Origin of the sequence: Micromonospora sediminimaris (genome assembly GCF_016863575.1) — a bacterium.
GTDB lineage: Bacteria > Actinomycetota > Actinomycetes > Mycobacteriales > Micromonosporaceae > Micromonospora > Micromonospora sediminimaris.
In genome coordinates this window covers 55,406-136,159 of record NZ_BOPD01000023.1, presented here as the reverse complement: position 1 = coordinate 136,159, position 80,754 = coordinate 55,406, and the positions used below count along the sequence as shown (strand labels likewise).

76 protein-coding genes, 1 tRNA gene, 1 other RNA gene and 2 pseudogenes (1 of these 80 running past the window's edge) are annotated in these 80,754 nt (G+C 72.4%); 40 read left to right on the top strand and 40 right to left on the bottom strand.

Going from position 1 to position 80,754, the window contains the following annotated elements; genetic code table 11:
* The first annotated feature begins 55 nt into the window (after positions 1-55).
* On the top strand, positions 56-1,033 hold the full coding sequence (locus tag Vse01_RS19465) for a hypothetical protein (RefSeq protein WP_093401259.1): 978 nt from the start codon (positions 56-58) through the stop codon (positions 1,031-1,033).
* A 190-nt stretch (positions 1,034-1,223) separates the two neighbouring features.
* On the opposite strand, the gene mptB (Vse01_RS19460) is transcribed toward Vse01_RS19465, so the two are convergent.
* From mptB (Vse01_RS19460) to Vse01_RS19440, 5 genes are all read right to left on the bottom strand, one after another.
* Positions 1,224-2,708 (bottom strand): polyprenol phosphomannose-dependent alpha 1,6 mannosyltransferase MptB, encoded by a 1,485-nt coding sequence (mptB, locus tag Vse01_RS19460; RefSeq protein ID WP_093401260.1) that lies wholly within the window; start codon positions 2,706-2,708, stop codon positions 1,224-1,226.
* Positions 2,709-2,904: 196 nt separating this feature from the next.
* A complete protein-coding gene (gene mptB, locus Vse01_RS19455; protein ID WP_170863260.1) occupies positions 2,905-4,317 on the bottom strand; it encodes a polyprenol phosphomannose-dependent alpha 1,6 mannosyltransferase MptB in 1,413 nt (470 codons plus the stop codon).
* Between the two features lie 134 nt (positions 4,318-4,451).
* Complete coding sequence (locus Vse01_RS19450) at positions 4,452-6,080, bottom strand: hypothetical protein (RefSeq protein ID WP_093401262.1); 1,629 nt, start codon at positions 6,078-6,080, stop codon at positions 4,452-4,454.
* 59 nt (positions 6,081-6,139) lie between these two features.
* Entirely contained in the window at positions 6,140-9,361 is a 3,222-nt protein-coding gene (locus Vse01_RS19445; RefSeq protein ID WP_093401263.1) for a bifunctional [glutamine synthetase] adenylyltransferase/[glutamine synthetase]-adenylyl-L-tyrosine phosphorylase, read from the bottom strand.
* Positions 9,361-10,125, bottom strand: coding sequence for a type 1 glutamine amidotransferase (locus Vse01_RS19440; RefSeq protein WP_093401264.1), 765 nt, complete (start codon positions 10,123-10,125; stop codon positions 9,361-9,363). The genes Vse01_RS19445 and Vse01_RS19440 overlap by 1 nt, the downstream gene beginning before the upstream one ends.
* 171 nt (positions 10,126-10,296) lie before the next feature.
* Here Vse01_RS19440 and Vse01_RS19435 point away from each other — a divergent pair, with 171 nt between their 5' ends.
* The gene (locus Vse01_RS19435; protein ID WP_093401576.1) at positions 10,297-11,172 is read left to right on the top strand and encodes a S66 peptidase family protein; all 876 of its coding nucleotides are present in this window, start codon (positions 10,297-10,299) and stop codon (positions 11,170-11,172) included.
* A 129-nt stretch (positions 11,173-11,301) separates the two neighbouring features.
* The gene (locus Vse01_RS19430) at positions 11,302-11,853 is read left to right on the top strand and encodes a hypothetical protein (RefSeq protein ID WP_093401265.1); all 552 of its coding nucleotides are present in this window, start codon (positions 11,302-11,304) and stop codon (positions 11,851-11,853) included.
* A gap of 277 nt (positions 11,854-12,130) precedes the next feature.
* Here the strand turns inward: Vse01_RS19430 and Vse01_RS19425 are convergent, their stop codons facing one another.
* Together Vse01_RS19425 and glnA are read right to left on the bottom strand one after the other, a co-directional pair.
* Positions 12,131-12,556: a DUF350 domain-containing protein gene (locus Vse01_RS19425; RefSeq protein WP_093401266.1), complete on the bottom strand. Its 426-nt coding sequence runs from the start codon at positions 12,554-12,556 to the stop codon at positions 12,131-12,133.
* Between the two features lie 160 nt (positions 12,557-12,716).
* Positions 12,717-14,066 carry a type I glutamate--ammonia ligase gene (gene glnA, locus Vse01_RS19420; protein ID WP_093401577.1) on the bottom strand — a complete coding sequence of 450 codons (1,350 nt, stop codon included), beginning with the start codon at positions 14,064-14,066 and terminating at the stop codon, positions 12,717-12,719.
* Between the two features lie 203 nt (positions 14,067-14,269).
* On the opposite strand from glnA, the gene Vse01_RS19415 reads away from it, so the two are divergent.
* Both Vse01_RS19415 and panB read left to right on the top strand, forming a co-directional pair.
* Positions 14,270-16,030 carry an NAD+ synthase gene (locus Vse01_RS19415; RefSeq protein ID WP_093401578.1) on the top strand — a complete coding sequence of 587 codons (1,761 nt, stop codon included), beginning with the start codon at positions 14,270-14,272 and terminating at the stop codon, positions 16,028-16,030.
* A 141-nt stretch (positions 16,031-16,171) separates the two neighbouring features.
* Positions 16,172-17,017, top strand: a complete 846-nt coding sequence (gene panB, locus Vse01_RS19410; RefSeq protein WP_093401579.1) for a 3-methyl-2-oxobutanoate hydroxymethyltransferase — start codon at positions 16,172-16,174, stop codon at positions 17,015-17,017.
* A 331-nt stretch (positions 17,018-17,348) separates the two neighbouring features.
* Here the strand turns inward: panB and Vse01_RS19405 are convergent, their stop codons facing one another.
* A complete protein-coding gene (locus Vse01_RS19405) occupies positions 17,349-18,884 on the bottom strand; it encodes an HNH endonuclease signature motif containing protein (RefSeq protein WP_093401267.1) in 1,536 nt (511 codons plus the stop codon).
* A 98-nt stretch (positions 18,885-18,982) separates the two neighbouring features.
* Between Vse01_RS19405 and Vse01_RS19400 the strand changes: the two genes are divergently transcribed.
* Positions 18,983-19,744, top strand: a complete 762-nt coding sequence (locus Vse01_RS19400) for a hypothetical protein (RefSeq protein WP_093401580.1) — start codon at positions 18,983-18,985, stop codon at positions 19,742-19,744.
* A 40-nt stretch (positions 19,745-19,784) separates the two neighbouring features.
* The gene (locus Vse01_RS19395) at positions 19,785-20,288 is read left to right on the top strand and encodes a hypothetical protein (RefSeq protein WP_139233054.1); all 504 of its coding nucleotides are present in this window, start codon (positions 19,785-19,787) and stop codon (positions 20,286-20,288) included.
* 147 nt (positions 20,289-20,435) lie between these two features.
* On the opposite strand, the gene npdG is transcribed toward Vse01_RS19395, so the two are convergent.
* Together npdG and Vse01_RS19385 are read right to left on the bottom strand one after the other, a co-directional pair.
* Entirely contained in the window at positions 20,436-21,134 is a 699-nt protein-coding gene (gene npdG, locus Vse01_RS19390) for an NADPH-dependent F420 reductase (RefSeq protein ID WP_093401581.1), read from the bottom strand.
* Between the two features lie 138 nt (positions 21,135-21,272).
* Positions 21,273-22,706 carry an RNB domain-containing ribonuclease gene (locus Vse01_RS19385; protein ID WP_093401269.1) on the bottom strand — a complete coding sequence of 478 codons (1,434 nt, stop codon included), beginning with the start codon at positions 22,704-22,706 and terminating at the stop codon, positions 21,273-21,275.
* Positions 22,707-22,794: 88 nt separating this feature from the next.
* On the opposite strand from Vse01_RS19385, the gene Vse01_RS29635 reads away from it, so the two are divergent.
* The 5 genes from Vse01_RS29635 (at position 22,795) to Vse01_RS19360 (ending at position 26,647) form a co-directional block, all read left to right on the top strand.
* Positions 22,795-24,045 carry a hypothetical protein gene (locus Vse01_RS29635; protein WP_198413110.1) on the top strand — a complete coding sequence of 417 codons (1,251 nt, stop codon included), beginning with the start codon at positions 22,795-22,797 and terminating at the stop codon, positions 24,043-24,045.
* 190 nt (positions 24,046-24,235) lie between these two features.
* Positions 24,236-24,745, top strand: a complete 510-nt coding sequence (locus Vse01_RS19375) for an NUDIX hydrolase (protein ID WP_093401271.1) — start codon at positions 24,236-24,238, stop codon at positions 24,743-24,745.
* Positions 24,726-25,532 (top strand): nucleotidyltransferase, encoded by an 807-nt coding sequence (locus Vse01_RS19370; protein WP_093401272.1) that lies wholly within the window; start codon positions 24,726-24,728, stop codon positions 25,530-25,532. The genes Vse01_RS19375 and Vse01_RS19370 overlap by 20 nt, the downstream gene beginning before the upstream one ends.
* Positions 25,533-25,808: 276 nt before the next feature.
* Positions 25,809-26,180 carry a roadblock/LC7 domain-containing protein gene (locus tag Vse01_RS19365; RefSeq protein WP_093401273.1) on the top strand — a complete coding sequence of 124 codons (372 nt, stop codon included), beginning with the start codon at positions 25,809-25,811 and terminating at the stop codon, positions 26,178-26,180.
* Complete coding sequence (locus Vse01_RS19360; protein ID WP_093401274.1) at positions 26,177-26,647, top strand: roadblock/LC7 domain-containing protein; 471 nt, start codon at positions 26,177-26,179, stop codon at positions 26,645-26,647. The genes Vse01_RS19365 and Vse01_RS19360 overlap by 4 nt, the downstream gene beginning before the upstream one ends.
* 24 nt (positions 26,648-26,671) lie before the next feature.
* Here the strand turns inward: Vse01_RS19360 and Vse01_RS19355 are convergent, their stop codons facing one another.
* Complete coding sequence (locus Vse01_RS19355) at positions 26,672-27,157, bottom strand: DinB family protein (protein WP_093401582.1); 486 nt, start codon at positions 27,155-27,157, stop codon at positions 26,672-26,674.
* Between the two features lie 174 nt (positions 27,158-27,331).
* Here Vse01_RS19355 and Vse01_RS19350 point away from each other — a divergent pair, with 174 nt between their 5' ends.
* The gene (locus Vse01_RS19350) at positions 27,332-27,703 is read left to right on the top strand and encodes a hypothetical protein (protein ID WP_139233055.1); all 372 of its coding nucleotides are present in this window, start codon (positions 27,332-27,334) and stop codon (positions 27,701-27,703) included.
* A gap of 83 nt (positions 27,704-27,786) precedes the next feature.
* Here Vse01_RS19350 and Vse01_RS19345 read toward each other — a convergent pair whose 3' ends face one another.
* The 4 genes from Vse01_RS19345 to rnpB form a co-directional block, all read right to left on the bottom strand.
* Complete coding sequence (locus Vse01_RS19345) at positions 27,787-28,371, bottom strand: hypothetical protein (RefSeq protein ID WP_093401276.1); 585 nt, start codon at positions 28,369-28,371, stop codon at positions 27,787-27,789.
* 248 nt (positions 28,372-28,619) lie between these two features.
* On the bottom strand, positions 28,620-28,970 hold the full coding sequence (locus Vse01_RS19340; RefSeq protein ID WP_307818686.1) for a DUF6036 family nucleotidyltransferase: 351 nt from the start codon (positions 28,968-28,970) through the stop codon (positions 28,620-28,622).
* A gap of 88 nt (positions 28,971-29,058) precedes the next feature.
* Complete coding sequence (locus Vse01_RS19335) at positions 29,059-29,559, bottom strand: helix-turn-helix domain-containing protein (protein ID WP_232510996.1); 501 nt, start codon at positions 29,557-29,559, stop codon at positions 29,059-29,061.
* A gap of 279 nt (positions 29,560-29,838) precedes the next feature.
* Positions 29,839-30,249: RNase P RNA component class A (rnpB, locus tag Vse01_RS19330), an RNA gene on the bottom strand.
* Positions 30,250-30,508: 259 nt separating this feature from the next.
* Between rnpB and Vse01_RS19325 the strand changes: the two genes are divergently transcribed.
* Both Vse01_RS19325 and Vse01_RS19320 read left to right on the top strand, forming a co-directional pair.
* A complete protein-coding gene (locus Vse01_RS19325) occupies positions 30,509-31,015 on the top strand; it encodes a DinB family protein (RefSeq protein WP_232511016.1) in 507 nt (168 codons plus the stop codon).
* Between the two features lie 48 nt (positions 31,016-31,063).
* The gene (locus Vse01_RS19320; RefSeq protein ID WP_093401280.1) at positions 31,064-31,825 is read left to right on the top strand and encodes a sulfite exporter TauE/SafE family protein; all 762 of its coding nucleotides are present in this window, start codon (positions 31,064-31,066) and stop codon (positions 31,823-31,825) included.
* Between the two features lie 94 nt (positions 31,826-31,919).
* Here Vse01_RS19320 and Vse01_RS19315 read toward each other — a convergent pair whose 3' ends face one another.
* The 5 genes from Vse01_RS19315 to Vse01_RS19295 all read right to left on the bottom strand — a co-directional run bounded on the left by Vse01_RS19315 (position 31,920) and on the right by Vse01_RS19295 (position 36,721).
* A complete protein-coding gene (locus Vse01_RS19315; protein ID WP_093401281.1) occupies positions 31,920-33,128 on the bottom strand; it encodes a bifunctional RNase H/acid phosphatase in 1,209 nt (402 codons plus the stop codon).
* A gap of 2 nt (positions 33,129-33,130) precedes the next feature.
* Positions 33,131-33,868 (bottom strand): zinc ribbon domain-containing protein, encoded by a 738-nt coding sequence (locus tag Vse01_RS19310; RefSeq protein WP_093401282.1) that lies wholly within the window; start codon positions 33,866-33,868, stop codon positions 33,131-33,133.
* Positions 33,858-34,760, bottom strand: a complete 903-nt coding sequence (locus Vse01_RS19305; protein WP_093401283.1) for a Nif3-like dinuclear metal center hexameric protein — start codon at positions 34,758-34,760, stop codon at positions 33,858-33,860. The genes Vse01_RS19310 and Vse01_RS19305 overlap by 11 nt, the downstream gene beginning before the upstream one ends.
* A 145-nt stretch (positions 34,761-34,905) precedes the next feature.
* Complete coding sequence (locus Vse01_RS19300; RefSeq protein ID WP_093401284.1) at positions 34,906-35,478, bottom strand: flavoprotein; 573 nt, start codon at positions 35,476-35,478, stop codon at positions 34,906-34,908.
* 13 nt (positions 35,479-35,491) lie between these two features.
* On the bottom strand, positions 35,492-36,721 hold the full coding sequence (locus tag Vse01_RS19295) for a helix-turn-helix domain-containing protein (RefSeq protein ID WP_093401285.1): 1,230 nt from the start codon (positions 36,719-36,721) through the stop codon (positions 35,492-35,494).
* Positions 36,722-36,963: 242 nt separating this feature from the next.
* Between Vse01_RS19295 and Vse01_RS19290 the strand changes: the two genes are divergently transcribed.
* Entirely contained in the window at positions 36,964-37,644 is a 681-nt protein-coding gene (locus Vse01_RS19290; RefSeq protein WP_170863261.1) for a bifunctional DNA primase/polymerase, read from the top strand.
* A gap of 493 nt (positions 37,645-38,137) precedes the next feature.
* Here the strand turns inward: Vse01_RS19290 and Vse01_RS19285 are convergent, their stop codons facing one another.
* From Vse01_RS19285 to Vse01_RS19275, 3 genes are read right to left on the bottom strand one after another with little or no spacing between them, the layout of a single operon-like run.
* Positions 38,138-38,860, bottom strand: a complete 723-nt coding sequence (locus tag Vse01_RS19285) for an FAD:protein FMN transferase (protein ID WP_093401583.1) — start codon at positions 38,858-38,860, stop codon at positions 38,138-38,140.
* A 47-nt stretch (positions 38,861-38,907) separates the two neighbouring features.
* Positions 38,908-39,465: an FMN-binding protein gene (locus Vse01_RS19280; RefSeq protein WP_093401287.1), complete on the bottom strand. Its 558-nt coding sequence runs from the start codon at positions 39,463-39,465 to the stop codon at positions 38,908-38,910.
* A gap of 13 nt (positions 39,466-39,478) precedes the next feature.
* Positions 39,479-40,882 (bottom strand): ferredoxin reductase family protein, encoded by a 1,404-nt coding sequence (locus Vse01_RS19275; protein ID WP_093401584.1) that lies wholly within the window; start codon positions 40,880-40,882, stop codon positions 39,479-39,481.
* Between the two features lie 482 nt (positions 40,883-41,364).
* Between Vse01_RS19275 and Vse01_RS19270 the strand changes: the two genes are divergently transcribed.
* Positions 41,365-41,622, top strand: a complete 258-nt coding sequence (locus Vse01_RS19270; protein WP_093401288.1) for a DUF3040 domain-containing protein — start codon at positions 41,365-41,367, stop codon at positions 41,620-41,622.
* 19 nt (positions 41,623-41,641) lie between these two features.
* On the opposite strand, the gene Vse01_RS19265 is transcribed toward Vse01_RS19270, so the two are convergent.
* The 3 genes and pseudogenes from Vse01_RS19265 to Vse01_RS29815 form a co-directional block, all read right to left on the bottom strand.
* Positions 41,642-42,679 (bottom strand): SWIM zinc finger family protein, encoded by a 1,038-nt coding sequence (locus tag Vse01_RS19265; RefSeq protein WP_093401289.1) that lies wholly within the window; start codon positions 42,677-42,679, stop codon positions 41,642-41,644.
* Positions 42,676-45,147 (bottom strand): annotated as a pseudogene (locus Vse01_RS19260) (DEAD/DEAH box helicase); the annotation flags it as partial. The pseudogene Vse01_RS19260 and the gene Vse01_RS19265, both read right to left, overlap by 4 nt.
* Positions 45,148-45,287: 140 nt before the next feature.
* Positions 45,288-45,906, bottom strand: a pseudogene (locus tag Vse01_RS29815) (ATP-dependent helicase); the annotation flags it as partial.
* Positions 45,907-45,995: 89 nt separating this feature from the next.
* On the opposite strand from Vse01_RS29815, the gene Vse01_RS19255 reads away from it, so the two are divergent.
* From Vse01_RS19255 to Vse01_RS19240, 4 genes are read left to right on the top strand one after another with little or no spacing between them, the layout of a single operon-like run.
* The gene (locus Vse01_RS19255) at positions 45,996-46,865 is read left to right on the top strand and encodes a carbohydrate kinase family protein (protein WP_093401291.1); all 870 of its coding nucleotides are present in this window, start codon (positions 45,996-45,998) and stop codon (positions 46,863-46,865) included.
* A gap of 43 nt (positions 46,866-46,908) precedes the next feature.
* Positions 46,909-47,256, top strand: a complete 348-nt coding sequence (locus Vse01_RS19250) for an ArsR/SmtB family transcription factor (RefSeq protein WP_093401292.1) — start codon at positions 46,909-46,911, stop codon at positions 47,254-47,256.
* On the top strand, positions 47,253-47,735 hold the full coding sequence (locus Vse01_RS19245) for an SRPBCC family protein (RefSeq protein WP_093401293.1): 483 nt from the start codon (positions 47,253-47,255) through the stop codon (positions 47,733-47,735). The genes Vse01_RS19250 and Vse01_RS19245 overlap by 4 nt, the downstream gene beginning before the upstream one ends.
* A gap of 58 nt (positions 47,736-47,793) precedes the next feature.
* Positions 47,794-48,000, top strand: a complete 207-nt coding sequence (locus tag Vse01_RS19240) for a DUF8847 domain-containing protein (RefSeq protein ID WP_093401294.1) — start codon at positions 47,794-47,796, stop codon at positions 47,998-48,000.
* An 18-nt stretch (positions 48,001-48,018) separates the two neighbouring features.
* Here Vse01_RS19240 and Vse01_RS19235 read toward each other — a convergent pair whose 3' ends face one another.
* On the bottom strand, positions 48,019-49,164 hold the full coding sequence (locus Vse01_RS19235; RefSeq protein WP_093401295.1) for a polysaccharide pyruvyl transferase family protein: 1,146 nt from the start codon (positions 49,162-49,164) through the stop codon (positions 48,019-48,021).
* 136 nt (positions 49,165-49,300) lie between these two features.
* Between Vse01_RS19235 and Vse01_RS19230 the strand changes: the two genes are divergently transcribed.
* Positions 49,301-50,239 carry a phosphotransferase gene (locus Vse01_RS19230; protein ID WP_093401296.1) on the top strand — a complete coding sequence of 313 codons (939 nt, stop codon included), beginning with the start codon at positions 49,301-49,303 and terminating at the stop codon, positions 50,237-50,239.
* 280 nt (positions 50,240-50,519) lie between these two features.
* Here Vse01_RS19230 and Vse01_RS19225 read toward each other — a convergent pair whose 3' ends face one another.
* A complete protein-coding gene (locus tag Vse01_RS19225; RefSeq protein ID WP_093401297.1) occupies positions 50,520-51,317 on the bottom strand; it encodes an alpha/beta fold hydrolase in 798 nt (265 codons plus the stop codon).
* Positions 51,318-51,468: 151 nt separating this feature from the next.
* Between Vse01_RS19225 and Vse01_RS19220 the strand changes: the two genes are divergently transcribed.
* The gene (locus Vse01_RS19220; protein ID WP_093401298.1) at positions 51,469-52,329 is read left to right on the top strand and encodes a hypothetical protein; all 861 of its coding nucleotides are present in this window, start codon (positions 51,469-51,471) and stop codon (positions 52,327-52,329) included.
* Between the two features lie 8 nt (positions 52,330-52,337).
* Here the strand turns inward: Vse01_RS19220 and Vse01_RS19215 are convergent.
* The 5 genes from Vse01_RS19215 to Vse01_RS19195 all read right to left on the bottom strand — a co-directional run bounded on the left by Vse01_RS19215 (position 52,338) and on the right by Vse01_RS19195 (position 56,920).
* Positions 52,338-52,412, bottom strand: a tRNA-Val gene (locus Vse01_RS19215).
* An 85-nt stretch (positions 52,413-52,497) separates the two neighbouring features.
* Complete coding sequence (locus Vse01_RS19210) at positions 52,498-52,962, bottom strand: peroxiredoxin (RefSeq protein WP_093401299.1); 465 nt, start codon at positions 52,960-52,962, stop codon at positions 52,498-52,500.
* Between the two features lie 53 nt (positions 52,963-53,015).
* Entirely contained in the window at positions 53,016-53,453 is a 438-nt protein-coding gene (locus tag Vse01_RS19205; RefSeq protein WP_093401300.1) for a DUF3052 domain-containing protein, read from the bottom strand.
* A gap of 109 nt (positions 53,454-53,562) precedes the next feature.
* Positions 53,563-56,010 (bottom strand): thiamine pyrophosphate-dependent enzyme, encoded by a 2,448-nt coding sequence (locus Vse01_RS19200; RefSeq protein WP_444980322.1) that lies wholly within the window; start codon positions 56,008-56,010, stop codon positions 53,563-53,565.
* 418 nt (positions 56,011-56,428) lie between these two features.
* Positions 56,429-56,920: a MarR family winged helix-turn-helix transcriptional regulator gene (locus tag Vse01_RS19195; RefSeq protein WP_093401302.1), complete on the bottom strand. Its 492-nt coding sequence runs from the start codon at positions 56,918-56,920 to the stop codon at positions 56,429-56,431.
* 101 nt (positions 56,921-57,021) lie between these two features.
* Between Vse01_RS19195 and Vse01_RS29405 the strand changes: the two genes are divergently transcribed.
* A complete protein-coding gene (locus Vse01_RS29405; protein WP_307818684.1) occupies positions 57,022-57,171 on the top strand; it encodes an alkaline phosphatase D family protein in 150 nt (49 codons plus the stop codon).
* 139 nt (positions 57,172-57,310) lie between these two features.
* On the opposite strand, the gene Vse01_RS19185 is transcribed toward Vse01_RS29405, so the two are convergent.
* Positions 57,311-57,715, bottom strand: a complete 405-nt coding sequence (locus Vse01_RS19185) for a secondary thiamine-phosphate synthase enzyme YjbQ (protein ID WP_093401303.1) — start codon at positions 57,713-57,715, stop codon at positions 57,311-57,313.
* 197 nt (positions 57,716-57,912) lie between these two features.
* Here Vse01_RS19185 and aceE point away from each other — a divergent pair, with 197 nt between their 5' ends.
* The 3 genes from aceE (at position 57,913) to Vse01_RS19170 (ending at position 63,156) form a co-directional block, all read left to right on the top strand.
* Entirely contained in the window at positions 57,913-60,657 is a 2,745-nt protein-coding gene (gene aceE, locus Vse01_RS19180; protein ID WP_093401304.1) for a pyruvate dehydrogenase (acetyl-transferring), homodimeric type, read from the top strand.
* 286 nt (positions 60,658-60,943) lie between these two features.
* A complete protein-coding gene (locus Vse01_RS19175) occupies positions 60,944-62,233 on the top strand; it encodes a choice-of-anchor B family protein (RefSeq protein WP_093401305.1) in 1,290 nt (429 codons plus the stop codon).
* Positions 62,230-63,156, top strand: coding sequence for a DUF8832 domain-containing protein (locus Vse01_RS19170; RefSeq protein WP_093401306.1), 927 nt, complete (start codon positions 62,230-62,232; stop codon positions 63,154-63,156). Before Vse01_RS19175 ends, Vse01_RS19170 begins: the two co-directional genes overlap by 4 nt.
* A 98-nt stretch (positions 63,157-63,254) precedes the next feature.
* Here the strand turns inward: Vse01_RS19170 and Vse01_RS19165 are convergent, their stop codons facing one another.
* Positions 63,255-63,701, bottom strand: coding sequence for an SRPBCC family protein (locus Vse01_RS19165; protein ID WP_093401307.1), 447 nt, complete (start codon positions 63,699-63,701; stop codon positions 63,255-63,257).
* Positions 63,702-63,892: 191 nt separating this feature from the next.
* Here Vse01_RS19165 and Vse01_RS19160 point away from each other — a divergent pair, with 191 nt between their 5' ends.
* The 3 genes from Vse01_RS19160 to gltX are packed head-to-tail and all read left to right on the top strand — an operon-like array spanning position 63,893 to position 67,967.
* Positions 63,893-65,239, top strand: coding sequence for a GH1 family beta-glucosidase (locus tag Vse01_RS19160; protein WP_093401308.1), 1,347 nt, complete (start codon positions 63,893-63,895; stop codon positions 65,237-65,239).
* Positions 65,236-66,507, top strand: coding sequence for an MFS transporter (locus Vse01_RS19155; protein WP_093401309.1), 1,272 nt, complete (start codon positions 65,236-65,238; stop codon positions 66,505-66,507). The genes Vse01_RS19160 and Vse01_RS19155 overlap by 4 nt, the downstream gene beginning before the upstream one ends.
* Positions 66,508-66,557: 50 nt before the next feature.
* Positions 66,558-67,967, top strand: a complete 1,410-nt coding sequence (gene gltX / locus Vse01_RS19150) for a glutamate--tRNA ligase (RefSeq protein WP_093401310.1) — start codon at positions 66,558-66,560, stop codon at positions 67,965-67,967.
* Positions 67,968-68,005: 38 nt separating this feature from the next.
* On the opposite strand, the gene Vse01_RS19145 is transcribed toward gltX, so the two are convergent.
* Complete coding sequence (locus Vse01_RS19145; protein WP_232510997.1) at positions 68,006-68,569, bottom strand: copper resistance CopC family protein; 564 nt, start codon at positions 68,567-68,569, stop codon at positions 68,006-68,008.
* 276 nt (positions 68,570-68,845) lie between these two features.
* On the opposite strand from Vse01_RS19145, the gene Vse01_RS19140 reads away from it, so the two are divergent.
* Positions 68,846-69,493, top strand: coding sequence for a hypothetical protein (locus Vse01_RS19140; protein ID WP_093401311.1), 648 nt, complete (start codon positions 68,846-68,848; stop codon positions 69,491-69,493).
* Positions 69,494-69,547: 54 nt separating this feature from the next.
* Here the strand turns inward: Vse01_RS19140 and Vse01_RS19135 are convergent, their stop codons facing one another.
* Complete coding sequence (locus tag Vse01_RS19135) at positions 69,548-69,913, bottom strand: hypothetical protein (RefSeq protein ID WP_093401312.1); 366 nt, start codon at positions 69,911-69,913, stop codon at positions 69,548-69,550.
* 117 nt (positions 69,914-70,030) lie between these two features.
* On the opposite strand from Vse01_RS19135, the gene Vse01_RS19130 reads away from it, so the two are divergent.
* The 6 genes from Vse01_RS19130 to Vse01_RS19105 all read left to right on the top strand — a co-directional run bounded on the left by Vse01_RS19130 (position 70,031) and on the right by Vse01_RS19105 (position 75,668).
* On the top strand, positions 70,031-71,329 hold the full coding sequence (locus tag Vse01_RS19130; RefSeq protein WP_373870685.1) for a PucR family transcriptional regulator: 1,299 nt from the start codon (positions 70,031-70,033) through the stop codon (positions 71,327-71,329).
* Positions 71,330-71,407: 78 nt separating this feature from the next.
* Positions 71,408-72,397: an ACP S-malonyltransferase gene (locus tag Vse01_RS19125; RefSeq protein WP_093401314.1), complete on the top strand. Its 990-nt coding sequence runs from the start codon at positions 71,408-71,410 to the stop codon at positions 72,395-72,397.
* Positions 72,394-73,338 (top strand): beta-ketoacyl-ACP synthase III, encoded by a 945-nt coding sequence (locus Vse01_RS19120; RefSeq protein ID WP_093401315.1) that lies wholly within the window; start codon positions 72,394-72,396, stop codon positions 73,336-73,338. The genes Vse01_RS19125 and Vse01_RS19120 overlap by 4 nt, the downstream gene beginning before the upstream one ends.
* Before the next feature lie 82 nt (positions 73,339-73,420).
* Positions 73,421-73,660, top strand: coding sequence for an acyl carrier protein (locus tag Vse01_RS19115; protein WP_007072348.1), 240 nt, complete (start codon positions 73,421-73,423; stop codon positions 73,658-73,660).
* A gap of 2 nt (positions 73,661-73,662) precedes the next feature.
* Positions 73,663-74,889, top strand: coding sequence for a beta-ketoacyl-ACP synthase II (fabF, locus tag Vse01_RS19110; RefSeq protein ID WP_093401316.1), 1,227 nt, complete (start codon positions 73,663-73,665; stop codon positions 74,887-74,889).
* A gap of 149 nt (positions 74,890-75,038) precedes the next feature.
* A complete protein-coding gene (locus tag Vse01_RS19105) occupies positions 75,039-75,668 on the top strand; it encodes a lipoprotein (RefSeq protein WP_093401317.1) in 630 nt (209 codons plus the stop codon).
* 32 nt (positions 75,669-75,700) lie between these two features.
* On the opposite strand, the gene Vse01_RS19100 is transcribed toward Vse01_RS19105, so the two are convergent.
* Together Vse01_RS19100 and Vse01_RS19095 are read right to left on the bottom strand one after the other, a co-directional pair.
* On the bottom strand, positions 75,701-77,434 hold the full coding sequence (locus Vse01_RS19100; protein ID WP_093401318.1) for a glycoside hydrolase family 3 protein: 1,734 nt from the start codon (positions 77,432-77,434) through the stop codon (positions 75,701-75,703).
* 61 nt (positions 77,435-77,495) lie between these two features.
* Complete coding sequence (locus Vse01_RS19095) at positions 77,496-77,987, bottom strand: DUF3145 domain-containing protein (RefSeq protein ID WP_093401319.1); 492 nt, start codon at positions 77,985-77,987, stop codon at positions 77,496-77,498.
* A 305-nt stretch (positions 77,988-78,292) separates the two neighbouring features.
* On the opposite strand from Vse01_RS19095, the gene Vse01_RS19090 reads away from it, so the two are divergent.
* Positions 78,293-78,622, top strand: a complete 330-nt coding sequence (locus tag Vse01_RS19090; RefSeq protein WP_093401320.1) for a hypothetical protein — start codon at positions 78,293-78,295, stop codon at positions 78,620-78,622.
* A 76-nt stretch (positions 78,623-78,698) separates the two neighbouring features.
* On the opposite strand, the gene Vse01_RS19085 is transcribed toward Vse01_RS19090, so the two are convergent.
* Positions 78,699-79,355 (bottom strand): carbonic anhydrase, encoded by a 657-nt coding sequence (locus Vse01_RS19085; RefSeq protein ID WP_093401321.1) that lies wholly within the window; start codon positions 79,353-79,355, stop codon positions 78,699-78,701.
* 148 nt (positions 79,356-79,503) lie between these two features.
* Between Vse01_RS19085 and Vse01_RS19080 the strand changes: the two genes are divergently transcribed.
* A complete protein-coding gene (locus Vse01_RS19080) occupies positions 79,504-80,427 on the top strand; it encodes an alpha/beta fold hydrolase (RefSeq protein WP_093401322.1) in 924 nt (307 codons plus the stop codon).
* Between the two features lie 133 nt (positions 80,428-80,560).
* On the top strand, positions 80,561-80,754 hold the 5' portion of the coding sequence (locus Vse01_RS19075; protein WP_093401323.1) for a HelD family protein. 1,921 nt of this gene lie beyond the right edge of the window; only the first 194 of its 2,115 coding nucleotides appear in the window; it begins with the start codon at positions 80,561-80,563; its stop codon lies beyond the right edge, outside the window.

The window sequence follows — 80,754 nt, the reverse complement described above, 5'->3', positions numbered from 1 at the left end:
ATCAACGCAGTGCGCTGGGGCCTCAGGCCAGCACGCAGCGAAGCGGAGGGCGGGCATGAGCACTCTGGAGCGCCGATACCGGCACCTGCTGCGGGCGTACCCGCCGGACTACCGCCACGACCGCGGCGACGAGATCGTCGGGACGTACCTCGACCTGGCGGACCCACGCCGGCGCTGGCCCTCCCCCGCGGACGCCGCCGACCTCGTGCGCGGTGGCCTCCGCCAGCGGCTGCGGGCCGCCGGTGCCACCGACCTGATTCCCGGGGTACGCCTCGCGGCACTGCTCGCGCTGACCACCGCCGCCTTCCTGGCCGGCTTCTGGACACTCGTCGAGCAAAGCCCGCCACCGCCCGAGACGGGCGTGCCGGTGTTCGGCCCGTTCGCGTCGACCGGCCTCGTCGCGTGGCTCGCGTGGCTGGTGGTGGCGGTCCTCGTGCTCGTGGCACCGGGCCAACCGACTCGGCTGGCCCTCGCGGTGGCGGTGCTGGCCACCGTGGCGGTTCTCCTGGCGAGCCCGGCCGCAGGCCTGCCCAGACCTCCGCTGCTGGTGCTGGTGCCACAGGTCGCCCTCGGCGTGCTGGCGCTTACCGTCGACACCCACCTGCCGTTGCCGGCTCGGGCCTTGCCCATCACGGCGGTCGCCGGCGGTGGCATGACCGCCTACGTCCTCGGGCACAGCAACTACTGGGGCTCGTACCGGTGGACGTCCGAGCAGCTACTGCCGGCTGCCGGGGCGGTGTTGCTGGTGGTCGCGTTGCTGCTTGCCGTCGGGCTGGCCATGCGTCGGGACTGGCGGGGTGGCTGGGCGGTGATCGCCCTGCTCACCCCGGTCGGTCTACTCAGCGTGCACATCCTGGCCGGGGCGGTTGACGGCCTCGGCGGCGCTCCGCGTCCGACCTATCCGACCCTGGTCGGGGCCGCGCTCACGGTGGGGCTGCTCGGCCCGGCCGTGCTGCCGGCCGCCGTAGCCCTGCGCCGTCGCATCGGGAACAGCCCCGGGGAACCCTGTCCCACCTGTGGCGCCCGCCGCTGACCGGGCCCCGCCGCCGCTTAACCGCGCACGGAGGAGGGCTCGGCGGCTGTGGCAGTGCAGGTGCTTCACACCGGCGTGTCGAACAGCTTTGCTGCCACGCTTCGGCTGCGCAACCGCGCGCCTGAGGAGGAGCAGACGGGCGGATCAGTTACGACTCGGTGAGAATCCGGCAACGGCGCAGCGCCGTCGATCAGGGTGGGGTTGATCGCCAGGGCCGGCGGCGGGACAGGGACCAGAGGACCGTGGCGAGGACCAGTGCCGTCATCGCAATCGCGCCCGGAGCCTTGGTCAGCCGGGCCACATTGGTGCCGTCCGGCAGGGCGAGGAACGAGGCCAGCGCGCACGGCGCCACGAACCAGGCGGTCCGGGTCGCCACCACCGCGAGCAACGCCAGCGGCCAGGTGGCGTACCAGGGATGAAACACCGGCGCGAGCACCACAGTGGCCACCAACCCCACCCCCGCACCCCCGACCGGGTTGATCAAGAGGTTTTTGCCTTCGATTAGCGCTTGCTGCGGCGAAAACTTCTTGATCAACGCTTTGGGGTGGGGTTTGGGTGGGGGGTGGAGGGCGGAGAGGGTGCGGAGCCAGAGGAGGGGGAGCAGGGCGGCCAGGAGAAGCAGGGCGGCTGTGCGGGTTACCGGGACCGCGTCGGGGTGGCGGCCGAAGAGTTCACCGACGTAGTCGACGAGCATGCCGACGGCGGTCGGCGGCGAGGTCCACTGCACCGTGTCGCCGCTGCGGCCCAGCCCACCGAGCCAGCCGAGCCCGAGACCGGCCAGCCGCGAGAGGGCCAGCAGCCCGCCGACCGCCCCGACGGCCAGCACGCCACCGTCGCGCAGCAGCGTCCGCACGACGGGCCGGCCCCGCACGGTGACCAGCGCCGCGAACGGCAGCACCACCACGGCGGTCGCCTTCACCGACACCGCCAGACCGAGCAGCACCCCGGCGACCACGAGCACAACGACCGGGTGCAGCGATCCGAGCCGGCCCGGACGGCGGACCAGCATCAGTAGGGCGGGCAGGAGCAGGCCGAGCATCACCGCGTCGTTGTGCGCCCCGGCCACCAGGTGCACCCCGACCAGCGGGCAGGCCAGCAGCAGCCAGGTCGCCCGCCGGGGCGGTACGCCGGCTGCCCGGGCCAGGCCGGGCAGGCAGGCCGCCGCCGCCAGCACGCCCGCGAGCGCCAGCATCCGCAGCAGCAGCACCGTGCCGACCAGCCCACCGCCCAGCACCACGGCCAGCGCGGCGAGCAGCACGAAGAACGGCCCGTACGGGGCCGGGGTGTCCCGCCAGACCGGCGCGACCGCCTCCGCCCAGGGGCAGCCGGCCGCAGCCACGCCGATGGCGTACGGATCACCACCGTCGGCGTAGATCCAGCCCTGGCAGGCGTACGAATAGACGTCCCGGCTGCCCAGCGGGGCGGTGACCAGCAGCGGCAGCGTCCACCACCCAGCGGTGACGTACGCCCACCTGGTCGACGGCGCACCGTCGCGCAGTGCCCACCAGGCGCCCACCATGGCGGTCGTGCCGAGCAGCCACAACGTGACGGTCAGCGGTCCGCCGTCAGGGGCGGTGGTGGCATCGGGCAGCGCGCCGCCGAGGTACCCGACGACCGCCAGCAGCAGCGCCCCCACCAGTCCGGTGTACCGGGCGACCCGGTCCCGCGCGCCCACCGCCCGGGCATCGGGATCCCGCCCGCGTCCCCGATCGCACCCGGGACCCGGATCGCGCCGGTCGCCGGACGCGCAGCGGGGCTCGGGATGGGGACGGGCGCCGGGATCGGTCACCGGCGGTACCTCTCCTCAGGTGCGGGGTCCAGGGACGCCTCGCCGGAACTGGCCCAGGGGGTCCCCTCCGGGAAGACCCGCCCTAATCGGCAGGCACCGGTTGACGGGCCGCCGCCCGGGCCTCCTTCGCCGACCGTACCAAGCGGACCGTCACCACGATCACGAACAGCGTCATCAGCGGCGCACCTACCGTCTTGGTGTAGCGGGGCAGGCCGGTGCCGTCGGCCAGCACCAGGAACGCGGCGTACCCGGTCACCGCGCTGAACCACCAGGTGCGCTGCGCGGTGGCGGCGAGCAGCGCCAACGGCCAGAACCAGTACCAGGGGTGGAACAGCGGGGCGAGCGCCACCGTCGCGGTCAACGCCAGCGCGGCGTGCCAGAGCGGTTCCCGGTGGCGGGCCCGGAACCACAGCCACACCAGCAACGCCGCCAGCACCAGCACCGCGATGCCCCGGGTCACCGGCAACGCGTCGATGTGCAGGCCGAACGGCAGCACCAGGTAACCGACGGTCTGCCCGACGGCGGTCGACGGCGAGGTCCAGGCGACCACCTCGTTGCCGTGCGACAACCCGGTGATCCAACCGAGATCCAGCCCGGCGGCGAGGGTCACGCCGAACAGCGTGGCCACGGCACCGCCCACCACCGGCGTACCGTGGCGCAGCAGCGCGCGCAGCGAGAAGCCGCCGGTGATCGCGGCGAGCGCCGCGAACGGCACCACCACCAGCGCGGTCACCTTGATGCCGGCGGCCAGGCCAAGCACGACGCCGCCGGCCAGCAGCGGCCAGGGTCGCCCGGGGCGACTGACCACCACGGCCAGCCCGGCCACCATCAGCCCGACCATCAGCGCATCGTTGTGTACGCCGGAGATAAGGTGCACCCCGACCAGCGGACTGGCCAGGGCGAGCCAGAGGGCCCGGCCGGTCGGCACGCCGCACCGACGGGCCAGCACCGGCAGGCAGACCGCCGTGAGCACCACGCCGGCCACCGCGAGCACCCGGAACAGCGCGATACTGCCGATCAGGGAACCCGTCGCGGCGACCACCGCGCCGGCGAGCACCACGAACAGCGGACCGTACGGCGCCGGGGTGTCCCGCCAGATGTACGACATGGTGTCCAGCCACGGGCAGGGCAGCGTCGACACGCCGTACTCGTAGGGGCTGATGCCGTTGGCGTAGCTCGCCCCCTGGCACGCGTACGCGTAGGCGTCCCGGCTGCCCAGCGGCGGCGTGAACAGGAACGGCAGCGCCCACAGCCCGGCGGTGACCAGGGCCCACCGGGCCGACGGCACCCGGTCCCGCAGCGTCCACCAGGCCACCGCCATGGCCGCGGTGCCGAACAGCCACAGCCCGATGATCAGCGGCCCGTTCGGGCCCAGCCAGATCTTGACCGGGTTGGGTCGCAGATCACCGTCGGGCAGCGCACCGCCGAGGAACGCCGCCACGGCGAGCATGATCGATCCAGCCAGTCCGGTCCAGCGCACGAGGTGATGGGGCACGTCCGACATGCTGCCAGTACCGTGCGCCCGCTCCGGAGGTGGGCATCGCGCGCCGCCCCTGCCCGGCCCCCGCCCGCGCCCACCGGCAACCAACGCACCGGCGGCCGCCCACCCCAGCCGTCGAGCGCTGACCGTCAGCCGGGCGGGCAGTGGCCGGAGGGCCGCAGGCTGCTCGTGATCTCGAAGGTTCCCGCAGTTCGGGCCCGTACGATGACCCATTCGTCCGGGTCGGCGCTCAGGCACCCGTCTCCCGCCGACAGTGCCAGCCAACGGGACCAACGGACCCGGACGAGCACATCGGCGGGCGTGTCGACGGTGAATCGCACCCCCGCGTCGTCGGAGGTGACGAGCCGAGCCGGCGGGGAGACGAGTGGTGCCGGGTCGAGCACCTGGTACAGGCGCCACTGCCCGGGGCGGCCGACCTCCCGCAGGTACGGCTGGCCGGCCAGCACGAGCGTCGCCTCGTCCCGGCCGTACCGGTCGAGGGCCGCGTCCGGCGCGACGGCGACATAGCTGACGGCATTGCGGCGCAGCCATTCGCCGTACCGCCCGGCATCGAGACTGCCGTCGTAGAAGAGCGGGTTACGTCCCACGTCGACCTGCCGCTCCCAGCCCCGGGCCAGTGGCACGGCGGCGGCCACGAAGGCGCTCTCCCAGTGGTCCCGCAGCGGCACCACTTCGATCCGGCCCACCGGTGCCCGCCGCTCCAGGTCGTCCAGCAACGGCTCATGGAAGGCGGCGTACGCCGGTGCCGACCCCCGGCGGGCGATGTCGTTGGTCATCACCGGGGACTGCCACCAGAACAACGCGACTAGCAGTGCGGCCAGCCAGCGCCGGCCCAGTCCGACGTACGCCGCGGCGACCGGCAGCGCGAAGAGCATCGGCAGGCGCAGCGCGTTCGAGCCGATCGGGCTGGGCAGGTGATAGGCCGCGACCAGGAGCAGCGCGGTGAGCGCGGCACCGACCCGCAGTGCCCGGACCGGTACGAGCACGAGCACCACCACGGCCAGGGCGAGGTTGATCCGCAGTGATTCGGCGCTGAACGGCTGCCGGCCACCGTTGCCGAAGAGCGCCGCCATCGGCGCCACAGTCACCAGCGGCGCGAGGCACAGGACCAGCGCGGCGGTTCCGGGTCGCCGGTCCCGCCAGACGTCGAGGACCAGCAGGGCACCGCCGGCCAGGCCGAGGAAGAGGCCGGCCACCGGGCTGGCGGCTGTCGCGAGCACCGCCGCCGCACCGGCCGCCACCAGCCGCCACCAACGCGCCCCCCGGGGCAGCGCCACCAGGCAGAGCGCGAGCAGCGCCCACATCAGGCCGACGGCGAAGGTGATCCGGCCACTGGCCAGGTTCCCCACCAGGACGATCGCACCCAGCAGGCCGCCGAGCAGCGGACGGCGGGCACCCGTCAGCACCAGCAGCCAGGCCAGTGCCACGGCGGAGACGACCGCCGCGACCGCACCGACCGGGCGCACCCCGACAAGCGCGCCGAGCGTCTGGGTGTAGAGGCTGTAACCGAACTGGTTGACCCCGCCGTACCAGGAGAAGTCCAGCGGGGCGAGACCGTTGCGCTCGGCGAAACCCGCGCGGGCCACCTGCGCGGAGAGGTCGGTGCCCATGGGCGGGGCCAGCAGGAACGCGACAGCCAGCAGCAGCGACACCACAAGCGCGCCGAGGACCGGGTACGCCGCCCTGCGTGCACCGGCACCCGGCGCAGCTTCGGCGGCCTGCCCCTCCGGGACGGCAGCGTGGGTCGAGGTCGGCACCGAGCAGTCCTACCACGATCAGTGACCGGCCCGGGTGGCGGGTCACCCGGACACCGGCGTCACATCTCCAGGACGCGCTCGGTGGCGGCGCGGGAGCGGCGGCCGGTGCGCAGGTACTCGTCGAGAAACTCGCCCGGGTCGTCGCGGCCGAGCAGCCGGACCACGCCGGCCAGTTCCACGCCGTGCCGGGGCAGCTGGTCGCCGGCACGGCCCCGGACCAGCATCAGCGCGTTGCGGACCTGCGCGGCGAGCGTCCAGCCGGCCGTCATCGCCTCGGCGTCCGCCGGATCGACCAGGCCCGCCTCCCGAGCGGCGGCGAGCGCGTCGAGGGTACGCGTGCCGCGCAGCTGCGGGTACGCACCGGCGTGCCGCAGCTGGAGCAGCTGCACCGCCCACTCCACGTCGGCCAGGCCGCCCCGGCCCAGCTTGGTGTGGGTGGCCGGGTCGGCGCCACGGGGCAGCCGCTCGGTCTCCACCCGCACCTTGATCCGGCGGATCTCGATGACCTGCTCCCGGGTCAGCCCGTCGGCCGGGTACCGGATCGGGTCGACCATCTGCTCGAACCGGGTACCCAGTTCGGCGTCGCCGCAGACACAGCGGGCGCGCAGCAGCGCCTGCGCCTCCCACACCCGCGACCAGCGGGCGTAGTACTGCTGGTAGGCGGCGAGACTGCGGACCAGCGGCCCCTGCCGGCCCTCGGGACGAAGGTCGGCGTCGACGCCGAGCGGCGGGTCGGGTGCGGGCATGCCGAGCAGCCGCCGTAGCTCCTCGGCGATGGCGTGCGCGGCGGCGCTGGCCGCGCTCTCGCTGACTCCCTCCGGCGGGTCGTAGACGAAGAGCACGTCGGCGTCGGAGAGGTAGTTCGACTCGTAGCCGCCGAGCCGACCCATCCCGATCACCGCGAAGGTGAGTCCCGGCATGGCCGGCTGGGCGGCCCGGGCGGTCCGCAGCGCGGCGGCGAGGGTGGCGTCGGTGACGTCGGAGAGCGCGGTGCCGACCGCCGTGATGTCGGACAGGGCGGGCGTGGTCCGGCCGCCGTCGGGACGGGCCGGGGCCAGCGAACCGGCCCGGCTGAGCACGTCGGTGCAGGCGAGGCGGAGCAGTTCGCGGCGGCGCAGCGCGCGTACCGCCCGGGTCGCCTCGACGGGATCGCTGTGCCGGGCCGCGGCGGCGGTGAGGCCGTCGAAGAGCACCTCCCGTGGGCGCGGACTCAGCTCGCTCTCCTCGGCCAGCAGGCGCAGCGCCTCCGGCTCGCGGGTCAGCAGGTCCGCGACGTACCGGGAGGAGGAGAGCACCCGGGCCAGCCGGCGGGCCACCGGCCCGGAGTCGCGTAGCAGCCGCAGGTACCAGGGGGTGCTGCCGAGGGAGTCGGAGACCTGGCGGTAGTTGAGCAGGCCCCGGTCCGGCTCCGGGGCGTCGGCGAACTCGCTGAGCAGCACCGGCAGCAGGGTGCGTTGGATGGCGGCCGTACGGCTCACCCCGCCGGTGAGGGCCTGGAGGTGACGCAGCGCCCCGGCGGGGTCGGCGAAGCCGAGGATCTCCAGGCGGTTGCGGGCCGCCTGCGGGGTCAGCCGCAGCCCGTCGGCCGGTACCCGGGCCACCGACTCCAGCAGCGGCCGGTAGAGCAGTTTGGCGTGGAGTCGGCGTACCTCCGAGGCGTGGGTGACCCACTCGGCGCGGAACTCCTCGACGGCGCTGCGCCCGGGGCCGGCGGTGTAGCCGAGCGCGGTGGCGAGCCAGCGCAACGCGCCGGGCTCGGTCGGCACGGTGTGGGTACGCCGCAGGCCCTGGAGCTGCAGCCGGTGCTCGACGCTGCGCAGGAATCGGTAACCGCGCAGCAGCGCCTCGCCGTCGGCCCGGCCGACGTAGCCGCCGGTGACCAGCGCGCGTAGGGCGGGGATGGTGCCGGGCGCGCGTAACGTCTCGTCGCCCCGACCGTGCACCAGTTGCAGCAACTGCACCGCGAACTCGATGTCGCGCAGCCCGCCGGGGCCGCGTTTGATCTCGCGTTCCAGTTCCTTCGGCGGGATGTGGTCGATGATCTTGCGCCGCATGGCCCGGACGTCCTCGACCGCCTCGGGGCGTTCGGCCGCCTGCCAGAGCAGCGGCGCCAGCGCGTCGATCCACTCCTGGCCGAGCGCCAGGTCACCGGCGGCGGGGCGGGCCTTGAGCAGCGCCTGGAACTCCCACGTCCGGGCCCAGCGCCGGTAGTAGGCCAGGTGGCTGGCGAGGGTCCGCACCAGCGGCCCCCGGTTGCCTTCGGGGCGCAGGGCCGCGTCTACCGGCCAGGCGACCAGCCCGCAGATGTGGATCAGTCGGGTGGCCACGGTGGTGGCGGCGGTCAGGTCGTCGTCCTCGGCCGCCACGAAGATCACATCGACGTCGGAGACGTAGTTCAGCTCGCCGCCGCCGCACTTACCCATCGCGACCACGCTCAGTCGCGGTTCCCGGGTGCCCTCGGGCAGCTCCGCCACGGCGATCTGGTAGGCGGCCGACAGCGTGGCGTCGGCAAGTGCCGAGAGCGCGGCCATGGTCTGTTCCAGGCCGCGCCCGCCGGTCAGGTCGGCCGCCGCGACCCGCAGCAACGCCAGCCGGTACGCCCGCCGCAGCACAGCGACGGGATTGCCCTCGCCGGACCTGTCGAGCCGGCCGTCGGCGGTCGGTGCGAGGCCGTCCGGTTCGGTACGCAGCACCGGCCACTGGTCGGGGTTGGCCACCAGGTGGTCACCGAGCGCCGAGGAGGCGCCCAGCACGGCGAGCAGCCGGCGACGCAGACCCGGGTCGTCATGCAGCGCGGCGAGCAGCGCCGAACCCGCTCCGATGCCGCCGACGGCCGCAGTGCTGCCCTGACTGCCGGCGGCGCCGTCACCTCCGGCGCTGCCGCCGTTGCCGGTCGCACCCTCGCCCGCGGCGCCACCGGCATCCCCGCTCCCGGCGGCGCCGCCCTGGCCGGTGGGGGTCGCCGTGACCCGGCCGGGCCCCGCACCCCGCTGCCGCACCGCCGCGCCCGGGCCGGCGGTGCGGTTCGGGCCAGCGGTCACGCGGTGTTCCGCCTCGACCAGCCGGTGCAGCTGACGCAGCGCCAGATCCGGGTCGGCGGCCCGGGACAGCGCGGTGAGCAGCTCCTGGGCCTGCTCCCCGGTGGGTTCCTGCGTCTGCGCGCGCCACAGGTCGAGCCCGTCCGGGCCGAGCAGGTCGGCGGCGCGGGCACCCGCGTCGTCGTCGGTGACGCCGAAGCCGTAGCGGGCGAGCCGGCCCGTGGCGCTTGTCGGCCGGCCCATCAGTGCCCGAGCAGGGGCAGGCTGCGTCGCGACCCCTCGTCCAGCTCGCCGAGGGCGAGCGCGGCGAACCGCGCCGCGAACGGCTGCCAGACCTCCTCGACGTCGGCCATCACCGCCTCGCACGCGGAGATCACCAGCTGCGGGTCGTAGCCCAGCTCGGCCAGCAGCGCCGAGTCGGTGGCCCATTCGGCGATCATCGCGGTGTCGCACTCGATGTGGAACTGCAACCCCCAGGCCCGGTCGCCGAGGCGGAACGCCTGGTGCGGATAGCGGGTGGAGGCGGCCAGCAGGGTGGCACCGGCGGGCAGCTCGGTGATCTCGTCGGCGTGCCACTGCAACACGTCGGGGATCAGCGGAACGTACCGGAAGAGCGGGTCGGACTCGGCCGCGTCACGCCGGCCGACCACGGCAGGCCCGACCTCCGGCCCGGACGGGCTGCGCACGACCGTGCCGGCGTGGGCGGTGGCGAGCAGCTGCGCGCCGAGGCAGACACCAAGCGTCGGCAGCCGGTGCCGCACCGCCTTGCGGAGCAGCTTCTCCACCGCCGGGAACCAGGGGGCCGCCGGCACCCCGTCGACCAGCGGGTAGGCCTGCTGATCACCGCCGAGCACCACCAGGGCGGCGTACCCGTCCAGGTCGGTGGGGAGCGCCTCGCCCGCGTGGGGGCGGACCACCGCCAGCTCCAGCCCGGCTTCGGTCAGCCACTCCCCCAGCCGGCGCGGGTCGTCGGTCGGGTCGTTCTCGATCACCAACGCGGTTGCCACATCGTCGAGGCTATCCGGTCCGGCCGCCCCGGCCCGCGCGAGGGATCGGCGCGGTGTCCGGCAACGTCGAAGGTTTCGCTGGCCACCGCAGTAGGCTCTGCCGCTGTGTCCGACCGCAGCACGCCCGACGACGTCGTACGCCCACCCGCCCTGCGCCCCGGCGACACGGTGATGCTGGTGTCGCCGTCCGGACCGACCCGCCCGGAACGGGTGGCCCGGGGCGTGGAGCTGCTCACCGGCTGGGGACTGCGACCGGTGCTCGCGCCCAACGCCTACGCCCGGCAGGGCTACCTGGCGGGGGCGGACGCGCTGCGGGCGGCCGACCTGAACACGGCGTTCGCCGATCCGCAGGTGCGCGGGGTGATCTGCACCCGGGGCGGGTACGGGGCGCAGCGGGTGGTGGACGCGATCGACATGGCGGCGGTACGCCGTGACCCGAAGGTGGTGGCCGGGTTCTCCGACATCACCGCGCTGCAACTGGCGCTCTGGCGGGGTGCCCGGTTGGCGGGGGTGCACGGTCCCGGGGCGGCCTGGCGCGACGAGCGCACCCCGCTGTCCTCGGCCGAGTCCCTGCACGCGGCGATGACCAGCACCGAGCCGGTCACCGTACGCGCCGTCGAGGGCGAGGAGACCTTCGGCGTACGCGTCGCGGGCCGGGCCACCGGCCGGCTGCTGGGCGGCAACCTCTGCCTGGTCGCGGCCTCGCTCGGCACCCCGGACATGCCCGACCTGACCGACGCGGTGCTGTTGTTGGAGGACGTGCAGGAACCGCCGTACAAGGTCGACCGGATGTTGACCCAGCTCCGCCGGGCCGGCGCGCTGGACGGGCTGGCCGGGGTGGCGGTGGGGCAGTTCACCGACTGCGCCGACGGCTGGGACACCACGGTGGTCGACGTGCTCGTCGAACGCCTCGGCGACCTGGGCGTACCGGTGCTGGGGGGTCTGCCGATCGGTCACGGCCCCGGGCAGCTCACCGTCCCGGTCGGCACCCGGGCGACCCTCGACGCCGACGCCGGCACCCTCAGTGTGGTCGCCGCCGTCCGCTGACTCTTTGTCGGACACGTCCGGATTTCTGGCCCGGATTGCCAGCTCGCTGACAGCTTCGCCATGGTTCGCGCCCAGCCGGGCTCGTCACTGTCGGTGACGTCATCGCATCACCGACGAGTTGGAGGAACGATGTCCCGCACGATTTCGAAGAAGCACCTGCTGGCCGGCCTGGCCGCGGCAGGCGTGCTCGGCGTGGGGATCGCCGCTCCCACCGTGGCGCTCGCCGACGACAAGGCCACTCCGAGCGCCAGCGCGAGCAGCGAGCCGCAGGGCGACCGGCAGGAACAGCGGGCCGCACGGCACGCGCAGTTCGCCGAGGCGCTGGCCGAGGAGTTGGGCGTGCCCACCGAGAAGGTGACCGAGGCGCTGGAGAAGCTCCGCGAGCAGCACCAGCCGGAGGGCCGGACGGACCGCGAGGGCCACCGGGGATTCCCGGGGCGCGGTGAGGGACGGATGGGCGGCGACGGTGCCGCCGAGGGCCGTAAGGGCGAGCGGCGGACGCCGCCGTCGGCCGAGGAGCGCAAGGAGACACTGACCGAACGGCTCGCGCAGGCGGTCGAGGACGGCAAGCTGACCCAGGAGCAGGCCGACGCGATCACCGCCGCCGTCGAGGCCGGCGTCTTCGGCGGCTGGGGTGGCCCGGGCGCGCGGGGCGGCGAGGGCGAGTCCGCCGGCAAGTGACACTCGGCCGGCAGCGGCTGAGCTACCGCCCCAGGTCAGAGGCGGCCCCGCTCCACTCCTGCGGGGCCGCCCACCGGGTGCGTCCGGCGCTCCCCCGTCACGCCCGACTCGCTGCCCGACTCGCTGCCCGACTCGCTGCCCGACTCGCTGCCCGACTCGCTGCCGCCTCGCGACATGCGGCGAGTCGCGGCTTCCGAGCCCCGGGAAGCCCCGAAATGCCGCAACCCGCGACCGGCACCGACAGACCGACCGGCGGTGGGTCCGGTGCGGGCTGCGGTCAGGCGATGCAGGCGCAGACGATCAGCGCGGCGCCGAAGTGGCTGGCGGCGCTGACCCGGGCCACCGGGTGCGGCTCGTCGGAACAGACGACCTCGCCGAGCTTGCCCGGCGTGATCAGGTCCAGCACGAAGAAGGCCAGCGCCATGATGCCGAGACCGATCAGCCCGAAGATCACCGTCGAGGCCAGCCCCTTGGCGAAGTCGCTGTAGCTGGTCAGGATCGCGGTGAAGACGATGCCGGCGACGCCGAGCTGGTTCGCGGCGAGCAGCAGTCCAGCGTTGGCGTTGCGACGTACCCAGATCAGGTCCCGCAGTTTGCCCGGGGTGAGCAGGTCGACCAGGACGAAGCCGGCGGCCATCAGGCCAACTCCGACGACCCCGAACACCACGCTCTGCCAGGCTCCGCTGAGCAGATCCTCCAGCACCGACTGCCTCCCACGAGTCTCCGGCCGACGAATGCCGCCGGCACGGTGATCGAGACGATAGCGGCACCGGGCAACGCTCGACAGCCCGGAGGCGGGCCCGTGCCGACGGGCCCGCCCGGAGCAGCAACTACAACGACAGGCGGGCCCGCCGCAACGGCGGTTACAGCGACAGGTAGTGCTGGCGCTCGTACGGAGTGACCTCGCGGCGGTACTGCTCCCACTCGGCCCGCTTGTTGCGCAGGAAGAAGTCGAAGACGTGCTCGCCGAGCACCTCGGCGACAAGTTCCGAACCCGCCATCACGTCGATCGCCTCGGACAGGTTCTCCGGCAGCGGCTCGTACCCCATCGCCCGCCGCTCGGCGCTGGTAAGCGCCCACACGTCGTCCTCGGCGCCCGGCGGCAGCTCGTACCCCTCCTCGATGCCCTTCATCCCGGCGCCGAGCAGCACCGCAAAGGCGAGGTACGGGTTGGCGGCCGAGTCGGGCGAGCGGATCTCCACCCGGGCCGAGTTGGGCTTGCCGTACGCCGGCACCCGGACCAGCGCGGAACGGTTCAGGTGCCCCCAGCAGACGTACGCGGGGCTCTCGGTGACCCGGTCCGGCAGCGCCTGCGGGAACAGCCGCTTGTACGAGTTCACCCACTGGTTGGTGACCGCGGTGTACTCCCGGGCGTGGGCCAGCAGCCCGGCGATGAACGCCCGGGCCACCTTGGAAAGCTTCATCGGGTCGCTGGCGTCGTGGAACGCGTTGCGTTCCCCCTCGAACAGCGACAGGTGGGTGTGCATCCCGCTGCCCGGCTGGTCGGTGAACGGCTTGGGCATGAAGGTGGCCTGCACGCCTGTGGAGAGCGCCACCTCCTTGACCACGTGCCGGAACGTCATGATGTTGTCGGCGGTGGTCAGCGCGTCGGCGTAGCGCAGGTCGATCTCCTGCTGGCCGGGGGCGACCTCGTGGTGGCTGAACTCCACCGAGATGCCGATCCGCTCCAGCGACAGCACCGCCTGGCGGCGGAAGTCCCGCGCCACGGCGTGGGTGGTGTGCTCGAAGTACCCGCCGGTGTCCACCGGCACCGGCACGGTGCCGTCCATCGGCCCGTTCTCCAGCAGGAAGAACTCGATCTCCGGGTGGGTGTAGAAGGTGAAGCCCTTCTCCGCCGCCCGGGACAACGCCCGACGCAGCACGTGGCGGGGGTCGGCCCAGGACGGGCCGCCGTCGGGCAGCAGGATGTCGCAGAACATCCGGGCGCTCTCGCCGCTGACCCCGCCCTCGAACGGGAAGACCTGGAAGGTGGTCGGGTCCGGCATGGCGACCATGTCCGACTCGAAGACCCGGGCGAATCCCTCGATGGCCGAGCCGTCGAACCCGATGCCCTCCTCGAAGGCGGCCTCCAGTTCGGCGGGGGCGACCGACACGCTCTTGAGCGTGCCGAGCACGTCGGTGAACCACAGCCGGACGAAACGGATGTCCCGCTCTTCCAGCGTACGGAGGACGAACTCCTGCTGACGGTCCACTTCCCCAACCTTCCGCGACACGCTATGTCCGCCTTGGGTCGGACTCTGCCCGACCTGACCGACCAGTCTCCACCGACCCGATTACGCAGACGTTAACCGAACCGCGGCCGTTGCGTCCCGTCCCGTCCCGACCGGCGGTCCGGCCCGGTCGTACTGCCCCACGCCGACGTGTCGAGCCCATGGCGCTGGGGCAAGATGAGGACATGCCCACCCTGCGTCTCGCCCTGTGCCAGGTCAACCCCAGTGTCGGTGACCTCACCGGCAACGCCGGTCTCGTCCGCGCCTGGACCCGCCGGGCCGCCGCCTCCGGTGCCCAACTGGTCCTGTTCCCGGAGATGATGCTGACCGGCTACCCGGTGGAGGACCTGGTCTTCCGGCGGTCCTTCGTGGCCACCTCCCAGGCGGCGCTGGGCCGGCTCGCCGCCGATCTGGCCGCCGACGGCCTGGGCGACCTGCCGGTCGTGGTGGGTTATCTGGACGCCGACGGTCCGCCGCAGGTCAGCGCGGACGCCGAGCCGGGCCGGGGAGCGCGCAACGCCGCCGCGCTGCTGCACCGCGGCGAGGTGGTCGCCACCTACTTCAAGCACCACCTGCCCAACTACGGCGTCTTCGACGAGGACCGCTACTTCGTGCCCGGCGACATGCTCACCGTGGTCCGGCTCGGTGGGGTGAACGTGGCGCTGACCATCTGCGAGGACCTGTGGCAGGCCGGCGGGCCGTTCGCCGCCGCCCGCCGGGCCGGGGTGGGCCTGGTGGTCAACATCAACGGCTCACCGTACGAGCTGAACAAGGACGACCTGCGGCTGCCGCTGGTCCGGCGGCGGGCCGCCGAGGCCGGGGCCACCATCGCGTACGTCAACATGATCGGTGGTCAGGACGAATTGGTCTTCGAGGGCGACTCGATGATCGTCGCGGCGGACGGCACGGTGCTGACCCGGGCACCGCAGTTCGTCACCCACCTGCTCGTGCACGACGTCGACCTGCCGGCGGCCGGCGACGCGGGCGACGACGGCGAGCAGTTGGCCGAAGGGCTGCGGGTGGTGCGTCGTACGGTCGACGGAATCCCGCCCTCGCCGACGGGCCCGGCGGCCACCGGCGGCCTCATCGAACCGGTGGCCGACGAGGCCGAGGTGTGGCAGGCGCTGGTGCTCGGCCTGCGGGACTACGTCGAGAAGAACCGCTTCCCCTCCGTGGTGCTCGGGCTCTCCGGCGGCATCGACTCGGCGGTGGTGGCGGCCATCGCGGTGGACGCCCTCGGCGGCGACCGGGTGGTCGGTGTCTCCCTGCCCAGCCAGCACTCCTCGGAGCACAGCCGCTCCGACGCGGCCGACCTGGCCAAGCGGACCGGCCTGGACTACCGGGTGGAGCCGATCCAGCCGATGGTGGACACCTTCCTGGCGAACATGTCGCTGTCCGGGGTCGCGGTGGAGAACCTCCAGGCCCGGGTACGCGGCGTCATCCTGATGGCGTTGTCGAACCAGGAGGGCCACCTGGTGCTTACCACCGGCAACAAGAGCGAGCTGGCGGTCGGCTACTCGACCCTGTACGGCGACTCGGTCGGTGGCTTCAACCCGATCAAGGACGTGTGGAAGACCCTGGTCTGGCGGCTGGCCAAGTGGCGCAACACGGAGGCGACCCGGCTGGGCCTGACGCCACCGATCCCGGAGAACTCGATCGGCAAGCCGCCGAGCGCCGAGCTGAGCCCGGGTCAGCTCGACAGCGACTCGCTGCCCGACTACGACGTGCTCGACCCGATCCTGATCGGCTACATCGACGGTGACCTCGGCCGGGAGGGGCTGATCGCCGACGGCCACGATCCGGCCGTGGTGGACAAGGTGCTGCGGTTGGTGGATACCGCCGAGTACAAGCGCCGCCAGTCCGCGCCGGGTACGAAGATCTCGATGAAGGCGTTCGGGCGGGACCGGCGGCTGCCGATCACCAACCGGTGGCGCGAGGACGGCTGACCGGGCGTCACGAGCGGCTGGCTCGTGACGTCGGGCCGGAGTGACATCCTCCACTGCGCCCTGCCGCCGACCGCCCGCACGGTGGGACGATCGCGGCAGAACCCGGGGACCGCGTACGCGGCCTCGAGGAAGGAGAACATCGTGGTGGAGTCCACTCCGGCCGAGGTGACCGCTCTCTACGGCGGCCCGGCCACCCGTCGCGTCCGTACCCGCGACCTGCTCGCCGCCAAGGAGCGCGGCGAGAAATGGTCCATGCTCACCTCGTACGACCAGTACACGGCCTCGATCTTCGATGCCGCCGGCATCCCGGTGCTGCTGGTGGGCGACTCGGCGGCGAACAACGTGTTCGGCTACGAGACGACCCTGCCGGTGACCGCCGAGGAGCTGCTACCGCTGGTACGGGCGGTTGTCCGGGCCACCCGGCAGACCCTGGTCGTCGGTGATCTGCCCTTCGGGTCGTACGAGGAGGGCCCGACCCAGGCGCTGCGGACGGCCGTCCGGTTCATGAAGGAGGGCGGTTGCCACGCGGTGAAACTGGAGGGCGGCCAGCGCTGCGCCGCGCAGATCGAGGCGATCGTCGGGGCCGGCATCCCGGTGATGGCGCACATCGGCTTCACCCCGCAGCGTGAGCACACCATCGGCGGGTACCGGGTGCAGGGCCGCGGCGAGACCGCCGACGAGGTGCTGGCCGACGCGCGGGCGGTAGCTGCGGCGGGCGCCTTCGCGGTGGTGCTCGAAATGGTGCCCGGCGACGTCGCCAAGCGGGTCACCGCCGAGCTGCCGATCCCGACGGTGGGCATCGGCGCCGGCCCGGACACCGACGCCCAGGTGCTCGTCTGGCAGGACATGGCCGGCCTGCGTACCGGCAAGGCGCCACGCTTCGTGAAGCGCTACGCCGCCCTGGCCGACACGCTCGACGAGGCCACCCGCCGCTTCGCCGACGAGGTCCGCTCCGGCCAGTTCCCCGCCGCCGAACACACCTTCTGACCTCCGTTGGGCTGTGGCAGACCCGGCCACGACCATCAACTCACCCGGGCGACGGTCGGGGTCGCCGGGTGAGTTGATGGTCGGAGTCGCCGGGCGACGATGCGGGGCCGGCCGGGGCGACGAACGTGGCAGCTCTGGCCGCCGCCCACCGGTAGCGGCCAGAGCTGCCATCGCCCTGCCACGCCCGGCCCGACCGCTGCCTTCCACCGAACCCGCACCCCATCGGTGCGGCCGGATCGTCCGTCGGCTGCCGGTCATCGACAAGCGTCACAGCAGAGCATGCATAGGCGACGGCGCATCGCAACGGATGGCCGCAGCAATGGCTCGACGGTCAGGGCGGGTGCGTCCGGCGAACGGGTCGACCGGACGGACGCCTCGCCGCCTGCCGTTCCGCCCCGCCCGGCAGTCGCGACTCCCTGCTGGCCGCCGCACGGGTTACCTCCGCGCGGGCTCGTGGCCCGGCCGGCACCTGCGTCAGCAGTCGCGACCCAGCGGGAACGGAGACCATCTGTGCCGGTGCGGTGGACACCGATGTGGGCGAGCCCGCCCCGACGGGCATCGAGGTCAACGGCTTCGACCGACCGGACGCTGGGTCTACTGGCCACGGCGTCCCGGGCGCAGGCGAGTGGTGTAGGTGGTTGCGACAGGGACGCTGATCGGGGTCGAGCCAGGCGGGCGGGATGAACTCCGGATGACCGTCGGCGGCGAGGTGGACCTGCCAGCCGTGGTGGTGCACCTGTCGATGGTGGTGACGGCAGAGCAGCACCGCGTTGGCGAGGCTGGTGACGCCGCCGTCGGCCCAGTGCCGCAGATGATGGCCCTCACACCAGCGGGGTGGCCGGTCGCAGCCCGGAAATGCACAGCCCCGATCTCGCAGCACCAGGGCCCGCCGCAGCGGCCCGGTGATGAGCCGACGTCGCCGACCCACGTCGAGGACCTGACCCGCTCCGCCGAGCACTGCGGGCAGGACCGCCGCGTCGCAGGCCAACCGGCGCACCGTTGCGGGCGTGAGGGTGACACCGCTGTCCAGCGTGCCGGGCCCGAGGCTTCCGGTGAGGGTGTCAAGCCCGGTGGTGACGACGATCTGAGCGGTATCGGCACCGTGCCCGGGCAACTCGCCGGCGCCGAGGACTAGCCGACAGATGTCGCCGAGGGCATCGTGGCGTCGTTGCCCTGGCGAACGGGGATCGTCAGGGCCGGCTGGTCCGGTGAGCGGCTCGATGGCAGCCCGAAGCAGCGCGGCGGTCTCCGCGTCGAGGCTGCCAGCCAGCCGCGTGCGCCCATCCCGCAGGTCGGAGAGGGTTATCTGCCGGTCGCGCGCGGCGCGGGCCGCCTCCGCTTCCAGCGCTCTGCCGGTGACCGCCTCGGCGACCTCGGGTGCCACGTGTTCGAGAATCCGGCTCCCGAGTCGGCGCAGGGCGGACGGATCGAACTGCCCGGCCCAGTCGAGGAGGAGTTCGACAGCCGACCCGGCCGCCTCGGTGCCGGCCGCACCTCGAACCGTGGCCGCGACATCGGCGATTGCCCGGACCTGCTCCAGATCGATCCGGCCGGCGGCGAGTGCGGCGGTCATCTCGTCGGACTCGCGGTCGAGCGCCTCAGCGAGGTCGACCAACCGGCGGGCCGCCGGCACGCCGAGCCGGAGCCGGTCGCGGAGCCAGACGGCGGTGGACGACGCGCCCTGCGCCACCGCCACGCCACGGCCGTCCAACTCACGCACCAGCGCCAGCTTCGTCGCGGCGAGCCGCTGCTCCAGCCGGTGCGCGGCTTCGAGGGCATCGATCAGCTCGCTCTCCGGCATGGCCCAGACAGCGGCGTCGACGCAGGAACGCGTCGCCACCTCTGCCCGCTCCAGCTCCTCCAACACGTCACCGACGATAGAACGTATGTACGACAGTTCCGATCGATCTCCACGGTGGTCATCGGTGCCGGTTGCGACTGGACGCGCGCTGCGACGATGCGATCATGATCGATGACATCCCGGCTGGTCGGCGCTGGCACTGGTGGACGGTGTTGCGGCTCGGCGTCGTCGCGCTGTGGCTGGTCGCGGCCGGAACGGCTTGGTGGACGGCACCTCGGCAGCAGAGCTACGACCAGGCGGAAGCGGATCTGGCTGCCGGCCACGTGGTGGCTTACCAGTGGGGTGACCGGTGGGACGCCGACCGGCGAACCCCGTGGTTCGGCACCGCTGACCTGGAATCGTCCGGCACGCTCGGTCCGCTGTTCGGGTGGCGCACGCCCGACGGTCGGGTCTGGTGGACCGACACCACCTACTTCGAGCAGGTCACGATCGCCGGTAGCGTCCGCGAAGCGTCCTACGCCGGGCCAGGCGCGATCGGCATCGCCGAACAGTTGCAGGCCGCGGGCCTGGACAGCCGCAGCGCCGCTCTCCAGCCACTTGGGAACCTCATTGCCGGAACGGGCCTCGCCGCCGCCGTGGTCATCATCGGTGTCCTGCTGACCGGGCCCGCTCCGGTGCTGGGTACGCGGTGGTTCTGGTTCTGGTTGGTCTGCCTCGTACCGTTCGGGCTCGGAATCCTGTGGTGGTTGGCCCGGGAGCATCCGTGGGCGCGCGCCGGCTCCCCGCCCGCCAGCCCACGTCAGCGGAGCCGTGGTCCGCTCGGTTTCGCTCTCGGCCTCGTCGCCGTGCTGCTGAGCAGCATGCTGTTGCTGGTACTCGGCCGGCTTCTCGGCGATTGGTGGGTGCCGCGTCTGGACGCCCGGTAGGGCCAGCGAAATCCATCGAAAGCCGCTACGGTTCACGCTCGTGAATCGAGTTCGTGCTTATGTCTCTGTCCTGGCCTGCGCCTCGCTGCTGGCGTTGGCCGCCTGCGGTGGCGAGGAGGCAGCCCCGACGGGCGGAGCCTCGTCGTCGGCCACCGTGCCGTCCGCCACCGCCACCTCCGCCCCGGCGCCGCCGACCGCCGACGCGGCGGACGTGGTGAGCGACAAACAGCTCTGTGAGTCGGCGAAGCAGGCCAGCGACAAGATGAAGGAGGATCTCGTCGCCGCGGTGAGTTCCGGTAGCGAGCCGTCGCCGGCGCTGTTCCAGAAGATCCTGTCCGGGTTGCAGAACGAGGTGACGCGGGTGGCCGGCACCGGCGCCACCGACAGCAAGGTGGTTGCCGCGTTGGAGGAGTTCGGCGCGGAGGCCGGCAAGGCCGCCAACGCCACGGACCCGGCGACGGCTGCGGACAACCCGGGCTTCGAGAAGGCCGGCGCCGCCCTCAGCACGGCCTGCAAGTCGGCCGGCGTCAGCGTCAACTTCTGACCGCCGGACGCCCTGACGAAGGATCCGGATCCGTGGCAGCTGCGGTAGCGGACACGCCGACCGGCTGACGCCTTCACTGCCACGGATCCGGCTGCGCCTGGTGACCTGCGCGGTGGGCGGCCAGGACCCGGTTGACCGCAAACGGGTTCAGAGATCGGTGACGCGGACGCCCGCGTGCGCCTTGTAGCGCTTGTTGATGGCGATCAGGTTGGCGGTGAACGCCTCGACCTGGTGCGCGTTGCGCAGCCGTCCGGCGTAGATGCCGCGCATGCCGGGGATGTGGGCGGCGAGCGCGCCGACGATGCCGACCAGTTCCCGCTCCTCGGTGCAGATCAGCACGTCCAGCTCGATGCGGTCGATCTCGGGGTCGGCCAGCAGCGGAGCGCTGACGTGGTTGAACGCGGCGCAGACCCGGGAGTCGGGCAGCAGCGCGGCGGCCTGCTGGACGGCGCTGCCCTCCGGCACCGGCAGCGCGTACGGGCCCTGCTTGTCGAAGCCGAGCGGGTTGACGCAGTCCACGACGATCTTGCCGGCGAGCGGTTCGGCGAGCGCGCTGACCGTGGCGGCGTGCCCGTCCCACGGCACCGCGATTATCACGACATCGCTGCGCCGGGCCACCTCGTCGTTGTCCGCACCGGTGACGCTGCCACCGGCCGGCACGCCGGGCAACGCGGCGATCTCCGCGGCCGACTCGGCCGCCCGCTGCGCGGAGCGGGAACCGATCAGCACCGTCAGGCCCGCCCGGGCGAACCGGTAGGCGAGCCCCCGGCCCTGGTCGCCGGTGCCACCGATGATGCCGATGGTGAGCCCGGAAACGTCGGGCAGGGTGCTCGGGTCGTATGCCATGGTCGTCATCCTTGCAAATCAGCTGGTCCGGCAGCAGCGTCCGACGCTGTGACAATGCCCGCTGCGGCGGGCGCGACGGCCCCCCGGACCGGCCGCGAGAAGACCATGCGGCACCGGTCGCGGCGCGGCGTCGGGGTGTCAGGCGAGTTCGAAGGCGACCGAGCGGGTGGCCGGGTCGGCGGCGACCAGCCGGACCCGGACCCGGGTGCCCAGTGGCAGCTCGCCGAGACAGCGGGCGCGTACCGGCGGGTCGTCGAGGGCTACCGTGCCGCCGGGTGGGCGGCCCTCACGGGCCTTGCCGTTGGCCGGCGCGTCGACGTCGAGCACGGCGGCGTCGAAGGTCTCGCCGACCCGGTTGGCCAGCAGCACCGCCTCGGCCAGGTCGATCGCGCCTCGGCTCGCCGCGGACGCGGTGCGGTCCGTGGCCGCCATCACCGACGGCAGCCGGGGCAGCGCCGCGCGGGCCCAGTCGGGTACCTCACGGCCGTCGTGCAGCGCCAGGCAGATCTCCGTGGCGTACCGATCGGCGAGTCGTCGCAGCGGCGCCGTGACATGGGCGTACGCGGCCGCGACCCCGCCGTGCGCCGGCTGCTCGGGCGGCTCGCCGTCGAACGGGGTGTACGCGGCCGCACGCATCAGCTCCGCGGCCTGGTCGATGAACGCGGCGGCCCGAGGCTGGGCCGGGTCCAACCGGAGCAGCAGTTCACCCACGCCGACGTCGTCCGGCCAGTGCACGCCCAGCGGGGCGGCGGCGGCCCGCAGCCGCTGCACCGCCTCGGGCTTCGGCGCGGGCATCGTCCGCAGCAGGCCGATCCCACCGGCCAGCATCAGGTCGGCGGCGGCCATCCCGGTGAGCAGGGAGATCTGCGCGTTGTGCTCCTCCATCGGTACTGGCGCCCGCAGCACGAGTCGCCAACCGTCGCCGTCGGCCTCCACGTCCTGTTCGGGAATCGGCAGGTTGACCGCGCCCCGGCGCAGTCCTCGGGCGGTGAGCAGCGCACCGATCTCGGGCAGCAGGGCGATCGGTTCGGGGAGCCGACCCGCGTCGGCGTCGGCCTGCACCTGCGGGTACGCCAACTGGGCCCGGCTGCGGACCAGGGCGCGCTGCACCACCACCGCGCTGGTGTCACCGTCGGCGTCCAGGTCGATGGTCCACAGCACGGCTGCCCGGTCGACGTCCGGCAGCAGGCTTGCCGCGCCTTCGCCGAGTGAGTACGGGTGCAGCGGCACGTTGCCGTCGGGAAGGTAGACCGTCTGCCCTCGACGCCAGGTCTCGTCCTCCAGCACACTGCCTGGACGCACGTGGGCGGCGACGTCGGCTATCGCGTACCGCACCCGGTAGCCGCCGTCGGCGCGGCGGCTGAGGTGCATCGCCTGGTCCAGATCCCGCGAGCCGGGCGGGTCGATCGTGACCAGCGGGACGTCCGTGCAGTCGACGGCCGGCCGGGGCGGTGCGGCGGCTGCCTCGTCGGCCTCCCGCTGCGCCGCCTCCGGGTAGGTCTCGGGCAGACCCAGTTCTCGGCGCAGCGCCCCGAAGTCGATGCGCGGTGCCAGCACACGTCGGATGACCATGCGCCCATCCTGACAGCGCCGGACGCACCGCGCCCTCCGCCGAGCGACGGGTCGTCAGCGTACGCCGGGTCAGCGGGCCGTCCTGCGCGTGGCGCCGGTCCGCCCGCCGGACGCGGCACGCCCGGTGCTCCGGGCGGCGGTCTTCGCAGGCGTCTTCTTCGCTGCCGCCCTCGACGTGGATGCCTTCTTCGCGGGCGCTCTCTTCGCCGCAGGCGCCTTCTTCGCGGAAGTCCTCTTCGCAGGGGCCTTCTTCGCTGCCGACGTCGACGCGGGGGCCCTCGACGCGGACGTCTTCTTCGCCGCTGTCCGGGTGGCCACCGTCGTACTCTTCCGAGCCGGTGCCTTCTTGGCGGCCACCGTCTTCGCGGGTGCCTTCTTCGCCGCGGCCTTTCTCGCCGGAGCCTTCGCCGCCGTCTTCCGCGCTGCCGCCTTCTTCACCGTCGACGTCGCGGTCTTCGCCGGTGCCTTGCGCGCGGCCGACGTGCTCCGCGTACCCGTCGCCTTCTTCGCGGGCGCGGTCTTGCGGGCCGGGGCCGCCTTCCTCGCGGAGGTCGCTTTCTTCGCGGGCGCGGTCTTGCGCGTCGGGGCCGCTTTCCGCGCGGAGGTGGCCTTCTTCGCGGGCGCCTTCGCCGCCGTGGCCCGCGCGGACGTGGCCTTCTTCGCGGGTGCCGTCTTGCGGGCCGGGGCCGCCTTCTTCGCGGGTGCCTTGGCCGCCGTGCTCCGTGTGGAGGTCGCCTTCTTCGCGGCCGCCCGCTTCGCCGCGGATGTGGTCGTGCGCGGGCCGGTGGCCGTCCGCGCCGACGCCGAGCTGGTCCTCGCGGCGGGTGCCTTGCTCGGCGCGGCCTTCGCCGACACCGTCTTCTTCGCGGGGGCCGCCTTCTTGGCCGCGGCGGTCTTCCGCGCCAGCGTGGCCGACCTGTCGGCGGGCGCTGCGCCGCCGGTCGCCTTACGGGCCGCCGGCGCGGTGCCGGACGCGCGGCGGGTCGACGGGGTACGGGCGAGGCCCGCGGTGCGTTCCGTCGCGGCGGTTTTCCTCGCGGGCGTACGCTTCGCGGCCGGGCGGGTGGCCTGTTGCGCTTCGGCCATCTCGGTTCCCTTCATGGGGACGTGCTGCCGCCCTCGCGACGCACGCAGAGCCTCGGCGCGGGAGGCGTCCCGCGCCGTCTACCTGTCCTCCCCGGTCCAGCGAGCATCCTCGGCCTCCCACGCCTCGTTGCGTTCCCGCACCTGTTGCAGGGCGTTCTCCGCGTCGGCGGCCGAGTCGTACGGGCCGAGAACGTGCCGCGCGGGGCACACGTCGGCACCGGACTCGACCCGGTGGTGTCGCGTACACCAGTAGTAACGTCCGCGTCCGCTGTCGCTCATGGCATCACTGTGCACCGGGAAACGACCGACCGCCACCGGAACACAGCAAGTCACCGGGCCCTTCCACAGTAGACGTGCTCCCTGGCCTGCGGGCCTGAACTGCGAAAATCGTCGCCGCCAGCCCGGGTGCGGGGGTGGATCCGCGGATTGGCTAAGGTCACCGGATGGGCGTACCGGACTACATCCTGCGGATGCGCAAGCACGTCGGCCACGACCTACTCTGGCTACCCAGCGTAAGCGCGATCGTCCGCAACGACGCGAGTGAGCTACTGCTCGCCCAACGGGCCGACGACGGTCGCTGGTCGGTGGTGAGCGGCTTCGTCGAGCCGGGTGAGCAGCCCGCCACCGCGGTCGTGCGCGAGGTGCTGGAGGAGACCGGCCTGGCGGTCGAACCGCTGCGACTGAGCAGTGCCGTGTCGCACCCGCACACGTACCCGAACGGCGACCGTTGCGAGTACCTGAATCTCGGTTTCCACTGCCGGTTCCTGGGCGGCGAGGCACGCGTCAACGACGACGAGTCGCTGGACGTGCGGTGGTTCCCGCCGGGACGGCTGCCCGACCTCGACGAGCACGCGCGGCTGGTCATCCGGCACGCCCTCGGCGGGGAGACCTCCGCCTTCTTCCTGCCCGCTGGAACGCAGTGGGGCGAGCCCGGTGAGCTGGAGTACTCCTGAACCGCTGCGGCGGTACCTGACCGACCTGGTCGCGGTCGCCGGCGAGGTGCTCGGTGCCGAGTTGGGCGGGGCGTACGTGGCGGGCTCGGTGGGTCTGGCCGCGTACCAACCCGGACGCAGCGACGTGGACGTGGCGCTGATCTGCGCCGGACCGCTCGACCACGGGGTCGCCGGGGAGTTGGTGGCCCGGCTGCGGCACGAGGCGCTGCCCTGCCCGGCGCGCGGCCTGGAACTGGTCGTGTACCAGCAGAAGGTGGCGCGGTCCGGCACACCGGAGCCGGGTTTCGAGGTCGAGCTGAACACCGGCGCCCGGATGGACTTCCGGGTGTCGTACGGCCCGGCGCAGCGCCCGAGCGCGGACGGCCTTTTCTGGTACGGCCTGGACCGCAGCATCCTGCACCAGAGCGGGCGGGCGCTGCTCGGTCCGCCCGCCGCCGATGCCTTCGCCGATCTGGCCCCCGACGATCTGCGTCGACTGGTCCTGGACGCGCTGCGCTGGTGGTTGGCGCGATCGGTGCCCGCCGGGGAGGTGCCCGCCCCCGGAGCGGAGGACGCCGTGCTCGGCGCCTGCCGTTCCTGGGTACGCCTGCGCACCGGGATGTGGCTGCCCAAGGTGGCTGCCGGCCGGCGGCTGTTGGACGAGGCCGGACCGCTTGTCGACGCCGACACCACCGAACTGGTCGAGCGGTCGATCGCCGCTCGCGACGGCGGTCCGCCACCGACCGGGGCGGCCGCTCGCGCCTTCCAGCGACGTGTGCTCGCCGACCTCGCCGGCACACCCGCCTGAACGGACCGTCGTCTCGTGCAGCGCGCGGCCCGGCTCCTCAACCGGATCGGGAAGCATCCCCGCAGGTAGCAGACGAGTTCGTTCGTGTGGCATCAGCCGCTGCGGCGATTCTCGGCCGTCCCGGTGGTCACCCAACGTGGCCCGCTCAGCCCGTTCGCGCTGCACAAGATGCGGATGGGAGGTGGCATGTGCCAATCTCATCCGAGATTTGTTCACCCCGGCACGACCGCGTACCGGTGCGCACCTACAGCTCGTCAGCAGAACCTGGAGAGGCACGTGGCAAACCTCGACACCGCCCTGAAGGACGCCATGACGATCGACGGGGCCATCGGCGCCGCGCTCGTCGACTACACCAGCGGGATGACCCTCGGCGTCGCCGGTGGTACTCCGGAGATCGACCTCACCGTCGCCGCCGCTGGCAACACCGACGTGGTACGCGCCAAGATGCGCACCATCGAGATGCTCAAGCTGAACGACGAAATCGAGGACATGCTCATCACCCTCGGCGGCCAGTACCACATCATCCGGCCGCTGAACGGCCCCAACGGCAAGGGGTTGTTCCTCTACCTGATGCTCAGCAAGGCCCGGTCCAACCTGGCGCTCGCCCGGCACCAGCTGCGCACCATCGAGGAGCAGCTGGAACTGTGAGCAGCGGCGACACCCTCCTCCCCCGTCGTACCGCCAAGCAGCCGGACCTTCCGCCACCGGTGCGGCTCCCACCGTCGCTGGCCGGTGACCCGTCGTTGCCGTACCCGGCGATCGGCACCGAACTGCACGAGCTGCGCCTCCAGATCCCCGGGGTGCAGGGAAGTGTCCTCGGCGGAGTCGACGGCCTGCTCATCACGCACGACGTGCCCGACACTCTGGACCCGGACGACCTGGCCGCGATGGCGGCGGCGACCTTCGGCCTCGGCCGGCAGGTCAGCCTCCGCCTCGGCCAGGGCGAATTCCGTCAGTCCACCGTCCGCAACCAGGCCGGCTACTTCTCCGTGTACGCCGTCGGCTCACACGCGCTGCTCTCGGTGGTCGGTGCCGACGCGATAAACGTGGCCCGCCTGCACCTGCACGCCCCACCGGTGGCCGAACGTCTCGCCAAACTCCTCGAACCCGCCTGATCCGCGAGCCGCGGTGAACGTCGGTCAGGTGGCGCCCGTCGAGCCGTCGGTCAGTTCGCGGAGAATGTCGGCGTGGCCGGCGTGCCGGGCCGTCTCCTCGATCAGGTGCACCATGATCCAGCGCAACGAAACCTCCCCGAGCTGCGGGTGGGGCACCACATGGTCGAGGTCGAAGCGGGCCGCCACCTCCCGCGAGCTGGCACACTCCGCCTCGTACGCCGCCGACAACCGCTCGACGGTGTCACCCTCGGCCAACGCGAAGCTGGCCGTCGCGTCCTCCTCGGAGGTGAGATAGACGTCCCCCGGGCCGGGCGCGAGCAGACAGCGGAACCAGTTCCGCTCCACAAGCGTCAGGTGCTTCACCAGGCCGGCGAGGGTGGTCGCCGACGGCACCAGTCGCCGGGCAGCCTCAGCGTCGGAGATGCCCCGCAGCTTCCCCAGCACCACCGCGCGATGAAAATCGAGAAACGCATCGAGCACGACGCGTTCGTCGCCGGTGCTCGCCATCATCGCAGTGAGCACGTGGTCGGGCGGAGCCTCCATACCGGGACCTTAGTGGCAGCCCACCCGTCCCCGCTGCCCCGCGACCCGCCACCGGCGCCCCGTCCGCCGGCCGTCGCCTTCGCCGCCCGATCCGTCGATCACATCTGGTCGACCCGAGCAGACCACACCTACCATGTGCCGGTGATCGATCAGGATCGACGGCGGGCTCCCGTCCCGGTCGTCGCCGCCGCGATCACTTTCATGCTGGGCATGGTCATCCAGGCCGCCCAGGTCAAGACGAGCACCGCGCCCGGGGCCACCGAGCCGAGGACGACCATCTTCGCCGTAGGACTGATCCTTCTCTCCTTGGCCTTCGCGTACGGCTTGTGGCGCCAGGTCGGGCGTGCCCAGATCCTGACAGCCGGCTTCGCCGCTTTCAACATCGCGTACGGCCTTGTGGAACTCCCCGACATCCACCCACTGTCGGTGTTGCGGATGCTGGCCTTCGCTGCCGTTGTCGGCTTGCTGCTGCTGCCCACATCGTCTCGACAATGGTTTCCACCCGGCACGTGAGTCGCCCGGCACCGGTCCCACCGCCCGCAGCGTCCCGGTTGGCCCCGGTCACGAGGATGCCGCCACGGATCAGCCGTGCCTCTTCAGCCCACGGATGTGCGCGCGCACGGCTGCTCAGCCCTGGCGTGCCAGACACTGCCCACCAGGGCCACGGGATAGTCGATCTCTCTGACCTGGCGATCATCGGTCTCGACCGAGAATCGCATCGGCAGGATGCTGCTCTCGAACGCGGTCGCGCATTCGAAGCGCAGTTCGACATCGATCAGGCCGGTATCACCCGGGCCCAGCACCTGAGACGCGCCGGTGTCACGGACCTGGGCACCCGGTCCCTGCCCGGCCGCCGTACGAACAGTGACCGGCGCCTGCCCAGCGTTGGTCACCGCCAGCTGCCCGTCCATCTGAAGAACACCCGAAACGTCCGAACTCTCGCCAGCGATGGACACGGGGACCGCCACGAGCGCGACCGAAGCGCGTCGCTCCCGTTCCTCCCGCGCATCCCGTAGCTCGCTCACACCCAAGCCACCCAGCACCCCGCCGGCTACGAAAGCAGCGACGAGCCCGACACTCATCTTCCGTCTGGTCAGGAGGCCGTCGGAAACCACGCTGCCCGTCGTCGTCGACCGCTGGTTGTGCTCATCCAGGTCGATCACTTCACGCTCCGCCGGCATGATGTCAGCCTAGGGCGTTCCCTGGCAGCGCGTCGCTGGTCGTACACCCCCTGCGGAGCGCAATGCCAATCGATGACCGAACACAGAACCAGGTCGTCGCCTCGATCAAGACTGCGCACCTGGTGGGCGACGGACGAGTCGAACTGTACGCGGAATCATGCACGCGAAGTCGCTCTGACCAAGGCCGGAATCCCGCGACAGCCGCTCTGGCCGTTGCTGGGCCGTCAGCCAGCTTCGACCGATCCGTCTCAGCTGACGTCGGGCCCGGGCTGATACGCGGCGATCCAGTCCCGCAGGCGCTTCATCACCAGGGGATGCAGATCGACCAGGAGTTCGATCCGCTCGGCGACCACGCCCGGTTTCACCAGACCCGCTCGGAGCAGCGCGTCAGCGAACTTGGTGTCCTTCTCCCGGCCGGCCACCAACTTGGACACCACGCAGTCGTGCGGGTCGAGCGCATAGCCACGTCCCGGTTGGGTGTTGTCGGACTCCACAAGCACCAACCGATCGCGCCAACCGTCGGGCAGCACCGCCGTCGAGACACTGACGCCCTGGGCGTAGTAGCCGTACGTCTCGTGAAACGGCGAGAATTCGCCGATGAACGCGTCGACCTGGTCGGCCTTCTAATCGTCCGGATCTTCGACAATCCGACCCGTCGGTCTCAGGACATGCTCCACTCTGCGCGCTTCATGCCGCCCGGTCCCAGCCGCTGCGCTTGAAGGACTCAAGAACCTTCCGACGCTGCGGCTGCGAGAGCACGCCAGCGAAGGGCGAGTTCTGCCGCAACTCGACAGCCTCCGGATCTTCCGAAGTCAGCGCCCGAAGGACAGACCCAGCCCCTTCGTTGATCTTGCTCTGCCAACGCCTCAGCCAGACCTCGGTCATGGTCCCCCGATGCTGCCGGAGCAGCCGATCAAGGTTCTTCGCAGCCTTACCCAACACCTTGTCCGGATCGACCACCAGGCCACCCGCCACCGCCTGGTGCAGCCACAGCGACTTGAGCTGATCACGGGTCAACGCCTGCTTGGGTCGCAACAACGCCTCGACGTGCTCCCGCCTGACCTTGCGGTGCGCACCCACCCGCACGAACGGCAGATCCCCACGTTCACACAGGTTGACCACCTGCTGACGCGACGACCCGAGCAGCTTCGCGGTCGCCCCAGTGGTCAGGAGTTGCGTCCCACTCATGGTCGTCATACTCGCCAACATGCGTCGTAAACGCCAAAAACGCAACTCAATAGCCGGCGTCTGCGCTGCTCAAGGCGCCGCGCTGCGCGTCGTGCGGGGCGGGACGCCCGGCCTGCGGCAAGCTGCCCGGCCGCCCACGGCGCCGGGGCGGGAAGCCACCGACAGCCGCCGGGACACCGCCAAACCGCATCAGGCGCCAGCCGCAGCAAAGGCGTGACGGAAGCTTTCGGGTGGCCCTGTTCGAGTGGTCGGAGCACAGCACTGATCGCGGGTGGGCGACGGACGAGTCGACCTGTACGCCGGATTCTGTGCGCGGCGCGCACCTGGGGTGCGTGCCGGCGGCGGCCATCCATCTCGGCCTGCCGTTGCCGACAGGCTCGTGCGGCCTACCCGCAGACATCGGGCGGGCCGCCCTCAAGCGTCTGCGCGGGCGTCATCCTGCGATGGCAGCCCTTTCTTGGCCTTGCTCCGGGTGGGGTTTACCGAGCCACCCCGGTCACCCGGGGTGCTGGTGGGCTCTTACCCCACCGTTTCACCCTTACCGTCCCCGATGGGGCCGGCGGTCTGTTTTCTGTGGCACTGTCCCGCGGGTCACCCCGGGTTGCCGTTAGCAACCACCCTGCCCTGTGGAGTCCGGACGTTCCTCGGCGGCGGGCCGCAGCCCACCGACGCGACCGCCCGGTCGACTCGTCCGTCGCGTACCCATCCTAACGACACCGGATCCGCGACTATTGCGCCCCTGTGTCAGGGGCCGCCGGGCACGAGGCTCACGCGGGTCCTGCGGACAAGTGGCGATCCGTGGCAGTGGAGGTGGTTCCGGGCCGGCGTGTCGACCGCATTCGCTGCCACGGATCGCGATCACCGGGAACACTCGGGGGTGGCTCGGAGGCGGCAGCGCCGTGGGGGGCAGGGGGCGTGGGGCAGGCGGGCGGATAATGGCGCGGTGACGATGCCGCCGTTCCCTGAACCGACTGCGCCGGCCGACGGGCGGGCCGAGGTGTTCCTGCGCTACCTCGATTATTTTCGGGAGGGCGTGCTGGCGAAGGCCGCCGGGCTGACCGAGGAGGAGCGGCGGGGCAGCCGGCTGCCGTCCGGCTGGACCCCGCTGGAGTTGCTCAAGCACCTGCGCCACGTGGAGCTTCGCTGGATCGAATGGGGATTCCAGGGGCGCGACGTCGCGGACCCGTGGGGCGACCAGCGTGACGAACGGTGGTACGTCGCGCCGGAGGAGAGCTTCGCGGAGCTGACGGCCGCGCTGCGGTCGCAGGGTGCCCACACCCGGGCGGTTGTCGAGGGCACCGACCTGGCCGCACGCGGGGCACCGGGGCCACGGTGGGAGGGCGCGGATCCGGCGTCGCTGGAGCGGATCATGTTTCACCTGGTGCAGGAGTACGCGCGCCACCTAGGTCACCTCGACATCGTGGCCGAGTTGGCCGGTGGCCCGGTCGGCGAGTAGCCGGGGAGGGGCAACCGGCGCAGGTTCCGGACCGCTAGCCTGCGGATCATGGAACTCGCCGAAGCCGCGTTACTACTCGCCGCCGGACTCGCCGCGGGTACGGTCAACGCGGTGGCCGGCGGTGGTTCGCTGATCACGTTTCCGGCGTTGCTCGCGATCGGGTTGCCGCCGGTGCCGGCGAACGTCACCAACTCGCTGTCGGTCGCTCCCGGGTATCTCGCCGCCGTGGCAGGCAGCCGGGTGGATCTACCTCGGTCGCGGTTGCTGGCCGCGTTGGTGCCCACCACGGTGGTCGGCGCGCTGGCCGGTGCCGGGCTGCTGCTGGTCACCCCCGCGCGGGCGTTCGAGCTGGTCGTACCCTTCCTGGTGCTGGGGGCGACAGCGCTGCTGGCGTTCCAGGATCCGCTGCGCCGGCTGGTCGGCCACCCGCGTGACCTGACGCCCCGCCGCCGGGCCGTGACGGTGCAGGTGGTGGTGGCGCTGGCCGCGGTGTACGGGGGTTACTTCGGTGCCGCCGTCGGGGTGATGCTGGTCGCCGGGCTGGCCCTGGTGCTGGACGCGACGCTGGCCCGGGTGAGCGCGATCAAGAATCTGCTGTCCGCTGTGATCGGCCTCACCACGGTGGTCGTCTTCGCCATCGCCGGCCCGGTGAACTGGGCCGGGGTCGCGGTGGTCGCCCCCGCCACGCTTGTCGGCGGTTACGCCGGCGCGCGCCTGGTCCGCCGGCTTCCCTCGGCGATCCTGAAGACCATCATCGTCGTCTTCGGCACCGTGATCGGCACCTATCTCCTCTGGCGCGCTCTAGCCTGAACCCGCGATCTTGCACTTCCTGACCCCGCGAATCAGGCATAAGCAACTTCTCGGCGACCAAAAGTGCAAGATCGACGGGGCGGGGCGGGGCGGGTCAGAGGTCAGCGAGGTGGGCGGTTTCGTTTATCGAGCGGACGGCGACGCCGCCGTCGGGCCAGCGGTCCAGCACCGAGACGCCGGCCGCGTCGAGGTAGAGGCGGTGCAGGAAGGAGTCGGTGGCGGCGAGCGCGTCGCGCAGCATCAGCTTGATCGGCGAGACGTGCGAGACCACCACGACGGTCTGACCGGGGTACGCGTCGAGCAGCCGTCGCACCGCCCGGTCGCACCGTTCGGCGACTGCGGCGAACGACTCGCCGTCCGGCGGGGCGACCCGGGTGGAGGCGAGCCAGGCGTCGAGTTCGCCGGCCCAGCCCTCGCGGACCTCGGCGAAGGTGCGTCCCTCCCAGGCGCCGAAGTCGCATTCGATGAGTTCGTCGTCGCGGCGTACCGGCAGGTCGCCGACGGCGGCGGCGATCGCCTCGGCGGTTGCGATGCACCGGGACAGCGGTGAGCTGACCACGGCCACGGTGTTCGGCGCGAGCGCGGCCACCCGGGCGGCCGTGGCCCGTACCTGGGCCTTGCCCTTGCTGCTGAGCGGGATGTCTCCGCGACCGGAGTAGCGGCCCTGCTCGGTGTACTCGGTCTCGCCGTGCCGGACCAGGACGAGCCGGGTGGCGGTGAAGCTGGGCCGGGGCTCCCAGGACACCGGCGCGCTGGTCAGGTCGGCACCCGGTGACTCGGCCCGGGCGGCGACCTCGGCTGCGCCGCCGCCGGCCGGCTCCGGGCCACCGAGGCGACGCGGCGGCTCGACCACGCGGGGCGGCTCGACGGTCGGCGTGGCGACGCCGGACGCGGCTGCGGCGTCCATCGCGGCGTTGGCGAGGGCGTCGGCGTGGGTGTTGCGGTCCCGGGGGATCCAGCTGAACCGTACGGCGGTGAACCGGCCGACCAGTTGGGCGGCCTCGGCGGCCAACGGGCGCAGACCGGGGTGCTTGATCTGCCAGCGGCCGCACATCTGCTCGACGACCAGCTTGGAGTCCATCCTGACCTCGACCTCGTCGGCACCGAGTTCGGCGGCGGCGGCCAGGCCGGCGATCAGTCCCCGGTACTCGGCGACGTTGTTGGTGGCGGTGCCGATCGCCTCGCTCCGCTCGGCCAGCACCTCGCCGGTGGCCGGGTCGCGGAGCACCGCACCGTACCCGGCCGGCCCGGGGTTGCCCCGGGATCCGCCGTCGGCCTCGACGAGGACCGTACGCGCGGCCACGGTTACAGCCCGGACTCGTTGGTGCGGACCATGATCCGGCGGCACTCCTCGCAGCGGACCACGTCGTCGGGGTCGGCCTTGCGGATCCGGGCCAGGTCGGCGCCGGAGAGCTCCAGCCGGCATCCGCCGCAGCGACCGGCGGTCAGCAGCGCGGCGCCGAGGCCGGTGTCGGTGCGGATCCGGTCGTAGAGCTGCACCAGGTCGGCGGGCAGGTCGTTCGCGAGGGGCTGGCGGGCGGAGCGCTTGAACTCCTCCTCGCGACCGATCTCGGCGAGGCTGTCGTCGCGCCGCTGCTCGGTGGCGGCCCGCCGTTCCCGCACCTCGGTCAGTCGCTGTTCCACCCCGTCCAGCACCGACTGGGCGGTCTCCCGCTGCTCCATCAGCTCCAGCTCGGCGTCCTCCAGGTCGCTCTGCCGGCGGTTGAGGGAGGCCAGCTCGTGCTGAAGCGCCTCCAACTCACGGGCCGGGCCGGTGCCGGCGGCCAGCCGGTCCTCGTCCTTGGTCTTGCGCGCCCGGACCTGGTCCACGTCCTTTTCCAGCCGGGCGATGTCGCGGTCCAGGTCGTCGACGGCGACCTGGGCGCGGACCCGCTCGTCCTCCAGGGCGGACAACTCCCGGGCGAGGGCCTCCAGCTCGGCCCGTTCGGGCAACGACCGACGCCGGTGGGCGAGCTGGGCGAGAGCGGTGTCGATCGCCTGGAGATCGAGCAGGCGGCGCTGGACCTGGGGGTCAGCCTTCACGGTCGGGCTCCTTGTCGTCCGCTGCGGGTTCGTCCGGCGCGCGTTCGTCCGGGTGCGGTGAGGCGGCGTGCACGGTCCACGGGTCGGTGTCCAGGTCGGACACCAGGGTCTCGACGCCGGGCGCGGCCCGTAGCAGCGCCGCGAGGTCGTCCAACCACGGCCGTTCGGTGGCCCAGTGGGTGGCGTCGAGCAACGCCGGCCCTCCGGTGGCGAGGTGCTCGCCGGCCGGGTGGTGGCGCAGGTCCGAGGTGAGGTAGGCATCCACCCCGGCGGCGGTGGCGTCGGCCAGGAAGCTGTCCCCGGCACCACCGCAGACCGCCAGGGTACGCACCAGGCGCTCCGGATCGCCCGCGGCGCGTACCCCGGCGGCGGTGGCCGGTAGTGCGGCGGCGGCCCGGCGGGCCAGTTCGGCCAGGGTCAGCGGCTGCGGCAGGCGGCCGATCCGGCCGGCGCCGCGCCCCTCCCCCTCGGCGGGGGTGCCCGGGCCTGCCGGTTTCAGCGGGCGCAGGTCGAGCAGACCGAACCGGGCGGCGAGCGCGTCGGACACGCCCGGCACGGCCACGTCGGCGTTTGTGTGCGCGACGTACAGCGCGACATCGGCCTTGATCAGCTGGTGGACGATGCGGCCCTTGTAGGTCGTCGGCGCCACCGACGACACCCCGCGCAGCAGCAGCGGATGATGGGCGATGATCATGTCGACGCCCGCGTCGAGCGCCTCCGCGACCGTCTCGGGAACCACGTCCACGACGCAGAGGACCCGGCGTACGGGGGCGGACGGCTCACCGAGCACCAGGCCGACCCGATCCCACTCCTCGGCCCAGGCCGGCGGGTAGTGCCGCACCACCTCGGCCACCACGTCGGCGACGGTCGGCAAGGCTGCGGTTGTGCTCACGGCCGGTGAGCTTACCGGCGTCAGCACGTCTACCGGACGTCACCCGGCCGCGGACCTCGCCGCGGCCGGGCCGTGAACTCTGTGGTGGCCGGTAGCGAGCTGTCACCCCGGGCCCGACCGGCGTCGTCAACTGTGGGGCTGCCGGTCAACCGGTCCGGCAGAGGCGGTCGCGCACGGCGGTCAGCGGTAGCGCCCACGGGAAGGCGTGCTGGTGCCGCTCCCCCGTCCCCGGCGGATGCAGGGGGTAGACGTCATCACCGAAGAGCACCCCCACCCCCCATTCGGAGAGCCGGGCGAGGCCCGCCCGGAAGGCGGGGTGGGCGGCCATCGCCGCGTTGGTGTACGGCACGGCCACCAGCGGTATCCCCCGGCCCTGGGCCTCCACCAGCAGCCCCAGGGCGAGGGTGTCCGCGATGCCGGCCACCCACTTGTTCACGGTGTTGACCGTGGCCGGGCAGACGATCATGGCATCGGCGGTGGGCAGCACGTCCGGGTCGCCCGGGTTCTTGTAGTGCGTGCGTACCGGGTGACCGGTCTGACGGGCCAGTGCGGTGCGATCGACGAACTTGGCACCGTCGGGCGTGGTGATCACGCAGACGTCCCAGCCGTCCTGCTGGGCCAGGTCGACGAGCCGGCCCACGTCTCGGGCCAGTGGCGAACCACAGGCGATGATGTAGAGCACCTGACGGTGCCCGTCGTGGCGGTGCGAACCGGTCATGCCGGCTCCGAGGTCATACTCCTACTCCCATGTGCTCAGCCAACTCTGCGATCGGAGAAGGCGGCGCACCACGTGTGCGACGAAGGACGTCCGACATCACCTCGTGGGCGATCGGGCGGCAGCGGATCTCGGAGGGTGCCAGGCGGTCACCGCGCAGCAGCATCTCCCCGGCGTTGGCCACGTCGCCGATCAGCGCGAAGCCCCGGGCCAGGTCGAGCAGGTGATGCGCCCGGCGTTCGGGCAGCATCGCGTCGAACGGCGCGGGCTGGATCTTCTGGCGGTGCACCTCGACGGCCCGCCCGCCGTCGCCCAGCTCGACGGCGGCCGCCGCCCGGTGCAGCTCCACATTTGTCGGCCCGAACGAGGTCCAGTAGTGGTTGTGGTCGCCGCCGAGCTCGACCGCCGCCGCGTGGGCTCCGTCGAGCAGATCCTCCACGGTGGCGCTGTCACCGATGCGGGAGGCGGCCATCGCACCCTGGAGCAGCAGCATCCCGTAGACGGAGAGGCGCTCGGGACGACTGTCGTTGCCGCCGCCCGGGGCGAGTTGGTTGGCGATCCGCACGTTCAGCTCAAGCGCCGGCCGGGGCCGGCCCATCGCCACCAGCGCGTTGCAGACCCGGGTGGTGGCGACCCCGGCGAGCAGTTGGTCGTCGGCGCGTTGCGCGACGGCGATGGAACGGTCGGCGGCGAGCCAGGCGAGATCGCACTCGCCGAGTTTGCGCAGCACCGAGGAGGCGAGCTGGTAGACCTGCCCGAGCAGGTGGGCGGCACGCTGGGCCTGGTCACCGCCGTACGCGGCGTCGGCCGCCTGGGCGTCGCGGAGCAGCTTCGGCAGGGCCCGGGTGAGCATCCCGTAGCGGCCGTACTGGTAGGTCAGCCAGGCGTGGGTGACCGCCTTGCTCATGTCGGCCAGCGGCGGTGGGCTCGGTGCCGCGTCGAAGTACGCGCTGATCGAGTCGTACCGCTCCAGCGCGGCCCGGATCTCCTCGACCTCGAACTGGTCGATGCAGTTGAGCGCGTCGGTGCGGCGTTCCGGATCCTTGCCGAGCAGCAACTGCACGTCCATCTGGAGGATGTCGGCGATCTCGTAGAGCACGGAGAACTTGTCCAGCCGCCGCACGCCCCGCTCGATCTTGTCGACCCAGCTCTTCGACTTGCCCAACCGGTCGGCGAAAACCTGCTGCGACATTTTTCGCCGGCCGCGCCAGTAGGCCACCCGCCGCCCGATGGGTAGCTCGTCCATCTCCCCAGTCCTCCCCTTTGCTGGAGCCCTGGCCGGGGGCCGGGGGCCGTTCCGTAGGCGCGGCGATCCGTCCGGATCCCTGGTTTCCGCTGGTCGCACAGGAGGTGCGTCAGCCTTCTGGCCGAGCCTCGTAACTTTCGTGCAAGTTGCATCGGCCACTTTGTCAAACAAAACGATGACGGGCTACGGCAGTGACGGGTCTCGACGTACGAGCTGACGCCGGCCAGGCGCGGCGAGGGGAGATGGCACCAATGTGGGGGAATGTCGCACCGCACGTGGCGCGTCTGTCGCCGTTGGAACGGGTACGGCTGCGCCGGATCGCCGTGCGCTACGCCCTGCACGGCTGGGCGATCACCCCGGGCGCCTGCCTGGCGCGGAGCCGCTTCGTCTGCGGTCGGGCCGGCTGCCCGACCGTCGGCTGCCATCCCGCCCTGGAGGACTGGGAGCACGCGGCAAGCACCGATCCGGCGCGAGTGGCCACCTGGTGGCGGTCCCGGCCACACGGCGTACTGCTGCCCACCGGCCGCTCCTTCGACGTGCTGGAGGTTCCCGCCCACCTGGGCCGGCTGGTCCTGGATGCGGTACGCGTCCACCCGGTCGGTCCGGGGGTACGCGGCCCGGTGCTGGTCACCCCGACGGGGCGCTGGATGTTCCTGGTCCGGCCGGGCGACCCACTGCGACCGGAACTGGAGCAGTGTTTCGACGTGGTGCTGCACGGTCGCGGCTCCTGGGTTCCGGCGCCACCGACCCGGCTGCCCGAGGGCCAGGTCCGCTGGGCAGTCGCACCGGAGCAGGCCCGCTGGCAGCTACCGGATGCCTACCTGGTGCAGAACACGCTGGTGGAGGCGCTGCGTGCGACCGGCGTGACGCTGACCCCGGCACTGGTACCCGGCCATCTGCCGCTGCCTCGCCGCAGCCGCTGACCGGGCGCGCGGTGCGACGCGTCGCCGGCCTCTGCCAGACCGGCTCCGGCGCGACCTTCGCCGCGCTCCCCGGCACCGGCAGCGAGACCCGAACCGACCGGCGCTCGTTGGATCCTTCGACGGCGCGCCTGCGCCGGGAGCGGGGATGCGATGTCCACCGGCGACACCAGACACCATCCGGGCGGAGCAGAGCCGCCCCGGCGACACCGACCCGGCCGCCGATGGGCGGCCACCCGTCCCCCGGGCGCCCGGCCCGGCCGTCCCCGGCCGACCGGGTCCCGCCCAGCTATCACCCACCGCCCAGCCCGCTGGCCCTGACCCGAACAGTTACACCCCCGGTTACGCCGGCCCACACCGTCCGGCCAGGTCGCCCCGAAGCCGGATCCGTGGCAGCGGAGATGGTCTCCGGGCGGCGTGTCGGCAGCCGTGACTGCCACGGATCACCGGGCTGCCACGGGGTACCGGGTGCTGCGGGGCGGGGAGGTCGGTCGGGCTAGGCCGACAGGGGCAGGTTGGTGGAGTGCAGGCAGCGCGCGTCGTCGGTGACCACCACGTGCTGGTGCGCGGGCAGCCGATCCAGCCATCCGATCCCGGCCACGCCCATGGCCACCGCCGCGGTGGCGTACGCGTCGGCCAGTCCGAGGTCGTGCCCGACCACGGTCACCGAGCGCAGCCCCCTGGCCGGCGCGCCCCGCCGGGGATCCTGCACGTGCGGGCCACGTTCGTAGACACCCGAGGTGGCGACCGCCAGGTCTGTCCCGGTGAGCGCCAGACAGACCGCCGACGGGTTCCACGGGTGCCGCACGCCGATCCGCCACGGCAGCCCGGTCGAGGAGCGGCCCCGCACCCGGACGTCACCACCGGCGTTCAGGCAGTGGTTGTCGACACCCGCCGCGCGCAACCGGTCCGAGGCCACCTGGACCGCCCAGCCCTTGACGTACCCGGACGGGTCCAGCCGCCCGGTGGCGTACGCGTCGAAGAAGCCGTCGGTGGCGCCCCACAGGTCGGCGCAGCGTTCCAGCACCCGGCGCAGGTCGGCCGACGCCTCGGAGAGCAGCAGCTCGCCCCGGTCGAAGCGGCACACCTCGCTGTCCGGCCGGTACGTGCTGAACCTCGCGTCCACCTCGCGCAGCCAGGCGAACACCCCGTCGGCCAGCGCGGTCAGCTCGACCGTGGGCCGGTCGTCGGCGATGTCGAGGCTGACCGGGGTACCCATCACGTGTTCGACCCGACGCAGCCCGGGTCGGGTCAAGGTGTCCACCCTCACCGCCGCTGGTCGATCGCGGCCTGCAAGGACCGCCGGTAGGCGTCGCTGGTCGCGGTCGCGCCCGAGATGGTGTCCAGGTCGGCGCTCTGCCGTTCCACCACCATCCCCACCGCGCCGCTGTACCGGCTGTCGACCTGGTCGCTGCGCTGGTCGGACTGGGCCGTCCCGCGCGGCAGCCGCTGCGCCGCCGCGTTGACGATCCGGTCGCCGACCACTGTGATGCGGACCTGCACGTCGCCGAACTCGTTGCTCACCACCGGCCCGACGAGCGTGCTGGCGGTGGGTGGCGCGGCGGCGGTGCCGGTCCGGGACGCGGCGGGGGTACCCGGTGCGCCGCTCGAACCGGACCGGCTCGCGCCGGAGGCGCTGCGGGTCGATTCCGGCGCGGTGCTGGCCCGCGGCGTCGTCTCGTCCGAGCCGGCTGCTGGTGCCGGCCCCTCGGCGGCGGTGGGTGCCTCCTGGGCGGGTTGACCGGTGCCCGGTGCGGCCTTGAACACCACAAGCGCGGTGGTGCTGGCGGCCAGGCCGGTGATCGCGAGGAGCGCGCGACGCATGCGGTGGGCCCTCTCAGAGTTCGAAGGTGGCGAGGTGGATCTGCCGGCGGCGGACGCCGGCCTGGCGGAGCACCTGGCGATACTGCTCGACCAGCCCGGGTGGGCCACACAGGTAGACGTCGCGACGAGCCACGTCCGGCACCAGCTGGCGCAGCCCGTCCGGGGTCATCACCTGCCGTGGGACCGGGTCGTTGCGGGAGCCGACGACGTACCAGACCCGCAGACCGCGGTTGCGGACCAGCCAGTCCAACTCCTCCTGCAACAACACGTCGGCCGGGGTACGGGCCCGGTAGATCAGCGCGGCACCGGGCGGCAGTTCCTCCAGCATCGCCCGCAGCGGGGTGATGCCGCTGCCGGCGGCGATCAGCAGCGCGCGCTCGCGGGTGCGGTGGGCCGCCGTGCAGGTGCCTGACGGGCCGACCGCCCAGACCCGTACGCCTGGGTCGAGGTTGCGCAGGTCCTGGGTGTGCCGACCGACCACCTTGACGGTCAGTCGCAGCCAGCGGTCGTTCGCGGCGGCGGAGACCGAGAACGGGTGCGACTGCCACCAGCAGCCCCGGGTCAGGAAACGCCAGCGGAAGAACTGCCCACCCAGCAGCTCCAGCCGGTCGAGGCCCGACCCGGTCAGGTAGAGCGAGACGGCGTCGGGGCTTTCGGTGACCACGTCACTGACCCGTAGCCGGTGCCGCAGGTTGAACCGCAGCGGGTTGATCACCCGACCCCACAGCCACGCGGCGACCACCAGCACGTACAGGGCGATCCATCCGGTACGCGCCGGGCCGGGCCGGAACAACTGGCTGCCGTTGCTGAACTGGTGGGCGAAGCCGAGCAGCAGCACGGCGTACGCGGCCAGGTGGGTGGCGTGCCACAGCTCGTACGGCAGCACCCGGCGTACCGCCCGCACGCTCACCAACCCGACCAGCACCAGCAGGCCGGCAGCAGCGAACGCGGAGACCATGTCCTGGTACTCGCGCAGCATCACGCCGGCCTGGCCGAGCAGCGAGCGACCTTCCAGCCCGGCGTAGCCGACCAGGATCAGCGCCGTGTGGGCGAGCACCGCGACCAGCAGCGTGGCGGCGACGTCGCGGTGCCAGCGGGCGATCCGCTCGCCGCCGGCCCACCGTTCGAGCACCGGCAGGCGGCTCATCATCAGCACCTGGACCAGCAGCAGGTAGCCGGCGACCAGCCCGGTGATCTGCCCGGCGGCGGTGGTCATCGCGGTGGCACCGGTCAACGAGCCGGCCGGGGTGTCCCGCCACCACGGCAGCACGCTGGCCACCAGACCACCCAGGAACAGCACGACAAGCAGCCGCCGACCATTGGCGCCGCGCCGTGGCACGGCCGCCGGTGGGGCGGACGCGCCCGACCCCGGCCGGGCCGGCCGCGGACTGACGTACGGGCGGGGGTAGGTCGTCACGCCCGGCCGCCGCACTCGTCGAGCTGATCGGCCATGCACCGTTTCCGATTCCTGCCGGGCGTCGACCCTGGACGTGACCGGTCTGCCGTGGTGCGACGCCTGCTGCTGAGGGTTTGCCCCGGGAAGGTAGTCACCGGGCCGACACACGACAAGGCCGGTCGACCGCCCCAGGCCGGGGCACTTAAGGCGGCGCTCATCGCGAGCCGGCGTCGGGCGGTTACCGGCCAATCGGGTACGCACGTCACAAGCAGGGCCTTCGCTCGCCTGCCGTTGCCCGGCCGGCGACAATCCCCCAACCGGTACCCTCGCCGCGCCGCCCCGCCGCGCAGGAGAAATTTAAGGCTCGGATAAGGGGTCGCTCAGCTGTCGCCCGGCCGCGCTCCCGAGCCGTGGGCGCCAAAGTAGCAACAGGAAGAGCGCGTGAGCCCTCTCCGCAGCGGGTATTCCGTCGCACCGTTGCTGAACGCGTGAGGGGAAGGCACATGCTCAGCAAAGAGGATCAACGCAGATTTGAGCAGATCACCCGCCACCTACGGGAGAGTGATCCGGCGTTCTTCGCCCGGCTCGACCACCGTGCCCGGGGCCGTCACGGCCGCTGGCTGCTGCTGTTGACCGTCGTGCTCTGGGCGGCGCTGCCGGCGACCACCGTACTCGCCGGCCGGCTGGCCGGGGCCATCTTCGCGGTGGTGCTGTTGACCAACGCGGCGCTGATGTGGCGGTTCCGTCAACGTTGGCTGTGACCGGGCCGGTCGGGGTGGCTTACTCCTCGCCGAGCTGGCGGTAGGCGTGGCGCAGACGTTCGACGAGTCCTGGCCCGCCGATGGCCGGCGCGGGCGCGCCCAGCTGCCGCAGCAACAGGTCCGGTCGGGCGGTCAGGCTCGGCGGGCGGTCCGGCAGCGGCACGGGCGGCAACCAGAACCGGTCGACCGCCTCGGCCAGCGGCGTGACGGGCAGGTCGGCCAGGGCCCGGACGGCCCCGGCCGCGGGCATGGTCACCTCGTGGTCGCCGGGCCAGCCGGGGTCGGCCGCCCCGGTGCCCGACGGGGCCGAGGAAGCACTGTGGCCGGTCGGGTTCGTCACGTCCCGGCGCGCCGGTTCGTCGGCGCGGCCCGCCGCTTCGCCGCCACCGGGCGGCCGGCGCGCCGGTTCGCGGTCGCCGGGCCGCCGGCTCGTCAAGGCGTCGGTGGCCGATGCACCTGCGCGCAGCTGCCGTAGCCGGGCGAGCAGGTCCGCCCGGCTACGCCCGCGCCAGTGCAGCAGGGTGAACGGGTCCGCGTCGAACGCCTCGGCGAGCAGATAGAAGGTCGCCGCGAGGTGTTTGCAGGGCACTGCGACGTCCGGGCACGAACACCGCTGGTCCAGTTCGCCGATCGCCGCCGGAAACAGCGGCGCCTCGGCGGCGGCGAACAGCTCCTCCAGCTCGGCCGGCAGGTCGCCGGCGAGCAGCCGGGCGCTGAAGAACGCCTGGGCGGCGAGTTCCGCCTCGATCCGGGCCCACAGCCGGGCCGGAAAGGGCGGAAGTGCGACGCTTACCTGGTACGGCCGGGCCCGGGAGCCCTGCACCACCGCGGTAACCACGCCTGGCGCGACGTCGAGGCGGAGCACCTGCCCGGCGCGGGCGTACGACCGGCCCCGGGTCAGCCGGGTGCCGAGCGCGAACGACTCCAGCACCTCCAGAAATCGGCGGGACCACCAGGAGACGCCGATCGCGCCCCGGGTGCTGCGGGCCCGCAGACCGCCGTCGACCCGGCGCGGCGGGCCGTAGTCGGCGAACCTGCCGCCGTCGTCGGCCCTCACTCGGCCACCGCCCCCGCCTCCAGCGTGAACAACTCCCGTAGCTGAGCGGTGGACAGCTCGGTCACCCACTGCTCGCCGGTGCCGACCACCGAGGCGGCCAGGCCACGCTTGTCGGCGATCAACGCAGCGACCTTCTCCTCCACCGTGCCGGCGCAGACGAACTTACGGACCTGCACCCGGCGCCGCTGTCCGATCCGGAACGCCCGGTCGGTGGCCTGGTCCTCGACCGCCGGGTTCCACCACCTGTCGACGTGCACCACGTGATTGGCGGCGGTAAGCGTCAGTCCGGTGCCGCCGGCCTTGAGCGAGAGGACGAACAGCGCCGGTCCGCCGTCGGACTGGAAGCGGGTCACCATCGCATCCCGGTCGGCCTTACCGACCCCGCCGTGCAGGAAGAGCACCTCCCGGCCGAACCGGGCCGACAGGTGCCCGCGCAGCATCCCGCCGAACTCCGCGTACTGGGTGAACAGCAGGGCCTTCTCCCCCGCCGCGAGGACCTCGTCGAGGATCTCCTCCAGCCGGGCCAGCTTGCCCGACCGTCCGTGCAGGGAGGAGCCGTCGCGGAGCAGCTGCGCGGGGTGGTTGCAGACCTGCTTGAGCCGGGTCATGGTGGCCAGCACCAGCCCGCGCCGCTCGATGCCGTCGCTGGATTCGATCCGGGCGAGCATGTCGTCGACGACCACCCGGTACAGCGCCGCCTGTTCGGCGGTGAGGTTGCAGACGACCTCCATCTCCAGTTTCTCGGGCAGGTCGGTGATGATCGACGAGTCGGTCTTGAGCCGGCGCAACACGAACGGACCGGTGATTCGGCGCAGCCGTTCGGCGGCCTCGGTGTCCCCGTGCCGTTCGATCGGTTCGGCGAACCGCTTGCGGAACGTCGCCGCCGGGCCGAGCAGGCCCGGGTTGGCGAACTGCATGATGGACCAGAGGTCCGCCAGCCGGTTCTCCACCGGCGTGCCGGTGACCGCGATGCGGTGCCGGGCGGGCAGGGCGCGTACCGCCTCGGCCTGCCGGGTGGCGGCGTTCTTGATGGCCTGCGCCTCGTCTACGACCACCCGGTGCCAGTCGACGCCAGCCAGCTCCGCGGCATCCCGGGCAGCCACCGAATACGTGGTGAGGACCAGGTCCGCGGCGTGCACGCTGGCGGTGAACTCCGTGCCGCGGGCCCGCTGCGCGCCGTGATGCACGTGTACGCGTTTGTCCGGGGTGAACCGGGCGGCCTCCCGCTGCCAGTTGCCCACCAGCGACATCGGGCAGATCAGCAGGGTCGGACCGGCCTGCGGCGGGTCGGCGGCCAGCAGCGCCAGCAGCTGCACGGTCTTGCCCAGCCCCATGTCGTCGGCGAGCACCCCACCGAGCCCCAGCGACTGGAGAAACGCCAGCCAGGCCAGCCCTCGCCGCTGGTACGGCCGCAACGTGCCGTGGAAGGACGGCGGCTCGTCCAGCGGGGCGAGCCGGCGGTCCACGGCCCCGGCGAGCAGGTCACCGAGCGCGCCGTCGGCGCTCACCTCGAGCACCGGCAACGCGTCCGGTTGCTCGGCATCGGACAGACCGAGCCGCAGCAGGTCGGCCACGGTCAGCTCACCGCTGGCCCGCAGCAGGCGCAGGCCGGCGGCGAGCCGCTTCGGGTCCAGCTCGACCCAGCGCCCCCGCAGCCGTACCAGCGGGGTCTTCAGCTCCGCCAGCCGGGTCAACTCGTCGGAGGTCAACGGCTCGTCGCCGAGAGCCAGCTCCCAGCGGTAGTCGACCAGGGCGTCCAGTCCCACCCGGTCGGCCGGGCCGGTGACCGTGCCGGGCGCGCTGCGGGAGCTGGCCCGCAGCCGGGCGCCGAGCCGCGATGCGGGCCGTCGCCACCACGACGGCAGCAGCACCGTGAAGCCCGCCGCGTGCAGCGTCGGAGCGCCCTCGCGCAGGAACCGGTGCGCGCCCTCGGTGTCCAGCTCCAGCGCCTCCGGCCGGGCCGTACGCAGAGCCACGTCCAGTTCCGGCCACAGTCGGCTGGCCCGGCCGAGTTCGGCCAGCAGGATCTCCTGCGGATGGTCACCGGCCACGGTCTCGCCGTCGCCGCGCCACACCTGTCCGGCGTCGACGTGCAGGCCCGGCTCGTCGTTGACGCGCAGTCCGAACTCGACCCGCCACCGGCCGGTGGTGGCGACCACGGCATCGGGGTCGGCCGGCACCACAGTCACCGGTTCGGTCAGCTCGTCGGCCGACGGCTCGACCAGCCGGAAGCTCGCCCGCACCGTGCCACCGTCGGCGTCGCGCTGCCACTGGTCCAGCTCGGAGCGGAGCGTGCGCAGCGCCGCCGCCTCGGCGGTGAACCCGCGCTGCGGTCCGGTCAACGCGCCCAGCCAGGCCGTCACGGCACCGTTCGGTCGCGTCCCCCGGGCCAGCGTCATCGGCGGCAGCGCGGCGCGCACGGCCGCGTCGGTGAGCGCGTCGAGCGCGTCAGCGACCAGCAGCCCGGGCACCTCTGCCGACCTGTCGGCGCGGCCCGACGCCCGGGTGGCGGCCCCTCGGCCGGAATGGTCGGCAGCCGCACGGGTCGAGGCCGCTCGACGGCGGCCGGCGTCCGGCGAGGCCGCCCGGCGGGCGGGCGCCGTCGCGGGCAGCTCCGCCTCGACCACGGCCCGGGCTGCGGGGGGCAGGGCCAGCGCCAGCGACCGGGCCCAGGCGGCGTCCGTGCCGGTCAGCAGCGGTCGCCACACCGCCCAGGCGTCGGATGCCCCGGTGGCCGAGAACGGATCGGTGGCCGAGAACGGATCGGCGAGGCTGGGCAGGACCCGGCCGCGGGTGGCCAGGTCGGTGGCGAAACCGGCCAGTTCGGCCAGGTGTCGCAGGCTCGCGCCGGGTGCGGCGGCCAGCTTCTCGACGGTACGCAGCAGCGACAGCGCGGCGTCCGGGGCGTACGCCAGCACCGGAACCTGCCACCCGGCGAGGGTGACCGGACCACGGACCGGTGCCACGACGGTGGTGCGGACCAGTTCCGGTGAATCCAGCGGCGAGCCGGCGCGGGTGGGCAGGCGCAGCAGCGCCGTGCCGAGATCGTCCGGTTCGGCGACGTCGGCCAGCAGTGCGACCAGTTCGGCGTGCCCGGCGGCGAACGGGTGTGGGCGGGCTCGCGGCGCCCGGCCGGGACGGCGCGGGGCCGCCGGTGGCAGGGTGCTGTCCTCGGCCCAGACCGCCAGCCCTCGGCCGGGCAGCCACATCCCATGGACGACCAGCACGCACTCCCCCTCGAACCGGGCGGGTCCGCGCCACGTCGGCGGCGACCCGGGGCCAGGATAGGCGGCGCCGACCGGCTAGCGTCGGCGCCATGTGCGACCTCCTGGTGATCGGCGGCCTCGGCGTCGATGTGCGAGTGCGGGTGCCCCGGCTGCCGTTGCCGGTGGTCGACTCGGTCACCGTCGATCCGATCGAGTTGCGGGTCGGCAACACCGGCGCCGGGGTGGTCCTCGCCGCGCACGCGCTCGGGCTGCGGGTGACGGTGGTCGACACGGTGGGCGTGGATCCGGCCGGTGCCGTCGTGCGAGCCGCGCTGGCCCGTACCGGCGTGCGGGCGGTCCTGGCCGACGACCCGGCGGGTACCCGGCGGTCGGTGAACCTGGTCGACCCTGGCGGGCGGCGGATGTCGCTGTACGACCCCCGGGCCTCGGACGGTCCGCCACCGTTCGCGGCGCCCCGGGTGGCGGAGCTGATCGAGGACGCCACCCACGTGCATCTGTCGATCATGGGATGGGTGCGGGAGTTGCTGCCCGACCTCGGTGACGTGCTCAGCGAGGGGGTGGGCGCCTCGACCGACCTGCACGACTGGGACGGGCACAACCCGTACCACCGCCGCTTCGCCGACGTCGCCGAGTTGGTGCTGGTCAGCGGTGCGGCGCTCGGGGACCGGGCGGCGGCCGTGGCCGGCACGCTGGCACCGCGCCCGGTGCTGGTGACCCGGGGCGCGGACGGTGCCGATCTGTACCTGGGCCGGGACGTCCATCGCGTTCCGGCGGCCGTCCCGCCCGGCCCGGTGATCGACACCAACGGCGCCGGGGACGCCTTCGCGGCGGGGATCATCGCGGCCCGGTCCCGTGGCGCGACCTGGCTGGAGGCGGCCGGGTACGCGTCCCGTGTCGCCGCCGCGGCCTGCACCCACGACGGCATGGAGTACCCGCCGGGGCTGCTCCCCCGCGACTGACCGATCGGGGCGTACCGCTGCCGGGTGGTGCTTGACAGCCCCCTTGGTAAGTCGTAGCTTACCGTTCGTGGCCACTTACCGATCTGACGAGGGCTGGGACGCCCTCGGCGACCCCACCCGTCGCGCCATCGTCGCGTGCCTGGCGGAACAGCCACGTGCCGTCGGCGAACTCGCCCGGGAACTACCGATCAGCCGGCCCGCGGTCTCCCAGCACCTGAAGGTGCTCAAGGACGCCGGACTGGTCGTCGACCAGCAGGCCGGCACCCGACGGGTCTACCGGCTCAACCCGGCCGGCGTGGCCGCCCTACGCGACCAACTCGACACGTTCTGGCGCCGCGCGCTGGACAGCTACCAGGACGTCGTCGACCAGACCACCGAGGAGGACTCATGACCCAGGCAGCGGATGTGGTGGTGCGCCGCCAGATCATCGTGAACGCGCCGATCGAACGGGCGTTCACCACGTTCACCGAACGCTTCGGCGACTTCAAGCCACGGGAACACAACCTGCTCGGCGTCGCGATCGCCGAGACCGTGTTCGAGCCGAGAGTCGGTGGCCACATCTACGACCGTGGCGTCGACGGCACCGAGTGCCGCTGGGCTCGGGTGCTCGCCTACGACCCACCGGACCGGGTCGTGTTCAGCTGGGACATCAACCCCAAGTGGCAGGTCGAGACCGAGCCCGACAACACCAGCGAGGTCGAGGTGCGGTTCGTCGCCGAAACCCCGCACCGCACCCGGGTGGAACTGGAACACCGCCACCTCGACCGGCACGGCCCCGGCTGGGAGTCCGTCCGGGACGGCGTCGCCGACGACGGAGGATGGCCGCTCTACCTTGACCGCTACGCCGCCCTGTGCGACGCGTCCGGCTGACGGCAGGATCATCCCGCTTCGCCCTGCGGGTCACCGACGGCCGGGGCAGGATGGGCGCATGGCATCCACGGTTGAGATCCCACTGGTGGGCGGCACGGCCGACGGCGAGCACGTCACCGTCGAACTGGACCCGAACGGCCGGCCCCCACTGACCCACCACCACCTGGGGCCACAAGGGCTGGCGGCAGCGGAGATCTACGAGTTGGAGTCCGTCGACACCGACCGCCAGCAGTGGCGCTACTGCTGGCGGGGGCCGGCGGTCTGACCCGGCCCCCGCCACCGGTCAGGCGCCGACCTCGACCAGAGACCGGTTGCGCAGGCTCTCCAGCACCGCCCGGGTGACCTGGGAGGTGCCTCTGGCCTCGTCACACACCCGCGCCACCCGCTGGGCGGTGACCTCGGCCCGCTGCTCGCGCTCATCCCACAACTGGTCCACCTCGGCCAACAGGGGGCCCTCCACCTCACGCTCCACACCCCGCAACGCCGGCACCCCGAGTCGCTGGGCGAGGTCGAAGACCTTGCCGGCGTACGGCAGGGGCAGAAACGGCGTACCCATCATCGCGGCGAAGATCAGGAAGTGCAGGCGCATACCGACCGCCAGGTCGAAGTGACGCATCAACCCGAGGATCTGCTGCGGTGAGTAGGTGCCGTGCAGGATCCGCCCCCGCTCTGCGGCGATCATGTGCGACAGCACCCCGTGCGAGTGCCGGATGTCGTCGCGTTCCATCGGCACGAACAGCACGTGCGCGTCGATCCGGTGCACCAGGAAGTCGCCGATCTGTGCCAGCAGCCGGTGGTATCCGTCCACGTCCAGCCGTTCCGCTGCCCGGCCCGGCTCCCGCACGCTCATGCCGACCAGCCGTTTGCCGGCCGGCACGCCCTCCTCCCGGAGGAACTGCGCGGGAAAGTCCTCCGGTTCCAGCAGGAACGCCGGATCGCCGGTGACGGTGATCGGATTGAGCAGACCGGCCTCCTCCAGCACCATCCGCGACTCCTGGTCGCGTACGGTCACCTGGACGGCACCCGCCAACGTCTCCCGGACCATGCCGGTGTCCACCATCTCGTTGAGCGGCCCGACGCCGACGGCGTACGTCAGCAGGGGCAGACCCCGCTCCTGCGCCACCCGGACCACCCGCAGGTAGCGGCGGGCCTCCTTGTCGTAGAGGATGCCGCCGCCGCCCAGGATGAGCAGGTCGAGTTGAGACAGTACGAGAGCGGAGTCGGTCCGGCTGACCCCCTCCCACGGCACCGCCTCCACGTCCGGATGGGCGACCGCGGTGTGTGCGGGATTCCGCGAGAACACGATGATCCGGGCGTGTGGCTCCTGCTGCCGCAGATCGGTCAGCAGACCGGTGAGGATCGCCTCGTCGCCCAGGTTGCGCCCGCCGTACGAGCCGAGCACGCCGATGGTCAGTCCGGCACGCGTCATCCGTCGCTCCTCCCCAGGTGCGTCCGCTCGGACGTTTCCCCGCTGCGCTGGTGAACAGTCCTCGCCGGTGGGCCTGGGGCAAGGCCGGCGGGAAACGGGTTGCCCGTACGGGTGCCCGACCGGCAGCGTGCACGACATGCAGGCGCAGACACGGAATCGGCTACGGTGGGCCCAGTTGCCCCCTGATGTCCGATCCGCCGTGGAGGAGATCCTCGGCGACCGGGTGATCGAAGCGGTGTCGCAGCCCGGCGGATACTCCCCCGGCACCGCCGACCGGGTACGCACCGCCAGCGGGCGGCGCGCCTTCGTCAAGGCGGCCAGCCCGGCCCAGAACCCGGACACCCCGGACATGCACCGGGCCGAGGCGCGGATCACCGCCGCACTGCCCGCGTACGCCCCGACGCCCCGGTTGCTCGGCTGCCACGACGACGGCCACTGGGTGGCACTGGTGCTCACCGACGTCGACGGACGCCACCCCGTCACCCCGTGGCACGCCGAGGAACTCGACGCGGTGCTTGACGCCCTGGAACGGATGTCGACGGCGCTCACGCCCAGCCCGGTGGCGGAAGTGCCGGCCATCGCCGAGCGGCTGGCCGACGAGTTCGCCGGCTGGCGGCGAATAGTCGACGACCCGCCGCCGGAGTTGAACGCCTGGGCCCGGACGCATCTCGACGACCTCTGCTCGTGGACGGACCACGGCCTCGCCTCGCTGGCCGGCGACACCCTGTGCCACGTGGATATCCGCGCGGACAACCTGCTCGTCGACCGGGCCGGCCGCGTCACAGTGGTCGACTGGCCCTGGGCGGCGCGCGGCCCGAACTGGCTGGACACCGCGATGCTGCTGCTCGACGTACGCCTCCAGGGCGGGCACGACACCGAGGCGCTGATCCGTCGGCTTCCGCTCACCGCCGCAGCCGACCCGGACGCGGTGACCGGTCTCTACGCCGGCCTAGCCGGCTTCTTCACCGACCGGGCGCGCCTGCCCGCGCCGCCGGGCATCCCCACCCTCCGGGCGTTCCAGCACGCCCAGGCCGAAGTCCTGCTCACCTGGCTGGCCGAACGCATCGCCACCTGACCCGACCCGCCCCGCCCGCACCGCACCGCACCGCACCGCCGCACCACACCGCCGCACCGCACCGCACCGCCGCACCGCCGCGCCGCGCCTGATGGTCGAGGCAGCAAGATCCCCGAAACTGCTGCCTCCAGCCGCGGCGACCCAGCAACATCCCCGAAACTGCTGCCTCGGAGCAGCGGTGGCCCTGCGACAATCCGACGTTGCTCCCCTCCCAGCGGCGGTCCCCGCGACACTCCGGCGACCTCCTTGGGGTGGCGGGGCCGGGTTGGTGGGCGGGGTTTCAGGTGGGCGGGGTGGACACGTGGGTGAGGAAGGGCAGGACCACCGTGGGCAGGGCCGGTGAGTCGACGATGTCGTAGTGGGTGAGCCCCGGGAGGACGGCCAGCCGGGCGGCCGGACGACCGGTGCCGTCCCACCCGGCGTCCCGATGGCCGCCACCGAGCAGGCCGAAGAACTCCACCATGTGCGCCGGGCGAACCGAGTCGGCGTCGGCGAAGACCAGCATCGTCGGCGTGGTGATCGCCGCGACCTCCGATGACCAGTCGTAGTCGCGGCGCAGCAGTTCACCGGTCCGGACCCAGAGTCGTGGCCAGTCCTGCGGGCGGGGCGCGACGCGCCGGTAGAGCTGCTCGGGCGGGGTGCCGCGCATCCGCTCGGCGGCCGCCTCGTCGGGCTCGGGCATGCCGGCGAGTACCTCGGGAAACCAGCCCTGCCGCCGACATGGCGCGGAGACCACCACCAGGCGGCGGAGCAGTTGCCGGTGCTGCACCGCCAACCGCAGGGCGACTCCACCGCCGAGGGAGAAGCCGAGCACCTCGGCCTCGGCCAGACCAAGGTGAACGATCAGCGCAGCCACGTCGTCGGCCATCGACTCGTACCGCAGCGGGCGGCCGGGGTCGGCGGTGCGGCCGTGACCCGGCAGATCGACGCTGACCACCAGGCGACGCCGCGCGAACGCCGGTCGGATCGCGGCGAAGGTCTCCGCCGTGCCGAACCCGCCATGCAGCAGCACCAGCGGGCGACCTTCGCCCTCCGTCTCGTACCAGAATCGAACGCCGTCGAGCTGCGCGTAGCTCATGCTGTTCCTTCCCTGCTCCGACGCGGGACGGGCACCGCCCCGCCGGATGCCGAGTCGTCGTTGCCGAGCCGGTGCCGGGAGCACGACACCGATACGATCAGCGAGTCTCGATGCTCTCAGCAGTTACCCACCCCGGATGAGGTGAGGTGCGGTGGCCGTTGTCGTCGACCTGCTCAACATCACGATCATCCTGCATGGGCTGCTGAAGCTGACCGCCATCACGAACGCGATCCGCTGGATCAGCGAACGGGGCCGGGACTACCGACTCGCGTACGACCGGATGCCACCCGCCGACGACGCGGCCAAGCTACGCCTGCTGGTCGAGTGCGGCGGCACCTTCTTCCCGTTCGGCGCGAAAGATCACCGGATCCGGCGGCGATACCTACGTTGGCAGCGACGGTCCCGGCGGTGGCGGGCGGCAGCCGTCGCGTTGCGGATCTGGGCCACGGTCTGTTTCACCGCGCCCGGACTGGTCGCGCTTACCGTCTTCGGCACAGCCGGTCCCGCCTTCTTCCTACCCCGGCCGCCCGGCTCCCGCTGGCTCACTCTCGGCGCCGCACTTGTCGCCGCCGCCATCGTCATCGCGATCTTCTTCGAGGCGCTGACCTGGTATCTGACCGTACGCGGCTACGCCCGCCGGTTCCTCACCACGGGCTTCCACCGGACCCGGGTCGACTCGACCGGAGAGAACCTCGCGGAACTGCGGGTCTACATCTACCTCGCGGCGTCGATGGTGTTGGCCAACTCCATGCTCTGCCTGACGGCGGCCGTCTCCTTCGGCTCCTACCGCTACCTCGACGGCAACGAGGTCGGCTACGGTCCCAGTGCCGTTGCCGCAGCCTGCCTGCACACCGCGTCGAGCATGTCCTTCCTGGGAGAGTCACCCTTCACCACCCACAACTCGGTGGGCAGCCTGATCGGTGTACTCGACCTCGGGTCGGGCGTGATGCTGATCCTGTTCGGGCTGACACTGCTGCCGGCGATGCTCAACCTGAACGGACGAGACGAGTAGGTGGTGCGTGGTGGGCGCGGCAGGTTTCGAACCTGCGACCCCTCGCTTGTAAGGCGAGTGCTCTCCCGCTGAGCTACGCGCCCGGACGCCGTACGGCGGGCCGGCGGTTGGCAAGCTTACCCTGCCACCCGCCGGCCCCGGCGGACGCCTCGCGACCGGTGGGCCGGGTCAGGCCACGGCCTCCGCCAGGGCCTTACGCCAGCCCTGCTGGTCGCGGGCCTCACCGGGCATGTGCATCTCGGCGAAGCGGACCACGCCGGACCGGTCGATGACGAAGGTGCCCCGGTTGGCGATGCCGGCGACCTCGTTGAAGACGCCGTACGCCTGAGCGACGGCGCCGTGCGGCCAGAAGTCGGACAGCAGCGGGAACTGGTAGCCCTCCCGTTCCGCCCAGATCTTGTGGGCGTACACCGAATCGACGCTGACGGTGAGCACCTGGACCTCGTCGTTGACGTACTCGTCGAGGTTGTCCCGTACCTCGGTCAGCTCACCTTGACACACCCCGGTGAACGCCAGCGGGTAGAAGACCAGCAACACGGTACGCCGGCCCCGGAATTCGGAGAGTCGGACCTGCTGGTTGTTCTGGTCCTTCAACTCGAAGTCGGGCGCCTCGACGCCAACCTCGATGGGCATGCGAACTCCTCGGATCGGTTCGGGACGGCCTCGGTCACTCGCCGTGGGTGGGGTTACTTCTTGCCCTTGGCGCCGCGACGTAGCACGAGTCGGGCACCGCTCCAGTCCTTGCCGGCGTTGACCGTGGAAGTCTGCTGAAGACCAGCGGTGGGTGCCGACTCGGCGATCTCACTCGGTTCGACGTGGCCGTCGCGGCCGGCCTTGGGCGTCAGCAGCCACACGACCCCGTTGTCGGCCAGCGGGCCGAGGGCGTCGACGAGCAGCTCGAAGAGATCACCGTCGCCGTCCCGGTACCAGACCAGCACCGCGTCGACCACCTCGTCGGTGTCCTCGTCTACCAGATCTCCACAACGGTCGGTCAGGGCGTCTCGGAGATCGGAGTCGACGTCGTCGTCGTAGCCCATCTCCATGACGACCATCCCCGGCTCGATGCCGAACCGGTCCGCCAGGCTGCGTACCCCGTCAGCAGCCTGACCAGCGGTCGCGCTCACTGTCGCGTGCCTCCTCATCTCGTCCGAGCCGGCGTCTGCTCGACGCCGTCAGGCAAAGTCCACACAGTTGTGCCCTCCTGCGCAAGTGGCGCACCGGGTGGAACGAAATTTACCGTGCCAGCAGCGTACGGGCACCCTGGGTGATGGCCTCCTCGGACACCAGGACCTGTCGGGCGGCCGGACCCAGCGGCACAAAAGAGTCAACTGCGGCCACCCGGCGTGCCGCGCCGACATATCCGGCGTCCACCAGCGCGGCGATCACCCCCTCACCGACCCCACCGGACCGGCGTGTCTCGTCCACCACCAGCACCCGGCCGGTCGCGGCGGCCTCCCGGATGAGGTCGGCCACCGGCAGTGGCGCAAGCCAGCGCAGGTCCACGACCCGGGTGCCGATCCCCTCGTCGGCCAGCGCCGACGCCGCCCGCAACGACATTCGTACGCCGTTACCGAAGGTGATGATGGTTACGTCCTCGGCCGAACCGACTCCGTACACGCGGGCCCGTCCCACCGGCACGTGGCCGCCGGCCCAGGCGCCGGGATCCGCGTAATCGGCCAGCCACTCACCATCACCGTCGGTGTAGAGGTCGCGGGTGTGGTAGAGCGCGATCGGCTCCAGGAACACGCAGACGCTGCCGTCCACCGTCGCGCTCGCCAGGCAGGTCCGCAGCATCGCCGCCGCGTCGTCCGGCCGCGCCGGCACGGCGATCACCAGACCCGGCACATCCCGCAGTACGGCCACCGAGTTGTCGTTGTGGAAGTGCCCGCCGAAGCCCTCCTGGTACGCCAGCCCGGCCACCCGCACCACCATCGGATTGCGCAGCGCTCCCTGCGAGAAGAAGCGCATCGTCGCCGCCTCCCCGCGCAGCTGGTCCTCGGCGTTGTGCAGGTACGCCAGGTACTGGATCTCCGGCACCGGCAGCATTCCGGCCAAACCCGCGCCGAGACCGAGGCCGAGGATCGAGGTCTCGTCGAGCAGCGTGTCGAACACCCGGGCGACACCGAACCGGTCACGCAGGCCCTTGGTCACCCCGTAGACCCCGCCCTTGGCGGCGACGTCCTCACCGAAGACCGCCATCTGCGGATGGCTGAGCAGCCCGTCGGTGAGCGCCGCGTTGATGCTCTGCGCGAGGGTGAGCGGCCCGGCCAGTTCCGGCGGCTTGCCGCCGAACGCCTCGGCCCGCGTCACGGCGTCGGGCCCGGCGGCGCGGGCGCCCGCGTCGGCGACCGCCAGGGCGACCCGCACCGGGCGGCGCGGTGCCAGCGGGGCGATCACCTCGGCGGCGTCGGCCAGCTTCGGCTCGTCGAGCACCTCCTCGGCGATCCGGCGAACCTGCCAGCCGATCTCGTCGTAGCGGTCCAGCAGTTCCGGGCCGCTGGCCAGGCCCGCGTCGACCAGCCGCCGGGCGGTGGCGACCACCGGATCGCGGGCCACCTCGGCGGTGATCTCCGAGGCGGGGCGGTACGCGCTCTCGGCGTCCGCACCGGCATGGCCCATCAGCCGGACCGTGGTCAGGTGCAGCACGGCCGGGCGGCGGTGCCGGCGTACCCAGGCCGCCGCCTCGACCGCCACCTCGTAGGTGCCGACCAGGTCGGCACCGTCGGCGGCGAAGTACCGGATGCCGGGCTTGGACCGCAGGGCTGTCGCCACCCACCCCTGCGGCGACCGGACACTGATGCCCAGCCCGTTGTCCTCGCAGACGAAGAGCACCGGGATGCGCAGGCCGGTGTGGTCGTACCAGCCGGCGGTGTTGAATGCGGCCGTGGCGCTGGCGTGGTTGATCGAGGCGTCCCCGAACGAACAGACCACGATGGCGTCGGCTGCCCAGGGCGTCGGTTCGGGTTCCACGCCGGCTCGGTTCGCTTCGCCTCGGGCGTCCAGCCGACGCAGCCGCTCCACGGCAAGACCCATCCCGACCGCGCGGGGCAGGTGCGAGGCTACGGTCGAGGTCGTCGGGACCACCGCGAGGTCGGCGCGGCCGAACACCTTGTGCCGGCCACCGGCGATCGGCTCCTGGCTGGAGGCCACCATGCCGCGCAGGACGTCCCGGGCAGCGTCGGCGTACGCCCGGGGCAACGGCCGCTTGACCCCCGTCATCCGCATCCCGTCGGGCCCGACGTCGTCGCCCGGCCCGGGAGCCGGCACGGTCACGGTCGCCGGTCGGGAGTGGGCCAGTGGCACGGCCGCCGGTTGGTCCCCGACGGCGGTAGCCTGCCCCTCCGGGTTCGAGCCGGAGTCGGCGGCCCGGGGCAGGTCGGCAGCGTCACCGTCACTCCGGTCGATCGCCGCCGCGCCGGGCGAACCCACGCCGTCGGGCGAACCCGTGCCGCCGGACGAGCCCGCGCCGCTCGGCGAGTCGGTTCCGTCCGTGGCCGGACCGCCGGCCGGCTCGCCCGGGGCGGCCCCCTGTTCGCTGCTCTCCGGCAGGTCCGGAACGGGCGACGCGCCGGACCGACCGGAAGGGCCGGCCTCGGTGGTACGGCCGGCCTCCGCAGCGTCCGTCGGCTGGCTGGCCCGGGCCGCCGGAGCAGTCTCGGCGGCCGGCTCACCCGACCGCACGGCCGACGCGGACGGTGGCACAGCCGGCGCGGACGGGTCCGCCTGGGCGGCGCGGACGCAGTAGAAGGCGCCGGAGCGGTAGTGCAGCAGGGCCGGGTCCGTGGGCCGCAGCGCCGCCGCCACCGCGGCGTTGCCCTCGTGACCGGCGGAGCCGATGGTGTAGTAGCCCTCGCCGAAGCTACGCAGCCAGCGGCCGGCCAGGTCGAGTTGCCGGCTGGTGACCTGGGCGTCGAAGAGGTCCAGCAGTTGGGCACCGGTCAGTGCGCTGCCCTCGGCCACCGGCCGCGCCGGGTCGCTCCGGTGCGGCGGCGCGGCGAGGGCGGCCAGGGACTCCCGGAACCGGTCGTCGAGATCCTGCGGGGTGGTCACGTCCGACAGCATTACCGACCGGGGCACGCCTCGCACAGCCGAGTGCCTCTCACGGCTGCCCGGTCGGGCCGCAGTCCTCCGGGCAGCCGCCGTCGGAAACCTTCCACACCAGATCACGAAGTGCGGCGAGTTCCTCGTTGTCGAGCCGGGTCAGCAGTCGGGAGTCGGAGAGTACGAGATGGACCCGCTCGCGCATCCGCCGGCCGGCATCGGTCACCACCAACGTCTTCTGCCGCCGGTCTGTCGGGTCGACCCGGCGCTCGACCAGCCCGGCCTGCTCCAGCTTGTCGACCAGCGCGGTGACGTTGGACCGGTCGCAGCGCAGCTGGTCGGCGAGCTCGCGGGCGGGCAGCGGACGGTCCGGGTCGAGCTGGTACAGGGCGCGGGCCACGGCCGGAGTCAGGCCCAGCGTGGCGATGTCGAGATCCTGGTGGTGCCGCAGGGCGGCGGCGACGTGCATGATCCGGCGTACCGCGTCACCGGCCAGCCGGGCGCGGTCGGCCGGTTCCGGACCGACCGGGGCGATGATCGGCCGTGACATGGTCACATCCTAGGGCGGCGGCCCCTGCGACCTCGTCTGACTGACGGCGTCGGGCTACCGAGAGGTTCGTCGGGTCAGTTCCGCTCGGCCCTGTTCGGGCGATAGCGGCGGACGAGCACGCGCCCTGGGCCAGCGACCTGGAGCTCGACTACGCCGATCCGACCTCACGCACCGTCGGCAGCGAGTTGGTCTGCTCCTCGACCACCTCGGGTGGCGACGGGGCGGACGCGGCGACCGGCGCGCACCCGTGACTGGCCTGGAACCGCACCTGCGCTTCCACTACAACCTGCGGGGCTACGTCCGCACCACCATCGCCAGGGCGCAGCTCACCGCCGACTTCGACGTGACGGGGGCGGGCGAACCGGACGGACGGGGTGAGCGAGGACGGAATCAGCCTGACAGGAAGGAGAAGCGGACCTGCCGGGTGGGATTGTCGCCGTTGGTGTCGACCAGGCAGATCGACTGCCAGGTGCCCAGGGCCAGCCGCCCATCGAGCACGGGCAGCGTCGCGTACGGGGCGACGAAGGCGGGCAGCACGTGATCGCGGCCGTGCCCCGGTGAGCCGTGCCGGTGCCGCCAGCGCCCGTCCGTGGGCAGCACGGCATCCAGCGCGGTCAGCAGGTCGTCGTCCGATCCTGCCCCGGTCTCGATGATGGCCACGCCGGCGGTGGCGTGTGGCACGAAGACGTGCAACAGGCCGTCGCCCGAGCCGGCGACGAACTGTTCGGCCTCGGCCGTGATGTCCCGGACGGTCGGCCGGGACCCGGTCCGGACGGTGATCAGCTCACTGCGCACACCCGCATTCTCCCCCACCCGGCGACGGCCCGCCGGTACCCACCGGTGCGCCCGCCGCGACCGCCACCGACCGGCAAAGTTACTGGTGGGTACCTGTGTCGAGCGTCGCCCTTCGGCCGGGTGGACGTGACGCCGAGTGCCACGACGGGGCAGGATGGCGCTAGAGACCTATCCCACACACAACCGAGGGAACGCCTGTGGCTACGGAACGCAAGCGCCCGGTGATCACGGCCGGCCTGCCGAGCCAGCTTCCGGACATCGACCCCGAAGAAACCAGCGAGTGGGTCGAGTCGCTCGACGGTGTCATCGACGACCGTGGCACCAAGCGAGCCCGCTACGTCATGCTGCGGCTGCTGGAGCGCGCCCGGGAGCGTCAGGTCGGCGTGCCGTCGCTGACCACCACCGACTACATCAACACCATTCCGCCGGAGCGCGAACCGTGGTTCCCCGGTGACGAGCACGTCGAGCGCCGGATCCGGGCGTACGTGCGGTGGAACGCGGCGATGCTTGTGCACCGCGCGCAGCGGCCGGAGATCGGCGTCGGTGGCCACATCTCGACCTACGCCAGCTCGGCGTCGCTCTACGAGGTCGGCTTCAACCACTTCTTCCGGGGCAAGGACCACCCGGGTGGCGGCGACCACATCTTCTACCAGGGGCACGCCTCCCCCGGCATGTACGCGCGGGCGTACCTGGAGGGCCGGCTCAGCGAGAACCAGCTCGACGGCTTCCGGCAGGAGCTGTCCCACCCCGGCGGCGGTCTCCCCTCGTACCCGCACCCCCGGCTGATGCCGGACTTCTGGGAGTTCCCCACGGTCTCCATGGGTCTGGGCGGTCTGAACGCCATCTACCAGGCCCGGTTCAACCGCTACCTCCAGCACCGGGGCATCAAGGACACCTCCGACCAGCACGTCTGGGCCTTCCTCGGCGACGGCGAGATGGACGAGCCGGAGACCCTTGGCGCGATCGGGGTGGCCGCCCGCGAGGAGCTGGACAACCTCACCTTCGTGATCAACTGCAACCTCCAGCGCCTGGACGGGCCGGTGCGCGGCAACGGCAAGGTCATGCAGGAGCTGGAGGCGTTCTTCCGGGGCGCCGGCTGGAACGTCATCAAGGTGGTCTGGGGGCGGGAGTGGGATCCGCTGCTCGCCGCCGACACCGACGGCGCCCTTGTCAACCTGATGAACACCACGCCCGACGGTGACTACCAGACCTACAAGGCGGAGTCCGGGGCGTACGTGCGGGAGCACTTCTTCGGCCGTGACCCGCGCACGCGCAAGATGGTCGAGGGGCTTACCGACGACGAGATCTGGAATCTCAAGCGGGGCGGGCACGACTACCGCAAGCTCTACGCGGCCTACAAGGCGGCGACCGAGCACACCGGCCAGCCGACAGTGATCCTGGCCAAGACGATCAAGGGCTGGACGCTCGGCTCGCACTTCGAGGGCCGCAACGCCACGCACCAGATGAAGAAGCTGACGCTGGAGGACCTGAAGACCTTCCGCGACCGGCTCTACCTGGACATCCCGGACTCGGCGCTGGAGGAGAACCCGTACCTGCCGCCGTACCTGCGGCCGGACGACAAGTCCGACGAGATGCAGTACCTGCACGAGCGGCGCAAGCAGCTCGGCGGTTACCTGCCGACCCGCCGGACCAGCGCCAAGCAGCTGGCCATCCCCGCCGCGGAGCGCTTCGCCGACGTCAAGCGCGGTTCGGGCAAGCAGAAGGTGGCCACCACGATGGCCTTCGTCCGGTTGCTCAAGGACCTGATGAAGGACAAGGAGTTCGGCAAGCGTTGGGTGCCGATCATCCCCGACGAGGCACGCACCTTCGGTCTGGACTCCATCTTCCCGACCGCCAAGATCTACTCGCCGCACGGCCAGCGGTACACCTCGGTCGACCGGGAGCTGTTCCTGTCGTACAAGGAGTCGACCGCCGGGCAGATCCTGCACGAGGGGATCAACGAGGCCGGCTCGGTGGCCTCGTTCACCGCGGCTGGCACGTCGTACGCCACCCACGACGAGCCGATGATCCCGATGTACATCTTCTACTCGATGTTCGGGTTCCAGCGCACCGGCGACGGCTTCTGGGCCGCGGCGGACCAGATGGCCCGGGGCTTCGTGCTCGGCGCCACCGCCGGACGCACCACGCTCAACGGTGAGGGGCTCCAGCACGAGGACGGTCACTCCCTGCTGCTGGCCGCCACCAACCCGGCGGTGGTCGCGTACGATCCGGCGTTCGCGTTCGAGATCGCGCACATCATGGAGAACGGCCTGCACCGGATGTACGGCGCGGAGCCGGAGAACGTCTTCTACTACCTCACCGTCTACAACGAGCCGATCCACCAGCCGGCGGAGCCCGACGGCGTGGACGTCGAGGGCATCGTCAAGGGCATCCACCGCTACTCCCCCGCGCCGTCGCTGGACGGGGACGCCCCCCGGGCGAACCTGCTGGCCTCCGGCACCGGCATGCAGTGGGCGCTCAAGGCGCAGCAGTTGCTGGCGCAGGACTGGGGGGTGGCCGCCGACGTCTGGTCGGTCACCTCGTGGACGGAGCTGCGCCGCGACGCGGTGGAGTGCGAGGAGTACAACCTCCTGCACCCCGGCGCCGAGCAGCGGGTGCCGTACATCCAGCGCAAGCTGGCCGACGCCGACGGCCCGAAGGTCGCGGTCAGCGACTGGATGCGCGCGGTGCCGGACCTGATCTCCCGCTGGGTACCGGGCGACTGGACCTCGCTGGGCACCGACGGCTTCGGGCTCTCCGACACCCGGCACGCGCTGCGGCGGCACTTCCACGTCGACGCCGAGTCGGTGGCGGTCGCGACGCTGCGGCAGCTCGCGCTGCGTGGGGCGGTGCCGGCCCACGTGCCGGCCGAGGCGGCCAAGAAGTACGCCATCGATGACGTGAACGCCGCCCCGGTCGGCGAAACCGGCGGCGACAGCTGACAGTTCCATCCCGAAGGGCCCGGCGCGGTGTGACACCGCGCCGGGCCCTTTCGCGTGCGGTGCCCGCGCCGTGGCTCGGTGGGGCCCACCGGGCCAGTCCGCAGGTATGACCCTTCCGGTATCGACGAGCATCTTTTTCGTGTAACACAACGCATCCACAATTGCCGATAGGTGTTTCAGCTTGCCCCAGGGACACCAGGCCGGCCGGTGAACTCACCCCGTCGCGCCCGTCCACCGCCGGCCGGGACGTCACCGCCGCATTGGCGCGCGACGGGAGGGAGTGCACATGCGACCTGTTCGGATCGGTCTGGCCCTGGCCGTCGGCGCCCTGGTGGTGTCGATGCTCCCGGCGAGTTCGCCCTCGGTGGCCCACGACCCGGCCACCCCGGCCGGGCGTGCGTCGGCGCAGGAGTTCATGGCCCAGCGCGAACCCACTCAGCAACTCGTCGCGGCCGCCGCCGCGACCTGCACCAACGGCCAGGCGGCGGGATATCCCTGCCGCAATGTGGACCTGCTGTCGTTCATGCCGCTGTCCAGCATCGGCGGCAGCCAGGCCAACGACATCTGGGGCTGGACCGACCCGCAGACCGGCAAGGAGTACGCGCTCGTCGGTCGCCGCAACGGCACCTCGTTCGTGGACGTGTCCAACCCGACCGCCCCGGTCTACCTGGGCAACCTGCCCGCGTACCAGAACCGCACCGCGATCTGGCGGGACATCAAGGTCTACCGGGACCACGCGTACGTGGTGGCGGACGTCTCCGGGCACGGCATGCAGGTGTTCGACCTGACCCGGTTGCGTGGCGTCACCACGCCGCAGACCTGGACGGCCAACACGCACTACAGCCGGTTCGGCAACTCGCACAACATCGCCATCAACGAGCAGACCGGGTACGCGTACGCGGTCGGCACGAACACCTGTAGCGGCGGCCTGCACATGGTCGACATCCGCACCCCGAAGTCGCCGGTCTACGCCGGCTGTGTCAGCAACGACGGTTACACCCACGACACCCAGTGCGTGGTCTACCGGGGTCCGGACACCACCTACACCGGGCGGGAGATCTGCGTCAGCTCCAACGAGGACACGGTGACCGTGGTCGACGTGACCACCAAGTCGGCTCCTCGGCAGCTGTCCCGCATCGGCTACAGCGGGCGGGCGTACACCCACCAGGGCTGGTTCACCGACAACCAGCGGTACTTCCTGCTCGACGACGAGTTGGACGAGACCCGGCGCGGGGTGCGGACCCAGACCTACATCTGGGACCTGGCCGACCTCGACGCACCCCGGCACATCGGCACCTACAGCGCCCCGTCCGGGGTCCAGGCCACCGATCACAACCAGTACGTCAAGGGCAGCTACAGCTACCAGGCCAACTACCGGGCCGGGTTGCGCATCCTGGACCTGCGTAACGTGGCCAGCGGTCAGGCCACCGAGGCCGGGTACTTCGACATCTATCCGTCGAGCAACAGCGCCTCGATGAACGGGGCGTGGAGCACCTACCCGTACTACCCGAGCGGCATCGTGGTGGTCAGCGGCATCGAGCAGGGGCTGTTCGTACTCCAGCCGCGCTTGTCATGACCGCCACCGACCATCGGCCGGGCACGGCCGCCGGCCAGGTCGAGGGGGCGTCCCAGCCGGGGCGCCCCCGCCCCGACCCGGTGCCGCCGGGCGGCACCGCGTGGCGGTACGCCGCCGCCACGCTTGTGCTCGGCCTGACCCTGACCGTCGGCTTCTTCGCCGGTCGCGCGGGTGCGCCGACCTCCGGTCCGACACCGCAGGCGGCGTCCACCGCGCACCTCGGTCACGGCCCGGGTGGGCTGGAGGTGTCCCGCGACGGCTGGACCCTGGCCCTGGACACCCCGAGCCTGACCGCCGGCCGGCCGGGTGAACTGGCCTTCCGGATCACCGACGCGGCCGGCGCGGCGCTCACCACCTTCCAGGAGAACCATGAGCGCCGGATGCACCTGATCCTGGTCGGTCGGGATCTCTCCGGCTATCAGCACGTGCACCCGGAGATGTCGGCCGACGGCACCTGGCGGGTCACTGTCACACCTACCGCGCCCGGCCCGCTCCGGGCCATCGCGGACTTCTGGCCGCAGGGGGCACCGGCGGGCGTCACGCTCGGCGTCGACGTGCCGGTTCCCGGCCGGTACGCCTCAGGTCCGCTGGCTCCGCCCGAGGAGACGATCCTGGTGGACGGCTACACGGTCACCCTCGACGGTGGGCTGCGGGCGGGCGAGTCCAACCAGGTGCTCGTGTGGCTGGGGCACGACGGGCAGCCAGTCAACGACCTGCAACGGCATCTGGGCGCGTACGGGCACCTGGTGGCGTTGCGCCAGGGCGATCTGGCGTACCTGCACGTGCATCCGGCGGCGGCCAGCCAGCCCAGCTCGGTGGTGGCGTTCGGCGTCACCGTGCCGTCGGCCGGCACCTACCGGCTGTTCTTCGAGTTCCGGCACCTCGACGAGGTACGCGTCGCCGCCTTCACCGTGGTCGTGTGACCTGTCGCGCCGGGTACCGACGAGCGGTGGCGGCCCGGGTGCCCCTGGAGGGGACACCGGGGCCGCCACCTTCGCGGGTGACGCCGGGACGCGGCCCGTCAGCCGACGGCGGCCAGATCGGTCAGCCGGGCCAGCGAGTCCTCCAGGTCGGCGCCGACCCGACGCAGGCCGAGCCGAAGCAGGGCGGCCTTGACCGGGCCGGCCGGCCAGCGAACGACGATGAGCCGCACGACCGTGCCGCCCTCCTGTTCGTCGGGTGTGAGCTGGACGTATATCTCGGTGCGCGCCTCCGCTCGGGCACCGGCGCCCTTGGCGCGTTCGCGCCAGCCGATCAGGGTCGGCTCCTGATAGGCGATCACCTCGGCCTCATGCGCGGCGCCGCGTCCGGCCTGGACCAGCTGCCGCCGACCGAAGCCCTCCCCCGAGAGGACCTCGGCCGCACGGACCCCGGCCAGCCAGGCCGGCAACTGCTCGGCCCGCTGCACCACGTCCCAGACCGCTTCCACCGGCGCCGCCACGTGCGCGCTGCGTTCCACGAGGATCATTTCCGTCTTCCTCCAGTGAGGACATCCCACAATATTCGGCACTCTATGCGCAAAAACGGACGTATATGGACGGGTTCGTAAAAGACACGCCGAAAGGTATTGCTCTCGGCCGCTCGGGAGCCTATGGCGCACCGCCTCGCCGCCCCCTAGAGTTCCGAGCACGTTTCGCGTTCGAGCGACCGGGAGGGCGTATGTCGACCGCACCGATGCCCGAGTTCCCCACCGGCTTCCGCTGGGGCGTCTCCACCTCCGCGTACCAGATCGAAGGCGCCGCCGACACCGACGGACGGGGACCGTCCATCTGGGACACCTTCGCCCACACCCCCGGCCGGATCATCGACGGCAGCAGCGGCGACGTGGCCTGCGACCACTACCACCGGTACGCCGAGGACGTCGCCCTGATGGCCGGGCTGGGGGTGAGCGCGTACCGCTTCTCGATCGCCTGGCCCCGGGTGCTGCCCAGCGGCACCGGCCAGGTCAACCCCGCGGGGCTGGACTTCTACGAGCGGCTGGTCGACGAGCTGCTCGCGCACGGCATCGATCCGGTCGCCACTCTCTTCCACTGGGACCTGCCCCAGCCGTTGGAGGACGCCGGGGGCTGGCTGAACCGGGACACCGCGCACCGCTTCGCCGAGTACGCGGACGTGGTGGCCACGCGCCTCGGCGACCGGGTCCGACTCTGGATCACCCTCAATGAATCCTTCATCCACATGAGCCTCGGGCACGCCACCGGCGTCCACGCCCCCGGCCGGATGCTGCTCTTCGACGCCTTCCCGGTCGCCCACCACCAGTTGCTCGGTCACGGGCTCGCGGTCGCCGCGTTGCGTGCCCGCAGCACCAGCCCGGTGGCCATCGCCAACAACTACTCACCGGTGCGCGTCGTCGGGGGCAGCCAGGCCGACGCCGCCGCAGGGGCGGCCTACGACGCCCTACACAACCAGCTCTTCACCGACCCGCTGCTCGGTCGCGGGTACCCGGCGGAACTGGACTTCGACACCGCTGCGGTCCGCGACGGCGACCTGGACGTGATCGCCGCGCCGATCGACGTGCTCGGCGTCAACTACTACAACCCCACCGCGGTACGCGCCCCCGAGGAGGGATCGCCGCTGCCCTTCGAGCTGGTGCCGCTCACCGGATACCCGCGTACCGCCTTCGACTGGCCGGTGGTCCCGGAGGGACTGCGTGAGCTGCTCGGCTGGCTGCGTGACCGCTACGGCCGGGCGCTGCCGCCGATCCAGGTCACCGAGAGTGGCTGCGCCTACGACGACGCGCCCGACGCCGACGGACAGGTGCCCGACGCGGACCGGATCGCCTACCTGGACGGTCACCTGCGGGCCGTTCGCGCCGCCATCGACGACGGGGTCGACGTGACCGGCTACTTCGTCTGGTCGCTGCTGGACAACTGGGAGTGGGCCGAGGGCTTCACCAAGCGATTCGGCCTGGTGCACGTGGACTTCCGCACCGGGCAGCGCACACCCAAGTCCTCGTACGCCTGGCTGCGCGAGGTCATCGCGACCGCCCGGCGGGCACCTCGGTGACCACCGTCGACCCCACCCCGGCCTCGCTGCCGGCCGCGCTCGCCGAGCCGACCGTGCCGGTTCGGCGCGGATGGATCGCGTTGCTGTTCGCCGCCAACCTCGGCGTCTGGATGGCCTTCTTCACCCCGATCCAGGTGCTGCTGCCGCAGCAGATCGGGCAGATCGCACCGACGGAGAAGGAGACCATGCTGGCCGTGGTCACCGGCTTCGGCGCCCTCGCGGCGGTGCTCGCCAACCCGCTCGCGGGTGCCCTGTCGGACCGCACCTGCCTGCGCCTGGGCCGGTGGGAGTTCGGCCGTCGGCACGTCTGGACCCTCGGCGGGGCGGTGCTCGGCGCGCTGGCGCTGGCCTTGCTGGCTCAGGCCCGCACCGTGCTCGGGGTGACCGTCGGCTGGGTGGCCGCCCAGGTCTGCTTCAACGCGATGCTGGCCAGCCTGACCGCCGCGGTGCCGGACCGGGTTCCGGTCGCGCAGCGGGGCGGCGTCTCCGGCTGGGTCGGCATTCCGCAGGCGCTGGGGCTGGTCCTCGGCGTCGTCCTGGTCACCGTCCTGGTCACCGGTAACACCGCCGGCTACCTGGCGGTCGCCGCCGCCGTCCTGCTGCTCGCCCTGCCGTTCGCCCTGCGCACCACCGACGATCCGCTACCCCGCACGCACCGGCCGGCGCTGCGCGGTCTGCTCGCCGGGATGTGGGTCTCACCGCGCCGGCACCCGGACTTCGGCTGGGCCTGGATCACCCGGTTCCTGGTCCAGCTCGGCAACGCCTTCGGCACGCTCTACCTGCTCTACTTTCTCACCGACGAGGTCCGGGTCGCCGACCCCGAGGGCGGGCTGCTGGTGCTGATCCTGCTCTACACCGCCGGTCTGATGGCCACCACCGTCATCGCCGGTCGGCTCTCGGACCGCTCCGGCCGGCGGAAGGTCTTCGTGATCGCCGCGGGCGTGGTGATGGCCGCGGCGGCGCTGCTGTTGGCCGCCGCCCCCACCTGGCCGGTGGCGGTGATCGCCGCGCTGGTCCTCGGCGCCGGCTACGGCGTGTACCTGTCGGTGGACGCCGCGCTGATCACCCAGGTGCTGCCGAAAGCCACCGACCGGGCCAAGGATCTCGGTGTGATCAACATTGCCAACTCCGCGCCCCAGGTGCTCGGTCCGGCCGTCTCCGCCCCGATCGTGGTGCACCTGGGCGGATACCCGGCGCTCTACGCGACCACCGCCGCGGTGACCCTGCTCGGTAGCGTCCTGGTCCTGAAGATCCGCTCGGTGCCCTGAGGCGTACCCCTTGGCCGAGTGCGGTCGCGCGTCGCCGTAGGCTGGAGGTCGTGACGGTACGTGTGCGCTTCGCCCCTTCCCCGACCGGTATGTTCCACGTCGGCGGTGCCCGCTCGGCACTCCAGAACTGGATCTACGCCAGGCAGCAGGGCGGGGTGTTCGTGCTGCGCATCGAGGACACCGACGCGGCCCGTAACAAGCCGGAGTGGACCGAGGGCATCCTCTCCGCGCTGGACTGGATCGGTATCGAACGGGGCAGTTACGAGGGCCCCTACTTCCAGTCCTCGTACGCCGGTGAGCACCGGGCCGCCGCGCAGCGGCTGTACGAGGCCGGCCGGGCGTACTACTGCGACTGCACCCGGGAGGCGGTGCAGTCCCGCACCGGCAACCAGTACACCGGCTACGACGGCTACTGCCGCGACCGGGCGCTGCCCCCCGGTGAGGGCCGGGCGCTGCGCTTCCGCACCCCGGACGAGGGTGCCACGGTGGTGACCGACCTGATCCGGGGCGAGCCGACCTTCGAGAACAAGCTCATCGAGGACTTCGTCATCGCCCGGGGGGACGGCTCGCCGGTCTTCCTGCTGGCCAACGTGGTGGACGACATGACCATGGGGATCACGCATGTGATCCGAGCCGAGGAGCACCTGCCGAACACCCCGAAACAGCAGCTGCTCTGGGACGCGCTCGGGGTGAAGCCGCCGATCTGGGCGCACGTGCCGGTGGTGGTCAACGAGAAGCGGCAGAAGCTCTCCAAGCGCCGCGACAAGGTCGCCCTGGAGGCGTACCGCGACGAGGGGTACCTCGCCGAGGCCATGCGCAACTATCTGATGCTGCTCGGCTGGGCGCCCTCCGGAGACCGGGAGATCGTGCCCTGGTCGGTCATCGAGGACGAGTTCCGGCTGGCGGAGGTCAACCCGTCCCCCGCGTTCTTCGACGAGAAGAAGCTGCGCGCGTTCAACGGCGAGTACATCCGGGCACTGCCCGTGGCCGAGTTCATCGAGGCGTGCCAGCCCTGGCTGACCGGCACCGGCACCATAGCGCCGCCGCCCTGGCAGCCGGCCGAGTTCGACCCGGCCGTGTTCGCCGCGGTCGCCCCGTTGGCGCAGACCCGGATCGCGGTGCTCAGCGAGATCGTGCCGAACGTCGACTTCCTCTTCGTCGACTCCCCGCTCATCGACGAAGCGGCCTGGACGAAGGCGATGAAGGAGGGGTCGGCGGAGCTGCTCGACGCCGCCATCGCCGCCTTCGAGGCTGTCGATTCGTGGGACGCGGAGACACTCAAGGCAACGCTGGAGACGGTCGGCGCGGAGCGCGGCCTCAAGCTCGGCAAGGCACAGGCGCCGGTACGCGTCGCGGTCACCGGCCGTACCGTCGGCTTGCCGCTGTTCGAGTCGTTGGAGGTGCTCGGTCGCGAGCGCGCGCTGACCCGGATGCGCGCGGCCCGGGTCCGCCTGGTCTGACTGCACCGGCCCTGGCCGAGCGGCCGGGCTGTCAGCGTTCAGCCACGGCGGGCCGCGCGGCGGCGGATCAGCCGGGCCGCGGCCAGGACGGCCAGCAACAGCAGCACCGCGACGGCCGCCCACCACCATCCGCCGCCGGAGGACTCGTCCGACATGGGCATGGGCGTGGCTGCCTCAGGAGTGACAGGCGCCGGGGTACTCGCGGCCGTACCGATCGCCGTCGGATCGGCGGCGGCGGTCGGTTCCGGGGTCGGGTCGGCGGGCGTACCGGTGGTCAGCGTGAACCGCACCTCGCCGGTGATCGGGTGACCGTCGCCGGACACCAGCCGGTAGCCGACGACGTACAGCCCCGCCGCGCCGGGAGTGAACGGCACGCTGACCCGGTTGCCGGAGAAACGCGGCTCTCCACCGGCCGCGTCGACATTGTCCGGCCCGGTGACCGTGACCTTCGTCGTGTCCTCGTCGAGCCGGGCCAGAAAGCGCAGCTCGACGCGCTCCGGCGCCTCGGCCACCCGGGCACCGTCGCGAGGGCTGCTGCCGGTCAACTGGTTGTGTGCGGCAGCCGGCACCGCCGGCATCAGCAACGACACGCCGAACGCCACGCCGAACACCGCTGCCCCGAAACGCGTCAGACGCGCTATCCTGCCCCCCATCATGGCCTCCGCAAAGGTAAAATCCGCCCGCTGCTTCGCGGCTGGTCGTTGGTCGGGTCGCAATCGCAGATAGTTCCAATTAGTGTTCCATCAGCTGCAACCGATCGGCGTTCCGCGGAGTCTTTGAGTGGGTACCTGTCCTGTGGGCACGGTCACCACCGTCGGCCTTCCAACGTGTGTGACCCCTGCAGCACGGCCACCCATCGAACGGGGCGAGGAGGCGGCATGGTCCGACGGATGAGGCGACTGGCCGGGGCGACGGCGGGTGCGGTGGCGGCGTTGCTCCTGTCGCTCACCTCTGCCGAGGTGGCCGGGGCGGCGCCGAAGACGCCACCGGCTGGCGTGGACATCACCGGGCACGGGCTGGCCGAGCCGTTGCGCCTGCGCGCCGACACCCACCCCACGCATGTCGTCGCCGTCATCGAGCAGGTCAATCACAAGGGCCTGGTCCGCCAGTCGGGCGGGCCGAAGAAGGGCGACCTCGGTCCGAAGTACACGGTCCTGGTGCTGGCCGGTGACGCTCCGAAGCAGACCTACGACCTCTACCCGAAGGCGGTCGGCGGGCCGCGCGTCTACCGCCCGGCGAAGCAGCCCGACCGCAAGGTCAGCGCGGCCTGGTACCTCGGACGGGTCAGCATGTCCGAGACGCTGCGCACCGCCGGTGTGCCGCTGGAACGGACCTACGAGGCGGTCAGCGGGGGTGCCGGCGGTGGTGAACGCATCATCCCGGAGGACGCGCTCAACCCCGCGCAGGACATCAACGAGGCGTTCAGCGAGTTGCGCCGCCTGCTCCTGCTGAACGTCGCGGTGGTGCTGGTGATCACCCTCGGGCTCGCCGGGATCGCGCTACTGATCCGCCGCCGTACCCACTGACGCCACCTCCGGCCCGCGAACGCGCCGCAGCAGCCTGGCTGGCTGTACCGCCGCTCAGCACCAACGACCCGGCGGGCGTTCCCGCCGCAGGCTGCGTTGGGCCGGGCGGACCGGACCGTGCCGGTGCGCCCCGGCCCAGCCGGGCAGGTCACTGCGGCACCCGCTGGCCGTCGGGTCGGTCTGCCCGGCCGTGGACGGCTCGACGGTGCGCTGACGGGGCACCGGTGGCTCGCCGCCGCGCTGCCGGGCGGACGCGGGATCGTCCTCAGGGCGCTCCGCCATCCGACCGGCGCCCGGCTCGACCGGATGCGCCAGACCGGGCGGCCTGCGGTGGGGCTTGGCGAGGGCCGGCTGCTCGTGCGGGCCCGGTCGGCACGGCTCCCCCTGGGCACAGCCGTGGTCGGCCTCCCCGTACGCCATCGGCGTCTCCTCACGCTCGCCCTCACCCGCCGGCGCCCACCCGACGTGCCCTGTCACCGTACTGGCCGGTTCTGACCGGCCGCGCAGCGCGTGCCGGTTCGGCCGTCGGCGGCACCGGTGTCGACGCCTGCCGTCAAGGTCCAGGTCAGCGCATGTCAGGCTAGGCGGGTGAGCGAGTCGGGCAGCACGGACCTGTCAGCCACGCTGCGCCGGATCGAGCGGGCGGCCGGCGCGCTGGCCACCGCGAGCGTGGTCCGGATGGACGAGACCCTGCCCTGGTTCCGGGAACTGCCGGCCGACCAGCGCTCCTGGGTGATGCTGGTGGCCCAGGCCGGCGCCCGCTCCCTGGTCCAGTGGTTGCGCTCCGGCGGCGGGGCCGCCGAGGGCACCCAGGAGGTTTCCGACGAGGTGTTCGCCACCGCGCCGCAGGCCCTGGCCCGCTCGATCACCCTCCAGCAGACCGTCGCCCTGATCAAGGTGACCATCGACGTGGTGGAGGAGCAGGTCAGCGACCTCGCCGCCCCCGGTGAGGAGCCGCAGCTGCGGGAGGCGGTGCTGCGGTACTCCCGGGAGATCGCCTTCGCCGCCGCCCGGGTCTACGCCCGGGCCGCCGAATCGCGCGGTTCCTGGGATGCCCGGTTGCAGGCCCTGCTGGTGGACGCGCTGCTGCGCGGCGACTCACCGGACGTGCTGGCCAGCCGCGCCGCCGCGCTCGGCTGGACGGACGCGCCACCGGTGGCGGTGGCGGTCGGCCCCTCCCCCGGCGGCGAGGTCGCCGCGGTCCTGCACACCGTCTACCGACAGGCCCGACGGATCGGGGTCGAGGTGATCGGCGGCGTGCACGGCGACCGCCTGGTGATCGTGCTCGGCGGGGCGGCCGACCCGGTCGCGGCGACCGGCAAGCTGCTCACCGCCTTCGGCGAGGGACCGGTGGTGGTCGGTCCGGCGGTGCCGAGCCTGGACGAGGCGACCGAGTCGGCCCGGGCGGCGTTGGCCGGTTACCGGGCCGCCCCGGCGTGGCCGGCGGCGCCACGTCCGGTGCACGCCGGTGACCTGCTGCCCGAGCGGGCCCTGGCGGGCGACGCCGAGGCCCGTCGGCGGCTGCGCCATGACGTGTACGCGGTGCTGGTCCGCGCGGGCGGTGAGCTGCTGGAGACGTTGGACGCCTTCTTCGCCGCCGGTGGCACGCTGGAGAGCGCCGCCCGGGCGCTGTACGTGCACCCGAACACGGTGCGTTACCGGCTGCGGCGGATCTCCGAGGTGACCGGCTTCAGCCCCCTGGCGCCCCGGGACGCCTTCGCGCTGCGGGTCGCGCTGACGGTCGGCCGGCTGGATCCGGTGGTACCTACCCAGACATTGGCCCCACCAGTCAGTAAAAGATCACAGCATGGTGATGACCAGCGTCAGTCTTTGTAGGATCCCTCCAACTGACCTAGTGCGGTTTGGTGCCAGCCGGCACAGCGCAACCCATGGGTATCCAGGAGAGTCATAGACGTGCTCGCCGTACTCTGCCCCGGCCAGGGTTCCCAGAAACCCGGCTTTCTGACCCCCTGGCTCGACCTCCCCGACGCCGAGGCTCGACTGCGCTCGTGGTCCGAGCTGGCCGGCGTCGACCTGGTGCACCTGGGCACCACCGCCGACGCCGACGAGATCCGGGACACCGCGCGCACCCAGCCGCTGCTGGTCGCCGCCGCGCTGCTCGCCGCCGAGCAGCTGCCGATGCGCCAGGTAGCGGTGACCGCCGGGCACAGTGTCGGTGAACTCGGCGCGGCGGCGCTGGCCGGGGCGCTACCGGCGACGGACGCGATCACCCTCGCCGGCGTACGCGGCCGGGAGATGGCCGCCGCCTGCGCGCTGGAACCGACCGGCATGGCCGCCATGCTCGGCGGCGACCCGGACGAGGTGACCGCCGCGATAAGTGCGCACGGGCTGTCAGCCGCCAACCGCAACGGCAAGGGCCAGGTCGTCGCCGCCGGCGCGCTCGACGGGCTGGAGAAGCTGGCCGCCGAGCCCCCGGAACGGGTCCGGGTCGTCCGGTTGCAGGTGGCCGGCGCGTTCCACACCCCGTACATGGCTCCGGCGGAAGCGGCGCTGGCCACCGTCGCCGCCGGGATCACCCCGAGCGATCCGGACCGCATCCTGCTGTCCAACCTCGACGGGACGGCGGTCGACAACGGCCGGGAGTTGCTCGAACGGCTGGTCCGCCAGGTCACCGCCCCGGTCCGCTGGGACCTCTGCATGGCCACCCTCGCCGCCCTCGGCGTGACCGGCGTGATCGAGCTGCCGCCCGCCGGCACGCTCGCCGGCCTGGTCAAGCGCGAGCTTGCCGGTGCCGGTGCACCGGAGATCGTCACCTTGAAGACCCCGGACGACCTGCCCGCCGCCCGGGAGCTCATCGCCCGGCACGGCACGACGGCCGGCGGTTCGGTAAACGAACACACTTCGCTCACGTCTCGCGACCATGCTGGGGAGGCCTCGTCATGACGGGCAGCCGGATCCTGTCCCTCGGGCACTACCAGCCGTCCCGGGTGGTGACCAACGACGAGATCGCTCAACTGGTGGAAACCAGCGACGAGTGGATCCGCGACCGGGTAGGCATCGCGACCCGCCGGATCGCCGGTGACGAGACGGTCGCCGACATGGCCGCAGCCGCAGCCGACAAGGCGCTGGCGAACTCCGGCCTGACCGCTGCCGACATCGACCTGGTGGTGGTCGCCACCTGCACCTCGATCGACCGCAGCCCGAACGTGGCCTGCCGGGTGGCCGCCAAGCTGGGGATCAACGTCCCGGGGGCGTTCGACGTGAACACCGCCTGCTCCGGCTTCGCGTACGCGCTGGGCACGGTCGACCACGCGATCCGCGCCGGCGCGTCCCGCAACGCCCTGGTGATCGGCGCGGAGAAGCTGTCCGACTTCACCGACTGGACCGACCGCTCCACCTGCATCATCTTCGGTGACGGCGCGGGCGCGGCCGTGGTCACCGCTGCCGCCGAGGACGAGCCGGCGGGCGTCGGTCCGGTGGTCTGGGGCTCGGTGCCGGAGCGCGGCGACGCGGTACGCATCGAGGGTTGGCGGCCGTACGTCGCCCAGGAGGGTCAGACGGTGTTCCGCTGGGCCACCACGGCACTGGCACCGCTCGCCCTACAGGCGTGCGAACGCGCCGGTGTCGACCCGTCGGAGCTGGCCGCCTTCGTCCCGCACCAGGCCAACGCCCGGATCATCGACGGCATCGCGAAGCGGTTGAACATCCCACAGGCGATCATCGCGAAGGACATCGTCGAGTCCGGGAACACCTCCGCGGCCAGCATTCCGCTGGCCCTGTCCAAGCTGGTGGAGCGTCGCGAGGTGCCCTCCGGCGCCCCGGTGCTGCTGTTCGGCTTCGGCGGCGGCCTGACCTACGCCGGTCAGGTCGTCCGCTGCCCCTGATACCCCCACGGCGCGCAGCGCCGAGGAGCGACGGGTGGCGTCGCCGCCCGTCGAGAGAACCCGATGAGAGGAACCCACCGCAATGACCCGTGACGAGATCACCGCCGGCCTCGCCGAGATCCTCGAAGAGGTTGCCGGGGTGAACCCGGACGACGTGGCCGAGGGGAAGTCCTTCACCGACGACCTGGACGTCGACTCGCTCTCCATGGTGGAGGTCGTGGTAGCCGCCGAGGAGAAGTTCGGCGTCAAGATCCCTGACAACGAGGTGCAGAACCTCAAGACCGTCGGGGACGCCGTGAGCTACATCGAGGCGCAGTCCTGATCATGAGTCGCATCGACGTCGTCGTCACCGGGCTCGGCGCGACCACCCCGCTGGGCGGGGACGTCGCGTCGACCTGGGACGCCATGCTCGCCGGCCGCTCCGGGGTGAGTTCGCTCGCCCAGGAGTGGGCCGCGCAACTGCCGGTCCGGATCGCCGCCCAGCTCGCGGTCGATCCGGCTGGCCTGCTGGACCGGGTGAAGCTGCGCCGGTTGGACCGTTCCGAGGCGATCGCGCTTATCGCCGCCCACCAGGCCTGGTCGGATTCCGGCCTGGCCGACTCCGGGCTCGACCCGGAGCGGCTCGGCGTGAGCGTCGGCTCGGGCATCGGCGGGGCGCTGACCCTGCTCGCCCAGGACGACGTCCTGGAGGCGTCCGGTCCACGGCGGGTCTCCCCGCACACCATCCCGATGCTGATGCCGAACGGCCCGGCCGCCTGGGTCGGCCTGGAGTTGGGTGCCCGCGCGGGCGTGCACTCCGTGGCCAGCGCCTGCGCCACCGGCGCGGAGGCGATCGCGCTCGGTCTGGACATGATCCGTGCCGGCCGCGCCGACGTGGTGGTGGCCGGTGGCACCGAGGCGGTCATCCACCCGCTGCCGATCGCCGGCTTCTCCTCGATGCGGGCGATGTCGACCCGCAACGACGAGCCGGAGCGGGCCTCCCGCCCGTGGGACAAGGGCCGCGACGGCTTCGTACTCGGCGAGGGGGCCGGCGTCGTCGTGCTGGAGCGCGCCGATCACGCCGCCGCCCGAAATGCCCGGGTGTACGCGAGGCTCGCCGGCGCGGGCATCACCTCCGACGGCTTCGACATCGTCCAGCCGCACCCGGAGGGTGCCGGCGCGATCCGGGCGATCGCGAAGGCGATCTCCGACGCGGACGTGGCCAAGTCCGACATCGTCCACGTCAACGCGCACGCCACCTCGACCCCGGTGGGCGACCTGGCGGAGATCACCGCGTTGCGGGCAGCGCTGGGCGACCATCCGGTGCTCACCGCCACCAAGTCCATGTCCGGTCACCTGCTCGGCGCGGCCGGCGCACTGGAGTCGATCGCCACCATCCTGACTATCCGCGACAGCGTGGTGCCGCCGACGATCAACCTGGACGACCCGGACGACGGTCTCACCCTGGAGGTGGCGGCCAACAAGGCCCGGCACATGGACGTGCCCGCCGCGCTGAACAACTCGTTCGGCTTCGGCGGTCACAACGTGGCGCTGGTCTTCACCCGGCCCTGAGCCGGCGCGGGTGTCGGGAAACCCGCCACGACCGCGGTGTTTCCCGGCACTCCCGGACCGGCGAGCAGTGGTCTCTCCGACGACTTGACTTCCACTCGGGACACCGCTTTTGCTGGCTCCCTTGTCGATCACTGACGGGGGTTGGGTACGTGGGACGACGGACGATCGCGGCGGCGCTGACCGTCGGGCTGCTCGCCGGGTGCGGCGGCACCGGGGAGGGTGCCGGCGGCGCGACCGGAGAGCCGTGGCACGACGAGGTGGCCGCCGCCGCACCCGCCGGCACGGTCGGCGCTGGTGCGCCCTGCCCGCTGCCGGTCACCTTCGAGCTGGCCGAGGGCTGGGAGGCGGAGCCGATCGAGACATCGGACCCCACCGACGAGCTGGGTGACGCGGTCGCCGAGGCGCTGACCCGACGCGGCGGTTCGACCGTGCGCTGCGAGGTGGACGGCCGTGCGGTGGTACCGGGCTTCCTGCGGGTCTGGACGGCCGACGGCGCAGGCACCCCGGCCCGGCAGGCGTTGGAGGCGTTCGTCACCGCCGAACCGGAGTCGAGCGGCCAGCAGTACCGCGAGACCCGCGCCGGCGACCTCGACGTGGTGGAGGCAACCTGGCTCAGCCGACGGGCGCTGACCGACTCCGACGTGCGGGAGTGGGCGTTGGCCGTGACGGTGGCCGACCGGACGGTCCTGGTCGAGGCGAGCAGCACCAGCCTCGGTGAGCCGCTCGACGTGCTGCCCGCGTACCGGCTGGCCCGCGACACCCTCGTCGCGGCACCCTGACCCGAAGGGGCGCGGCCCCCGGCCCGGACGGGTCAGTCCGCGCAGGTGGTGGCGGGCAGCCCGGGCACCTTGACCGGGGAACGGCCCGTCGGACGGGTCTCGCCGGCAAGCACGTCGGCCAGCGCGGTCATCGAGGCCCGGCTTGACGAGTAGGTGGCCAGCAGCGTGGCCGACTTCGCTTCGGCCAGCACGTACGGGGTGTCCATGGCCACGGTGACGGCCGCGTCGCTCCGCAGGTCCTTCGCGCCGTCGCCGTAGCCGACCAGATGCACGACGGTGCCACCGCTGGGCACCACCTGCACGCCGGCCGAGGTCAGCGCCTCGGTCAACGCCGCCCGGGTGTGCGCCCGCCCGCCCGACGAGGTGACGGTCACCGGACCACGGACGCCGGTGGTGTCGCACCGGCCGCGCAGCACGGTCACCGCACCGGCGGCCAGTGCGTCGGCCGCCTCGCGATGTGCCGTCGCGCCCAGCGTGGACAACTCCGGTGCGGGTGCGTCGCCCAGGGTGAATTTCATGGTCAGCACGCGGGTGGCCGCCTCGACCAGCCGGCTGCGGGGCAGTGTGCCGTCGCGCAACGCGGTCAGCAGCCCCTCGTACGCCTGGCCGACGTGCGGCGGCATGAGGATCAGGTCGTTGCCGGCCTTCAGCGCCCGCACCGCCGCCTCACCGGGCGGGAAACGACGGGCCGGCGGCATGTTCATCCCGTCGGTGATCACCACGCCCTGGAAGCCGAGTTCCCCGCGCAGCACCTCGGTGAGCAGCTTGTACGAGAAGGTGGCGGCCACGCCCGGGTCGACCGAGCGCACGTCGAGGTGGGCGGACATCACGGCCAGCGCGCCGGCCTCGATGCCGGCGGAGAACGGCGGCCACGCCTCGGTCGCCAGCTTGGCCCGGGACTGCGGGAGCCGGGGCAGGTCCTTGTGCGAGTCGACGGCGCTGTGGCCGTGCCCCGGGAAGTGCTTGAGAGTGGCTGCCACCCCGGCGGTCTGCAACCCGCGTACCGCGCCGCCGACCTGGTCGGCCGCCCGCTGCGGATCCGAGCCGAACGAGCGGGACCCGATGACGGTGCTGCGCTTCACCAGCACGTCGGCCACCGGCGCGAAGTCGACGTTGATGCCCATGGCGGTCAGTTCGGTGCCGGCGGCACGCCAGGCGGCCTCGGTCAGGTCCGGGTCATCGGCGGCACCGGCACCGAGCGCGCTGGGCAGCATGGTGACCCCATCGGTGATCCGAGTGACCACCCCGTACTCCTGGTCGGTGCCGATCAGGAAGGGCGCCGCGCCGGCGGGCAGCCGCCCGGCGGCCTCGCGCAGCCCGGTGGTGAGCCTGCGGACCTGCTTCGGGTTGTCGACGTTTGTCGTCTCCTGGTTGCCCTGGGTGGGGTCGTCCGCGCTGAAGCCCACCAGAATCAGCCCACCCAGGCGGTACTTCTCGACCATTTCGGCGGGCGTGTCCACCCCGGCCAGCGCCCGGTTACCGGCCGCCGAACCGGAAGACACCTTCGTCGCGTGGTCGCCGTACGCGTACGGCATCAGCACCTGGCCGACCAGGTCCTCGTCGGCAAGTTCGGCGACGAGGGCGGCGGCCCGGGTGGCCGGGTCCTCGGGCGGCACGCTCGACGGCGGCGCGGGCTCCGTGACCGGGGTCGAGGCGGGGCCCGCCGAGGGGCGTTGGCCGGCCTCGGAACAGCCGGCGACGAGCAGCGCGGTCACCAGGACGAGCGCGGTGGCGACGCGCCGAGGGGTAGTCGACACGCGGACCATCCCACCAGTTCACCGCGTACCGGGCAACTCGACCGGGGCCCGGGTGGCCGGCCGGACCTGCCTATCCGACCCGGGTGAGCAGGGTCACCGGCGCACCGTCCCCGGCGTGGCGGTACGGCTCCAGTTCGGCGTCCCACGCGGTGCCGAGCGCCTTGTCGAGGGCGTGTGCCAGGGCCTCCGGCGCCCGCGCGCCAGCCATGATGCTGCGCAGCCGGTCCTCGCCGAGCTGGATGTCACCGGCCGCCCCCACGGTCGCCCGGAACAGGCCCCGGCCTGGCACGTGCATGAAGCGCTCGCCGTCGGCCCCGGGACTGGGTTCCTCGGTGACCTCGAAACGGATCATGGGCCACTGCCGGAGGGCAGCGGCCAACTCGGCGCCCGTTCCCGGGCTACCGGACCACCCGCACTCGGCCCGGCGGGCGCCGGGATCGACGGGCTGAGCCGTCCACTGCAGGTTGACCGGCGCGGCGAGGACGCGCGCGATCGCCCACTCGACGTGCGAGCACACGGCGAGCGGGGTCGAGTGGACGTATACGACGCCACGCGTTGGCACGGTGACCTCCCGGAGTGCGAGGTGCGTCTTCCCCTACGACCTCGCCCGATCCGGGCTTGTGGAACACATGATGACTGCTGTGACGGATGGTACGCCAGGGAATCGGAAAATCCGCCGCTCGGAATACCCGGACAGGTGACCGCGGTTCCACCTCGTGACGCCGCGATGACCAGCCGGCATCGTGGGTCGTGTACAGTTCCATCGGCGGCCTGTGCCGCGTAAGCCTCCGCGGGTCTCGCCTCTGACGGCCCCCGCAACAGCCCCCGGACGTTCCGTCCTCCGTACGTCTTGCAAGGAGTACCTCCGTGGCGAGCAACACCTCTAAGACCGCGCGCGCGTCAGTCCGGGCCGGCCAGGCTGGCCAGGGTGGCGCCCTCAGCGTGCTGGGCGAGTTCAAGTACGTGATCCCGCTCAACGGCGGCAAGCACGCCTACGTGCGGAACCTCACCAACGGCAGGACGGCGCACCTGCGCACCGACTCCGAGGCCTTCATCGAGGAGATCCGGGTGCTGGCTGCCGCCGGCCACGCCGCCAAGATCCGGGCCGAGCTCAACGGTCTCAACGCCGCCCACCCGGGTGACGGCTGGGACGCCACCGAGAAGCGCCTGGTCGAGGCCGGCGTCTTCGAGGCCTGATCGGCCGAGGGCGCCGCGCCCGCTGCGTACCACCTGTGAACGCCCGTCGGGTCGCCCCCGACGGGCGTTCGCCGTCTCACGCCCGGTGCGGCGGATCCAGCAGGGCGACCTCGCCGGTGGCGAGGTCGTAGACGGCTCCGGTGACGGCGACCCGGCCGGCGGCCACCGGCGGCGCCAGCCTCGGGTCGGCGCGCAGCGCGGCCACGGTACGGACCACGTGCCGGCGGACCGCGAGGGGCAGCAGGTGCGGTTCGTCCATCCCCACCTCGGTGACGGCCGGCGTGATCCGGTCGACCAGATGGGCCAGCGCGCCGGCCGGACGCCGGCCGGCACGCAGCGACTCGGCGGTCGCCTGCACCGCGCCGCACCGCTCGTGGCCCAGCACCATCACCAGCGCTACGCCCAACACCTCCACCACGTACTCGATCGAACCCAGCACCGCCCGGTCCAGCACGTGCGCCCCGGTGCGGATGACACAGATCGAGCCGAACGTCTGGTCGAAGATCGCCTCCAACGGCACCCGCGAGTCGATGCAGCCCAGCACCACGGCGTACGGCTGCTGGTCGCCGGAGGCGGTCGCGGCCGCTGCGGTCACGTCGTGGCCGTGCACCGGTTGGCCGCTGACGAAGCGCCGGTTACCGGCGAGCAGTTCGGCCAGGGCCGCGCGCGGCGTGCCGCCGCGGGCCTGGCCGGCCAGCGCGGAACCGGCGGGTACTCCCCCCGTGGATGCCATCTCCTCAGCCTGGCCGGGCCGTCGCCCGGACAAAGCCGATCGACGAGATCTTCTCAACAGCCCGGTTGGCGTGTTGTCATGACGGGTAGCCGGTGTTACCACCGGGTATCCCCGGTGTTACGCATCCGTGCGCCGTGGGGAGGTGGCAATGCCGGAGCCGACCGAGGTACGGCTGGGCGACGACGTACGCCTGCACGTGGAGACCACCGGCCCGACCGACGCCGAGGTGACCGCCGTGCTGCTGCACGGCTGGACCCTGGACGGACGCAGTTGGCACCGGCAACTCGCCGCCCTCCGCGAGACGTTCGGCTCGGTCCGGGTGGTCACCTACGACGCGCGTGGGCACGGTCGGTCCAGCTGCATGGCGCTGCCCACGGCCACCCTGGCCCAACTGGGCGACGACCTGGCCGCAGTGCTGGACACGGTGGCGCCCACCGGCCCGGTGGTGCTGGTCGGCCACTCGATGGGCGGCATGACGATCATGGAGTACGCGCACCGCCACCCGGACCACTTCTCCCGACGCACCGCCGGTCTGGTCTTCGTCTCCACCACCGCCGAAGGGCACACCCACACCGTCTACGGCCTTTCTCCCCGGATCGCCCGGATCATCCGGCTGGCCGAAACCACCGGAGCCGGCGTTCTCGCCCGCTGCGGCGCCTGGCGACCGCCCCGGGCCCTGTTGCGCGCGCTCCGACCGAGCATCCGGTGGATGCTGTTCGGGGACAGCTGCGACGCCACGGACATCCGGCTGGTCACCTCGGCGGTGGCCCGCGCCTCGCTGCGGTCGATCGGCGGGTTCCGCGCCTCCATCGGCACCCAGCACCGGCTGGCGACGCTCACCGCGCTGGCTCACCTGCCGGCGGCGGCGCTTGTCGGCGACCGGGACCGGCTCACCCCGCCGCCGTGTGCGCAGTCCATCGCCGCCGCGCTGCCCGCCACCGAGCTGACCGTCTGCCCCGGTGCCGGACACATGTTGATGATGGAGCGTCCCGAGGAGGTCAACGCCGCCCTGGCCGGCGTGTTGCGCCGGGTCCTCGATGACCTCCCGGCCGGGCAGCGCGTCCTCGGCTGACCGCCACCCGCTGCGGCCACGGTGCCCTGCCGCCGGGTCCGTCGCAGGTCGGCGAAGATCCGGGGGAAGCGCCCTGGGACGCGGGGCGTAATCTCGTGCGGTTGGCCGGGCGGCGTCACGAGGAGAGCGAGCGGTGGACCAGAGCACCCTGGATCAGGAGATCGCCGCCGAGCAACGGCATCTCGACCGGGTGTACGCGCGACTGGCCGAGCTGCGCCGATCCGCGGTTCGCGCGGAACGGGAGGGCTACCGGCTGGCCCGGGTCGGCAACTTCGGTGCGCTCGTCGAACGCGACGCGATGGTCTTCCACGCCGCGCAGCGACGCCA

Excerpts from the sequence above, each read along its gene's own strand:
- fabF (WP_093401316.1), top strand. The coding sequence starts at position 73,663 with ATGAGTCGCATCGACGTCGTCGTCACCGGGCTCGGCGCGACCACCCCG.
- Vse01_RS19120 (WP_093401315.1), top strand. The coding sequence starts at position 72,394 with ATGACGGGCAGCCGGATCCTGTCCCTCGGGCACTACCAGCCGTCCCGG.
- Vse01_RS19235 (WP_093401295.1), bottom strand. The coding sequence starts at position 49,164 with ATGACGCGTGCCGGACTGACCATCGGCGTGCTCGGCTCGTACGGCGGG.
- Vse01_RS19355 (WP_093401582.1), bottom strand. The coding sequence starts at position 27,157 with ATGATGGCGAGCACCGGCGACGAACGCGTCGTGCTCGATGCGTTTCTC.
- Vse01_RS19225 (WP_093401297.1), bottom strand. The coding sequence starts at position 51,317 with ATGAGCTACGCGCAGCTCGACGGCGTTCGATTCTGGTACGAGACGGAG.
- Vse01_RS19465 (WP_093401259.1), top strand. The coding sequence starts at position 56 with ATGAGCACTCTGGAGCGCCGATACCGGCACCTGCTGCGGGCGTACCCG.
- Vse01_RS19085 (WP_093401321.1), bottom strand. The coding sequence starts at position 79,355 with ATGGCATCCACGGGGGGAGTACCCGCCGGTTCCGCGCTGGCCGGCCAG.
- Vse01_RS19240 (WP_093401294.1), top strand. The coding sequence starts at position 47,794 with ATGGCATCCACGGTTGAGATCCCACTGGTGGGCGGCACGGCCGACGGC.
- Vse01_RS19415 (WP_093401578.1), top strand. The coding sequence starts at position 14,270 with ATGCCCACCCTGCGTCTCGCCCTGTGCCAGGTCAACCCCAGTGTCGGT.
- Vse01_RS19170 (WP_093401306.1), top strand. The coding sequence starts at position 62,230 with ATGACCGCCACCGACCATCGGCCGGGCACGGCCGCCGGCCAGGTCGAG.
- Vse01_RS19430 (WP_093401265.1), top strand. The coding sequence starts at position 11,302 with ATGTCCCGCACGATTTCGAAGAAGCACCTGCTGGCCGGCCTGGCCGCG.
- Vse01_RS19400 (WP_093401580.1), top strand. The coding sequence starts at position 18,983 with ATGATCGATGACATCCCGGCTGGTCGGCGCTGGCACTGGTGGACGGTG.
- Vse01_RS19385 (WP_093401269.1), bottom strand. The coding sequence starts at position 22,706 with ATGGTCATCCGACGTGTGCTGGCACCGCGCATCGACTTCGGGGCGCTG.
- Vse01_RS19435 (WP_093401576.1), top strand. The coding sequence starts at position 10,297 with ATGCTGGTGTCGCCGTCCGGACCGACCCGCCCGGAACGGGTGGCCCGG.
- Vse01_RS19175 (WP_093401305.1), top strand. The coding sequence starts at position 60,944 with ATGCGACCTGTTCGGATCGGTCTGGCCCTGGCCGTCGGCGCCCTGGTG.
- Vse01_RS19245 (WP_093401293.1), top strand. The coding sequence starts at position 47,253 with ATGACCCAGGCAGCGGATGTGGTGGTGCGCCGCCAGATCATCGTGAAC.
- Vse01_RS19100 (WP_093401318.1), bottom strand. The coding sequence starts at position 77,434 with ATGGTCCGCGTGTCGACTACCCCTCGGCGCGTCGCCACCGCGCTCGTC.
- Vse01_RS19230 (WP_093401296.1), top strand. The coding sequence starts at position 49,301 with ATGCAGGCGCAGACACGGAATCGGCTACGGTGGGCCCAGTTGCCCCCT.
- Vse01_RS19135 (WP_093401312.1), bottom strand. The coding sequence starts at position 69,913 with ATGGCGTACGGGGAGGCCGACCACGGCTGTGCCCAGGGGGAGCCGTGC.
- Vse01_RS19375 (WP_093401271.1), top strand. The coding sequence starts at position 24,236 with ATGGGCGTACCGGACTACATCCTGCGGATGCGCAAGCACGTCGGCCAC.
- Vse01_RS19195 (WP_093401302.1), bottom strand. The coding sequence starts at position 56,920 with ATGTCACGGCCGATCATCGCCCCGGTCGGTCCGGAACCGGCCGACCGC.
- Vse01_RS19115 (WP_007072348.1), top strand. The coding sequence starts at position 73,421 with ATGACCCGTGACGAGATCACCGCCGGCCTCGCCGAGATCCTCGAAGAG.
- Vse01_RS19335 (WP_232510996.1), bottom strand. The coding sequence starts at position 29,559 with ATGAGTGGGACGCAACTCCTGACCACTGGGGCGACCGCGAAGCTGCTC.
- Vse01_RS19080 (WP_093401322.1), top strand. The coding sequence starts at position 79,504 with ATGCCGGAGCCGACCGAGGTACGGCTGGGCGACGACGTACGCCTGCAC.
- Vse01_RS19255 (WP_093401291.1), top strand. The coding sequence starts at position 45,996 with ATGTGCGACCTCCTGGTGATCGGCGGCCTCGGCGTCGATGTGCGAGTG.
- Vse01_RS19320 (WP_093401280.1), top strand. The coding sequence starts at position 31,064 with ATGGAACTCGCCGAAGCCGCGTTACTACTCGCCGCCGGACTCGCCGCG.
- Vse01_RS19290 (WP_170863261.1), top strand. The coding sequence starts at position 36,964 with ATGGCACCAATGTGGGGGAATGTCGCACCGCACGTGGCGCGTCTGTCG.
- Vse01_RS19295 (WP_093401285.1), bottom strand. The coding sequence starts at position 36,721 with ATGGACGAGCTACCCATCGGGCGGCGGGTGGCCTACTGGCGCGGCCGG.
- Vse01_RS19445 (WP_093401263.1), bottom strand. The coding sequence starts at position 9,361 with ATGGGCCGGCCGACAAGCGCCACGGGCCGGCTCGCCCGCTACGGCTTC.
- Vse01_RS19300 (WP_093401284.1), bottom strand. The coding sequence starts at position 35,478 with ATGACCGGTTCGCACCGCCACGACGGGCACCGTCAGGTGCTCTACATC.
- Vse01_RS19140 (WP_093401311.1), top strand. The coding sequence starts at position 68,846 with ATGGTCCGACGGATGAGGCGACTGGCCGGGGCGACGGCGGGTGCGGTG.
- Vse01_RS19285 (WP_093401583.1), bottom strand. The coding sequence starts at position 38,860 with ATGGGTACCCCGGTCAGCCTCGACATCGCCGACGACCGGCCCACGGTC.
- Vse01_RS19280 (WP_093401287.1), bottom strand. The coding sequence starts at position 39,465 with ATGCGTCGCGCGCTCCTCGCGATCACCGGCCTGGCCGCCAGCACCACC.
- Vse01_RS19165 (WP_093401307.1), bottom strand. The coding sequence starts at position 63,701 with ATGATCCTCGTGGAACGCAGCGCGCACGTGGCGGCGCCGGTGGAAGCG.
- Vse01_RS19210 (WP_093401299.1), bottom strand. The coding sequence starts at position 52,962 with ATGCCCATCGAGGTTGGCGTCGAGGCGCCCGACTTCGAGTTGAAGGAC.
- Vse01_RS19160 (WP_093401308.1), top strand. The coding sequence starts at position 63,893 with ATGTCGACCGCACCGATGCCCGAGTTCCCCACCGGCTTCCGCTGGGGC.
- Vse01_RS19270 (WP_093401288.1), top strand. The coding sequence starts at position 41,365 with ATGCTCAGCAAAGAGGATCAACGCAGATTTGAGCAGATCACCCGCCAC.
- Vse01_RS19325 (WP_232511016.1), top strand. The coding sequence starts at position 30,509 with ATGCCGCCGTTCCCTGAACCGACTGCGCCGGCCGACGGGCGGGCCGAG.
- Vse01_RS19345 (WP_093401276.1), bottom strand. The coding sequence starts at position 28,371 with ATGCCGGCGGAGCGTGAAGTGATCGACCTGGATGAGCACAACCAGCGG.
- npdG (WP_093401581.1), bottom strand. The coding sequence starts at position 21,134 with ATGGCATACGACCCGAGCACCCTGCCCGACGTTTCCGGGCTCACCATC.